This is a genomic window from Rhizobium sp. NLR22b (assembly GCF_019685295.1).
Classification (GTDB): Bacteria; Pseudomonadota; Alphaproteobacteria; order Rhizobiales; family Rhizobiaceae; genus Rhizobium.
On sequence record NZ_JABDWM010000008.1, the window covers coordinates 54,483 to 169,084 of the forward strand.

Annotated in this window: 104 protein-coding genes and 3 pseudogenes (1 of these 107 only partly in view); 77 read left to right on the forward strand and 30 right to left on the reverse strand. The window is 60.6% G+C overall.

Going from position 1 to position 114,602, the window contains the following annotated elements; translation table 11 throughout:
• Positions 1-226 precede the first annotated feature (226 nt).
• The 5 genes from HJC00_RS14670 to arcC all read left to right on the forward strand — a co-directional run bounded on the left by HJC00_RS14670 (position 227) and on the right by arcC (position 4,307).
• Entirely contained in the window at positions 227-577 is a 351-nt protein-coding gene (locus tag HJC00_RS14670; RefSeq protein ID WP_210628833.1) for a hypothetical protein, read from the forward strand.
• 170 nt (positions 578-747) lie between these two features.
• Complete coding sequence (locus HJC00_RS14675) at positions 748-957, forward strand: hypothetical protein (RefSeq protein ID WP_210628832.1); 210 nt, start codon at positions 748-750, stop codon at positions 955-957.
• 139 nt (positions 958-1,096) lie between these two features.
• Entirely contained in the window at positions 1,097-2,326 is a 1,230-nt protein-coding gene (gene arcA, locus HJC00_RS14680; protein ID WP_221164271.1) for an arginine deiminase, read from the forward strand.
• Between the two features lie 36 nt (positions 2,327-2,362).
• Positions 2,363-3,367, forward strand: coding sequence for an ornithine carbamoyltransferase (locus tag HJC00_RS14685; RefSeq protein ID WP_210628830.1), 1,005 nt, complete (start codon positions 2,363-2,365; stop codon positions 3,365-3,367).
• A 1-nt stretch (position 3,368) separates the two neighbouring features.
• Positions 3,369-4,307 carry a carbamate kinase gene (gene arcC, locus HJC00_RS14690; protein WP_210628829.1) on the forward strand — a complete coding sequence of 313 codons (939 nt, stop codon included), beginning with the start codon at positions 3,369-3,371 and terminating at the stop codon, positions 4,305-4,307.
• Positions 4,308-4,319: 12 nt separating this feature from the next.
• Here the strand turns inward: arcC and HJC00_RS14695 are convergent, their stop codons facing one another.
• The gene (locus HJC00_RS14695; protein WP_210628828.1) at positions 4,320-5,687 is read right to left on the reverse strand and encodes an amino acid permease; all 1,368 of its coding nucleotides are present in this window, start codon (positions 5,685-5,687) and stop codon (positions 4,320-4,322) included.
• Between the two features lie 198 nt (positions 5,688-5,885).
• Here HJC00_RS14695 and HJC00_RS14700 point away from each other — a divergent pair, with 198 nt between their 5' ends.
• The 9 genes from HJC00_RS14700 to HJC00_RS14740 all read left to right on the forward strand — a co-directional run bounded on the left by HJC00_RS14700 (position 5,886) and on the right by HJC00_RS14740 (position 17,548).
• Positions 5,886-6,812 carry a cation diffusion facilitator family transporter gene (locus HJC00_RS14700; protein WP_221122582.1) on the forward strand — a complete coding sequence of 309 codons (927 nt, stop codon included), beginning with the start codon at positions 5,886-5,888 and terminating at the stop codon, positions 6,810-6,812.
• Between the two features lie 160 nt (positions 6,813-6,972).
• Positions 6,973-9,234 carry an arginine/lysine/ornithine decarboxylase gene (locus HJC00_RS14705; RefSeq protein ID WP_221164272.1) on the forward strand — a complete coding sequence of 754 codons (2,262 nt, stop codon included), beginning with the start codon at positions 6,973-6,975 and terminating at the stop codon, positions 9,232-9,234.
• Positions 9,231-11,594, forward strand: a complete 2,364-nt coding sequence (gene speC, locus HJC00_RS14710; protein ID WP_221164273.1) for an ornithine decarboxylase — start codon at positions 9,231-9,233, stop codon at positions 11,592-11,594. Before HJC00_RS14705 ends, speC begins: the two co-directional genes overlap by 4 nt.
• Before the next feature lie 125 nt (positions 11,595-11,719).
• Positions 11,720-13,078, forward strand: a complete 1,359-nt coding sequence (gene potE / locus HJC00_RS14715; protein WP_210628824.1) for a putrescine-ornithine antiporter — start codon at positions 11,720-11,722, stop codon at positions 13,076-13,078.
• Between the two features lie 16 nt (positions 13,079-13,094).
• Positions 13,095-14,021: an amino acid ABC transporter substrate-binding protein gene (locus tag HJC00_RS14720; protein ID WP_221120441.1), complete on the forward strand. Its 927-nt coding sequence runs from the start codon at positions 13,095-13,097 to the stop codon at positions 14,019-14,021.
• A 106-nt stretch (positions 14,022-14,127) separates the two neighbouring features.
• The gene (gene cax / locus HJC00_RS14725) at positions 14,128-15,219 is read left to right on the forward strand and encodes a calcium/proton exchanger (RefSeq protein ID WP_210628822.1); all 1,092 of its coding nucleotides are present in this window, start codon (positions 14,128-14,130) and stop codon (positions 15,217-15,219) included.
• Between the two features lie 188 nt (positions 15,220-15,407).
• Entirely contained in the window at positions 15,408-15,713 is a 306-nt protein-coding gene (locus tag HJC00_RS14730) for a potassium channel family protein (protein WP_210631680.1), read from the forward strand.
• Positions 15,714-15,863: 150 nt separating this feature from the next.
• On the forward strand, positions 15,864-16,109 hold the full coding sequence (locus tag HJC00_RS14735) for a hypothetical protein (protein WP_210628821.1): 246 nt from the start codon (positions 15,864-15,866) through the stop codon (positions 16,107-16,109).
• Positions 16,110-16,591: 482 nt separating this feature from the next.
• A complete protein-coding gene (locus HJC00_RS14740) occupies positions 16,592-17,548 on the forward strand; it encodes a hypothetical protein (RefSeq protein ID WP_221146771.1) in 957 nt (318 codons plus the stop codon).
• Between the two features lie 5 nt (positions 17,549-17,553).
• On the opposite strand, the gene HJC00_RS14745 is transcribed toward HJC00_RS14740, so the two are convergent.
• Positions 17,554-19,329 carry a hypothetical protein gene (locus HJC00_RS14745; RefSeq protein WP_221122586.1) on the reverse strand — a complete coding sequence of 592 codons (1,776 nt, stop codon included), beginning with the start codon at positions 19,327-19,329 and terminating at the stop codon, positions 17,554-17,556.
• A 280-nt stretch (positions 19,330-19,609) separates the two neighbouring features.
• Here HJC00_RS14745 and HJC00_RS14750 point away from each other — a divergent pair, with 280 nt between their 5' ends.
• Entirely contained in the window at positions 19,610-19,846 is a 237-nt protein-coding gene (locus tag HJC00_RS14750; RefSeq protein ID WP_210628818.1) for a hypothetical protein, read from the forward strand.
• Positions 19,847-19,858: 12 nt separating this feature from the next.
• On the opposite strand, the gene HJC00_RS14755 is transcribed toward HJC00_RS14750, so the two are convergent.
• The 3 genes from HJC00_RS14755 to HJC00_RS14765 are packed head-to-tail and all read right to left on the reverse strand — an operon-like array spanning position 19,859 to position 23,610.
• A complete protein-coding gene (locus tag HJC00_RS14755; protein ID WP_210628817.1) occupies positions 19,859-21,007 on the reverse strand; it encodes an AI-2E family transporter in 1,149 nt (382 codons plus the stop codon).
• Between the two features lie 38 nt (positions 21,008-21,045).
• Entirely contained in the window at positions 21,046-21,888 is an 843-nt protein-coding gene (ppk2, locus tag HJC00_RS14760; protein WP_210628816.1) for a polyphosphate kinase 2, read from the reverse strand.
• Positions 21,889-21,909: 21 nt separating this feature from the next.
• Complete coding sequence (locus HJC00_RS14765) at positions 21,910-23,610, reverse strand: SulP family inorganic anion transporter (RefSeq protein WP_221124261.1); 1,701 nt, start codon at positions 23,608-23,610, stop codon at positions 21,910-21,912.
• Positions 23,611-24,167: 557 nt separating this feature from the next.
• On the opposite strand from HJC00_RS14765, the gene HJC00_RS14770 reads away from it, so the two are divergent.
• From HJC00_RS14770 to HJC00_RS14780, 3 genes are read left to right on the forward strand one after another with little or no spacing between them, the layout of a single operon-like run.
• Complete coding sequence (locus HJC00_RS14770) at positions 24,168-24,482, forward strand: hypothetical protein (protein WP_210628813.1); 315 nt, start codon at positions 24,168-24,170, stop codon at positions 24,480-24,482.
• 39 nt (positions 24,483-24,521) lie between these two features.
• A complete protein-coding gene (locus HJC00_RS14775) occupies positions 24,522-25,940 on the forward strand; it encodes a DUF3300 domain-containing protein (RefSeq protein WP_221164274.1) in 1,419 nt (472 codons plus the stop codon).
• 29 nt (positions 25,941-25,969) lie between these two features.
• The gene (locus tag HJC00_RS14780; RefSeq protein ID WP_210628811.1) at positions 25,970-26,908 is read left to right on the forward strand and encodes a DUF2950 family protein; all 939 of its coding nucleotides are present in this window, start codon (positions 25,970-25,972) and stop codon (positions 26,906-26,908) included.
• Positions 26,909-26,912: 4 nt separating this feature from the next.
• On the opposite strand, the gene HJC00_RS14785 is transcribed toward HJC00_RS14780, so the two are convergent.
• Positions 26,913-27,401, reverse strand: a complete 489-nt coding sequence (locus HJC00_RS14785) for a CYTH domain-containing protein (RefSeq protein ID WP_210628810.1) — start codon at positions 27,399-27,401, stop codon at positions 26,913-26,915.
• Positions 27,402-27,436: 35 nt separating this feature from the next.
• Positions 27,437-27,904, reverse strand: coding sequence for a hypothetical protein (locus HJC00_RS14790; protein ID WP_210628809.1), 468 nt, complete (start codon positions 27,902-27,904; stop codon positions 27,437-27,439).
• A gap of 260 nt (positions 27,905-28,164) precedes the next feature.
• On the opposite strand from HJC00_RS14790, the gene HJC00_RS14795 reads away from it, so the two are divergent.
• The 5 genes from HJC00_RS14795 to HJC00_RS14815 all read left to right on the forward strand — a co-directional run bounded on the left by HJC00_RS14795 (position 28,165) and on the right by HJC00_RS14815 (position 35,381).
• Positions 28,165-29,964, forward strand: a complete 1,800-nt coding sequence (locus tag HJC00_RS14795) for a hypothetical protein (RefSeq protein ID WP_221164275.1) — start codon at positions 28,165-28,167, stop codon at positions 29,962-29,964.
• Between the two features lie 245 nt (positions 29,965-30,209).
• Positions 30,210-31,421, forward strand: a complete 1,212-nt coding sequence (locus HJC00_RS14800) for an alpha/beta hydrolase (protein ID WP_221158148.1) — start codon at positions 30,210-30,212, stop codon at positions 31,419-31,421.
• Positions 31,422-31,458: 37 nt separating this feature from the next.
• Positions 31,459-33,609, forward strand: a complete 2,151-nt coding sequence (locus tag HJC00_RS14805) for a mechanosensitive ion channel family protein (RefSeq protein ID WP_221164276.1) — start codon at positions 31,459-31,461, stop codon at positions 33,607-33,609.
• Positions 33,610-33,669: 60 nt separating this feature from the next.
• The gene (locus tag HJC00_RS14810; RefSeq protein WP_210628806.1) at positions 33,670-34,152 is read left to right on the forward strand and encodes a hypothetical protein; all 483 of its coding nucleotides are present in this window, start codon (positions 33,670-33,672) and stop codon (positions 34,150-34,152) included.
• A gap of 2 nt (positions 34,153-34,154) precedes the next feature.
• Positions 34,155-35,381 (forward strand): HlyD family secretion protein, encoded by a 1,227-nt coding sequence (locus tag HJC00_RS14815; protein WP_210628805.1) that lies wholly within the window; start codon positions 34,155-34,157, stop codon positions 35,379-35,381.
• A 206-nt stretch (positions 35,382-35,587) separates the two neighbouring features.
• Here HJC00_RS14815 and HJC00_RS14820 read toward each other — a convergent pair whose 3' ends face one another.
• Positions 35,588-36,169, reverse strand: coding sequence for a dihydrofolate reductase family protein (locus HJC00_RS14820; RefSeq protein WP_210628804.1), 582 nt, complete (start codon positions 36,167-36,169; stop codon positions 35,588-35,590).
• Positions 36,170-36,355: 186 nt separating this feature from the next.
• Positions 36,356-38,062, reverse strand: a complete 1,707-nt coding sequence (locus HJC00_RS14825) for an adenylate/guanylate cyclase domain-containing protein (RefSeq protein WP_221164277.1) — start codon at positions 38,060-38,062, stop codon at positions 36,356-36,358.
• 567 nt (positions 38,063-38,629) lie between these two features.
• Between HJC00_RS14825 and HJC00_RS32570 the strand changes: the two are divergent.
• The 4 genes and pseudogenes from HJC00_RS32570 to HJC00_RS14840 all read left to right on the forward strand — a co-directional run.
• Positions 38,630-38,826 (forward strand): annotated as a pseudogene (locus tag HJC00_RS32570) (hypothetical protein); the annotation flags it as partial.
• Between the two features lie 94 nt (positions 38,827-38,920).
• Positions 38,921-39,853, forward strand: coding sequence for an L-lactate dehydrogenase (locus HJC00_RS14830; protein WP_221122593.1), 933 nt, complete (start codon positions 38,921-38,923; stop codon positions 39,851-39,853).
• A gap of 64 nt (positions 39,854-39,917) precedes the next feature.
• Positions 39,918-40,172: pseudogene (locus HJC00_RS33135) on the forward strand (tetratricopeptide repeat protein); the annotation flags it as partial.
• Between the two features lie 248 nt (positions 40,173-40,420).
• Positions 40,421-41,047 (forward strand): tyrosine-type recombinase/integrase, encoded by a 627-nt coding sequence (locus tag HJC00_RS14840; protein ID WP_221164278.1) that lies wholly within the window; start codon positions 40,421-40,423, stop codon positions 41,045-41,047.
• A 189-nt stretch (positions 41,048-41,236) separates the two neighbouring features.
• On the opposite strand, the gene HJC00_RS14845 is transcribed toward HJC00_RS14840, so the two are convergent.
• Entirely contained in the window at positions 41,237-42,346 is a 1,110-nt protein-coding gene (locus tag HJC00_RS14845; RefSeq protein WP_221164279.1) for a sulfite oxidase, read from the reverse strand.
• Positions 42,347-42,694: 348 nt separating this feature from the next.
• Positions 42,695-43,645, reverse strand: coding sequence for a LysR family transcriptional regulator (locus HJC00_RS14850; RefSeq protein ID WP_210628799.1), 951 nt, complete (start codon positions 43,643-43,645; stop codon positions 42,695-42,697).
• Positions 43,646-43,743: 98 nt separating this feature from the next.
• On the opposite strand from HJC00_RS14850, the gene HJC00_RS14855 reads away from it, so the two are divergent.
• The 9 genes from HJC00_RS14855 to HJC00_RS14895 are packed head-to-tail and all read left to right on the forward strand — an operon-like array spanning position 43,744 to position 53,124.
• Entirely contained in the window at positions 43,744-44,619 is an 876-nt protein-coding gene (locus tag HJC00_RS14855) for a dioxygenase (protein ID WP_221146776.1), read from the forward strand.
• Positions 44,616-45,677, forward strand: coding sequence for a maleylacetate reductase (locus HJC00_RS14860; RefSeq protein ID WP_221146777.1), 1,062 nt, complete (start codon positions 44,616-44,618; stop codon positions 45,675-45,677). Before HJC00_RS14855 ends, HJC00_RS14860 begins: the two co-directional genes overlap by 4 nt.
• 56 nt (positions 45,678-45,733) lie before the next feature.
• Entirely contained in the window at positions 45,734-47,014 is a 1,281-nt protein-coding gene (locus HJC00_RS14865) for an ABC transporter substrate-binding protein (RefSeq protein WP_210628796.1), read from the forward strand.
• Positions 47,015-47,064: 50 nt separating this feature from the next.
• Positions 47,065-47,784: an ABC transporter ATP-binding protein gene (locus HJC00_RS14870; RefSeq protein WP_210628795.1), complete on the forward strand. Its 720-nt coding sequence runs from the start codon at positions 47,065-47,067 to the stop codon at positions 47,782-47,784.
• 2 nt (positions 47,785-47,786) lie between these two features.
• Positions 47,787-48,506: an ABC transporter ATP-binding protein gene (locus HJC00_RS14875; RefSeq protein ID WP_210628794.1), complete on the forward strand. Its 720-nt coding sequence runs from the start codon at positions 47,787-47,789 to the stop codon at positions 48,504-48,506.
• Positions 48,493-49,356: a branched-chain amino acid ABC transporter permease gene (locus tag HJC00_RS14880; RefSeq protein ID WP_210628793.1), complete on the forward strand. Its 864-nt coding sequence runs from the start codon at positions 48,493-48,495 to the stop codon at positions 49,354-49,356. The genes HJC00_RS14875 and HJC00_RS14880 overlap by 14 nt, the downstream gene beginning before the upstream one ends.
• A gap of 7 nt (positions 49,357-49,363) precedes the next feature.
• Positions 49,364-50,479 carry a branched-chain amino acid ABC transporter permease gene (locus tag HJC00_RS14885; protein ID WP_210628792.1) on the forward strand — a complete coding sequence of 372 codons (1,116 nt, stop codon included), beginning with the start codon at positions 49,364-49,366 and terminating at the stop codon, positions 50,477-50,479.
• Positions 50,472-52,226, forward strand: a complete 1,755-nt coding sequence (locus HJC00_RS14890; RefSeq protein ID WP_221146778.1) for an FAD-dependent monooxygenase — start codon at positions 50,472-50,474, stop codon at positions 52,224-52,226. The genes HJC00_RS14885 and HJC00_RS14890 overlap by 8 nt, the downstream gene beginning before the upstream one ends.
• Positions 52,227-52,233: 7 nt before the next feature.
• On the forward strand, positions 52,234-53,124 hold the full coding sequence (locus HJC00_RS14895; RefSeq protein ID WP_221164280.1) for an intradiol ring-cleavage dioxygenase: 891 nt from the start codon (positions 52,234-52,236) through the stop codon (positions 53,122-53,124).
• A gap of 160 nt (positions 53,125-53,284) precedes the next feature.
• Here the strand turns inward: HJC00_RS14895 and zwf are convergent, their stop codons facing one another.
• Positions 53,285-54,754 (reverse strand): glucose-6-phosphate dehydrogenase, encoded by a 1,470-nt coding sequence (gene zwf / locus HJC00_RS14900; protein ID WP_210628789.1) that lies wholly within the window; start codon positions 54,752-54,754, stop codon positions 53,285-53,287.
• Positions 54,755-55,249: 495 nt separating this feature from the next.
• On the opposite strand from zwf, the gene HJC00_RS14905 reads away from it, so the two are divergent.
• From HJC00_RS14905 to HJC00_RS14920, 4 genes are all read left to right on the forward strand, one after another.
• On the forward strand, positions 55,250-57,211 hold the full coding sequence (locus HJC00_RS14905; RefSeq protein ID WP_221164281.1) for an elongation factor G: 1,962 nt from the start codon (positions 55,250-55,252) through the stop codon (positions 57,209-57,211).
• Positions 57,212-57,665: 454 nt separating this feature from the next.
• Positions 57,666-58,199, forward strand: a complete 534-nt coding sequence (locus HJC00_RS14910; RefSeq protein WP_221164341.1) for a TetR/AcrR family transcriptional regulator — start codon at positions 57,666-57,668, stop codon at positions 58,197-58,199.
• Between the two features lie 84 nt (positions 58,200-58,283).
• Positions 58,284-59,702 carry an MFS transporter gene (locus HJC00_RS14915; protein WP_221164282.1) on the forward strand — a complete coding sequence of 473 codons (1,419 nt, stop codon included), beginning with the start codon at positions 58,284-58,286 and terminating at the stop codon, positions 59,700-59,702.
• A 326-nt stretch (positions 59,703-60,028) separates the two neighbouring features.
• Positions 60,029-60,718, forward strand: a complete 690-nt coding sequence (locus HJC00_RS14920) for an aspartate/glutamate racemase family protein (RefSeq protein WP_221155409.1) — start codon at positions 60,029-60,031, stop codon at positions 60,716-60,718.
• A gap of 54 nt (positions 60,719-60,772) precedes the next feature.
• Here the strand turns inward: HJC00_RS14920 and HJC00_RS14925 are convergent, their stop codons facing one another.
• Positions 60,773-61,699, reverse strand: coding sequence for an AraC family transcriptional regulator (locus HJC00_RS14925; protein ID WP_221164283.1), 927 nt, complete (start codon positions 61,697-61,699; stop codon positions 60,773-60,775).
• 78 nt (positions 61,700-61,777) lie between these two features.
• On the opposite strand from HJC00_RS14925, the gene HJC00_RS14930 reads away from it, so the two are divergent.
• The 5 genes from HJC00_RS14930 to HJC00_RS14950 all read left to right on the forward strand — a co-directional run bounded on the left by HJC00_RS14930 (position 61,778) and on the right by HJC00_RS14950 (position 65,685).
• On the forward strand, positions 61,778-62,605 hold the full coding sequence (locus tag HJC00_RS14930) for an oxidoreductase (protein WP_221155411.1): 828 nt from the start codon (positions 61,778-61,780) through the stop codon (positions 62,603-62,605).
• A gap of 59 nt (positions 62,606-62,664) precedes the next feature.
• Positions 62,665-63,255 carry a TetR/AcrR family transcriptional regulator gene (locus tag HJC00_RS14935; protein ID WP_221155412.1) on the forward strand — a complete coding sequence of 197 codons (591 nt, stop codon included), beginning with the start codon at positions 62,665-62,667 and terminating at the stop codon, positions 63,253-63,255.
• 66 nt (positions 63,256-63,321) lie between these two features.
• Positions 63,322-63,948, forward strand: coding sequence for a hypothetical protein (locus tag HJC00_RS14940; protein ID WP_221146785.1), 627 nt, complete (start codon positions 63,322-63,324; stop codon positions 63,946-63,948).
• 109 nt (positions 63,949-64,057) lie between these two features.
• Positions 64,058-64,912 carry a cytochrome b/b6 domain-containing protein gene (locus HJC00_RS14945; protein ID WP_210628781.1) on the forward strand — a complete coding sequence of 285 codons (855 nt, stop codon included), beginning with the start codon at positions 64,058-64,060 and terminating at the stop codon, positions 64,910-64,912.
• Complete coding sequence (locus tag HJC00_RS14950) at positions 64,909-65,685, forward strand: molybdopterin-binding protein (protein ID WP_221155415.1); 777 nt, start codon at positions 64,909-64,911, stop codon at positions 65,683-65,685. Before HJC00_RS14945 ends, HJC00_RS14950 begins: the two co-directional genes overlap by 4 nt.
• A 268-nt stretch (positions 65,686-65,953) precedes the next feature.
• On the opposite strand, the gene HJC00_RS14955 is transcribed toward HJC00_RS14950, so the two are convergent.
• Positions 65,954-68,302: a PAS domain S-box protein gene (locus HJC00_RS14955; RefSeq protein WP_221164284.1), complete on the reverse strand. Its 2,349-nt coding sequence runs from the start codon at positions 68,300-68,302 to the stop codon at positions 65,954-65,956.
• 343 nt (positions 68,303-68,645) lie between these two features.
• Here HJC00_RS14955 and HJC00_RS14960 point away from each other — a divergent pair, with 343 nt between their 5' ends.
• The 3 genes from HJC00_RS14960 to HJC00_RS14970 all read left to right on the forward strand — a co-directional run bounded on the left by HJC00_RS14960 (position 68,646) and on the right by HJC00_RS14970 (position 70,196).
• Positions 68,646-68,846, forward strand: a complete 201-nt coding sequence (locus HJC00_RS14960; RefSeq protein ID WP_210631676.1) for a hypothetical protein — start codon at positions 68,646-68,648, stop codon at positions 68,844-68,846.
• Positions 68,847-68,848: 2 nt separating this feature from the next.
• A complete protein-coding gene (locus HJC00_RS14965; RefSeq protein ID WP_221146788.1) occupies positions 68,849-69,169 on the forward strand; it encodes a hypothetical protein in 321 nt (106 codons plus the stop codon).
• 256 nt (positions 69,170-69,425) lie between these two features.
• A complete protein-coding gene (locus HJC00_RS14970; protein WP_221155566.1) occupies positions 69,426-70,196 on the forward strand; it encodes an SOS response-associated peptidase in 771 nt (256 codons plus the stop codon).
• Between the two features lie 574 nt (positions 70,197-70,770).
• Here the strand turns inward: HJC00_RS14970 and HJC00_RS14975 are convergent.
• Positions 70,771-71,733 (reverse strand): sterol desaturase family protein, encoded by a 963-nt coding sequence (locus HJC00_RS14975; protein WP_221155419.1) that lies wholly within the window; start codon positions 71,731-71,733, stop codon positions 70,771-70,773.
• 638 nt (positions 71,734-72,371) lie between these two features.
• Between HJC00_RS14975 and HJC00_RS33140 the strand changes: the two genes are divergently transcribed.
• The 3 genes and pseudogenes from HJC00_RS33140 (at position 72,372) to HJC00_RS32575 (ending at position 73,744) form a co-directional block, all read left to right on the forward strand.
• Positions 72,372-72,608 carry a hypothetical protein gene (locus HJC00_RS33140; protein ID WP_405048791.1) on the forward strand — a complete coding sequence of 79 codons (237 nt, stop codon included), beginning with the start codon at positions 72,372-72,374 and terminating at the stop codon, positions 72,606-72,608.
• A 327-nt stretch (positions 72,609-72,935) separates the two neighbouring features.
• Positions 72,936-73,307: a hypothetical protein gene (locus HJC00_RS14985; RefSeq protein ID WP_210628775.1), complete on the forward strand. Its 372-nt coding sequence runs from the start codon at positions 72,936-72,938 to the stop codon at positions 73,305-73,307.
• A gap of 120 nt (positions 73,308-73,427) precedes the next feature.
• A pseudogene (locus tag HJC00_RS32575) lies at positions 73,428-73,744 on the forward strand (succinoglycan biosynthesis protein exoi).
• Between the two features lie 92 nt (positions 73,745-73,836).
• Here the strand turns inward: HJC00_RS32575 and HJC00_RS14990 are convergent.
• From HJC00_RS14990 to HJC00_RS15000, 3 genes are all read right to left on the reverse strand, one after another.
• Positions 73,837-74,085, reverse strand: coding sequence for a hypothetical protein (locus HJC00_RS14990; RefSeq protein ID WP_221164285.1), 249 nt, complete (start codon positions 74,083-74,085; stop codon positions 73,837-73,839).
• Between the two features lie 867 nt (positions 74,086-74,952).
• Entirely contained in the window at positions 74,953-75,807 is an 855-nt protein-coding gene (locus HJC00_RS14995) for a heparin lyase I family protein (protein WP_221124258.1), read from the reverse strand.
• A gap of 78 nt (positions 75,808-75,885) precedes the next feature.
• Positions 75,886-81,216, reverse strand: a complete 5,331-nt coding sequence (locus HJC00_RS15000) for a DUF4082 domain-containing protein (RefSeq protein ID WP_221164286.1) — start codon at positions 81,214-81,216, stop codon at positions 75,886-75,888.
• Between the two features lie 199 nt (positions 81,217-81,415).
• Between HJC00_RS15000 and HJC00_RS15005 the strand changes: the two genes are divergently transcribed.
• From HJC00_RS15005 to HJC00_RS15015, 3 genes are all read left to right on the forward strand, one after another.
• Positions 81,416-81,625: a hypothetical protein gene (locus tag HJC00_RS15005; RefSeq protein WP_221164287.1), complete on the forward strand. Its 210-nt coding sequence runs from the start codon at positions 81,416-81,418 to the stop codon at positions 81,623-81,625.
• A 215-nt stretch (positions 81,626-81,840) separates the two neighbouring features.
• Entirely contained in the window at positions 81,841-82,191 is a 351-nt protein-coding gene (locus HJC00_RS15010; protein WP_210628770.1) for an ethanolamine utilization protein, read from the forward strand.
• Positions 82,192-82,361: 170 nt separating this feature from the next.
• Positions 82,362-82,700, forward strand: coding sequence for an antibiotic biosynthesis monooxygenase (locus HJC00_RS15015; RefSeq protein WP_221146794.1), 339 nt, complete (start codon positions 82,362-82,364; stop codon positions 82,698-82,700).
• Here HJC00_RS15015 and HJC00_RS15020 read toward each other — a convergent pair.
• The 7 genes from HJC00_RS15020 to HJC00_RS15050 all read right to left on the reverse strand — a co-directional run bounded on the left by HJC00_RS15020 (position 82,670) and on the right by HJC00_RS15050 (position 86,627).
• Positions 82,670-83,566 carry an alpha/beta hydrolase gene (locus tag HJC00_RS15020; protein ID WP_210628769.1) on the reverse strand — a complete coding sequence of 299 codons (897 nt, stop codon included), beginning with the start codon at positions 83,564-83,566 and terminating at the stop codon, positions 82,670-82,672. The genes HJC00_RS15015 and HJC00_RS15020 overlap by 31 nt on opposite strands.
• 201 nt (positions 83,567-83,767) lie before the next feature.
• Positions 83,768-84,388, reverse strand: a complete 621-nt coding sequence (locus HJC00_RS15025; RefSeq protein ID WP_210628768.1) for a glutathione S-transferase family protein — start codon at positions 84,386-84,388, stop codon at positions 83,768-83,770.
• Positions 84,381-84,863: an SRPBCC domain-containing protein gene (locus tag HJC00_RS15030; protein WP_210628767.1), complete on the reverse strand. Its 483-nt coding sequence runs from the start codon at positions 84,861-84,863 to the stop codon at positions 84,381-84,383. The genes HJC00_RS15025 and HJC00_RS15030 overlap by 8 nt, the downstream gene beginning before the upstream one ends.
• Positions 84,860-85,189 (reverse strand): helix-turn-helix transcriptional regulator, encoded by a 330-nt coding sequence (locus HJC00_RS15035; protein WP_221146795.1) that lies wholly within the window; start codon positions 85,187-85,189, stop codon positions 84,860-84,862. The genes HJC00_RS15030 and HJC00_RS15035 overlap by 4 nt, the downstream gene beginning before the upstream one ends.
• A 189-nt stretch (positions 85,190-85,378) precedes the next feature.
• The gene (locus HJC00_RS15040) at positions 85,379-85,795 is read right to left on the reverse strand and encodes a GFA family protein (protein ID WP_221155424.1); all 417 of its coding nucleotides are present in this window, start codon (positions 85,793-85,795) and stop codon (positions 85,379-85,381) included.
• A gap of 41 nt (positions 85,796-85,836) precedes the next feature.
• A complete protein-coding gene (locus HJC00_RS15045; protein WP_221164288.1) occupies positions 85,837-86,301 on the reverse strand; it encodes an SRPBCC domain-containing protein in 465 nt (154 codons plus the stop codon).
• The gene (locus HJC00_RS15050) at positions 86,298-86,627 is read right to left on the reverse strand and encodes a helix-turn-helix transcriptional regulator (RefSeq protein WP_221164289.1); all 330 of its coding nucleotides are present in this window, start codon (positions 86,625-86,627) and stop codon (positions 86,298-86,300) included. Before HJC00_RS15050 ends, HJC00_RS15045 begins: the two co-directional genes overlap by 4 nt.
• A 237-nt stretch (positions 86,628-86,864) precedes the next feature.
• Between HJC00_RS15050 and HJC00_RS15055 the strand changes: the two genes are divergently transcribed.
• The 7 genes from HJC00_RS15055 (at position 86,865) to HJC00_RS15085 (ending at position 92,367) form a co-directional block, all read left to right on the forward strand.
• A complete protein-coding gene (locus HJC00_RS15055) occupies positions 86,865-88,004 on the forward strand; it encodes a sialidase family protein (RefSeq protein ID WP_221164290.1) in 1,140 nt (379 codons plus the stop codon).
• 97 nt (positions 88,005-88,101) lie between these two features.
• Entirely contained in the window at positions 88,102-88,668 is a 567-nt protein-coding gene (locus HJC00_RS15060; RefSeq protein ID WP_221164291.1) for a nutrient deprivation-induced protein, read from the forward strand.
• Positions 88,661-89,077, forward strand: a complete 417-nt coding sequence (locus HJC00_RS15065) for a phage holin family protein (protein ID WP_085777337.1) — start codon at positions 88,661-88,663, stop codon at positions 89,075-89,077. The genes HJC00_RS15060 and HJC00_RS15065 overlap by 8 nt, the downstream gene beginning before the upstream one ends.
• Positions 89,077-90,087 carry a YtxH domain-containing protein gene (locus HJC00_RS15070; protein WP_221164292.1) on the forward strand — a complete coding sequence of 337 codons (1,011 nt, stop codon included), beginning with the start codon at positions 89,077-89,079 and terminating at the stop codon, positions 90,085-90,087. The genes HJC00_RS15065 and HJC00_RS15070 overlap by 1 nt, the downstream gene beginning before the upstream one ends.
• 330 nt (positions 90,088-90,417) lie before the next feature.
• Positions 90,418-91,221: an aminoglycoside 3-N-acetyltransferase gene (aac(3), locus tag HJC00_RS15075; protein ID WP_221155444.1), complete on the forward strand. Its 804-nt coding sequence runs from the start codon at positions 90,418-90,420 to the stop codon at positions 91,219-91,221.
• Between the two features lie 133 nt (positions 91,222-91,354).
• Complete coding sequence (locus HJC00_RS15080; RefSeq protein WP_168302381.1) at positions 91,355-91,696, forward strand: hypothetical protein; 342 nt, start codon at positions 91,355-91,357, stop codon at positions 91,694-91,696.
• Positions 91,697-91,836: 140 nt separating this feature from the next.
• Positions 91,837-92,367 carry a YidB family protein gene (locus HJC00_RS15085; RefSeq protein WP_221146800.1) on the forward strand — a complete coding sequence of 177 codons (531 nt, stop codon included), beginning with the start codon at positions 91,837-91,839 and terminating at the stop codon, positions 92,365-92,367.
• 282 nt (positions 92,368-92,649) lie between these two features.
• Here HJC00_RS15085 and HJC00_RS15090 read toward each other — a convergent pair whose 3' ends face one another.
• Positions 92,650-93,495 carry a dienelactone hydrolase family protein gene (locus tag HJC00_RS15090; protein WP_405048792.1) on the reverse strand — a complete coding sequence of 282 codons (846 nt, stop codon included), beginning with the start codon at positions 93,493-93,495 and terminating at the stop codon, positions 92,650-92,652.
• A gap of 970 nt (positions 93,496-94,465) precedes the next feature.
• On the opposite strand from HJC00_RS15090, the gene HJC00_RS15095 reads away from it, so the two are divergent.
• The 16 genes from HJC00_RS15095 (at position 94,466) to HJC00_RS15170 (ending at position 110,745) form a co-directional block, all read left to right on the forward strand.
• Positions 94,466-94,702 carry a hypothetical protein gene (locus HJC00_RS15095; RefSeq protein WP_210628754.1) on the forward strand — a complete coding sequence of 79 codons (237 nt, stop codon included), beginning with the start codon at positions 94,466-94,468 and terminating at the stop codon, positions 94,700-94,702.
• A 17-nt stretch (positions 94,703-94,719) separates the two neighbouring features.
• Complete coding sequence (locus HJC00_RS15100; RefSeq protein ID WP_210628753.1) at positions 94,720-95,190, forward strand: terminase small subunit protein; 471 nt, start codon at positions 94,720-94,722, stop codon at positions 95,188-95,190.
• Positions 95,156-96,727 carry a terminase gene (locus HJC00_RS15105; RefSeq protein WP_221164293.1) on the forward strand — a complete coding sequence of 524 codons (1,572 nt, stop codon included), beginning with the start codon at positions 95,156-95,158 and terminating at the stop codon, positions 96,725-96,727. The genes HJC00_RS15100 and HJC00_RS15105 overlap by 35 nt, the downstream gene beginning before the upstream one ends.
• Entirely contained in the window at positions 96,727-98,820 is a 2,094-nt protein-coding gene (locus tag HJC00_RS15110) for a hypothetical protein (RefSeq protein ID WP_221164294.1), read from the forward strand. The genes HJC00_RS15105 and HJC00_RS15110 overlap by 1 nt, the downstream gene beginning before the upstream one ends.
• A gap of 16 nt (positions 98,821-98,836) precedes the next feature.
• A complete protein-coding gene (locus tag HJC00_RS15115) occupies positions 98,837-99,148 on the forward strand; it encodes a hypothetical protein (RefSeq protein ID WP_221164295.1) in 312 nt (103 codons plus the stop codon).
• 40 nt (positions 99,149-99,188) lie between these two features.
• Positions 99,189-100,217, forward strand: a complete 1,029-nt coding sequence (locus HJC00_RS15120) for a hypothetical protein (protein WP_221164296.1) — start codon at positions 99,189-99,191, stop codon at positions 100,215-100,217.
• A gap of 15 nt (positions 100,218-100,232) precedes the next feature.
• Entirely contained in the window at positions 100,233-101,207 is a 975-nt protein-coding gene (locus tag HJC00_RS15125; RefSeq protein ID WP_064817688.1) for a phage major capsid protein, read from the forward strand.
• Positions 101,208-101,229: 22 nt separating this feature from the next.
• A complete protein-coding gene (locus HJC00_RS15130; protein ID WP_221124254.1) occupies positions 101,230-102,015 on the forward strand; it encodes a hypothetical protein in 786 nt (261 codons plus the stop codon).
• Between the two features lie 181 nt (positions 102,016-102,196).
• The gene (locus tag HJC00_RS15135) at positions 102,197-102,760 is read left to right on the forward strand and encodes a hypothetical protein (protein ID WP_221124253.1); all 564 of its coding nucleotides are present in this window, start codon (positions 102,197-102,199) and stop codon (positions 102,758-102,760) included.
• Positions 102,761-102,795: 35 nt separating this feature from the next.
• Positions 102,796-103,500 carry a hypothetical protein gene (locus HJC00_RS15140; protein ID WP_221164297.1) on the forward strand — a complete coding sequence of 235 codons (705 nt, stop codon included), beginning with the start codon at positions 102,796-102,798 and terminating at the stop codon, positions 103,498-103,500.
• Positions 103,497-105,320: a hypothetical protein gene (locus tag HJC00_RS15145; protein ID WP_221164298.1), complete on the forward strand. Its 1,824-nt coding sequence runs from the start codon at positions 103,497-103,499 to the stop codon at positions 105,318-105,320. The genes HJC00_RS15140 and HJC00_RS15145 overlap by 4 nt, the downstream gene beginning before the upstream one ends.
• On the forward strand, positions 105,317-105,733 hold the full coding sequence (locus tag HJC00_RS15150) for a GNAT family N-acetyltransferase (protein WP_210628743.1): 417 nt from the start codon (positions 105,317-105,319) through the stop codon (positions 105,731-105,733). Before HJC00_RS15145 ends, HJC00_RS15150 begins: the two co-directional genes overlap by 4 nt.
• A complete protein-coding gene (locus tag HJC00_RS15155) occupies positions 105,699-106,703 on the forward strand; it encodes a tail fiber domain-containing protein (RefSeq protein WP_221164299.1) in 1,005 nt (334 codons plus the stop codon). Before HJC00_RS15150 ends, HJC00_RS15155 begins: the two co-directional genes overlap by 35 nt.
• Complete coding sequence (locus HJC00_RS32580; RefSeq protein ID WP_259672274.1) at positions 106,700-108,616, forward strand: hypothetical protein; 1,917 nt, start codon at positions 106,700-106,702, stop codon at positions 108,614-108,616. The genes HJC00_RS15155 and HJC00_RS32580 overlap by 4 nt, the downstream gene beginning before the upstream one ends.
• Before the next feature lie 159 nt (positions 108,617-108,775).
• On the forward strand, positions 108,776-110,134 hold the full coding sequence (locus HJC00_RS15165; protein WP_221164300.1) for a hypothetical protein: 1,359 nt from the start codon (positions 108,776-108,778) through the stop codon (positions 110,132-110,134).
• Between the two features lie 50 nt (positions 110,135-110,184).
• Positions 110,185-110,745 (forward strand): DapH/DapD/GlmU-related protein, encoded by a 561-nt coding sequence (locus tag HJC00_RS15170; protein ID WP_221122610.1) that lies wholly within the window; start codon positions 110,185-110,187, stop codon positions 110,743-110,745.
• 74 nt (positions 110,746-110,819) lie between these two features.
• Here the strand turns inward: HJC00_RS15170 and HJC00_RS15175 are convergent, their stop codons facing one another.
• The 4 genes in view from HJC00_RS15175 to HJC00_RS15190 are tightly spaced (at most 59 nt apart) and all read right to left on the reverse strand, a layout consistent with a single transcriptional unit that may run on beyond the window.
• On the reverse strand, positions 110,820-112,517 hold the full coding sequence (locus HJC00_RS15175) for a hypothetical protein (protein ID WP_221122611.1): 1,698 nt from the start codon (positions 112,515-112,517) through the stop codon (positions 110,820-110,822).
• A gap of 59 nt (positions 112,518-112,576) precedes the next feature.
• The gene (locus HJC00_RS15180; RefSeq protein ID WP_221122612.1) at positions 112,577-113,422 is read right to left on the reverse strand and encodes an FkbM family methyltransferase; all 846 of its coding nucleotides are present in this window, start codon (positions 113,420-113,422) and stop codon (positions 112,577-112,579) included.
• 28 nt (positions 113,423-113,450) lie between these two features.
• The gene (locus HJC00_RS15185; RefSeq protein WP_221122613.1) at positions 113,451-114,191 is read right to left on the reverse strand and encodes an FkbM family methyltransferase; all 741 of its coding nucleotides are present in this window, start codon (positions 114,189-114,191) and stop codon (positions 113,451-113,453) included.
• A gap of 5 nt (positions 114,192-114,196) precedes the next feature.
• Positions 114,197-114,602: the 3' portion of a bifunctional 2-polyprenyl-6-hydroxyphenol methylase/3-demethylubiquinol 3-O-methyltransferase UbiG gene (locus HJC00_RS15190; RefSeq protein ID WP_221122614.1), read on the reverse strand. 371 nt of this gene lie beyond the right edge of the window; 406 of the gene's 777 nt are visible here — the last part of the coding sequence; its start codon lies beyond the right edge, outside the window — the gene reads right to left on this strand; the stop codon is at positions 114,197-114,199.

A 114,602-nucleotide genomic window follows, 5' to 3' on the forward strand; every position in this document is an offset into this window, starting at 1 on the left:
GGCTCTTTGCCCCTCACAAGGACTTGAGATTACCACCTTTGGGAAAGGGGTCGGTGTAGTATCGCGTAGCCTCTATGGGTATCTCCGTGCCAGTGACAGACCGAAAAGCCTGACCTGCCTTAAGTTTTTGGTTCGGCTCCCTCCATTGATCCGGCTCAATGCCGCGAGCTCACTCTTCCGCTACTCTGGCAGGCAATGGGCACACGGCCACTTGAGGAGCAGGAAGATGAAGAAGATTGCCCTGGCTATCGCCATTGCGACCGCGGCGTTGGTTGCGGCGCCTGTCGACGCCCAGCAGACCCGCAAGGAATACCGGCGCATGAACTGGGCCGAAAGCCTGCCGGGGCACATCAAAACCTATCACAACAAGCGGTTTTCAATCGTCAGCTTTCGAACTGCGGTTGAAGTTGGCTCCATGCCTTCGCCTGGTAGCGAAGAACATGTGAAGGAAATCCGGGCGGCTATCCGTTCCAACACGTGGCTCGTCCAGCAACTGAAGGCCAAGAAGCTGACGCCCAACCAAATAGAATGGGTGACGCGCGCCCGCAACGGCAACCTGACCTTCTATATTGAATGAGTGTTGCTGGAGCCCAGGACCTCATCTTCTAACGGAAGGGCGGAACAATGATGTCGTTGCGCCGCCGCCCACCAAGCGCCGGCTGGGGAACCAATGCCGGGCGAGCGACCGGCCTGCCTAAGAACAGCCCCGTATCCAGTCGACGCTCGTGCACGATCGGGGAGGGTTCGGTGAAGTGGCGGTTGGTCGTCGAAGCTCCATTCGAAGAGGATATCGAACTCGCCGTCATCGACGGCGATGGTATCCACGCGCTGGTTTTTCCCTGCCAGCGCCTGGCAAGGGGATGGGCCAATGCCCTGACAGGCGAGATGCTGGACGTTCATCCCACCCATTGGCGCGCATGGCAGATACGGCAAGACGATAGGTCGGATCTTCACTGAGCGACGGCATTTCAACGTGCTGGGCGGCACCGGAGTCAAATGCTGCACCGCACCTTGTCTGCAATCAATGACATGAGTGGACCGGCCAAAATAATCTGACGCTGTTCAAAGAGCCGGCGATGGCTGGAAGGAGGACCACATGCGTGGTTTCGGTGTTCATTCTGAGGTCGGAAAGCTGAGAACCGTCATGGTCTGCCGACCATCCTTGGCTCATCAGCGCCTGACGCCTGCAAACTGCCATGATCTTCTTTTTGACGATGTTATCTGGGTCCATGAGGCGCAGAAGGACCACTATGACTTCGTCCTGAAGATGCAGGAAAGGGGAGTCGAGGTTCTCGAGCTCCACGATCTGCTCGGTCAGACGCTCTCAAACAAGCAGGCGCGCGATTTCATCCTCGACCGGCGCATAACCCCGAACGTGCTTGGCTCGCAGGTTGCCGAGGCGATGCGGCCATGGCTCGACGAAATGCCGTCCACACAGCTTGCCGCATTCATGATCGGCGGCATCGCAATTGCCGACCTGCCCGATGTCAAAGCCAAGGCATTGATGCTCAGCGCCTTGCCGGAAAGCGATTTCGTCATCCCACCGATCCCCAACACGCTGTTTCAACGCGACCCTTCGTGCTGGATTTATAACGGCGTGACCTGCAATCCGATGTTCTGGCCGGCGAGACGCGCCGAGACATTGGTCCAGCGTGCCATCTACAAGTTTCATCCGATCTTCCAGGGCGGCGATTTCCAGATCTGGTGGGGTGATGCCGACCATCAATTCGCCAACGCCTCGATGGAAGGCGGCGACGTCATGCCGATCGGCAACGGCACGGTGCTGATCGGCATGGGCGAGCGCACCACCTATCAGGCCGTCGGCCAGGTGGCTCAGGCCCTTTTCAGAAGCAAGGCGGCGAACCGGGTGATCGGCTGCCTGATGCCAAAGAGCCGCGCGGCCATGCATCTCGATACTGTTTTCAGCTTCTGCGACCGTGACGTCGTCACGCTGTTTGCCGAGGTGGTCGACCAGATCCGCTGCTACAGCATGCATCCCAAGGACGACGACGGCACATTCGAGATCCATCCCGAAAGCAAGCCGATGCTCGATGTCGTCGCCGAAGCGCTCGATCTGCCGAAGCTGCGAACCGTCGAGACCGGCGGCAATTCCTATCAGGCCGAACGCGAACAATGGGACGACGGCAACAATGTCGTTGCACTCGAACCCGGTGTCGTCGTCGCCTACGACCGCAACACCTACACGAATACGCTGCTGCGCAAGGCAGGCATCGAGGTCATCACCATTCGCGGCTCCGAACTCGGACGTGGGCGTGGTGGCGGGCACTGCATGACATGCCCAATCTGGCGCGACCCCGCTTACTGACCTTTCCATCCACGAACCAGACGACGGAGCAAGACCATGAGTTTCAATCTGCGCAATCGATCGCTTCTGACCGTGCAGGACTATACGCCGCGGGAATTCCGCTATCTCCTCGATCTCGCCCGCGACCTGAAGCGGGCCAAATATGCCCGCACCGAGCAGGAGCATCTGAAGGGCAAGGAAATCTGCCTGATCTTCGAGAAAACCTCGACGAGAACGCGATGCGCCTTCGAAGTGGCCTGCTCGGACCAGGGCGCCAACGTGACCTATCTCGATCCATCCGGCTCACAGATCGGCCACAAGGAATCCTTCAAGGACACGGCGCGGGTGCTGGGGCGCATGTATGATGCGATCGAATATCGCGGCTCGGCGCAGAAAGGCGTAGAGACGCTGGCAAAATACGCCGGGGTGCCTGTCTACAACGGCCTGACCGACGAATATCATCCGACGCAGATGATCGCCGACGTCATGACCATGCGCGAACACAGTGACAAGCCGATCGCTGAGATCAAATATGCCTATGTCGGCGACACCCGCTCGAATATGGGGCATTCCCTGCTGATCGTCGGTTGCCTGCTCGGCATGGATGTGCGCATCTGCGGCCCGCGGTCGCTGTGGCCTTCAGAAGAATATATGAAGATCGCCAGGGATTTGCAGCAGGCCTCGGGCGCGCGGCTGCTGGTCACCGAAGATCCCAACGAGGCCGTCAAGGGCGTCGATTTCATCCACACCGACGTCTGGGTTTCGATGGGCGAGCCGAAAGACGTCTGGCGCGAACGCATCAAGCTGCTCACGCCCTACCAGGTCAACCAGGACTTGATGAAGGCGACAGGCAATCCGCAGACCAAATTCATGCATTGCCTGCCGGCGTTCCACGACACCGAAACCACACTCGGCAAGCAGATCGCCGAAGATTACGGCATGGACAACGGCCTCGAAGTCACCAACGACGTGTTCGAGTCCGAGGCCAATGTCGCCTTCGAGCAGGCGGAGAACCGTCTGCATACGATCAAGGCACTGCTTGTCGCCACGTTGGGAGATTAGCATGCGTGTGGTCATTGCGCTTGGCGGCAATGCGCTTCTCCGGCGCGGGGAAGCGATGACCGCCGATACCCAGAGGCGAAATGCGCGCACCGCCGCTGAGGCGATCGCGCCACTGGCGGCCGAACATGAGATCGTCGTCACCCACGGCAACGGTCCGCAGGTCGGGCTGCTCGCGCTCCAGGGAGCGGCCTACAAACCAGAAGAGGCCTATCCGCTCGATGTTCTCGGCGCCGAGACCGAAGGCATGATCGGCTATATGCTGGAACAGGAACTCGGCAACCTCCTGCCGTTCGAGCAGCCCTTAGCGACACTTCTCACCATGGTGGAAGTCGACGCCGAAGATCCCGGTTTCCAGAACCCCACCAAGTTCGTCGGGCCGGTCTACGACAAGGGCGAGGCGGATCGGATTCGTGGGGAAAAAGGCTGGATCTTCAAGCAGGACGGCGAAAAATGGCGACGCGTTGTCGCCTCGCCGGCGCCGAAGCGCATCTTCGAGATCCGGCCCGTCCGCTGGCTTCTGGAGCAGCGCACCATCGTCATCTGCGCTGGCGGCGGCGGTATTCCAACGATGTACGAGAAGGGCGCCGATCGGAAGCTGATCGGCATCGAAGCCGTGATCGACAAGGATCTGTGCTCGGAACTGCTGGCGCGCGAACTTGATGCCGATCTCTTGATCATGGCAACGGATGCCGAGGCTGTCTGTGTCGATTGGGGCAAGCCGTCCCAAAAGGCGATCCATTGCGCTCGTCCCGGCGATCTCGACCAGTTCTCCTTCCCGGCCGGCTCGATGGGACCGAAGGTCGATGCTGCCTGCCATTTTGCACGGGCAAACGGCAAGACGGCCGCAATTGGCACCCTTGCCGATATTGCCGGGATGGTTCGCGGCGACCGTGGGACGATCATCAACGAGCGTTTTGACACCTTGAGCTGGCACGCCTGACGGCGTGGTCCGTCAGGCAAACTTGTCCTGAGACGGGAGCGGTTGCGTTACGGCGCTCGCGGCCGTCTCCTTGTCCGTCGCGCCAGCCGCATTGCGTCTTTGCCAGACATAGACCGGGATGCCGAGCATCAGCAGCACGAGGCCGTAGAGCACCGGTTCGGCGCCGGAGCCGTAAAGGGTGAAGATCGCAAAGACGAACGCGATAAGCTCGATCGCGCTGACCCGCGGCATCCGCCCATCAGACACGCCCGCAATGAGGCTTCTGGCAAGCGCGCAGAAAGCATAGGGAACGACGGCGGCCATGGTGCTGAGCCCGACCATCAGCCGATAGACGGCGGCAAAGCCTTCGGAGCCGAGCGCCTGGACGAGCACGAGGAGCGTTGCGAACAAGGCCGAGATGGTCATGCCCCATGCCGGCACGCCCCGCGGGGAAAGCCGGGCAAAAAGCGGCGGAAATAGCCCGTCGCGGGCGGCAGCCATCGGAACCTGCCCCATCAGCAAGGTCCAGCCGTTGAGCGCGCCAATGGAGGACACGAGGACTGCAAGCGAGATCGCCAACTCGCCGGGGCGTCCCCACATGATCCCTGCCGCCTGGGAAAATGGCGCAACCGACTTAACGAGCTGTTCACGCGGCACGAGGCCCATCACCACGATCGTGCCGAACACATAAAGGGCAGCGGCGATGGAGATACCGAGCACGGTCGATCGTGGGATTGTCCGCTCCGCATTCTCCACGTCGCCGGCCGGAACCGTAGCCGATTCCAGCCCCAGATAGGCAAACATGGTGAGAGGCGCCAGTGTCGCAAAGGACTGCAGCAGCGGCTGACCGCTTGGATTGAATTCGGCGAAATGCGACGGATCGATGTAGAGAAGGCCGATAATGGCAACGGCGCCGAAAGGCAGCAACTTGGCGTAGGTCGTCACCTGCGCGAAGACACCCGCCGCGTGAACACCGCGAAGATTGACGAGCACGACCGCCCAGATCACGCCGAGCGTCAGCACGGTCGCGGCGAAGCGATTGGCGAGGGCAGGGAAGAGATCGACCATCACGCCGGCAAAGGCAATCGCGATGACGGGCAGCGATGTCCATATTGATATCCAGTAGCCCCAGGCGATCAGAAAGCCGGCGAAATCGCCATAGGCGAGCCTGGTATAGGCATAGGGGCCGCCGACAGCGGGCACGAGGCTCGCCAGGCGCGCGAAGGTCAGACCCAGGCAAATCGCGCCGGCGCCCATGACGATCCAGACGACAATCGCAAGGTTGCCATAGGGCGCGACCGCGGCCGGTGAAAGATAAAAGCCCGATCCCACCATATTGCCGACCACGATGGCGGTGCAGGCAGCAAGTCCGAGGCTCTTGCCATTTGGCGACGTCGTCATGAGCTTCCCCCGAGAGACGGCTGCCCGGAGCCAATGTCTCTGCGGACCGCCATCAAACCGCAATTGTCGTTGCAAAAACCGGCTGCCGCAATCCGGATCAATGCGTAGTCCGCCGGGCTGGCCTAGACTACCTTCGTCATCGGGATAAAGCTGCTAAAGCATGTCGCATGACGGGCCGAAGCGGAGGCGGGGTCGACGATGCTGAGCGAGCAGGGGTTTCTCCGGATATCGATCGCGGCGACCGTCGTGGTGGCAACGCTCGGGGTCGTCTTCGGCATTCTTTCCGGCTCTTTCTCGATCGCCTTCGACGGCGTCTATTCGCTGGCCGATGCGGCGATGACCGGACTTGCGCTCTGGGTTTCGAGCCTGATCCTGAAATCGACGCAGAGCGACGCTCGGTCCGGCAGAATCCGGAACCGCTTCACCATGGGTTTCTGGCATCTCGAGCCCATCGTGCTGATGCTCAACGGCTGCCTGTTGATGACAGTTGGCATCTATGCGCTGATCAGCGCGATCATCAGCATCTTGAACGGCGGTCACGAACTGCGCTTCGGCATGGCGATCGCCTATTCTGCGGCGACCCTGCTTGTTTGCGCCGCCATGGCCTTTCTCGGCGTCAGGCTGAACGCCCGCATCAAATCCGATTTCATCTCGCTGGACATCAAGGCCTGGATCATGTCGGGCGGCATTGCGCTTGCCCTGCTCATTGCATTCCTGATCGGCATGGCCGTGCAGGCGACGCCGGCTGCCTGGCTTGCCAGCTATATGGACCCGGCGGTTCTGGCGCTGGTCTGCCTCATCATGGTCCCGCTTCCGATCGGCACCGTTTGGAGGGCGTTCACCGAGATCCTGCTGATCGCCCCTGTCGACCTCCAGGAGCATGTCGATCGTGTCGCCTCGGAAACGGTTCGCCGGCTCGGCTTCCTCTCGCACCGAGCCTATGTTGCCCGGGTCGGCCGCGCGATGCAGATCGAACTCTATTTCATCGTCCCTGAAGGGCTTCCGGCAAAGACCGTGGAGGAATGGGACGCGCTCCGCGATGAGATCGGGAACGCGATCGGCGACGAAAGCGCCAATCGCTGGCTGACGATCGCCTTCACCGCCGATGCGGAGTGGGCCGAATAGCCTGATCAAAATCCAAGTTCCTCCGGCGGCATCGAAATGCTTCGCGTCACCTTGATTGCAATCAAGGACGCTGCACGACCCGTCATGTACGATCCTTCAACCTGAGATCCAGCGGTCTGCACGGCGGCCGTAGCCTTGACGTCAGGTTCTGGAGGAACGCATGGAATTCCAGACGGCATTTCCGATAGCCGTTATCGACGAGGATTTTGACGGCAAGAGCGCAGCCGGACGCGGTATGCGCGATCTCGCCGCCGCCATTGAAAGGGAAGGGTTCCGGATCGTCTCCGGCGTTTCCTATGAGGACGCCCGCCGTCTCGTGCATGTCTTCAATACAGAGTCCTGCTGGCTGGTATCCGTCGACGGCACCGAAGACAAGACGACGCGCTGGCAGGTGCTGGGAGAGGTGCTCGCCGCAAAGCGGCAGAGAAATGACCGGCTGCCGATTTTCCTGTTCGGCGATGACACCACCGCAGAAGACGTGCCGACAGCGGTGCTGCGTCATGCCAACGCCTTTTTCCGCCTGTTCGAGGATTCGGCGGAATTCATGGCGCGCGCCATCGCGCAGGCAGCCCGCAATTATCTCGAGCGGCTGCCGCCGCCGATGTTCAAGGCGCTGATGGATTATACGCTGGAAGGCGCTTATTCGTGGCATACGCCCGGCCATGGCGGCGGCGTCGCGTTTCGCAAGAGCCCAGTGGGCCAGCTCTTCTACACGTTCTTCGGTGAAAACACGCTGCGATCCGATATCTCCGTATCGGTCGGCAGCGTCGGTTCGCTGCTGGATCATGTCGGTCCCATCGCCGAGGGGGAGCGCAATGCCGCACGCATTTTCGGCACCGATGAGACCTTTTTTGTCGTCGGCGGCACCTCGACTGCCAACAAGATCGTCTGGCATGGCATCGTGGCGCGCGGCGATCTCGTGCTCTGCGACCGCAATTGCCACAAGTCCATCCTGCATTCGCTGATCATGACGGGCGCGACGCCCATCTATCTGACGCCCTCGCGCAACGGGCTCGGTATCATCGGTCCGATCTCGAAGGACCAGTTCACGCCGGAGTCGATTGCCGGCAAGATTGCCGCAAGCCCCTTTGCCGGGCAGACCAGCGGCAAGGTCCGGCTGATGGTCATCACCAACTCGACCTATGACGGCCTCTGCTACAATGTCGATGCCATCAAGGCGTCGCTCGGCGACGCGGTCGAGGTGCTGCACTTCGACGAAGCCTGGTACGCCTACGCCAATTTCCACGAATTCTACGATGGCTTCCACGCGATCTCGTCGAATCAGCCTGCGCGGTCGCAAAACGCCATCACCTTCGCCACCCAATCGACGCACAAGCTGCTGGCCGCCCTTTCGCAGGCGTCGATGATCCATATCCAGCATGCCGAGACCAAACGTCTCGACATCACCCGCTTCAACGAAGCTTTCATGATGCACACCTCGACCTCGCCGCAATACGGCATCATTGCCTCCTGCGATGTCGCGGCCGCCATGATGGAGCAGCCGGCCGGACGCGCGCTCATCCAGGAGACGATCGACGAGGCGATCAGCTTCCGCCGGGCGATGAACGCGGTGAGGAAACAGACGGAACACACCTGGTGGTTCGACGTCTGGGAGCCGACGATTGCCGGGCAGACGCCGACCGACACCCGTGCCGACTGGGTCTTGAAGCCGGATGATGCCTGGCATGGTTTTGCCGGCCTTGCCGAAAACCATGTCATGGTCGACCCGATCAAGGTCACCATCCTGTCGCCGGGCCTCTCGGCCAGCGGCGTGATGGATGATCACGGCATTCCGGCGGCGGTCGTCACCAAGTTCCTGTCCTCGCGGCGCATCGAGATCGAGAAGACCGGCCTCTATTCCTTCCTCGTGCTGTTCTCGATGGGTATCACCCGCGGCAAGTGGAGCACGCTCGTCACCGAACTGCTGAATTTCAAGGATCTCTATGACGCCAATGCGCCATTGACCCGCGCACTGCCGGCACTGGCCGCGGCACATCCGGAAGCCTATGCCGGAATGGGGCTCAAAGATCTCTGCGAGCAGATCCACGCGATCTATCGCAAGGACGACGTGCCGAAGGCGCAGCGCGAAATGTATACGGTCCTGCCCGACATGGCACTGCGTCCGGCCGATGCTTATGACCGGCTGGTCAAGGGCCGGATCGAGAGCGTCGAGATCGACGACCTCATGAATCGCATCCTTGCCGTGATGATCGTTCCCTATCCGCCCGGCATTCCGCTGATCATGCCGGGCGAACGGATCACCCAGTCGACGAAGTCCATTCAGGACTATCTGCTTTACGCCCGTGACTTCGACAGAAAATTCCCCGGTTTCGAAACCGATATCCACGGCCTTCGCTTCGCGCCCGGTGACGGCGGTCGCCGCTACCTCGTCGATTGCATGGCAGGGGAGGGGCAAGAATGATCCCGCGCGACGTGAAATCTCCGACGGTCGCAATACCGTTCCACAAGATGCTGAAGATCGTCGCGATCATCGATCGCGACAATGCCCAGGCGCAGGAACTGGTGTCACAGATCACCGCCCAGGGCTTCGAGGTGGAACAGCGCGACGATTATTCGGCCGACGTGTCAGAGGATGCTGACGTCGGCGCCTATATCGGCTCGGTCGAGGGCGGGCGGCTGGTTTCGGCACGCAGCTTCCTTCGTTCCGTCAGGGATATCGGTTTCCGCACGCCGATCTGGGCGATGGCCGATACGCTGACGATTGCGGATATGGATGTCGTCGAGATGGCCGGCGAGGTGGATGGTTTCGTCTATCTCGGCCAGCAGACGCCGACCTTCTATGCCAAGCAGATCGTGTCCAGCGCCGTGAATTACGGCAAATCGCTGCTGCCGCCATTCTTCGGCGGCTTGATGGCCTATGACGGCGAGGCCAATATCGCCTTTGATTGCCCGGGGCATCAGGGCGGCCAGTTCTATCGAAAATCGCCGGCCGGACAGATCTTCTTCAAATATTTCGGCGAGAGCATCTTTCGCAACGATCTCTGCAACGCAGATGTCGATCTTGGCGACCTCCTGATCCATGAAGGCCCCGCCGTCGAAGCCCAGAAGCAGGCGGCGCGCATCTTCGGCGCGGACCGCACCTATTTCATCCTGAACGGCACGAGCACCTCCAATAAGGTCGTCGCCAATGCGGTACTGCACAGCGGCGATCTGGTGCTCTTCGACCGCAACAATCACAAATCCCTGCATCAGGGTGCTCTCGTGCAGGCCGGCGCCATCCCGATCTATCTGCCGACCGCCCGCAATTCCTTCGGCATGATCGGCGCGGTCGACTGGTCGGCTTGGGACGAAAGCTGGCTGCGGCAAAAGATAGAGGAGCACCCACTCGTCGCCGACAAGAGCCGTGCGGAGGCGGAAAGGCCGTTCCGTCTGGCCTGCATCCAGCTCGCGACTTATGACGGCACGATCTACAATGTCGCCCAGGTGATGGAGAAGCTCGGCCATCTCTGCGACTACGTCCTCTGGGACGAGGCTTGGATCGGCTACAACGCCTTCCACCCGCTCTTCGAGGGCCATAGCCCGATGCGGCTGAAGGACCTCAGGGCTGATATGCCCGGGCTGTTCTCCACGCAATCGGTCCACAAGCAGGGCGCCGGCTTTTCCCAGGCATCGCAGATCCACAAGCGGGACGAACATATCAAGGGCCAGCGCAGGTTCGTCGAACACAAGCGCTTCAATGAATCGCTGCTGATGCATGTCTCGACCTCTCCCTTCTACCCGCTTTTTGCCTCGCTCGACGTCAATGCCAAGGTGCATGAGGGCAAGGCCGGCGAGATGCTCTGGGACCGATGCATCGAGCTCGGGATCGAGGTTCGCAAGAAGCTGCGAGGTTTCGTGGAGCATTACGAAACCAAGGCCGCGACCCCGGAGGAGCAGTGGTTCTTCGATCCTTTCGTGCCGGACAGGGTGACGGTTTCGGGCTCGAAGCACACCGGCGATCTCGCCGCCGCCAAGTGGGAAGATGTCGCGACGGAGGTACTGAAACGCGAGCAGCAATGCTGGCGGTTCGATCCGGAGGCGAGCTGGCATGGTTATGCCGGCTATGCGCCCGGCTATACCATGGTCGATCCCAACAAGCTTACGCTGCTGACCCCCGGCATCGACCGGAAGACCGGCGAGTATCGCGAGTTCGGCATTCCGGCGACCGTTGTCGCCAACTATCTGCGCGAGCAGCGGGTCGTGCCTGAAAAATGCGACCTGAACAGCCTGCTCTTCCTCCTGACACCTGCCGAAGACGAGAGCAAGCTGAACACGCTCGTCGCCAAGCTCGTCAAGTTCAAGAACCTGTGGGACCGCGATGCGCCGCTGCAGGAAGTGCTGCCGACCGTCTTCGCCGCCCATCGCGAGCGTTATGCCGGCTATAGCGTCCGCCAGGTCTGCCATGAGATGCATTCCTTCTACCGCGAGGCGGGGGTCAAGGAGTTGCAGCGCCTCTGCTTCCGCTCCGAGAGCTTCCCCGAACCGGCGATGGCACCCAAGCGGGCCTATGAGGCACTGGTCGCCAACAATGTCGACTATGTGCCGCTGACGGAAGCCGCCGGCCGCATCTCTGCGACGCTGGCGCTGATCTATCCGCCCGGTATCGGCGTGATCGTGCCGGGAGAGCGCTGGGATGACAGGGCGCGGCCGATGCGGGACTATTTCCTCGCCTTCGAAGAATCCTTCAACCGCTTCCCCGGCTTCAATTACGAGGTCCAGGGCGTGTTCCAGGAGCGGATCGATGGGCGGATCAAGTTCCACACATATGTCGTCCGCGAGTAGGGCTGGAGCATGTCACGAAAAGTGCGCAGCGGCTTTGCGGTAGCGACATTGAGCGAAAACAAAGAATGAAAGCGTGGATCAAGCCATTCTGAAGGAACGCGACGCGCTTTAGGGAGGACTTCGTCATGACCGACAACACGATGCATCTTGCGGCCGAGGCCACGGCCAAGAAAAAGATGAACCTGGTGCAACTCACCTTCATCGTCGCCGTCAACATGATGGGGTCGGGGATCATCATGCTGCCCGCCAATATGGCGCAGGTCGGGGCGATCTCGCTGCTTTCCTGGCTTGTGACCGCCATCGGCTCGATGGCGATCGCCTATGGCTTCGCCCAGGCCGGACTGTTCAATCAGCGGCCCGGAGGCATGTCCGCCTATGCGGAGGATGCCTATGGGAAGGACGGCTATTTCATGGTGTTCTTCCTGTATTTCCTGTCGCTTGCCGTCGGCAATGTGGCGATCGGCATCTCGGCCGTCGGGTACCTGGCCGGGTTCTTTCCGGTGCTGACCTCGACCCCGATCATGACCTGCCTGGCGCTGATCGTGCTCTTGTGGCTGACCACGGCCGCCAATTTCGGTGGACCGCGCATCACCGGCCGCATTGGTTCGGTCACGGTATGGGGCGTCATCCTGCCCGTTGGACTGCTGTCGATCATCGGCTGGCTCTGGTTCAGCTCCAGCACTTTCGCCGCCGCCTGGAATCCGCAAGGCCTGACGCTTGGGCAAGGCATGGGATCGAGCATTTCACTGACCCTCTGGGCATTCCTCGGCATGGAATCAGCCGCTCAGAATTCCGATGCCGTCGAAAATCCCAAGCGTGACGTGCCGCTCGCCTGCATGTTCGGCACGCTGGGTGCGGCCGTCATCTACATCCTGTCGACGACGGTCATTCAGGGCATCGTGCCGAATCCGGATCTCGCCAGCTCCACGGGGCCCTTTGCACTCGCCTATGCCACCATGTTCAATTCCACGGTTGGTTCCATCGTCATGGCGCTTGCCGTACTGGCCTGCCTCGGCTCGCTGCTCGGATGGCAGTTTACGATCGCGCAGACGGCGAAAACCGCCGCCGACGAGCGGATGTTCCCATCCATATTCTCGCGGGTGAACGAGATGGGGGCGCCCGTGGCCGGCATGATCATTCTCGGCATCGTGCAGACATGCCTTGCCTTGATGACCATTTCGCCGACGTTGAGCGAACAGTTTTCGGCGCTCGTCAACCTCGCCGTCGTCACCAACGTACTGCCCTATATCATCGCGCTGTCTGCCCTTTTCGTCATGATGAAGGCCGCCCGCGTGCCACAGCCGAAATATCGGCTGAACGCCACCATCGCCTTGGTCGGCATGGCCTACAGCGTCTTCGCCATCTATGCCTCCGGCAAGGACGCGGTTCTCGGCGGCATGATCGTCACAGGCATCGGTTTCATCATCTACGGCCTGATCGCCCCGCGTTTCGCCAGCAACACGAACCAGCTTCCGGCCGAGTAAGAGAGGAGGATCAGACATGTCAGGAACAAATGATCGCTGGGCGGGTATCGCCGCCTCTGTGCTCACCGCGGCGGCCATGTTGGCCTTCGGCATGCCCGTGCAGGCTCAGACGCTCGACCGTATCAAAGCGGGCAGCGCTCTGAAGCTCGGCTACGATCCGGATGCAAGGCCCTTTTCCTTCAACGGGGAACAGGGACGGCCGGACGGCTATGCCGTCGCCCTCTGCAACAAGATTGCCGATAGTCTTAGGGCACAGCTGAACCTGCCGAAGCTCGATGTCGAATGGGTTTCGCTTTCAGGCGACGCCAAGATGCAGGCAATAGGAAGCAGTACGGCTGATCTTGTCTGCGCTGCGGAGCCGGTGACATTGACGCGGCGGCAGCAGGTGTCGTTTTCCATCCCGATTTTCCCAAGCGGCACCGGCGCGCTCTTGAGCACCAGCTCGCCGCTGGCTTTGCGCGAAGTGCTGCAATATGGCGAACCCTCCAGCCGTCCGCTCTGGCGTGGTTCACCGGCCCGCACGATCCTGGAGCACAAGACCTTCTCCTCGATCGCGGGCACGACGAGCGAAGGCTGGCTGAGCGACAGGATCAAGACTTTTCAACTCGCGGCAACGGCTGCGCCGGTCGACAACTACCAGCAGGGGATCGAGCGCGTCATGGACGGCAGTTCGGCGGTGCTCTTCGGCGACATGCCGATCCTCATGGATGCCGCCGCCCGCAGTGACAATTCCGGTAATCTGATCGTCCTGCAGCGCCACTTCACCTACGAAGCGCTCGCTCTTGAGTTGGCGCGCGGCGATGAGGACTTCCGCCTTGCCGTCGATCGTGCGCTCAGCCAAACCTATGCCGGGCCGGATTTCCGGACATTCTTCACAACCTGGTTCGGGCCGCCGGATGAGGCGACGGTGACATTCTTCCGGCAAACAGCGCTGCCGGAGTAGCCCTGCATGACGGATCATCAACCGTCAAACAACTGGCGCGCCCGGAGCAGGTCATATTGACCCGTAACCCGCGGCACGCCTGAAGCAACTGAACGGGGAGTGACGGGTGAACCTCCTTTGGAAAGAAATTCGTGCCAACCCCATGCTTTGGCTGCTCGTTGCGGTGCCGGTGGTCTTTGTCGCGGCGCGCGTTGCCCCCGAGGCTCACACGTTGCTGTTCATCTTGTCGGTCCTTGCCGTGATACCCCTGGCTGGCCTCCTCAGTCACGCCACCGAGTCCGTTGCGGCAAAAACCGGCGACGCCGCTGGCGGACTGCTCAACGCCACGCTGGGAAATCTGACGGAGCTTGTCATCGCCTTGGCCGCCCTGCGTGCCGGACAGTATACGCTGGTAAAATCATCGGTTGCCGGTGCAATCGTCACCAACACGCTGTTCATGCTGGGAGCCTCGTTTTTGCTCGGCGGCCTGAAGCATCACACTCAGGAATTCAACCGAGCCAATGCGCGTCTTCAGGCCGGCCTGCTGTTCCTCGCCACCATCGCCCTGCTGATACCGTCGGCGGTTGCTTCAGATTCGACCTCGGCTACGGAAGTGCTTAACAAGCTCAGCTTAGGCTTGGCCATCCTGCTTATTGTCGGATACGCGCTGGGACTGCTGTTCACGCTGAAGACGCACCGCGAGCTCTTTGCCGCCGCCGAGCACGCCGAGGCGGACGAAACCCCGTGGCCGATTGGCCTGGCATTGTCCACGCTTGCCGGTGTCACGATACTGGTCGCGCTGGTCAGCGAGATCTTCGTCGAGTCCGTGCAGGAGGCTGCCAAGGTTTTTGGAATGACGCCTGCCTTTGTCGGTTTCATCGTCGTCGCACTGGTCGGCGGCGCAGCCGAAATGGCTTCGGCATTTTCCGGTGCGCGCAAGAACCGCCTCGACTTGAGCGTCGGCATCGCGCTCGGGAGCGCCTCGCAGATAGCTTTGTTCGTGGCGCCCGTGCTTGTGCTGTTGAGCTACGTCATCGGTCCGACACCGATGGATCTGCAGTTTTCGCCGGGCGTTGTCGTCATGGTTTTCCTGGCGACCATGACGGCGATGTTCGTTACCAACAGCGGGCGTTCGGCGTGGTTCGTCGGCATATTGGTGCTGATGGTTTACATGATCTTCGCCACGACTTTATATGTTCTGCCCGATCGGGGCTTATGAAGCGGGTCTGGAGAGCATCGAGGTAGGGCACCGCAGCGGTTGCCTTGGCAAGCATGGTGCACGGGATGAATGTGGGGCGCGCGGATTCCAGCCCCATGGACTGCGTCAGTCTTATGAATGTCCTGAACCAATTGCAGGGAGGTCGAAAGGTGTCGGTAAGAACTGGCCGAATATCGAACCCTAGACAGATGCGGCGGCTGTTTTTCGTCGCGCTCGCAAGGCAGCTTCATGTGATCTGGCCAATCGTCTCAGCGATCGTCTCCCTGATGGTCGGATCCGGGCTCGCAATCTGGCGTATCGAAAACTGGCGCATTGACGAAGCCATGTATTTCACTTTCGTCACCGGCTTGACGATCGGCTACGGCGATTTTACCCCCAAACATATCTCGTCGCGGATATTGGCGTTGATGATCGGCTTTGCGGGCATTGTGCTGACCGGCATCGTCGCCGCAGTCACCGTGAAAGCCCTGGATGCGGACGACCGGGAGCCTTGAATCCTGTTCTGCTGCACATTGACCTGGAAATGCGCATCCGTTCTGCGAGCGCACCGCCGGACGGATGATCGGAGCAGGTGAGGGGGAACGAACGGGGTTCCATCGAGTTCGGATTGTTTACCGGTGCGTGCAAATATCCGGAGTTACACTATGAGCCGAGAGCGTGGACGAAGGAAATTGATGCTCCGCCTGCCCGATGTTCGTCATCGTCTCGCTGACGTGACCAGCGAGACACTGGGGGAGATGTTTGAAGCCTATGACCTTGCCGTCGATGCATTGGATCGGTTCCGAAATGAGCGTCCGAGAGAAGATACGCTGATCACCGAATATGAGCAGCTCTGCCGCGAAATAGAGCAGGAAGTCGTCGTCTATTGCACTGGAGCTTTTCCGGGTTAGATTGAAGCATTCTGTTGGCTCAAACGGAGTCGGATGGTCGACCGGCGCGCGTCGTAGCCCAGCCCTACGGCCAAGCCGGCCGGTCGATCAGCCGCCCTGTTTCAGCCAACCCTCCCGCAGATTTGGCTGGCAAATCTGCAAGACTTCAGAATCGCCGGACGCACATCGCTTCGCCACGGCGAAGCGGTGCGGCCGGTGGGCCGGGCATCTCTAGCCAGGATCAAAGGCGATTGGCTCGGACGTACCTTGGGGTATGCCCTTCGCCAATCGCCTTTGCCCTGACGAAAACCTGCTCCGGCAGAATGCTTCAATCTAACCCGGAAAGGCTCTAGGCGGTGAAGCGTCCGAGTCGGCTGTGAACCGTCATCTGATCCGGCAATGTCGCTGGCGGCCAGGTCCAGGCTCTCATTTACGTATTGCTACGGAAGTCCTGAACCATCGACAGGTGTATAAGGCAACAGGTGGCGTCGCGGGAGGGCTCGATGGTATCGGATGAGGAGGAAACCAGCCGCGAACCCTACGACCCTGCAGCCGTTCGCGCGCAGCTTGAGCGCATCCTCGCCAGTCCCGAATTTCATGCTCCTGAGCGTGGGCGGCGTTTCCTGCGGTATATCGTTGAGGAGACGCTGGAAGGACGCAGCGAACAACTCAAGGCCTATACGATTGCGCAGGCGGTTTTCGCGCGGGGCGCCTCCTTCGATGCGCAGAATGATCCGGTCGTCCGCATCGAGGCGGGGCGTATCCGTCGCGCACTTGAGCGATATTATCTCGTCAGCGGAAGCAGCGACCCGATCGGGATTACCATCCCCAAGGGAGGCTATTCGCCGCAATTTTCGAGCAGCAATGGCAGCGCGAATCCAGGCGAAGGGAGGGATTTGCAAAACCGCGGAAACAAGAGGGTCGGCCTGGAGCGCTCTGTCGCCTATCGCGATCTTCTGCTGCCGATCGGCGTACCGGCGCTGTTCGGCGTGATCGCGGTTTTGGCTCTCATCCGCCCGTTGGAAGCCTATTTTTCAAGGCCGAGAGCGCCGCCGGCGCCCGCCGCGTCGACGGTCGCGAGCAAGGTCAGCATTGTGGTCGAGCCCTTCGCGGCCCTCGGCGGCAGCTCCGAAGGCGTGAATTTTGCGAAAGGCCTGGCCGACCAGCTGCTGACGAAGCTGATGAAAGCGGAAAATCTTGTCGTGCTCGCGCCCGACAGATCCGACACCCAACCGATCGTTCCGCTGTTCAGTCTGCAGGGAAGCGTGGTTATCGAGGGCGCCGTCCTTCATCTGCATGTCCGAATGATCAATGGCGCCGACGGCACGGTGATATGGGCAAATCAATATGATCGCCAACTGCGCGGCCGGACCTTTCTCGATGTCGAGGACGAGATCGCCATGCAAATCGCTCTGGAGATTTCGAACCGCAAGCAGAGCGCCGCACCGACCAATCGATAGCGGCCTTATCTTGCCGGGGTGGCGTCGATATCAAGTCCCGAGGCACGCAATCCATTCAGGACGCGCTCCTGATCGTCAAGCCGTTGCAAGCGCAGCGAAATTTCCTCGCGGATGTTAGCCATCAATGCCGGCGCATGGCTATGAAGCCAATGCTCTTCCGCTTTGGCCTCCTCGGTCTTCCCGGCGGCCCCCAGAATGGATAGCAGCACGAGACGATGGACGGGGTTCGAGCCGAGATCGGACTTTCGCGACCAGCGCTCCGCCTGTTCGAGATCGCCCTTCATGAATGCACACAGCGCCATGCCGGCTTCGTAGTAGCCACTAGGACCGACGCCCCTGTTGACGGCGATCGAGAGCAGTTCGCAGCCTGATTGCCATTTCCCGGAAAGCGCCAGTCGATAACCATATTCGCCGGCGAGTTCGACGTCACCGGGATCGGCGGCATAGGCCGCCATGCCAGCCTCCAGGGCCTTGTCGATGTCTCCGCGGAAGAAGCTCACCAACATCAGCGCCTGCAGCACGCGGGGATCGCCGGGCGCGAGAGATGCCGCCCGCTCCACCGCAGCGGTTGCCAGTTCGAGCGGTTGAACCGAAGAGGAAGTGCCGAGCTGGTAGCGATATCGCAGCTCGTCAAGATAGACTATGGACAGCAATGTCCAGGACGCAGCGTTATCGGGGAAGCGCTGCGTCGCCTGCCGCAGGCATTCCAGCGTCGAGCCGTGGCTTTGCGCGGTCATGGCCTGACGGTAGCTGTAATAGGCGCGCGTGCAGGCATAGGCATCCTGGTCGCCATTTTGAGCCGGTCCGACGATCTGGTTCGTTCCGGTTTGAAGGATCGCCCCATCAGGATGCGCGATCGCACTGGAGATCTGCCGGGAGATGTTGCCTTGGATGACAAGCTTGCTCTCGGCTTGAAGATCGGCATCGAAGTTCCTGGCCCAGACGACCGCGCCATCCGATTGACGCACCAGCCTGACCGCGGCGCGCAACCTGCTTTTGTCGAGCTGGATATTGCTCTGGAGCGAATAGTCGGCGCCGGCGGCACGCCCGGCGCGCAGCGGATCGGCGACAATGACAATGTCGTCGAAGCGGGCAAGCTGGCCGATCACGTCGTCCCTCAGGCCGCGAGCGATATCCGAACCAGCGCCGGTGGAACCGCTTTCGGAAAAGAATTCGACGATCACCTTCGGATGAGCGGTCGCCGGCGGCGTTGACGCAGTCGGTCGCCCATTCGGAACAGACAATGCATATGCAAGGGCTAAGGCAAACAGAGCAACCACGACGATTATGACGATCCCGAAGCCGTGAGCGGCCGAAAGCATCGGAGCACGCATCTTCCGAGGAGAGCCTTCTTGCGCATTGAACTCTGCGGCCTGGGCCTGCTCCAGGCCGCCCGCCGATGGAAGCGGCAATCCCTGAGCATATTCGAAATGCGGTACATATCCGCCTTTGGGCACGGTGATGATGACCTCGTCCGTGCGCCCCGCGACGAGATAATAGCGCTCGAGCGCCTTTCTGATCCGACCGGCCTCGATCCGGACGACCGGGTCATTCTGCGGGTCAAATGAAGCTTCCCGGCCGAAAACGACATTCGCTATGGTGAAGGCTTTCAGGAACTCCGAGCGGCCGGCAAGCGTCTCATTGACGACGAACTCGAGGAAATCCCGCCCCCGCTTCGGCGCGTGAAATTCCTCGCTTCCGAGAATTCGCTCGACCTGACGGCAGATTTCATCCACCGTCGGCTCAAGACTGCCCAAAACATTGACCTTTGCGTTCCTCATGATCGCCCCACGATAAGTCACGCAATTATCTAAGCTACTTCTAATACATCATAGCGCGCGAGCCCCTGGTTGCAAGCTTTGCTTTAGGGTTCGCCCATAAGGCCACAAATTTGGGCGCGGACCGTTCTTGACGGGAATGAGCGACACCGATTGTCCGCTACCGAACTAAGTTGGCAAGAATGGCTTGCGGTCTGATACAGTAATTGTGACCTCGGGAACAATTCGGCACCTTACTGTCTTCTTATCAATTGCAGACGCGGTACCAATGCGGAGCTAGTTCATGAGCCAAGAACGCGGCCGCAGAAAACTGATGTTGCGGCTTCCAGATATCCGCCATCTGCTGGCGGACGTTACCAACGAGACCCTCGGCGAACTGTTCGAGGCCTACGATCTTGCAGTCGACGCGCTGGCTCGGTTCCGGACCCAGAACCCGAGGGAAGACAAGCTCGTTGCGGAATATGAGGAGCTCTGTCGCGACCTAGAGCAGGAGGTCGTCGTCTACTGTACCAACAGGTAGACCGGCCGTGGCCTATCCGGCACGCTCGGTTTCCACGCTGAGAGCCCGTGCGTCATCATGTTCTGATCCTTCCGCCATTGCCGCAGGCCAGGCCCAGGCTCTCAGCAGCTCGTAAAAGACACTGAGAACGACCGGTCCCAGAAAAAGCCCCAGCAGCCCATGGGCCAGAGTGCCGCCGATCACGCCGATCAGGATGACGGGCATGGGAGTGGAGAGGCCTCTCGCCATCAGGATAGGCTTCAGGATGTTGTCGACAATCGAGATCGGCACCGCAAGGCAGGTAAAGGCAAAGGCGCCGGCGAACGGCCAGGAGAACCAGGCCCAGATGACGAGGGGCAGGAGGACCAGCGCTGGCCCGAGTTGCATGACGCACAGTAAGAAGACGACGAAGGTCAGCGCTCCACGCGCTGGAACGTCGAAGACGGCAAAGCACAGTCCGCAGAGCAGGGTCTGCAGGAAAGCCACGCCGATGACACCGCGTGATACATTCCGCACCGTGCTTCCCGACAGCCGGGCGAAACCGACGCCCTTGTCGCCGGCGACCCGGCTTGCCAGAACCTGTATCGCCGCGGCCAAACGCGTTGACTGGGTGAGAAACAGGCCGGAGAGCATGATGGAGACGACAAAACTCAGCACGTCGCCGCCGATCGAGGCTAGTTTTGCCACAACAGCGCCCATGACCTCACGAATCGGCGCCTGAAACTTGATGATCGTCGAAGCCAGATCGCTGGCGACGCGATTCCAGATATCATGGAGCCGCTCGCCGACGACAGGCCAATTCCTGATGGCGTCAGGCGCTGCCGGCAGGGTAAATTCTCCGGTCCGCAACCTGCCGATCAACGCCTCTACGGTGTCGGCGAAATTGACTGCGACGAGGGCGAGCGGTGCTATGATCAGCACGAGGCAACCGGCGACTATAACGATGGCAGCGATCACCGGCCGGTTTCCGATCAACCGCGAGAGCGTCGCAAACATCGGGTAGAGAGCAACGGCAAGGATGGCGGCCCAGATGAGGATAAGCGCGAAAGGAGCAATCAGCGTCATCGTCCAGTAAGCAAACAATCCGATGATGCCCAAGCGGACCAGATCGCTTACTCTCGCCTCTATCGAAATCTGACCCGCGCCGGTCCCTGGCGTTGTCGTATCAACTGTCTGCTCCATCGTCACATCCGTGAGGTTACAGGCCGGACCCACCATGCCTATGACGTCGTGTCAGGCACGACATGGCGGATGCTGCGGTCCTCAGTGAAGTCGGCCGGTCGTTTCTGCCGTTTCCCCAGATCGGGCTCGTCAAATTTCACTCGTTCATACGGAATGGACTGCAGGATGTGCGAGATGCAGTTGATCCGCGCCCGTTTCTTGTCGTCGGAAGGCACGATCCACCACGGTGCATGGTTGGAGTCGGTCATCCGCAGCATCTCGTCATAGGCGCGCGTATAATCCCACCAGCGCTGGTAGGATTCGACATCCATGGGACTGAGCTTCCATTGCCGCACCGGATCATGGATCCGGCGCCTGAAGCGGCGCTCCTGTTCCTCCTCGGTGACCGTCAGGAAATATTTGAGAAGGATGACGCCGCTTTCGACGATGGCGGCTTCGAAGCGGGGCGCGAGTTCGAGAAAGCGCTGCGCCTTCTTGTCACTGCAGAAGCCCATGACACGATCGACGCCGGCACGGTTATACCAGCTGCGGTCGAATATCACGACTTCGCCGGCTGCCGGCAGGTGGGCGATGTAACGCTGCATGTAGATCTGCGACTTTTCCCGGTCGGTGGGAGCCGGCAGAGCCACAACGCGGAAAACACGCGGGCTGAGCCGTTCCATGATCCGCTTGATCATGCCGCCCTTGCCGGCGGCGTCGCGCCCTTCGAAGATGATGACGATCCTTGCGCCTGACTTCTTCACCCAGGCCTGAAGGTAAGCCAGCTCCACCTGCAGCCGGCCGATTTCCTTGTCATAATCCCAGGATTTCTTCTTCTTTTTATCTTTGCCGTTGCGGGTTGCCTCTGCTTCTGCCTCTCTCGGCTCGTAGTTTTCGTCCATGGCTCTCCCTCCTTCTCTCAACTAGGGTACATTGGCGGCCGGGACGGTGCGGTCGGGCTGGTCGATGTCGCCGATCAGCGTCCGCAAGGCTTCTTCCCTGCCATTGAAAAGATTGTCGGCGCCGATCGCGTTGATCACGCCGGCACGATCAAGAATCGCGCGGCTTTCCTCGCTGAGATCGGCGATCGCGAAGGTGATGTTGCGCTTCGCAAGCATGTCAGCGACAGCCTCGAGCGCGGTCGCGCCGGTGCTGTCGATATAGGTAATGGCGCTTGCATCGAGCACCAGGTATTTGGTTTCGGCGGGAAGCGCCTTGATCACCGAAATCATCCGCAAACGCACGTAATCGGCGTTGTAAAACAGGATGCTGCCCTGGACCGCGAAGACGGCCGCCCCCTCGATCGGACGGGCTTCCGGAAAGCGCTGCAGATCGAAGAAGCCGTGCCGCCCCTCGATGCGGCCAAGAAGGCCATCGCGCGGAAACATCGTCTGACGCAGCAGATAGGCGAAGGTCGCCGCGATCGCGACAATCACGCCGTTAAGGACGCCGAAGCTGATCGCTCCCCACATGGCGATCAGCGCAAAGATGAATTCGATACGGCTGATGCGCCAGATCTTCCTGAGCTCATCGATATCGATGAGGCTGATGGCAGCCGTTGCCAGGATCGCCGCCAGCGCCGGGATCGGGAGAATGCTCAGCGCATCATTCAGGAACACCAGGGCCGCGATCAAGGTGGCGGCCGAAACCAGCCCTGCAAGCTGAGAGACGCCTCCCGTCGACAGGTTTATGGCCGTGCGGGAATCGGACATGCTGATCGGAAACGAGCCGAAAAGGCCAGGTGCGATATTGGCGGCGCCAAGTCCGATCAACTCCTGGTTCGCGTCGACTTCCTCGCCGGTGCGTGACCCGAAGCTGCGCGCCGTCACTATTCCGGCGCCGAAGCTGACGAGAAAAATCGCGGCTGAACCGAGCACGGTCTTGTCGAGAGGCATCTGATGAAATGCTGGCAGGGAGAGGGCCGGCAGACCACTCGGCAGGTCGCCGATCACGGCGATGCCGCGGCCGCGGAAATCGAAGATGGCTGACAGGACGACCGAGACCACCACTACCAGCACCGGGCCTGGAACCTTCAACTGCAGAGCCCGGACGACCCAAAGCAGCGCAAACATGGCAAGGCCGAGGATCAGGGAAGGCCAATGGATGAGGCCGCTCTTGGCGAGCATTTCGAGGAGCGGAGCGATGAGCCCGTCGGATTCGATCTTCACTCTCGTAAAGCGGCCGATCTGTCCGACGAGAATTGAAAGCGACACCCCGGCGAAAAACCCGACCAGAATCGGCCGGGACAGGAAGCTCGCGAGAACGCCGAGCCTCAATAGTTTCGCGGCGATGTAGAAGACGCCGACGCCGATCGCAAGCGCCGAAGCGATCGCCACCCGGTCGACAGCGGTTCCGGGCGGCGCGACCGCGATGATGGCGCCCATGGCAGCGGCAAGCACCGTCATCGTCGCCGCGTCAGGCCCGACGATCAAGAGCCGCGAGGGACCGAAAATCGCGTAGGCGATCGGCGCGAGGATGCTGGCATAGATGCCGGTCTCCGGCGGCAGGCCGGCGATTGCCGGGTAGGCGATGGCGCTCGGCAGGCCGACGGCAGCGATCGACAGCCCGGCGGGGATATCGCTGCGAAGCCAATCCCGGCTGAAACCGCTCAGGCCCCGCAACATTGGAATGCTACCTATCACCGCTGGCTCCTATGCTCTCACCGTTGGTCCTTCCCAGGTCATCACGCTGCTTGGCCGCACGGTCGGGATTGGGCGTCAACTGGCACGGCCAGATCGCAACAACCACCCGTTCGGCAGTGTTCAGCGGCGTGCTGATGGGCGCGGCGTGCTGATGGGGTGGTTTCGTGCGTTGGCGATCAGATCTGGAACGTCGATCGCGATCATGATGCTGATCGAAACACGGCCGCTCCCTTCCGGCCGGTCTGGCACTACCGCTAGATCGCTATCAAACGCCGATATTAGGCCCGTTTCGGAGTCGAGGCTCGTAGCATCGTGTAATCTCTATCGGGTCGCGGCCATCCAGATACTCGAGGAGATCGTCTGCGCTCAGGAGCGGAGGGACGCGACCGGCTTGATACATGCCATTGCGGCCAACGCTTCGAATTCGTCCGGCGCTTGGAAGGCCGGCTACCGTAGGTTCGCGTATTTTACGTCAGCCGCCGCTGCGCCTGTTGTATAGTTTCGACATCTGCTGAGCGCAGTCGGCGGCGGGGGCGGAGATGGCGTCGGGAGATAAAAGTTCGACATATCTATCCGCCCTTGAGACGGCCGAGACTTATTTTCCCAACCAGACGCGGCTGGTACAGCGGCTTTTCTACGTAAACGAGCCCTTTCACAGCATGTGCGAGGATCTCGCGGATGCCGCCCAGGCTCTGGCGCATGTCGAGGCTCTGCCGGAAGCGGTTCGAGAGGCGCGGCGGCTGGAATATGCGGGTCTGGTCGAGGCGCTGCTGCAGGAGATGGGAGAGGCAATCGCCCAATCGAAAGTAGTCGTTCTGGGGCGACCGCCTCTCATCGGTCCGAAGTCTTCATGAAGGCGTCCGTCAAAGTTTGATCCAAGGGAGGTCGGTGCGATGAAAGCAATTCCCCACAAAGTGTCTGGGGCTCAATTTTTCGCCGGCCAACTCATTGCTGGATTGTCGGTGGTTGCGATCATCACATTGCAGCTGGCCTTGCCCGCGCGCGCCCAGGCGCCTGCACCAGCGGCCGCGCCGACCCAGACGGCTGCCGAACAGCCTGCTGCGGCGCTTCTGTCAGACGATGAGCTGGAAGTGCTCGTGGCGCGCATTGCCCTTTATCCGGACGAATTGGTTGCAGCGATTTCGGCTGCCTCGCTCTTCCCGCTGCAGATCGTCGAGGCACAGCGGTTCCTCGAGGCAAAAAAGAAGAATTCCGATCTCAAGCCGAAGAGCGATTGGGACGGGAGCGTCATTTCGCTGCTCAACTATCCCGACGTCGTCAAGATGATGAGCGAAGACCTCGACTGGACGCAATCGCTGGCGGATGCGCTCACCAATCAGCAAAAGGATGTTCTGATTGCCATTCAGCAGCTTCGCGACGAAGCGGTGGAAAAGAACATCATCAAGACGGATGACAAGGTGACCGTCGTTACCGAAAACGAAAATATCATCATCCGACCGACCGATCCCGAGAAGATCTACATCCCGCAATACCCGCCGGAAATGCTTTATGAACCGGGTTATGCCTCGGAGCCCATCTCCTACTATCCGGATTATTACGACAGCTATTATTACCCAGGGGCGGGCTTTTTCGCCGCTGCGGTCACGGGTCTGACCTGGGCAGCCATCGTCAACTGGGACGACTGGGGCGTCTGGGGCGGCCGCTGGGACGGCGATATTGATATCGACTGCAACAATTGCCTGAACGACCGCAACTTCAATGGGAAGCTTAAGTTTAACGACGTCGACTGGAGCAATGTCGACCGCAGCAAACTGAGTATAGGCAAGGACCAGTTCGCGAAGCTGGACCGGTCGTCGATCAAATCCAGTCTCCAGGGCGACAATCGCAACCAGCTGCGCAACAGAGCCAATGATATCCAGGCAAGTCAGAGGCCTGGGAATCGCGGTAACGCCGCACGCGCTGAAGATATCCGCAAGAACACGGCGCAAGGTCTGAAGGCCAAGCCCGCCGCCAATAGACCGGCAGCAAGCGATCGGCAGGGAGCGTCGAGGCCTGAGGCGCGTCCTCAGAAGGCCGCCAATCGCCCCGCGAAGCCCGCCCAGAAATCCGTCAAGAAGGCCAACAAGCCGCAAATGGCTTCGAGACCTGATAATCGCGGACGCCAGCCGAGCGCTCTCGGCAACCCGCAATCCGGTCGCCGGGAGGCCGTCTCCTCGCACCGGGGGGCGCAGAGCATGGGCCAGCGTCCTTCGGCCCGTCCACCTCAGTATAGCCGCCCTTCAGGCGGCGGCGGTGGCCGCGGTGGCGGTGGTCGTGGCGGCGGTGGCCGTGGCGGCGGTGGACGGCGGTAAGACCTGTTTCCAGCTCAGGGAGTGACATCATGAGACGCCAATCGACCGTAATTTCGCTCATGTTCGCAGCAGCGCTGTGCACGTTTTCGGCAACGCCGACGCTCCTACTGGCGCAGACGGATCTCTCCGCGTACAAGGCGGCGACGTCTTCGCCGAAGTTCGACAGCGCGCAGCTTGCGATCGACAAACTGAAGTCGGTGCTGGCTTCCAACAATATCGACGATCTTGCCGCCTTGCTCGGCCTCAACGCCGACAAGCTCCGTTCCAGCAACGAGGCGATGATCGCCTACGGATTGATCCGGGAGGGCGCAGAGCGCCAGGTGGTTCTGAAGGATCTCGGCAATCTGAAGGTCGCCGCAATCGGCGATCGGCTTTGGCCGCTGCCGTTTCCGCTGGCCGAAGACAAGGACGGCAAATGGTTCTTCGACACGCAGCGTGGCCTTGAAGAAATCATCAATCGCCGCGTCGGCGAGAACGAGCTCGCCACCATCGATACCATGCACGAATATGTGGCGGCCCAATACTGGTACGCATCCGAGGATCGTGACGGCGACGGCATCTATGAGTTCGCGAAGAAATTGATCAGCAGCCCTGGCAAGCTCGATGGCCTTTACTGGGATCCGAGCGTCTACCCCGAGGAAAGCCCGGCAAGCGCGCTGGTCGAAACGGCCGCGTTCGGAGCCGCCAAACGCGGCGAGGGCTATTACGGCTATCGCTACCGTATCCTGACATCCCAGGGAGACAATGTCCTTGGCGGCAAGCAAAGTTATGTCATCAACGGCTATATGACCGGCGGTTTTGCGCTGATTGCCTGGCCGGTCAAATATAGGGTGACCGGCGTGCAGACGTTCATGGTCAACGGAATGAGCGTCATCTACCAGCGTGATCTCGGCCCGACGACGGAAGAGCAGGCTGCGGCGATCAAGGATTTCAATCCGGACGCAAATTGGACCGTCGTAAAGGATTAAGGTTTCAGCCGGCGCCGCCCTGCGCCGCCGGCTGTTGTGGGGGCGGGGCAGCTGCCATGGCGCGGTTGGAGTATCGCCGCTCGCCCGTGACCTCGCGCCCCAGCCATTGCGGCAGGTTGAACCGGTCATCCTCACTCGCCATTTCGATTTCGGCGAGTGTTAATCCCTGGTAAGCGCCGGCGAACACGTCCACCTCCCAGCTTTGGCCGTCATGCAGGACGCGGTATCGGGTCTTTTCAAGGACATGACCTGCGTGGAGAAGGAGATCGCGTGCCTCCTCGACCGGAATGTCATACTCAAATTCCTCGCGGGCCAGGCCTGGCGAGCGGAATTTGATTGTCAGGCGCGCGGAACGCCCGTCGATCAGGCGGACGCGCACGCAGTTCTGATCGACGCCAAGATAGGCCTGTTGCAGGACGCGCGGCGCGTCGGCGTAAACGCGCCAACTGTCGTCCCGGACCAGGAACTTTCGCTCGATCTCTATCGCTTTCAACAGGATATTCCCTCGCTCGTGCCTGCTCTTTGGCGTCAGTCGACAGGGGGTTCCCAAGTGAGGAAGAAGCCGACGTCTCCAGGCATCCCGTCGGGGAAATTGATGATCATCGCCTTCAGACCGTAGCCTTGCGGCTTGGCGACCTCCTCGAACAGTCCATACAGCTCCTTCGCCTTCCCCTGCAGCGTCTTCTGCCATCCGGCAAGGTTATTGTTGATCGCGCGGCCGCTGTCCGTGCAGAAGGTCGATGGAAAGCTGTAGATCAGCGCCTCGTATTTGCCATCCGCGGCCGCTTTCATCACCAGGCGTTTGATGACGGCGCGTTCCGCTTCTCCAATCTGCTTGCGGAAGAAATCCTCGACAAAATCAGCATGTTTCTTCGCTTCACGCGCCTTGATCTTGTCGCTGCGCTCCATTTCCACGAGCTGGAGTTCCAAAGCGCGCTTGCGCAGCTCCTCGGCGCTCGTCATAGCATGGGATGTGGACGTTTCAGGTGATGTCATCGCCGCCTCCTCCGGAATGTTCAGGTGATGATAGAGTGCACGGAGAGACGAAGGCAGTAAAATACATGTCCGCCCCGGTAGGATACGGTATCCTACGCCGGTACGAGCTATACAGGCCTGTATTGGCCCCTGGCGACCGTTGAATAAAGCGATCCTTAATTAGCTTATTCTTCTGAAGAGCATTGCCGTTGTGTCGACGCAGGTCTATCGTCGATGACTGCATGCTGCAGGTTGTTCGCAATCGGAGTCTGGGGGAGCCGATGCCAAATGCAGACGTTGACAGGGCGAGCAGCGACATTTCTTCACCCGAAGAGGTGCAGCGGCAACTTGAGCGTATTCTGTCCAGTCCCGAGTTTCGTCTTCCAGAGCGAGCGGGGAGGTTCCTCGAATTCGTGGTGACCGAGACGCTTGCCGGCCGTCGCGACTACCTGAAGGCATTTACCATCGCGCAGGCGGTTTTCGGCCGAGATGCAAATTTCGATGCTCAGCAGGATCCCTGTGTCCGTATCGAAGCAGGACGACTGCGCAGGGAACTGGAACATTATTACCTGACCGCCGGCGCCGCGGACCGGGTCGTCATTACAATTCCCAGAGGCGGCTATGCGCCTGTCTTCGAGGTGAGGCAAGGAGCCCAGCCTGCAGATATGCCGCAAACCGGACAGGCCGCTCCGCTGACACCTCCGGCAGATGAGGGGCAGCAAGGCGCCCGGGCAGCGGATACGGACGGCCGAGACAAGGCGAACCGGCGTGTGGCATGGTCCCGATATTGGCTTTCCGCAGGAGGCGCGGCGGTCGTGTTCGTCGCCGCCGCCGCGATGCTTCAGCACGGGGGGACGTTCAAAACCGAAAACGACATGCCGTCTGGAGCCGTCGGCCACCCCATCATTGTCGTCGAACGTTTCGAAAGCGCCTCCGGCAGCGGGGTTGCATCCGACATTTCCCGCGGCATCACCGATGACATCATCGAAAAGCTCGTTCCCTTCAATGACATCGTCGTCGCCGCCGCTTTGCCGCGCAATCGGGAGGGCCAGTGGTCGTCGCAACCGATCTATGCCTTGCAGGGGAGTATCAGGCTGGAAGGCGAAACGCTGCGCTCGACGGCCAGACTTGTGCGGCGAGCCGATGGCACCGTCATCTGGGCAAACAATTACGATGCGGACATGAAGGTCCAGGGCGTCTTGCAGGCGCAGGCAGGTCTTGCCGAGGACATTGCGACGGCGGTCGCGCGCCCATTCGGCGTTATATTCGAGGCGGACACCGCCAGCATCGCCGGAAACGCGGACGCGTTTTCCTGCATTCTGTCCTACTACAGCTATCGGAGCGAAATGACCCCGCAGGCGCAGGAAGCGGCAAAATCCTGCCTGCAGCATGCTGTGGAAAAGATGCCCGATGATTCCAATGTCACTGCCTTTCTTTCGCTCACCTATCTCGACGAATTCCGCTTTCCATATCAGCTGAACACGAAACCAACCGCCGCCACGCTGGCGATTGCCAAGGAGCTTGCCGAACGCGCCGTGCGTCTCGATCCGAAGAATGCCCGAGCTCTGCAGGCGTTGATGCTTGCCAACTTTTTCGGCAATGACCCAACCGAGGCCTTGCGGGCCGGCGAAGCTGCGTATGCCAGCAATCCAAACGACACCGAAGTGGCGGGCGAATACGGCCTGCGCCTGGCGATGTCGGGAAAATGGGACAGGGGCTGCGAGCTGATTTCGGAGGCGGTCGGCAAGAATGCCGGACCACAGGGATACTATGAGGTAGGAATGGCGCTCTGCGCCTTCATGCGGGGCGATATCCAGGCTGCCGAATTATGGTCGCGCATGTCGGACCTCAACTACAATCCGATGCATCGCCTCGTCCTGCTTTCGATTCTCGGCACCCTCGGAAAATCGGCGGAGGCAAAGGAGCAAATCGACTGGATCGAGGCCCGATCGCCCGCCTTGATCCCGAATGTCCGGCGGGAGGTCGTCCGGCGGCTGGCAAGAATCGAGGACCAAGAGCGATTTTTCTCCGGGCTGGAGGCTGCCGGCCTGCCAGTTCAAAACGACCAGCCGGCGAATTGACGGCGGTGTGTCCGACCGGCTGTCCTCGCCATCGGCCGAACGACGCGCAGGGTGCTGTTACCTGTAACATACAGGATCATACATGCCTGCGGATGCGTCTTTGGCCCAATCTCTTCCATGCAGGACCGGGGTCGGCTCCGGCAGCATGCGTCAGGGTGGGGAGCAGTGTGAACATAAGCAACATGCGCGGCACTCAGGCCGCTTTTCGGCAGACGCTTCGACGGCTTCTGGTCTGCGTTACGGTGATGTGCCTGTCAGGCTGCGGCGGGCATCCGAAAGGCGTGCTAACCCCGGTCGCCGAAACCTCCCCCCGCGCCGATCGCGTCGACATGCTGGTCGCCACGACGCGCAGCCGCTCGCCTGTTCCCGGAGAGATGTTCAGCGGCGAGCGCGCCCGCCAGCCCACCTTCGCCGATATCACCGTCTCGATCCCGCCTGGGCGCAAGGAAGGTGAAGTCGCCTGGCCGAAGAAGTTGCCGTCCAATCCCAAGACCGATTTTGCGACGCTCAAGGCAACCGAGTTGGATGTCGATGCCGCAAAGGCCTGGCTCAGCGCCAGCGTGCGCAAGAGCCCCGACAAGAGCGTTTTCGTCTTCATCCACGGCTACAACACCCGCTTCGAGGACTCCGTCTACCGTTTTGCCCAGATCGTTCATGATTCCGGCGTTCATAGCGCGCCGGTGCTGGTGACGTGGCCCTCGCGCGGACGGCTGCTGGCCTACGGCTATGATCGGGAGAGCACCAATTACACCCGCAACGCGCTGGAGAAGCTCTTTCAATATCTCTACCATGATCCGGAGATCAAGGAAGTCTCGATCCTCGCCCATTCGATGGGCAATTGGCTTGCTATGGAGGGCCTGCGGCAGATGGCGATCCGCAATGGCCGCCTGCCGGCGAAATTCAAGAACGTCATGCTCGCGGCTCCCGACGTCGATGTCGACGTGTTCCGCCAGCAGATCGCCGACATGGGAAGGCAGCACCCCCAATTCACCCTCTTCGTATCCCGTGACGATAAGGCGCTCGCCGTCTCCCGAAGGGTCTGGGGCGATGTCGCCCGTCTCGGCTCGATCGATCCGGAGCAGGCGCCTTACAAGCAGGAACTCGAGGAATACGACATCAATGTCATCGACTTGACGAAGGTGAAGACCAGCGACCCTCTCAACCACGCCAAGTTCGCGGCTTCGCCCGCGATCGTCCAGCTGATCGGCGCCCGTATCTCGGAAGGACAGACGCTGACTGACAGCCGAGTCGGTCTCGGGGAGAGAATTCTTGCGGCGACGACGGAAACGGCGGCCGCCGCGGGCAATGCTGCGGGTCTGGTGTTGGCGGCGCCTGCCGCCGTCGTCGATCGGGACACACGCGACGCCTATGCCGCCGAGGTCAGCGCGGTTGCCGGGCCCGGCGGCAAGTCGAAGCCGGCCTGTGGCAATGCTTTCAGGACGGAATGCCGGCCATAGGGCGCGCAGTGCGCGATACGCGGGATTGGGAGTGATCATGTCGATAGTTTCATCAAGGAACGTTCTTCGGACGCTGCTCCTGGCGGTGATCGCATCCCTCGCCGCACTGACGGCCATGCCCGCGATGTCGCAGACACCGCCGGCCGCACTGCCGGCCGAACGGATCGAGCAGTTCATAGCCTTGTCCACCGATCCGGCGGTGCAGGACTGGCTGAAGCAGCAGGCAGCGGCAAAAGCCGCTGCCGAACCAGGCGAGGCGAAGCCAACCGATCCCTCTTTTTCCGAATTCGCCACACGCTTCCGCCGGCATTCCTCCGATCTGATGAATGCTGCGACCTCGTTTCCATCGCAGATGATGGCGGCCGCGGCGGTGCTCGAGCGTGATATCCAGGCGAACGGCGGCACCCGGCCGGTGGTGCTCTTGATCGCCTTCATGGCGGCAGGTTTTGCCGCCCAGTGGTTTTTCCGGCGGATCAGCGGCGGCTGGCGCGCCTGGATGGAGCAGGCGTCCTTTTCGACCGTCCGGGAGCGGCTTGTCCTTCTCGGCGCCAAACTTCTCTGGGAAGCATGCCACGTGTTCGCTTTCGCGCTCGGCAGCATCGGCTTCTTCCTCATCTTCGACTGGCCGCCGCTCGTGCGCGAAATCGTCGTCGGCTACCTCTTCGCCTTCGTCGCCTTCCGCCTAGCCGCCGCGCTCCTGCGCATTTGGCTCGCGCCCCCCGCCGCCGCGGCGCAGCCAGGATTTCGCGTGGTCCCCGTCAGCGATCCGGCCGCGGCCCATTGGGCGCGCCGCCTCGCCTATCTCTGCGGCTGGTTCGCCTTCGGCTGGGTGACGGTGCGGCTGCTTGCAACGCTCGGCCTTCCCCCCGCCTCGCGGCTGCTCGTCGCCTATACGCTGGGTGTCGTGCTGTTGGCGATCGCGATCGAAAGCCTGTGGCGCCGGCCGGTGGACGCGCCGGTCGAGAGCCGGATGCCCCGCATCGGCCGGACGATCCGCAATTGGCTATGGACCGCCTATTTCATCGGTCTCTGGGCTCTCTGGGTCGTCGGCGCGATGAAGCTCTTCTGGATCGTCGCGGTGTGCGCCGCATTGCCGGCCATCCTTGCGCTCACCCGCGTCTCCATCGCCAATATTCTGTCCTCTCCCGCCGGCGCGGAAAAGGCCGAGCGGGCAAGCATCGCCTCCGTGCTGGTGGAGCGCGGTGTGCGGGCAGTGGTCATCGTCGGGGCCATCCTCCTGCTCGCCCGTGCCCTCGATGTCGAGTTGACCCGCATGACGATGCAGGACACCCCGATGCTGCGCATCGTCAGGGGCATGCTCAGCGCCGGCATCATCCTTCTCGTCATCGATCTCGCCTGGAGCCTGGTGCGCGTCGTCATCGACCGCAAGCTTGGCGAGACCGATACGCCCCAAGAGGCCGGCAGCGACACGGCCCGCCGCCGGGCGCGGATCCGCACGCTGCTGCCGATCCTGCGCAACGTTCTGATGATCCTCTTTGCCGCAATTGCAGTGATGATGGCGCTGTCTTCGCTCGGCGTCGAGATCGGGCCGCTGATCGCCGGCGCCGGCGTCGTCGGCGTTGCGATCGGCTTCGGCGCCCAGACCGTCGTCAAGGACATCATCAGCGGCGTATTCTACCTGCTCGACGACGCTTTCCGCGTCGGCGAATACATCCAGAGCGGCAATTACAAGGGAAGCGTCGAATCCTTCAGCCTTCGATCGGTGAAGCTCAGGCATCACCGCGGCGCCGTCTACATCGTGCCCTTCAGCGAATTGGGCGCGATCCAGAACATGAGCCGCGACTGGGTGATCGAGAAGATGACGGTCAGCGTGGCCTATGATTCCGACGTCGAGAAGGCCCGCAAGATCATCAAGAAGATCGGCCAGGAACTGTTCGCCGACCCCGAGTTCAAACCCATCACGATCGAGCCGCTGAAAATGCAGGGCATCGACAGCCTGGGCGACTCCGGGTTGCTGCTACGCATGAAGTTCATGACGCTTCCCGGAGAGCAGTTCACGCTGAAGCGCCGGGCGCTGCGGATGATCTATGAGGCCTTCCATGAAAACGGCATCCGCCTTGCCGTGCCGACCGTCCAGGTCGCCGGCGACAAGGTTGCCGATACGGCCGCAGCTGCTCAGCAGGCTCTGACGGCGCACAAACAGGCCCTGGTGGCAGGCGCCGGCTGACATGATCCATGCGGCCTGCCGGCTGGCAGGCGACTATCGCGTTCAGGAAAGGAGATTTCGATGGAAGACTATCACTCCGCTCTCACCGATCACGTGCCCGGCTTCATCACCGAGCCGGGCCAGACCGACTATTTGTTTGTCGGCGTCATCGTCTTTCTGATCGTGATGATTCTGGTGGTCGGCAACCTCTACTTCCAGCTTCACGCCATCCCCGAACGCATCGCCCACCGCACCAACAAGGTGCAGATGGAGATTGTCGCGGTTCTGGCGCTGATCTCGCTCTTCACCCACAATCACCTTTACTGGATCCTTGGTCTGCTCCTGGCCTTCGTTCGGTTTCCCGATTTTACGACCCCGCTCTATTCGATCGCCCGCTCGCTCGCCAGGCTCGCCGGACGCGACCCGGACGAGCTCGAGGATGAGGCGCCGGTCGCAGCCGATCACCCGGAACCGGTCCGCGCGCCGACGCCAGCGCCAGAAGCAGTGGCAGAGGCACCACCCGCCCGGACGCCCGCCAAGACACTGCACGAAGAGGGGATCTGATCATGTTCGAATTAATGCTCTGCTCAATGCTGACCATCTTCCCGGACTATCTCTATCGACGCTATGTCCAGGGCAAGCGCATCGGCCAGGAGATCACCCTTTACAGCATGTGGTACGAACTGCGCTGGGGCATTTCCGCCTGCCTGATCCTGACCGTTTCGCTGATCACCATGATCTTCTATTTCCATCCCTCGACAAAAACGGTCACGGCCATATTCCGCACGGTCACGATCCTGCCGGAGGCCTCCGGCCGGGTGGATGAGGTCTTTGTCGGCGTCAACGAAAAGGTCGCCGCCGGCGCGCCGCTCTTCCGCCTCGACGATTCACAGCAGAAGGCGGCATTCGAAACCGCCAGCCGGCAAATCGCCGAAGTCGAAGCCGAAGCGAAGGTCGCGCAGACCGAGCTTGCGAGCATGGACGGCCAGATTCAGGAGGCCGACGGCGCCCTGAAAGTGGCTGAGGACGAGTTGGAGATGAAGACCCAGCTCCTGAAAAACGATGCCGTCGCCCGCCGGGAGGTGGTCCGCCTCACCAATACGGTCGAAGGCCGCAAAGGCTCCCTCAGCGCTGCGCTTGCCAAGAAACAGACGCTGGAAACCAAACTCAGCGTTCTCCTGCCGGCGCAGAAGGCGAGCGCCGAGGCCGCCCGGGCGGAGGCGCAGGTGGAACTCGACAAGACCGTCGTCAAGGCGGGGGTAGCGGGCACAGTCCAGCAATTCACATTGCGCCCCGGCGATGTGCTGAACACCATGCTGCGTCCTGCCGGCATCCTGGTGCCGAGCGAAGCGGGCCGCGGAACGCTGATCGCCGGTTTTGGGCAGATCGAGGCGCAGGTGATGAAACCCGGAATGGTCGCGGAGGCCGTCTGCGTCGGCAAGCCGTTCACCATCATCCCGCTCGTGGTGACCGAGGTGCAGGACGTGATCGCGGCCGGCCAGCTGCGCCCCACCGACCAGCTGCTCGACGTACAGCAGCTGGCAAAACCCGGCACGCTGACGGTGTTCCTGCAGCCGCTGTTCGACGGCGGCCTGGATGATGTGCCGCCAGGCAGCAGTTGCATCGCCAATGCCTATACCAACAATCACGATGCGCTCGCTGATCCCAACATCAGCACCCCGCGCTGGTTATTCCTGCATGTGGTCGACACGGTCGGTCTCGTGCATGCCATGATCCTGCGTATACAGGCGATGTTCCTGCCGGTTCAGACCCTGGTTTTCGCCGGGCATTGAGCTCGATGCGCATTGTCCGCCAGGACGCCACGGCCCATTTCGATGGTGCTGGCCTTTTACGGCCATGTATGGCCAGAGGCTGACCGGCGTGAGCAGCCGATCGAATGGCCGTCGGCGGACCAGCTGAAAATGCGCCTTTGCATCGAGCAGATGTTCGTGGCTGCCCAGCTTCAGGCAATAGTAGGCCGCCGCGGTCTCGTCAGACGCTAGGAACTGGATTGGCGACGGACACGATAGCGGATGTGTGTCGCCGCCGGCGTGTCGATTACCCTGACAAGCTCCAGTTCGATCTCTGACGGCAAAACATCGAACAGCCGGCGGCCGCGACCGAGCAGCACCGGGATCAGATGGATCTGGATCTCGTCCAGCACCCCGGCCCGGAGTGCTTCTTGCGCCGTATAACCACCCCGCAGTTGTACGTCCCGATCGCCGGCCGCAGCCTTCGCCAGCGCCATCGCGCTCTCGATTCCGTCATTCACGTAGGTCACCAACGGATAACCCCAACGGGCGGCGGGCGGCGGAGGCCGGTGACTGGGCACGAAGATCGGGGCGCCGCCATGACTGCCTCCCCAGTGATCCATGAGCTCGGCGGTCCGCCGGCCGGCAAGGACTGAACCGGCCGCCTTCCATTCGGCTTCAAATTCACGCACGGGCCCGGCCTGAGCGGATCCCCCGTCGGCGTCCGCCCAGTGGTGCAGCCGCTCTCCATCCTCGCCTCCAAGATAATCGTTATCGTCGGCGATATACCCATCGAGGGACATCGACATGTCGAGGATGGATTTGGACATTTCGTTCTCCTGTGACGACTTAAGGTCAAGTGTGCGAAGGGTGCTGTCGGCAGGTGCTGTGGGCGCCGTGCCGGGATTCGATCGTTCGGCGCGTTAGACGTATTCACGACGATCAATGTTGCACGGCAATTGGACTGTCGAAAGAACCGATTGTCACCAACCCGTCGGGATTGTCCCCGCCCGCTGTCACGTCTCCGGCAGGCCAGCCTTTCGGAAGCCGTCGACAAAGTGGTCTCGTACAGATGCATCGCGCAGCGGCTGGGAACTGAGCCAATGAGCGATCGTGAAATGAGGGTGGGCGATCAGGAACAATTCTGCTTCTCGCCGCGCCTCCTCGCGGTGGCCCAACTGCGCAAGCGCAGCAGCCAGGAATTTGCGTGAGTTGGTGCGATAGGTTTCTTTCCTGCGGAGTGTAGCGGTTGCCGCCTCGTAGTCACCTGCGGCGTATTGCGCCTGCCCAAGATGACAAAGATACCAGCAGGCCGGATAGGGATTGAGCCGCAGAGCTTTTTCGATCTGCGCCAGTCCGTCGGCAATCCTGCCGTCCAGCACGGACATATCAGACATGGCGGCCCAGGTGTCGGCGTGATTGGGGTCGAGTTTCAGGGCCATGGCGAAAGCGGCATCCGATTCCTCCCATCGCCGCTCATAAGCCAAAATGGTCCCCAGAACGTAGCGGCAGCCGGCATCGTTGGGATCCAGGTCGACCGCCTTCTGCGCTGATGTCACCGCCATCCGGCGGTTAGGATCTTCGGGCTCGCCGAAATGCGTCCAGGCAAGCCAACGGTTATAGGCGAGCAGACCGAGCGCCTCGGCATATGTTGGCTCGAGCTTGACCGCGCGTTGGAGCAGCATATAGGCCTCACGCTCGGTTTGCGGCGACTCCTCCGTCAGGAGACGGGCGCGCACACACAGATCGTAGGCCTCGAAGTTCTTCGGCCGATTGCGCGGCGTCGGGATGGTCAGCCGGCCGACGAGGGCTTCAACAATCTTGGCGTTGACCTCATCCTGTAATTCGAAAACATCTTCCACCGTCCTGTCGAACCGTTCGGCCCACAAGTGCTGGCCGCCAAGCGCGTCGATCAATTGGGCATTGATGCGGACACGGCCCATTGCGCGTCTGGCGCTCCCCTCTAGGACGTAGCGGACGCCGAGTTCCTGGGCGACCAGCTTTACGTCGACCGGCTTGCCCTTGTAGCCCCACACGGAATTGCGCGCGATGACGAACAGGCCAGCCGTGCGGGAAAGGTCGGTGATCAGGTCTTCGGTCAAGCCGTCGACGAAAGGCGCGTCCGCTTCATCCCCACTCATGTTCGTGAACGGCAATACAGCGATCGAGGGACATTCGGGCAGCGGCAAAACGCTCTGCAGCGCATCCGGCCAATGCCACAGGTGGACCGGGCGAGTGAGGTTCTTCAGGTAGCGTTCGCCTGCATCGAAGAACCGGTCGCCGATCTTGCCGACGATCTCGCCGTGAACGCTGGCTGAAATGCAGATGCCTCCCGGCGCGGCCAGCGTCTGGAGGCGCGCCGCGACATTGACGCCGTCGCCGAGGACGTCCGAACCGTCGTCAATGACATCTCCCAGATTGACGCCGACACGCAAAAGCAGGCGCCGGTCTTCGGAAGCCTCAACAGCAGTGGCGGTCCGCTGCATTTCCAAGGCTGCTGCGACCGCGTCCACCGCGCTGCCGAATTCGATCAGGAAGCCGTCGCCCGCGACCTTGAAGATGCGACCGTTGTGACGCATCACAGCCGGCTCGATAACGCCGGAACGGAGTTCCCTGAGGTTCTCAAGCGTTGCGGCTTCATCAGCCTCCATCAGGCGTGAATATCCCACCACATCGGCAACGACGATGGCGGCAAGGCGACGCTGAAGAGAATGGTTCGTCATTTGAGGACAAGCCCAACGACCGGGTTCTTAACGTATTGTTCAAGCGCGGGTGAGTCAACAAATGGTAAGAGGTAATGCCCGGGCGACCTCCACCTCCATCAGGCCGTCATCCCTCTTTGTGACCGAGGACGTCGAAGTAATGAGTATCCACGGAAAGCGGACGGTTCTTGAACGTCCGGTGATGGGCGCCCAGGCGGCTGGTGGCGAGCGGCGGTTTCCGCTGAGATGGGAGTGAAAATTGCGCGCTTCTTCAGCGCGCATACTCGGATATCCAGGCTCAAGGCCCGGAATGACGGAGGCCGGAGGTGCGCTTCCATCCAACTCGCCAGCGGCGCGGCGTCTCGCAAATCGCCACAATGATCGGCTTTGGCGCAATCATCGCTAGCGCTGTTTGCTTCGCACCTTGACTAAGCGCGTGTTGCCGTTTCGAATAATAGCGCTGTGACAGTTATGGCAGCTTTGCGCCCCAAAGCCGCCGTTCCACGTCCCGCGCTATTTGTCGGCAGGTGATTTCCGAAGCGAGGCGCATAAATTGGCAACCTTCAAAGATGAATGGAGGATGTACCGATGCTCCGCTTTCTTGCCGTTTACACCAGAAGCCCGAGGACTTGGCGTCCTTTCGAAACCTGTCCAAAGCCGAGCAGGATGCAGTCGACGCCGTCGGTATAAAAGAGTGGTCGGCGTGGGAAGAAAGAAATGCTTCGTCCATCCTTGATCCTGGCGGAATAGTGGGCAAGACGACTCCCATGACCAAGGAGGGCGTCGTCACGCGGTGAATTGCGGGAACTCCGCTGACGGCCTGTTAATGGCGAGCTTCCGCGCTAAGTCTTACTTAACTCCGACAGGGAGGCAAACGGGATGAAGGTCGGCATTGTTGGAGCCGGCATGGTTGGCAGCGCGACTGCGTACGCCCTTGGCTTACGCGGTGTCGCGAGCGAGGTTGTGCTGGTCGATCTCGATCCAGCTCTGGCCGAAGCACAAGCCCTTGATATCGCACATGCGATGCCGTTTGCCTCAGGAACCTCGATTTCTCATGGAGACTACGATCATCTTCGGAATGCCGGTGTTGTCGTAATAGCCGCAGGGGTCGCGCAACGATCCGGGGAGACGCGAACCGATCTGCTGAGCCGCAACGCCGCGGTCTTCCGAACAGTTGTAGGCGAGATCATGCGTGTCTGTCCCGACGCGATTTTGCTGGTTGCATCCAACCCGGTCGACATCATGACACAGATCGCCGAAGCGTACTCCGGACTGCCAAACCATCGCGTGATCGGATCGGGGACAATTCTCGATACCGCGCGGTTTCGTAGCCTGCTGGGGGCTCACCTTCGTGTGTCGCCGCGATCCATTCATGCCTATGTGCTGGGCGAACACGGCGACAGCCAAGTCTTGGCGTGGTCCGGCGCCAGGGCAGGTACAGTTCCGATTGCTCTCTTCGGTGCACAGATTGGCGCTCCCATTACCGAAGCTGTCCGGACAGATATCGACAGCAAGACTCGCAACGCCGCCTATACCATCATCAAGGGCAAAGGCTCTACCTACTACGGGATTGGAGCAGGTCTTGCCCGGATCGTCGGCGCGGTAAGGCAGGATGAACAGGCGGTGCTTTCAGTCTCGAGCGTCACCGCGCTGATCGAAGGTGTGCGCGATGTAGCTTTATCGGTTCCCCGCGTTGTGGGCCGCGAAGGCATTTCCACTGAATTGCTTCCTGACCTTGACACACATGAGCGCGCTGCGCTTCAACGAAGCGCTTCTAAACTTAGAGGCCTGTTCGAGGCGGTGACGCTCTGATTCGAACCCATGCTGAGCGCGTGCGTGGGCGGACGTCGGCGTCGGCGCCGCCCATTTCGTCGACGGGCGATACGACGATGCGATTACCTGGATCCAAAGAGGCCTTAGCCAGCAGCCTGACGCGAGTTGGGCTCTGCGGTGGCTCGTCAGCGCCTATGTGCACGCCGGCAGATTGGATGAGGCACGACGTGCCTGCCTTCGACTGCGAGAGAGCCATCCCGACCTTACGCTTGCCAAAGTCAGGGATACATGGTGGCCCTCTGCTTTTATGGCGCGGATCTTATCGGGTCTGCGTGACGCTGGCTTGCCCGAAGGCTGACTGGACCGGCTCAACCGAGGTCTTCACCGAGATCCACAAACTTCATCGAAGGTCATGAATCCCTCCTTTGTGCCGTTCCGGTATTGCAATCCAAACGGCAGCTTCGGGTCAATCCCAGACTTTCGCGGCAAGTACTTTATGTCCGCGTGTTGAGTGTCCAAGGAGCGGACGGTCGGCCACCGGCCCCGTCATATAACCAGAAGGTGCGCGTTCTCCCTCTGGCCAACGGTGGCCATAGGAGAACTGGAATGGGTGTCTCGCAATATGATCCTGCCGCACTGGGTCGACCGGCTTGGAACGCAGGCAAGGAAGTTGGCGTCAAGAAGCCCCTCAAGCAGCGCCAGATCTGGGCAGTCCGTTTCTTCCTCGACCGAGGAGGAAGGATGAGAGATCGCGCGCTTTTCGATCTCGCCATCGACAGCAAGCTCCGCGGCCGCGATCTGGTAAAACTGAAAATCGGGACTCTCGTCACGGGGCACGAAATTCGAACTCGCGCAATGGTCGTCCAGCAGAAGACTGGACGGCCCGTGCAGTTCGAAATCACGACCGAGGTTAGAGCTAGTCTGCTTGCCTGGCTTCAACGAAGGGGAGGAACAGTCGATGACTATGCCTTTCCCAGTCGGGTCGACCACGGTAATCATCTCAGTACTCGGCAGTACGCCTGGCTGGTAGATGAGTGGGTGACGGCGATCGGCCTCCGTCGGGAGGATTACGGGCCGCATTCCCTGCGGCGAACGAAGGCCGCCACGAACTCTAAGGCCCGGCAACCGGCGATCCAGATCCTGCTTGGCCATACCAAGATCGAGAACACGGTCAGGTATCTTGGCGTCGACATTGAGGATGCACTGGAACTGGCCGAGCGGACTGAGATCTGAATAGAGACTGCCCTGCACGTCGTGGGGCCGTTCCTCTTTGCTCTGAGAGGCTCTAACGAGATTCGATCAGCTTTGCGCCTTTCTCATGGTCATTCAGCCAAAGGGGCGCTATTGCTGCAAAGCGACATGACGCAGTGACAACGCGGGTCACACTTGCGCCGAGAGCCCCACTCTGCACCATGCGGGTGATTAGATCACGAATTCCTCCTCGTATTTTCGTTGCTCGGGAACGACGGTAACCTCCACCGGAACGATCCAGTTGGCCGCGTAGCTCTCGCAGTCGGAACGCGGAAGGTCGGGCTGCACGCACCCCGCCCCATCGATCGCGCGACATCGCAGTGTATATCGCCCCACTTCTTCAGGGGTCCATATGTACTCCCACAAGCGCCATGCAAAGGGACGTTCTGTTTCGAGGAGCCTTCCCTCGCGCCAGCCCCTGCCATCTCCCGTGCAGACCTGCACCTGCCGGATAGCAGCCTCTCCGCTCCAAGCGGCTCCGAAAATCCGGTAGGGTTGGCCGGCAATGAGGTGCGCCCCCTCTACGGGACGCGCGATCTGCGCTTTGACCTCCATCTCCGCAAGGGGAACCAGCGTGGGTTCCCCGAGGCTGCGTTCCCAACGGAAATAGTCGCGCGCCTGCCAGTAGCCGAGGAACGGTTGTTCCACAACCGTGATATCCGTAATCCACTTGATCCAAGCCATGCCGAACCAGCCACCCACCACCGCTCGTAGTGGGTAGCCGTGATCGCGCGTCAACGGCTCCTCGTTCATCGAATAGGCAAGGATCGTGCTGTCAGCGATGGCCTTCTCAAGCGGTAAACTGCGCGCAAAAGCGATGGGGCCAGGAGAAGCCGTTTTCTTGTTCGTGTCGACGACGCCGCTGTCGGCGCCTGTCAGCAGAACCTCACGTGCGGTTCGCTTAACGCCGGCCATTTCCAAAACCTCGCGCAGAAGAACACCTGTCCAGGCGGCGTTGCCGACGGCTCCGTTCTGCCACTGTAACCCCTCCTTCGGTGGCACATAGTAGACGCGCCCGTTCCCTGCGCACTCCACGACGGCAGTGAAAGCCGTGCTCCGCATCGCCTTGATGCTGTCGAGGTCAAGTTCGATCGGCCGCTCTACCGCCCCGCCAACGCGCAGTCTCCAGTCTCGCGCATCGAGCTCCGGCGACGGGAAATGGTTTCGCACGAAGAACAACTCGGCTGGGATCAGCCAATCGGAGAGCGACGCAAACGGAAACTCGATGTTCGGTGGGGATTTCTGTCGAACTATTAGACTGGGTTGCTGTGGTGTCGCCATCGTCCTCGTCTCCCCTCCAAAAGTACAACGTCGGCTCTCCGTCGCGCGTATTTCGGATCGATCACAAGCCCGTCGCAGTGCGTCTGTCGCATTCCGCCGGCCGCATACTAGCACATACCGCACGTCCTCGGATCGATCTCGAGCGGCAGCAAAAGGGGTCAATCTCAGGCCTCGGCGGCAATAATTCTGATGTCCGCTTTTGGTGTTGGGTGTCTCGTAGCGGACGGTCGGCCACCGGCCCCAAATCGGTCATTCCTTCTCGGCCTCAGCCGAGCCTGCTGCTGGAACATCGGAGATATGGGACTTCTAGCCAAGGACGCGGTCCCGGTTCGTATCCCATGGGGGCTCTCAAACGCCCCAAATCACCGACTCCTCATGACGTTTGATCAGATGCCGAAGATCTTGGAAACCCAGGCGGACGAATTCGGCAAATTGATCGACTGCGGGAGCTCGTGGAGCATCGACGCGCTTGAGGATCGCAAGGGCGCGCTCTGGATGAGGGATGGTGATTGGCAGTGCGGTGATCGTCTTTTCCTTGCGCTGCGCGAAGACGACGCTGTGCGGCATGACGGTCAGCGCATCCGCCGATTTCAGGTAGTTGATTACACTCATCAGCGAGCCGCCGGTATAGCGGATCTTGATCTCGGTGGCGCCGAAGGAGAGCAGCAGCGCGCGCAGGTCCGCCAGCAGCGGGCTTCCCGGTGGCGGCGCAATCCACGGATAGTCGAGCAGTTGGCTCGGCTGCGGCCGCCGTTTCAGAAGCAGCGGATGGGTTACCCGACAGGCCACGACATTGCGGCCTGGGAGAATCTGCTGGAATTCGAGCCCGGAACCCTCGTCGAGTATGTCGATCGGGCATATGGCGAGGTCGATCTGATCTGCCTTCAGCGCTGCGCGCAGATCCGGGAAATAACCGTAGCTTTGATCGATCCGCACGTCCGGACGGCTTGTCTGAAACTCCGCGCACAGCCCGGCAATCAGCGCATCCATGAAGAAGGGCGTGCCGCCGATCCGTACGACGCCGCTCTTGCCGACGCGGAAGCTTTCGACGAGATCGGAGGCCTTGCGTGAGGCTGCGAGCATGACGAGGCCGTGTTCGGCGAGCGAAAGACCAAACGGCGTCGGCTGCAATGGCCGGCGACCCTTGACGAAGAGCGGCTCGGCCACGCGCTTCTCCAGCATGGACAAGGTGCGGGAAACGGCAGGCTGAGCGAGGCCCAGCAAGGCCGCGCCTTCGGTTACGCCGCCTGTTTTGACGACGGCGGCAAGCTGGATCAGGTGACGTTCATCGAACTTCATAACGATCCGTTATATTGTTTTGCAACAAAATCATCAATCCATGCAATTCCGGCTGTTAGTATCAACCTCGGGTACACGTGAGATCGTGGAGGATGAGCATGGCGGAGCGGGCAAAGGCGCTCACATTCAGCGAGGCGACGTCGGCGGAGGTTTTCTCGGAACGCTTCTCCGCTGGCAGTGACGGCAATCTTTCACGGCTGATCGCTGCCGCCGTCATCCATGTTCATGATCTCATCAAGCAGTTTCGCCCGACCCAGGACGAGTGGCGCAAGGTCGTTGCCTTCCTGACCGATGTCGGCCATGCCTCGGACGAGCGGCGACAGGAATGGGTGCTTCTGTCGGATCTCATCGGCGCGTCGGCCCTGGTCGAGGAAATCAATTCGCGGCGGCCGAAAGCGGCGACGCCGAATACCATTCGCGGACCGTTTTTCCGCAATGATGCCCCAGAAAGGGTATCGGGTTCTTCGATCTCGCTCGACGGGATCGGCGAGCCGCTGGCGGTGTCCGTGCGGGTGCAGGATCTCGATGGCCTGCCGATCGCAGGCGCCGAGGTCGTAACCTGGCAGGCGAATGCCGAGGGCTTTTACGAGAACCAGCAGCCGGATTTGCAGCCGGAACATAATCTGCGCGGCCTCTTCCATACCGATATCAACGGACGGTTCCATTACCGCTCCGTCATGCCGTCGGGTTATGGCGTGCCGGACGATGGCCCGGTCGGGCGGCTGCTCGCCGAGGCGGGCTATCCGCTGCGCCGCCCGGCGAACCTGCATTTCGTCGTTCGTGCCAAGGGCTTCGAGACGATCACCACCCAGATTTACGATGCGAGCGATCCACACCTTGGCGAAGACGCCCTCTTCGGCGTGCGGCCCGAGCTCATTGCCTGCTTCGAGCCGTCCGAGATCGATGGACAGCGCGCCAAGGCGTTGAGCCTCACCTTCGTGATGGTGCGAGCAAAGCCGGGGAGGGCGGCATGACCCAGGATTTTTCCTATGCGGGCAGTCCCGCCCAAATCGTCTTCGGTGCCGGCAGCCGCAACCGGGTCGCGCAATGGGTCGCCAAAGCCGGCTGCAAGCGGGCCCTGATCCTCTCGACGCCGCAGCAGAAGGCTGATGCACAGGCGCTGGCCGAAGAGATCGAGCCGCTTGCCTGCGGCGTCTTCTCAGGCGCGACCATGCACACGCCCGTCGAGGTGACGGAGGCGGCGATGCGGGTGGTCGAGGAAACCGCGGCGGACTGCGTCGTCTGCCTCGGCGGCGGATCGACAACGGGGCTCGGCAAGGCGATTGCCTATCGCACCGATCTTCTCCAGATCGTCATTCCCACGACCTATGCCGGGTCGGAGGTGACGCCGATCCTCGGGCAGACCGAAGGCGGCCGCAAGACGACGGTGCGCGATGCCAGGATATTGCCGGAGATCGTGATTTACGATCCCGCGCTGACGCTCGGCCTGCCTGTCGCCATGAGCGTGACGAGTGGGCTGAACGCCATGGCCCATGCCGTCGAAGGGCTTTACGCGCAAGACCGCAATCCGATTTCGAGCCTGATGGCGCTGGAAGGCCTGCGCGCCTTTGCCCGAAGCCTGCCGGTTATCGTCAACGATCCGAAGAACGCTGAGGCGCGCAGCGATGCCCTTTACGGCGCCTGGCTCTGCGGCTCGGTGCTCGGCACGGTCGGCATGGCGTTGCATCACAAGATTTGTCACACGCTCGGCGGTTCCTTCGATACGCCGCATGCCGAAACCCATGCGGTGATGCTGCCGCATACGGCCGCTTTCAATGCCGCAGCCGCGGCATCGGAGCTGGCAGGAGCGGCCGAGATTTTCGGCGGCGCCATCGGTGGCGGGCTCTGGGATTTCGCCAGGGCGATCGGATCGCCCCTATCGCTCAAGGAATTCGGGCTGACAGAAATCGATCTCGATCGCGCGGCTGCGATCGCTGTCGAGAATCCCTACTGGAATCCGCGGCCGATCGAACGGAGTGCGATCCGCCAGCTTCTGCAGGACGCTTGGGAGGGCCGACGGCCTATGGAATGAGACACAGGCGCCTGCGGGCGCACTCTTTGGGAGGAGAGACAATGGGAGGAGGAAACATGTTCACAAGACGCGATTTTCTGAAGACGACGGCGGCCGGCGGCGCATTGATTGCAACCTCGGGCCTGCCCATGCCGGCGATTGCCAAGAATGCGGCAATCAAGCTCGGCTATGTCAGCCCGCAGACGGGGCCGCTCGCCGCTTTCGGCGAAGCCGACAAGTTCGTCATCGATGCCTTCCTGGCGACAACGAAGGCAAAGGGCCTGAACTACGAGGTCGTGGTCAAGGACAGCCAGTCGAACCCGAACCGCGCCGCCGAAGTCGCTAAGGAGCTGATCGTCGACAGCCAGATCAACCTGATGCTCGTATCCTCGACACCGGAGACGACCAATCCGGTTTCCACGACCTGCGAGGGCGAGGAGATGCCCTGCATTTCCACGGTCGCGCCGTGGCAGCCCTGGTTCATCGGCCAGCAGGGCAATCCCGGCGATCCGGCCTCCTGGAAGCCCTTCAATTACGCCTATCATTTCTTCTGGGGCCTTGAGGATATCATCGCCGTCTTTACCGGCATGTGGAGCCAAATCGAGACGAATAAAAAGGTCGGTGGCCTGTTCCCGAATGATGGTGACGGCAATGCCTGGGGCGACAAGGTCGTCGGCTTCCCGCCGGTCCTGGAAAAGCTCGGCTACGGGCTGACGGATACCGGCCGCTACCAGAATCTGACGGATGATTTCTCGGCGCAGATCAATGCCTTCAAGCAGGCAGGCACCGATATCCTGACCGGGGTGATGATCCCCCCCGACCTCACCACTTTCTGGAACCAGGCCAAGCAGCAAGGCCTGAAGCCGAAGGTCGCCTCGATCGGCAAGGCGCTTCTCTTCCCGCAGACCGTCGAAGCGTTGGGAAATGCCGGGCACAATCTCTCGACCGAGGTTTGGTGGACCCCGACGCATCCGTTCAAATCGTCGCTGACGGGCGAGACCGCTGCCGCCGTGGCGGCTGCCTTCACCAAGACAACCGGACGCCCATGGACCCAGCCGATCGGCTTTGCCCATGCACTGTTCGAGCTCGCCGTCGATATCATGACGCGGAGCGAGGATGCGGGCGATGCCGATGCCGTCGCCAAGGCGATCGGCGAAACCAAGCTCGACACGCTCGTCGGGCCGGTTGCCTGGGGCAATGAGAAGCTGCCGCCGTTCGCGCAAAAGAATGTCGCCAAGACGCCGCTGGTCGGCGGCCAATGGCGGCTGAAATCCGGCGGCGGCTATGATCTCGTCGTCGTCGAAAACGGCCTGGCGCCGAACGTTCCGCTTGGCGGCAAGCTCGAAGCCCTTGCGTGAAAGCAGGGTTGCCCGGCACTCGGTCGGGCGGCCTCCAACGGAGAACGACAATGCCCCTACTGGAATTGAAGGGAGTCTCGAAGGCGTTCGGCGCGCTCGTCGTCGCCGAGGATATCGGCTTCTCTGTCGAGCCTGGCGAGGCGCTCGGAGTCATCGGGCCGAACGGCGCCGGTAAATCGACGCTGTTCAACCTTATCAACGGCAATCTCTCCGTTGCCGGAGGATCGATCCGGTTCGACGGCCGCGATGTCACCCATGTGCCGCCGATGCAACGTTGCCTTGCCGGCATGGGCCGCACCTTCCAGATCCCGCAGCCTTTCGCGCGTCTGACGGCCTATGAAAACCTGCTGGTTGCCGGTGCTTTCGGTGCCAAGGCGAGGGAAAGCGACGTCTCGGCTTCGTGCGCGGACATCCTTGTCGAGACCGGCTTGATCGCCAAAGCCAATGTGCCTGCCGGATCGTTGACCCTGCTTGAACGCAAGCGGCTGGAATTGGCGCGTGCGCTCGCCACCCAGCCGAAGCTGTTGCTTCTCGACGAGATCGCCGGCGGTCTGACGGAAGGCGAATGCCGCCAGCTCGTCGCGACGATCAAGCGGGTTCACCAGCGCGGCATCGCAATCATCTGGATCGAGCATGTGCTGCACGCTCTTACAGCTGTGGCCGAGCGCATCCTCGTTCTCAATTTCGGCCGGGTGATCGGCATCGGCAAGTCCGACGCGATCATGGCGTCGAGCGAGGTGCGCGAAATCTATCTCGGGATGGAGGTCTGACGATGAGCCTCATCGAAACTCGCGGCCTCACGGCCTCCTACGGCGATTTCCAGGCCGTGCTCGGCGTTGATCTCAGGCTCGAGGCCGGCGAGACCATCGCCATTATCGGCGCCAATGGTGCGGGGAAATCGACATTGATGCGCTCGATCGCCGGTGTCATCGCCAACAAGCCCGATATGGTCCTGCACCATGGCGAGCCGATTGGGGCGATGCTTGCATCCGATGTCGTGCGGCGCGGCATCGCGCTCGTGCCGGAGGGGCGGAAGCTGTTCCCGTCGCTGACGGTGGAGGAAAATCTGAAGATCGGCCGCTATGGCCGCCGCGTCGCCGGACCCTGGGCGCTCGACAGCATCTATTCGCTATTTCCCGTCCTGAAGGAGAGACGCCGCAATCCGGCGACGGCGCTCTCGGGCGGGCAACAGCAGATGGTCGCCATCGGCCGGGCGCTGATGTCCAATCCGGAGGTTCTTCTGTGCGACGAGCTGAGCCTCGGCCTCGCCCCCGTGGTCATCAAGGACATTTATGCCGCCTTTTCCCATATCCGCGCTGCGGGTGCGGCCACCGTCATCGTCGAGCAGGATATCGCCCAGGCGCTGAAGGTGGCCGATCGCATCTACTGCATGATGGAGGGCCGCATCACCCTGACAGGCCGCCCCGCAGAACTCGATCGCGCCGATATCCATGCGGCCTATTTTGGAACGGACACCCATGAACTGGCTTGATACGCTTCTGCAAGGTGTTCTGCTCGGGGGGCTCTATGCGCTGTTCGCGGCAGGTCTCAGCCTCGTCTTCGGCATCATGCGCCTGGTCAATCTCGCCCATGGCGATCTCATCGTCCTGGCGGCTTTCCTGATCCTGGTACTTGTCTCTTTGTTGGGGCTCAATCCCTTCCTGGCTGCGCTGATCGCCGCCCCCTTGATGTTCGCCGTCGGTTGGCTGTTGCAATATCACCTGCTGAACCGAACCCTTGGCAACGACATCCTGCCACCGTTGCTCGTCACCTTCGGCCTGTCGATCGTCATTCAGAACGGTCTGTTGGAGAGCTTCACGGCCGATAGCCGGCGGATCTCCGCGGGCGCCCTCGAAACGGCTTCACTGCAATTCGGGGGTGTCGGCGCCGGCCTGATGCCGCTCATCACCTTTGCCTCGGCAGTCCTCGTCATCGTCGGTCTCAACCAGCTCATCTACCGCACCGAGCTCGGCTGCGCCTTCCGGGCCACCTCGGACGATGTGGTGACGGCGAGCCTGATGGGCATTCGGCCGAATACGATCTTCGCCGTCGCGACCGGCCTTGCGATGATGATCGTGACGGTTGCTGCCCTTTATCTCGGTATGCGGGCGAACTTCGATCCGACGGCTGGGCCGGCGCGGCTGATCTACGCCTTCGAAGCCGTCATCATCGGTGGTCTCGGCTCGCTCTGGGGCACGCTTGCAGGCGGCGTCATCCTGGGAGTTGCCCAGACGGTCGGCGCTGCGGTCGATCCCGAATGGCAGATTCTTGCCGGGCATATCGCCTTCCTGCTCGTGCTGGTCTTCCGGCCGCGCGGTCTTTTCCCCCGCGCCGTGGATTGAGGGCGCCATGACTCCGGGTTTCGAAACAATGCCGACCGAAATTGCTGCACCGCCGGGCTGGCGGGTGGAAACGCGGACGCGGCTTTCGAGCATCTTCATCATCCTCTCGCTTGTCGCGGCGGCCGCGCTCGCCGCTGCACCCTTCATGGTGTCGCGCGGGGTCGTGCAGGATCTGTTCTTCATCCTGACGATGCTGGCGCTGGCGCAGAGTTGGAACCTGCTTGCCGGCTATGCCGGACTGATCTCGGTCGGGCAGCAGCTCTTTGTCGGCTCCGGCGCCTATGCGCTGTTCGGCTTCGTCATTCTTGCCGGTGTCGATCCGATCCTTGCCATTCCGCTCGCCGGCCTCTTCGCAATGCTGATCGCAGCGCCGGCCGCATTCTTTTCCTTCCGGCTCTACGGCCCCTATTTTGCGATCGGCACCTGGGTCATCGCCGAAGTCGGGCGGTTGCTATTCGCCCAGTGGAAGATGCTCGGCGGCGGAACGGGAACTTCGCTGCCGCGCGAAGCCACCAAGGATATGCTCGGTATCTCGGTGCTGCAGAACTGGTTCGGCATGCGCTCCGCGGCAGCGGCCGATGCGCTCACCTATTGGCTGGCGCTGGCTCTCGTCGCGCTGACGATCGGCTTCATCTATCGACTGCTGCGCAGCAAGCAGGGCCTTGGCCTTGCCGCCGTGCGCGACAATGAGACAGCGGCCCGTGCGCTCGGCGTCGATGCGCGGCGGCTGAAGATCCTTGTCTATCTGGCGACCGCTTCCGTGACCGGCATGGTCGGTGCGCTCATCTACCTGCAGAAGGCGCGCATATCGCCGGATGCCGCCTTCTCGCTCACCGACTGGACCGCCTATGTCGTGTTCATTGTCGTCATAGGCGGCATCGGCACCATCGAAGGGCCGCTCGTCGGCGTGCTGGTCTTCTTCCTGCTGCAGAATGCCTTTTCGAGCTACGGCTCCTGGTATCTCCTGGCGCTCGGGGCGCTTGCTATCGTCACGATGCTGTGCGCCCCACGCGGTCTGTGGGGTGTCATATCCAGCCGTACCGGTTGGGAACTCTTTCCGGTCCGTCGCCTGCTGAGAGGCGGATCAACGCTACATGATGAAAAGGGAGGGCCAAATGGCTGACATCACCACCGACGTTCTGATCATCGGTACGGGACCCGCCGGCTCGGCGACCGCGGCGCTGCTTGCGACCTACGGCCTCGAGCCGATGGTGATCAACCGTTATCGCTGGCTGGCAAGCACGCCGCGCGCGCACATCACCAACCAGCGGACGATGGAGGTTCTGCGCGATCTCGGTCGCGACGTCGAGGAGGAGGCCTATCTCTTCGCGGTCGAACAGGATTTGATGGGGCAGAATGTCTTCTGCACGGCGGTTGCCGGCGAGGAAATCGGCCGCATGCAGAGCTGGGGCAACCACCCGCTGTCGCGTGCCGAGCACCTTCTTTCATCGCCCGCCCACATGAACGACCTGCCGCAGACTTACATGGAGCCGCTGCTGTTCAAGACAGCCTGCTCGCGCGGCGCCCAGGCCCGCATGTCGACCGAGTATGTGAGCCATGTTCAGGATGCCGAAGGGGTCACGACCACCTGTCTCGACCGCTTGACCGGCAGGGAGCTGGTTATCCGCTCGAAATTCCTGATCGGCGCCGATGGCGGCAACTCCAAGGTGGCGGAGCATGCCAATCTGACCTTCGAAGGCAAGATGGGTGTTGCCGGCTCGATGAACATTCTGTTCGAGGCTGATCTCTCGCGCTATGTCGCCCATCGCCCGTCGGTGCTTTACTGGGTGCTGCAGCCCGGCGCCGATGTCGGCGGCATCGGCATGGGCCTTGTGCGCATGGTGCGGCCATGGAACGAATGGCTGATCGTCTGGGGCTACGACATCAATCAGCCCGCGCCTCAGGTCGACGATGCTTTCGCCACCAAGGTCGTGCGCGAACTGGTCGGCGTTGCCGATCTCAAGCCGAAGATCAAATCCGTCTCGACCTGGACTGTGAACAACATGTACGCGACGAGCGTGTCGAACGGTCGGGTGTTCTGCATGGGTGATGCCGTCCATCGCCATCCGCCTTCGAACGGCCTCGGCTCCAACACCTCGATCCAGGATGGCTTCAACCTCGCCTGGAAGCTCGCATTGGTCCTTAAGGGTCAGGCGGGCATGGCCCTGCTCGAGAGCTACCAGGCCGAACGTGCGCCAGTCGCCAAGCAGATCGTTACCCGCGCCAACAAGTCGATCGAGGAATTCGGCCCGATCTTCAAGTCGCTGGGTCTGCTCGATTCCGTCGATCCGGTGAAAATGCAGCAGAACATGGATGCGCGCTGCGATGATACCGCCGATGCCGAACGCCAGCGCACGGCAATCCGCGAGGCGATCGCCTATAAGGTCTACGAGTTCGACGCGCATGGCGTGGAGATGAACCATCGCTACGCTTCGAATGCCGTCATCAAGGACGGGCAGCCGGAGCCAGCCTACGAGAAGGATGCCGAGCTGCATTTCCAACCGACGACGTGGCCGGGCGCGCGGCTGCCGCATGCCTGGCTGTTCAACGACAGCGGCAGGAAAGTTTCGAGCCTCGATCTCACCGGTCATGGCGTCTTCACCCTGTTGACCGGTATCGGTGGTGACGGCTGGATTGCGGCGGCGAGGGCTTTGTCGAAGGAGTTCGGCCTGCCGATCACGGCTCATAAGATCGGCCCGAGGCAGGAATGGCAGGACCTGACGGGAGACTGGGCGCGCGCCCGCGAAATCCGCGATGCCGGCGTTCTGCTCGTGCGTCCGGACCATCATGTCGGCTGGCGTTCGCATGCCGCAGTCGCCGATCCGGAAAACGAGCTGCGTCGTGTATTGAGAGCAATTCTGGATCGGTGAGGCGACGATGAGCATCGAAGAAAAAGGCTATTTCACTGAGGAAAACTCTGTCGAGGTCGTCACCGGCCGCAACACCAATGCACGCGATGCGCGGCTGAAGCAGGTGATGGAGGTGGTGACCCGCAAGCTGCATGAGGCGGTGAAAGAGCTGGAGCCGACCCAGGACGAATGGATGGAAGCGATCCTCTTTCTCACCCGCACCGGTCACACCTGCACCGACTGGCGGCAGGAATTCATTCTGCTGTCGGACGTGCTCGGCGTATCGATGTTGGTCGACGCAATCAACAACCGTAAACCATCGGGCGCGTCCGAAAGCACGGTTCTCGGCCCCTTCCATGTCGCGGATGCGCCGGAACTGCCGATGGGCGCCAATATCTGCCTCGACCAAAAGGGTGAGGACATGGTGATCAGCGGCCGAATCCTCGATACTGAAGGCCGCCCGATCGAAAATGCGGTGCTCGACGTCTGGCAGGCGAACGACGAAGGGTTCTATGACGTCCAGCAGAAGGGAATCCAGCCCGATTTCAATTTGCGCGGTGTATTCCGCACCGGCAAGGACGGGCTCTATTGGTTCCGCGCGGTGAAGCCGAAATACTATCCGATCCCAGACGATGGTCCCGTGGGTAAATTGCTCGGTGCGCTCGGCCGTCACCCCTACCGACCTGCCCATCTGCACTATATTATCAAGGCGGACGGGTTTGAGACGCTGACGACCCATATTTTCGATCCCGACGATCGCTACATCCATTCCGATGCGGTCTTCGGCGTCAAGGAGAGTTTGCTGGCCGAATTCAAGCTGATGGACGACCCCACAAGGGCAAGGGAGCTCGGTTTCGCAGGATCATTCTGGCAGGTCGAGCACGATTTCGTGCTGGCGCCGGAACGAAAGCGAAAATAGTCCAGCCTCCGAGCTTTCGCGGCGCTGCAGGCGCAGACGAGCTCTCGGCATGTTTGGAGCGGTTGAACCGCTTCGGCCACCTGCGCGCAATCTGGCATTGGGATCTTTGGCAATTGGTCGGCGCCATTCTGGTCGCCGGCACCGATCCAACGGTTGACCCTCAATCACGCTTTGCCGCATCCCTCCAGGCGCGCTCGAACGGTAGGCGCCAGGCGTGCGGGGCAATGAGTTGGTGGATCGACTTCGGCCCCCAGCCGCCCTGGTCGTAGAGGCGTACGGGCGGCGGGTTATCGAGGAGAGATTGGGAAACCTCCCAGAGCCGCTCAATACCCTCGGCCGTAGTGAACAGCGTGTGGTCGCCGCGCATGGCGTCGAGGATCAGACGCTCATAGGCCTCCAGAACTTCGCCAATCAGGCCGGTTTCGCTCATGGCAAATTGCAGCGAGAGCTTGTCGAGCCGGAAGCCCGGTCCAGGGCGCTTGCCATAGAAGGACAGCGAGACCTTGGAGGCATCAGCAAGGTCGAAGGTAAGGTGGTCAGGGCCCTGTGCCCCCACGCCAGAGCCCGGAGGGAACATCGATTTCGGGGGCTCGCGGAATGCGATCGAAATAATGCGCTGCCCCTCTGCCATGCGCTTGCCGGTACGCAGGTAGAAGGGCACGCCAGCCCAGCGCCAGTTGTCGATGGCGCATTTCAGGGCGATGAAGGTGTCCGTGTCGCTTTCGGGATCGACGCCAGGCTCCTTACGGTAGCCGATGTATTGACCGCGCACCACGTCGCGCGGCTCAATCGGCAACATGGAGCGGAACACCTTGTTCTTCTCTTCCGAGATTGGCGCAGGCTCAAGGGCAGTGGGCGGCTCCATCGCCATGAAGGCGAGGATTTGGAAGAGGTGGGTCACCACCATGTCACGATAGGCGCCGGTGGTCTCGTAAAAGGCGGCGCGAGTGGAAAGGCCGAGCGTCTCCGGAACGTCGATCTGGACATGGTCGATGAAGTTGCGGTTCCAGATTGGTTCGAACAGGCCATTGGCAAATCGGAAGGCCAGGATGTTTTGCGCCGGCTCCTTGCCGAGGAAATGGTCAATGCGGAATATCTGCTTCTCGTCGAACACCTCGTGCAGCTTGTTGTTCAGTTCAACGGCACTGGCAAGGTCCGTGCCGAAGGGCTTTTCCATGATGATACGGGAGCGTTCAGTCAGCTCGGCCTGGGCGAGAAGTTGCACGGCCGGAAGGGCGGCGCTTGGTGGCACGGATAAATAATGCACGCGCCGCGTCTCGGCGCCCAGTGCTTTCTCGGCTCTATCGACCGCTTCCTTGAGAGCATTGGCGCCGGCAGCGAGCGGAACATAGTCGAGCGATGCGGCAAATGCTTCCCATTCGGACGGCGAGAACTTGCGAGTCAGGAATTTGTCCAGTGAGTCACGGGCGATGGTGCGGAAGGCATCGGCATCGATGTCGTCGAGCGAGACGCCGATAATGCGACATCCTGGGATGAAGCCCGCATTGGTGAGGTGGAACAGCCCGGTCAGTAGTTTGCGCCTTGAGAGATCGCCCGTCGCGCCGACGAGCACAACGACCTGTGGGTAGCCGGGGCCAACCCGAGTTGAATTCTTGCGCGCAACACTCATCCTCAAGCCTTCCGTTGTCGCTTGGGGATGGAGGTCGACCTCAGTTCCGCGCTGCCGCGAAGCGGCTATCTTCGTGCGTGATGCCATGACGTTGAAGCTCACCCCTCTAAGGTTAAATAGAGGCATGGATCGTGTAGCGGAGCAAGGGGGCGGCGATACCCTCTCGAAGTGCCTCGTCTTAGCGAGGTCCGTCGTTCCTTGTCGACTTTATTGATAACAATGTCCTGGCTCCATAGTCAGTAAGATGACCCAGCTCAGAGGCGCAGGGCGGTTATTGACAGCAAAACCAAAGCTGACAGCAGTCGTCGCTTCGATACAGTTGCCTTTGAATGCCGTTTGTCAAAGACCGAGTTTTGTAGTCGCTGACAATTCGAGAACAGCTCCTACGTCTATAGGTCAAAGCGTTGTGAGACTGAACACCTCTGGCGCCTTGCCGCGGTTCAGGGCATCCTATGACGGCTGAGAATTGTGTTTATGGCAGTTGGAGGAATGCCGATGCGCTGCTTTACCGTGCTTGGACCCTCGCAGACGGGAAAATCGACAGTCGTGGAAAGGCTCGGCTCGCTGGAGGGAACGCCGAGAAAATCCAGCTCCCCTTATGGACTGAACCTCACGGAATTCACCTTTGGAAACGAGGCGTGGTGCGCGCTTGATGCGCCAGGACCGAACGAAGCCTTGGCGCATGTGCAGCACGCGCTTCTTGCCAGCGACGCCTGCATCCTGTGCGTTTCATCGGCACCGGAGGAGGCTGTGCTCGCCGCGCCCTATCTGCGGATCGTCGAAGCCTCGGGGACGCCGTGCATCCTCTTCGTCAACCGGATGGACGAACCGAGAGGGCGGCTGAGGGACGTGATCGCCGCGCTTCAAGACTACGCCAACCACACGCTTTTGCTTCGCCAGATCCCGATCCGCGAGGGAGACAGGGTCATCGGCAGTTGCGATCTGATTTCGGAACGGGCGTGGCGCTACCGCGAAGGCCAGACTTCGGCGCTGATCGCAATCCCCGAAAGCGCTGCCGAGCGCGAGCACGAAGCGCGCAGCGAGCTGCTGGAACACCTGTCCGAATTCGATGACTGGCTTCTCGAGGAACTGGTCGAGGATCGCGAGCCGCCCAGCGACGCCCTCTATGCCATTTCATCGCGGGTTCTGAGCGAAAACAGGATCATTCCGGTCCTGATCGGTGCCGCAAGCCACGGCAACGGCATGATGCGGCTGATGAAGGCGCTGCGCCACGAGGCGCCGCCGGTCACGATTCTCAGACAGCGCCTGGCGCGTGCGGGCAATGTCGATGAAAACAAGCTGACCGCCGTGAGCTTCCATGCCTATCATCGTCAGAATATCGGCAAGACGGTGCTGGTGCGTGCGTTTGGCGAGGGACTGCGGCAAGGCGCATCACTGGGCGGCTCCAGCCTCGGCGCCGTGCAGGATCCTGCAAACGGACGGTCCAGCTCGGCGATCACGCCTGCACCGGGAGATGTCTTCGCGACGGTCAAGTCCGACCACTTGCCCGTCCCGTCGCTATTGACATCAGACGCGACGATCGCCCCGCCCGAATGGACCGAGCCACCGACGCCGATGCTTGAAAGGATCCTGGTCCCGGGCAGCGACCGCGATGAAAACAAGCTCTCCGAAACGCTGGCAAAACTTTCCGAGACGGATCGCGGTCTTGTCGTTTTGCAGGAGGAAGGCACGGGCGCCCAGCTCGTCCGCGCCCAGGGACCGGTCCATCTGCGCGATCTCTGCCGAACCCTGTCCGAGGTCTTCCACATCGAGGTAACCGATCGAACGCCCAGTCCGATCTACCGCGAGACGATCGCCAAGCCCTCCGAGGTTCACTACCGGCATCGCAAACAGACCGGCGGCGCCGGACAATTCGCGGATGTGAAGCTCAGCATCCGCCCCAACGAGCGCGGCCGGGGTTTCACCTTCAGCGAAACCGTCAAGGGTGGGGTCGTTCCGCGCAACTACATCCCTGCCGTCGAAGCCGGCGCGCGCGAAGCGATGGAGAAAGGGCCGCTCGGCTTCCAGGTCATCGATGTCGGCGTAACGCTGTTCGATGGTCAGCACCATGCCGTCGACAGTTCGGAACACGCCTTCAGGACTGCGTCGAGAATGGGAGTGCGACAGGCGCTATCGGAAGGGTCGGCGGTTTTGATGCAACCGGTGTTCCGCAGCGAAATTCACATTCCGTCGATCTATTCCGGCAGCCTCGTCCAGATCGTCTCCGCCCTCAAGGGTCAGGTTCTCGGCTTCGACCGGGATGAAACCGCCAAGGGATGGGACATCTTCCGGGCGCTTGTTCCGGGCAGTGCACTTGACGATCTGGCCCGGGCGCTGCGCTCGGCGACGCAGGGCATTGGTTACTTTTCCAAGACCTTCGATCACTTCGAGGAGCTATACGGCAAGGAAGCGGACGCCATCGTGAGGGCACACGAGGAACCAGGCGCCGCACACTGAAACCGTGGCGCCACTTCATGCTCGTTCGCAGAACGGGCTCATGTCGTTGCGTTAACCGGGTTGTTCCTCACTTTGTGTGGAGGGTGGTAGCATTCGGCCCTCGGCACCTGCCCGACCATACATTGCGCGCTTGAAGGGCTTGAGGCGGTCGATCTGGCCCTCGGCCTGTCCGTTGCTCCCAGGGCAGCTCGATGGCGTTGCTGACGGCATCGATGTCGCCTCGACTGATTGATTTCCGGGGAGCAGGGACTTGTTTCTTCAGGATCGCTGGCCTCGGCTGCTCAGACCATTGTTTCCAGTTTCATCCAGCCGTGTCCCCCCTGAAGTTCCGAAAATATCCCTTGCATTCGGAACCAAATGGTTCCATATAGCCCGCATGGCCAAACGCACTCAGACATCCCCCTCCGTTGGTCGCCCTCGCGAATTTGAACTCGATGATGCAGTTCGCAAGGCGATGGGCGTATTCTGGGAACGTGGATATCACGATGCGTCTCTTCCCGACCTGCTCGAAGGCATGGATCTGTCCAGAGGCAGTTTCTATAAAGCTTTTGTAGACAAGCGGGGCGTCTATCTCAGTGCTCTTGACGTCTATATCGAGGATGCCGTTCGCACGGTGGGCGAAACGCTGCATTCCAACCCATCGCCAAAAGGCGCAATTCGCGCAGCATTTTCGCAGCAGGTTCACTTTTCTTCCGGCAAAGAGGGATTGCGCGGATGTTTTGTTGTCTTGACAGCTGTCGAGATGCTTCCAGCAGATGAAGAAGTTTCAGCTCGAATTTCCCGCCTGTTTCGACGACTGCAGGACCTTTATGCAGCCACGATTATCAGGGCTCAAGCTGCAGGCGAAATTGATCCCGCGTTGGACGAGCGGACACTTGCGAGGTTCCTCGTCTGCCAGATCCAGGGCATGCGGGTCCTGGGCAAGGTAGGAGCGGATCGCGAGGAGACGAGGGCCATGATCGACTTTGCCTTAAAGGCGCTTGACTGACTTCAATTTGGAACTGAATGGTTCCTAAATACTGTCGTTGCGACCGCTTTTCGGCGGACGTTTACGGACTTCAAGGAGATAAATGTGGAACGTTCCTGCAACCCCGAAGACAAGCTCGATCCGCGCAGATGGGTCGCGCTGGTCATCCTGTTGGCCGGGGCTTTTTTGCCGCCACTCGATTTCTTCATCGTCAACGTGGCGCTGCCCTCGATCCGGGACGACTTCCGGGCTTCTGCATCGACAATGCAGCTGATTATCTCAGGCTACGCCACCACCTATGCGGTCATGCTGATCACCGGTGGCAGGCTTGGAGATCTCTATGGTCGCCGGAATGTCTTTCTCTCTGGAATGGTAGCGTTTGCCGCCGCATCCGCCTTATGCGGATTTGCCTGGTCTCCATCGGTGCTGATCGTCGGCCGGGTCCTTCAAGGCTTCGCTGCGGCAATCATGGCACCGCAGGCTCTGGCGTCAATAAATGCAATTTTCCCAGACCACGAAAAATCAAAGGCGCTCAGCTTTTACGCCCTGACATTCGGTGTCGCATCGATGGCTGGTCTGTTTCTCGGTGGAGCGCTGATTGCACTGAATATCTTCGGTCTTGGATGGAGGGCCATCTTTCTGATCAACCTTCCGGTGATCGCGATCGCCGCGCCCTCCGCCTCTATCATGTTGCGCGAAACCCGATCGGAGCACCCAAGCAAACTGGATCTGGGCGGTGCATTGCTGATTGCGCTGGCGCTTTTTGCACTGATCGCGCCGCTGATCGAGGGCCGGGAGCAGGGGTGGCCGATCTGGTTGCTTCTGATGCTTGCCGCTTCCCCGCTGCTTTTTCTGCTATTCTGGCGCCATGAGCGAAACCTGGAGGCGGCGGGAGGAGATCCCATCCTTGCACCGAGCCTGCTTGAAGTTCCGGGATTGAAGCGCGGGCTGATAGCTGCCCTATTTTTCTATTCGCTCGCAGCATTCTGGCTGGTATTCTCGGTATACGAGCAGAGCGGCCTTGGTCGCACACCTTTCGAGGCCGGGCTGGCGATCCTTCCCGCGGCAGTCGGTTTTGTCCTTGGCCCTTTCGCAAGCGAGCGCATCCTCAGCGTCTTCGGAAGATATTCCGCTGCCGTTGGCATGGGGCTGCAAGCTGGCGGCTTGTTTGCAACAGCGGCCCTGATCTCAAGTGATCATGCGCAATTCCTCTTTCCTGCGCTCTTTCTCATCGGGATCGGGCAGGGGATCGCGCTTCCAAACCTTTTGAAAAGTGTCGTGCAACGGGTCGGCAGAACAGAGTCCGGATTGGCCTCCGGCCTCGTCAACTCGATGCTTCAGATTGGCGGTGCATTCGCGGCGGCAGTCGTCGGCGGGTTGTTCTTCTCGATTTTGGGGTCTGCAACGGACGTCGATTCCATCGGCCGGGCGTACAGCGTCGCAGCAATCGCGATAGCAATCTGTCTTCTCGTCGCCGGATGGTTTTCCGCCGGCCTTTCATCGAACAAAGCGGTCCGGCGATGAACACGAATATTGCTGGGTTTAATCATTGGCTCGTCCGCTGACGGCGTGACCATTCATACAGTCTCGGTCGGTCACCGGCAGACCATCATTTCTCTACAAAGCGAAACGGAAACTTTGAGGTACCACGCCATGATTCATATTCATTCGCGCTGCAAAAATGGGAGACAATCAAGGAATATACACGCCTTGGAAATAGCGGCCTCTGTCGTTGGGTCTTCCTGACGACATGGTGTTGGTGCCGAGCTTGGCGGCAGGAGCGGGCCTGATTTCTGGTCAAGCGCCGGTTTGGCGGCAACAGACGAAACACGTGAATATGGAAAAAGCCTATGAAGACGATCGGCATACTTGGTGGAATGTCCGTGGCCTCGACCCAGATTTATTATCGTGAACTTTGCAGGCTTACGCGTGAGAGGCTCGGCGGACTGCATTCGCCGGAGCTTCTCATACGATCTGTTGACTTCGAAAAGATCGAAAAGCTACAGGCATCCTCCGATTGGGATGCGGCGGCAAATATCCTGAATGAAAAAGCCATTGCTCTGGAGCGCGGAGGTGCCGACCTCCTCATCATGGCGACGAATACCATGCACAAGGTGGCGGACAAGATCTTGGGCGGGGTGTCGATACCGTTCGTACACATCGCGGACGCAACTGCGACAGCTATCCTTGACAGCGGTTTTCGCAGGCCGGGGCTGATGGCGACCGCCTTCACGATGGAACAGAACTTCTATACCGATCGCCTGACCGCTCGAGGGCTGTCGCCAACAATTCCTGAGGCCGACGATCGAGCGGAAACCCATCGCATCATCTATGACGAGCTGTGCCGCGATGTTGTTCGCGAGGAAAGTCGCTCGACGTATGAACTGATTGCGCAGCGACTGATCGATCGAGGCTGCGACTGTCTTATCCTTGGGTGCACGGAGGTAGGGATGCTGCTGAACCAGGATAATGTGGGCGTCCGCGTCTTCGATACAACCCTGGTTCATTGCGAAGCCGCCCTTCGAGCTGCTTTGCAATGACGTGCCGCCCATTTTGACTATTCGACCGGCTTGCGAAAGAGTCCCGGGCAATGGTCAGACCTGTTCTCCAAGGTGCTGCTGGACCCACTTCACCTCTTCCGATGCGGTACGCCCGAAATGCCGTTTGAAATCGCGACTGAAATGCGCCGGGCTGACATAGCCAACTGAAGCTGCCACCTCCGCGATCGTCCCGCTCTGGCGGGCGATCAAAAGTCTCGCCTCATGCAGGCGCATCGCCTTCACGTATTGCATCGGACTTGAGCCTGTCAGGTTCTTGAAATGAACGTGGTAGGAAGGAACGCTCATGCCCACCTCTCTGGCCAGATCCGCGACGGCAACTTCGCCGGCGTAGTTCTGCCGCAGCCACGCCACGCTCTCAACCAGTTTTCCGGACGTCCCTTTTCGCTGTAGAGCCGCGATGACCGCGCCGCCTTGGGGGCCGACCATGACCCGGTACTGCAGTTCACGCAGGATGGAGTCTCCAAGCACGGCGACCTCGACCGGGCTGCCGAGAGCCGTCAGCAAGCGCAGCAGGACGTCTTCGATACCGCTATCCATTCTGCTCGAGAGGAGCCCTCTCGGCTTGGCGTCTGCGGGACCGGCAAGTTTTTCGACCTGCATGGCGATCTCAGCCGCCAACTGCATATCGAACTCCAGATAGACCGCTAGCAGTGGCCGCTGTGGACTGGCCTTGGACGTCATCCGGAATGGGACCGGCACCGAGACGGCAAGATAATGGTCCTCGTCGTAGAGGTAGACTTCCCCTTCGAGAATACCCTGCTTGCTCCCCTGCAATACGAACACGGCCCCAGGCTTGTAGAGGACTGGAATGTCGTTCAGCACCGCCTCGGTGCGCAGGATACGGACAGAACTGACCGCAGTTTGATTGTACCCGATACGCGGGGCAAGTTGTCCGGCCAGTGCGACGAGTCCTTCATGTGTGGAATGCCGTTTTGTGCCATTCATAGGATTTGACAACAATCTCAGAGAGTTCGCAATCGATCTACCTGTCCCTTGATATTATCTGGCACGTGCACGATTGATCAAGGAGTTTCGAAAATGTCGGGCAAGACCTTCTTCATTACAGGAGCGAATTCGGGCATCGGGCTGGCCATCGCCACTGCCGCCATCGAAGCCGGCCACACGGTCATCGGGACCGTCCGCTCCGAGGCCTCGCGTGAAGTGTTGTCAACCACGCTCCCCGCACTTCACCCGGTCCTTTGCGACGTCACCAATTTCGACCGCATCCCGGACGTGATTCAGCAAGCGGAGGAAGAACACGGCCCAGTCGATGTGCTGATCAACAATGCAGGATACGGGCACGAGGGCGTACTCGAGGAATCGCCGATCGATGAGATGCGCCGCCAGTTCGACGTGAACGTGTTTGGCGCCGTCGCGGTGGCCAAGGCTTTTCTTCCGAGGTTCCGTGAGCGCCGCCGCGGCTTTATCGTCAACGTCACGTCGATGGGCGGCATGATCACCATGCCTGGCATCGCTTACTATTGCGGCAGCAAGTTCGCGCTTCAGGGTATTTCCGAGGTCATGCGTTCGGAAATGGCGCCGTTCGGCATTCATGTGACAACCCTTTGCCCGGGCTCATTTCGGACAGATTGGGCGGGGCGTTCCATGATCCGCACAAAGAGGTCTATTGCGGATTACGACAGCCTGTTTGATCCGATCCGCGAGGCCCGACAGGCCGTGAGCGGCAAGCAGCTCGGTGATCCGCAAAAGCTGGCTGCTGCCGTTCTGAGACTCGTCGGTTCTGACAATCCTCCACCGCAACTTCTCCTTGGCAGCGATGCCCTCCGCCACGTCACAGCGCGGATCGATCGTTTGCAGGAGGAGATCGAAGCGTGGAAAGCCGTCACAGTTTCGACAGACGGATGACGGCAGAATGTTGAACTTTTTCCATTGACGTTCTGCCTACTAGAAGGTAGACAGTTCGCATGAGCAATCTTTCGACCACCTCCGACGATATCCTGGCCACCGCCCGAAACCTCATCATGAGCGGCGGCTACAATGGCTTCAGCTACGCCGATATCTCGGAGGTCGTCGGCATCCGCAAGGCCAGCATCCACCATCACTTCCCCAGCAAGGTCGACCTGGTGCGTGAGCTGGTCAAGCGTTATCGGGAAGATGGCCAGGCGAGCGTGGCGGCCCTTGAACAGAACGTTCCAGACGCATTGGACATCCTTAAAATCTATGCGAACCACTGGGCGAAATGCATCGAGGATGCGAGCAGACCTTATTGTGTTTGCGCCCTGCTTGCCAGTGAACTGCCATCCCTTCCACCGGAAGTCGCAACAGAGGTTACGGCATTCTTTCGCTTTATCTCCTCGTGGCTGACGTCGGTCATGGAGCGTGGCTCCAGGGAAGGCTCCCTGGACCTCACCAGTGAGCCTCACGTCGAAGCCGAAGCATTTCTGGCGACGGTATACGGCGCAATGCTCTCTGCGAGAGCCTACGGGAAGCCGGAGGTATTCAGCACAATACTGACGCCCGCGCTGGACCGAATGACCCCAACCGTTTCTCACTAATCCTGCGTGGCCAGGCTACTCAGGCAAATCGCGCCCTCAAAACTACCAACTAGTAGGAAGAATCGAATGAAGAACGTGTTCCCCGCCTTGGCCCTTGGGCTGACCAGCATTTTTTCTGTGACAACCCTTGCGGCACCCGTCTATGCCGAAGATCAGAAAGCCGCGCCGATCCATGTCCGCGGCAGCATCGTCACCTATGCGGGATCCACGCTCAAGGTGAAAACGCGCGAAGGCGAGACCGTCGATGTCGCCCTGGCCGACGACTGGAAAGTGGCAAGCGTCGCAGATGCCAAAGTCGCCGACATCAAGCCGGGTGATTTTGTCGGCATCGCATCCTTGCCAAAGGCCAGCGGTGGCGATGGCGCGCTCGAAGTCCTGATCTTCCCGCCGGCGATGAAGGGTCTTGGCGAAGGCAGCTACGGTTGGGATCTGAAGCCCGACAGCAGCATGACCAATGCGACGGTCGCCGATGCCGTCAAAGGCGTCGATGGTCGGACCGTCACCGTCACCTATCACGGCAAGGAAAAGAAGATCGCCATTCCGGATGGGACACCTGTCGTGACCATTGCTGCTGCAACCAAGGATGATCTCGTTCCCGGCGCCGTGGTCTTCATCACCGCCGAGAAATCTGCAGCCGGCCCCATCGCTCATCAGGTTGTGGTCGGCAAGAATGGCGTGGTTCCCCCCATGTAAAGCCACGTCGTCACTGGCCGGAGCAGCCGCCCCAATGCATCGGCCAGCGACTACAGATCGATGCTGCTTGATCTGCAGCCGTGAGATGTCACAGACGAAAGACGCTGAGATGAGCGAAGACGCCTCCAATGACAATGTTCAATATCCTCGGACGATCTTCATCCGCCGCCACTCCGTTGTGACCCGGCTTACGCACTGGCTGAACGTTCTCTGCCTGAGCTTCCTTCTCTTGAGCGGACTGCAGATCTTCAATGCCCACCCCGAGCTCTACTGGGGTCATTACGGCGCGAACGGCGATCCCGCGGTGCTGACAATCGGCTCCAATGATGAAGGCGGCATGCCAAACGGGTTCGTGCGTGTCGCGGGGCTACAGATTCCCACGACCGGCGTCCTCGGCGTTTCCAATGTTGATGGGGAGCCGACCGCGCGAGCTTTCCCGTCCTGGGCAACAATCCCATCCTTCCAGGATCTCGCGTCGGGACGTCGCTGGCACTTCTTCTTTGCCTGGCTGTTCGTCATCAACGGTATTCTCTACCTAAGCTTCAGCTTGCTGAACGGACATTTCAGGCGAGACCTGGCGCCGAAGGCCCGTCAACTCTCGCCGCGCCATCTCGCCCGGGAGGTTCTGGACCATGTCCGTCTTCGCTTCCCCGAAGGGGAGGAGGCCAAACATTACAATGCGCTTCAAAAGCTCACTTATCTAGCTGTCATTGTCATTCTGCTGCCGCTGATGGTCCTCACGGGTCTGACCATGTCGCCCGGGATCGACGCCGCAATTCCCGCTCTGGTCGATATCTTCGGCGGGCGCCAGTCCGCGCGCACGATCCACTTCATCACAGCATCAGCACTTGTCATCTTCGTTATCGTCCATGTGGCGATGGTCGTGCTTTCCGGGACCTGGAACAACATCCGCTCGATGATCACCGGACGCTATGCGATCGAGGAAAAAGGCCCTAAGTCATGAGTAAGCTTCTCACCCGACGCCGCTTTCTGATTGGCGGCACACTTGGCGCCAGCGCGCTGACCCTTTCAGGATGTGACCTGCTTGAGCAGAACGCAGACGTCGCCAACGTCCTTCGTTCAGCCGAGCACCTTACCATGACGGTGCAGAGACTGCTTCAGGGGCGCGATGCCCTGGCGCGCGAGTTTGATGAAAAGGACATTTCCCCGTCGTTCCGGGTGAATGGAACGAGTGCTCCCGACAGCGATGAATACGTTGAACTGGCGGACGGCAAATTTGCAGCCTGGCGGTTGAAGATCGACGGTCTTGTCGATCGGCCTGGAGAGTTTTCGCTCGCCGATCTCAAGGCGCTTCCGGCCCGCACGCAGATCACCCGCCATGACTGTGTGGAGGGCTGGAGCGCCATCGGCAAATGGACGGGCGTTCCGCTTGCCAGCCTGCTGCGTCTGACCGGGCTCAAGCCAACGGCGCGTTATGTCGTGCTACATTGTGCCGACGAGCTCGAAAAGACGCTCGACGGGAGTGGCCGCTACTACGAGAGCATCGATCTCATCGATGCGGTTCATCCTCAAACCATCCTCGCTTACCAGATGAACGGCCAGGACCTCAGCGTCGGCCACGGCGCTCCCTTGCGCCTCAGGGTCGAACGGCAGCTCGGTTACAAACAGGTAAAATACATCATGCGCATCGAACTGGTCGACAGCTTCGCCGGTCTGTGGGGCGGAAAGGGCGGTTATTGGGAAGACCGCGGGTACGAGTGGTACGCCGGCATCTAATGCGATCAAGGTGAACCGCAGGGTGACAGTTCATGAGCAGACGCGAAGTTCAGAAAGTCATGCCGATTTCAGCGACCGCTTCTTCATGACAGGTCGAGATCAGCCAAACCAAATGCGAAACACGGGTTGCGCTGCAACGCTTCATCATGCCGTTGAGTTAACCGGGTTCTTCCTCACTTTGTGTGGAGCGGTGGCAGACTAATCCCGCAGTTACAGAGATGGCAGAAATGCGCGCCAAAAGGAGACATGTGCTGACACAGGTTTCGTCCTACAGTTTGCTGACCGCCTCGACGACATCACCCAGCGTGAACGGCTTTTGGAGCCTGGCGACATCAGCCAGTTCATCGGGGATCACATCCGGATTGTACCCCGTCAGGAAAACGAATGGCGTCCCGCGCTCAAGAAGTTTATGTGCGATCTCGAACCGCGGGCCACCTCCGCCAAGATTCAAGTCGAGCACAACTGCAGTTGGCGTCTCTTCATCGAGAAACCGCAGCGCGTCCTCCTCGGTCGGGCACGGGCCAAAGACCTCCGCACCGGCTCCTCGCAATGCTGCCGCCGTGTCAGATGCGATGTAATAGTCGTCCTCGACCACGAGAACGGTCTTTCCAGTGAGGTCCGGCGCTCCGGTCATGTCGAGAGTTCCTCCGTATAGTCGCGTTGGCGCCGGGGCGTCAGTCTCCAGTATGCTTTCAGCTTCTCTGAGCGGAAACTCAATGTGGCAGTGAGCACCGCTTGGCTCAATCGACATTTTGCCTGTGCCACGAAGTTCGTAGGGTATTTTCGCCTCGATCAATTCGGAGCCGAAACCGCGGCGGGTCGGTGGCGGCCGCGATGGCGCGCCTTCCTCCACCCAGTCGATGGCGAGCCACGGCTTTTCCCGCTTCTCGAAGGGTGTCCACGTGACCGATACCTTGCCGCCATGGACCGACAAGGCGCCGTATTTCAAAGCATTGGTGGAAAGTTCGTGGAACGCCAAGGTCAAGACTTCGACGGCCTTGGGGGAGAGCATAAGATCGGGGCCGGTCAGTTCATACTGGTTTTCGGAATGCGCCTGCGCTCCGATTTCGCTCTCGAGGATACCGCGCAGCGATCCGCCGGCATTGGCTTGACACGTGAGCAATGTCTGAACCCGGGCCAAAGCCAACAGCCGACCAGCGAGCGACGTCTGGTAGCCCTGGACGTCGACAGCGCCGTCGGCAGACCGCACCACGGTGGATCGAATCATCGCCATGATGTTTCTGACGCGATGCTGCAGTTCGGCAAGCAGCACGCCCTGGTGCTGGACGGCCATCTTCGTCTCGGTGACGTCCTCAGCGATGCCGCCAACGCGCTCCACGTTGCGCTTCTCGTCATAGAGCGGGAAGCCTGTGTCCCTGATCCAACGGAATGAACCATCGTTCCGCCGGATGCGGAATTCATCGACGGCCGGCTCGCCGTGGCGCGCCTGATTGATGTGGTTCATGGCGGTCGCCCGATCCTCAGGTACGATCATCGCGGCCCACCGCCTGATGTCGCCGATGAAAGTGTCGGGTTCGGCGCCATAGATTGTCGCGATGGCCGGGCTGACGAATTCCATGTCGAGCGTCTCGGCGTCTCGGATCCACAGCGCTGCTGCGGAGGCGTTGGCGAACTGCTGAAACCGCTCTTCGCTCTCGCGCAGCGCCGCTTCGGCGCGGGCGCGCTCGACGGCCGCCCATGTTCGCTCCGCTGTTTCCTCAGTCAATTGGATCTCGTACGGCGTGAACGCATGCGGCGTGGCGTAGTTGACCCCCAGCCAGGCGACGAGTCTTCCCGCCTTTACCAACGGTACATCAAGGGACGCACCGATGCCCGCCTCGGCGAAAGCTCCTCTCTCCGCTTCGCTCAACCTTTCGTCCTGAGCCAGGTCGGGCTGGATGCGGTTATGCCCGGCGCGCAGATCCGCCAGGATGTCTGACCCGTAGTCAGCGTAGCGGAACGTCCCGGCCATGTCGGACGCGCCATCGACGTAGTTCGGGGACACGACGAAGCTCTCGCCATCCTCAGTGTCTTCTCCATAGGCGACGCGGCTTGCGCCGAGATATCGACCAAGGACCGTTGCGGCAGCGAGCCGGATCGCTGCCGGGTCCGCCAGGGGTCGAAGCGTATCGCTGAGTTCGAGCAGGAATGCCTGCCGCTCCCCGCTTTCGCGCAGGGCGATCTCGGCGCGTTTGCGTTCGGTGATGTCATAGAAAACGCTGACCAAGCGCCTGCTTCCAGAGCCGCCGACGCGTGCTGTAGAACTATGGATCCATCGTCCGGTGGGTTGGTGCCACCTTTCAATCTGCTCGGCCTCTCCGGTTTCAACCACCCGGCCAAATGTCTCAATCCAATATGCCTCCGTTCCAGGCATGACCTCACTGGCCAACTTGCCTGCGACATCCTTCAATCCGCTCTGTTTTTCGTAGGCAGCATTTGCTTCCAGAATCTTCCAGTCTACGGGCCTGCCAAGGTCGTCATAGATCATCTCGAAAATGCAGCAGGCTTCTATCATGGTTTCAAAAACGGCACGAAACTTAGCCTCGCTCTCCCGCAAGACTGCGTTCTCAGCCCTGCCGTCCGCGAGGAGTCGCTCTAATTCCCGTACGTCAGCCACCGCAAAGCTCCTCGAGTAGAACCTCGCCCACGAAGTCGATAAGCTGCACCGTATCACACAAGCTGGCGGTCGCTTGGCTCTTTCACTGCCAAAGCGGGACGCATTTTATCTCGTGGACGACAGGAAGCTGGACGATGCCTTTCAAGTGCTGGCGGGGAAAACATCTCGGCTGCCTTGTGACCCCTCAGCTTCCCTAGAGGACGGAACGGCCCTCCACGCCGCCAAGACGTCGGCCGCCCTCGAAAAGAAACAGAGGATTATTGACTCCATCGCGCGCGTGAACATAATAAGAACATCGGGCGAGGCGGCCGCCAATCTGAAAACTAAAGTATGGAGCACGGATATGCGCGAGCAGCCGATCGGCGAAGCCATTGTTGATGATGAGATTGCCGAGGTGCTTGCCTATCACAAAGGCGATGCGCAAGCGGCGATAGGAACGCTCCTGGCAGACATCCGTTACCTTCGCTGGCAGCTAGTGCTGACCGAAGGCGCGATGGGCCGAGGCATCACGCGCGGGTGGCGGCCGAGATACGGCCGAGACTGACAATGCCGGAAATGAACTATTCCAAGAAGTTGCGCGGGTGGACCCTGCGCGACGCGGCTGACGCTAATCAATTGCTCGAGGTGACGTGCCAGCTTTGTCGAAGGACTTACCGGTTTTTTCCGCGAGATCTGTTGAAGCTGACGAAGGACGTGAGCCTCGATCGCGTGGCGGGCCGGTTCCGTTGTCAGCTCTGCGACCGAAGGGAATACATGAACCTGAAGGTCGTCCAGATTTGGGGGTCTGAAATCGGCAAGCTTCCAGTGCGCCGACTGGTCAAAGTGACGTCGGTCAAAAAGCCAATTTGGGAAGACGGAGTTTTGTAGGATGGCGTCGCGTCGAGATAAGCCAGGCGGCGAACACCGCTATTCTGTTCGAGATCGAGGCAAGGTCATCACCTCGGCGCTCGTACTGGACAGCAGATCGAAGAGCTATAGCGCGTCGATCGAGTAGGATAGCTATCTTGTCTTTTGCTTCGGCAGCCGCGAAGCTGCGGAGCAATTCCGGGATTGTTGGAACGGCCAGTTCATCGACGCGAACGAAGTGGACAACAATGGCGTATGGACGCCGAGGGAGGGAGATGTGTGCAATTTATACCGGATGGACGCGAAGGATTGGGTGAATAAGTGGACCCAAGACGTCGAGAGTCTGGTCAACTTGATGCCGGCCTACCAGATGAACCCGGACCAGATGGGCCCGATCGTCCGCAACACAGCAGATGGCCGCAAGCAGCTTGTCCATGCGAGGTGGGGTCTTCCCTCGCCATTTTTCGTAATAAAGCAGGCGGCCGAGGCTCGGGCAGAGAAGTTGCGCCAGAAGGGCAAGCCCGTCGACATGGACATGCTCATCCGTATGGAGCCCGACAAGGGCGTTACCAACATCCGGAACCTGAATGTTCCCCACTGGAAGAAATGGTTCGGTGTCCAGAGCCGTTGCATAGTGCCGGTGACCAGCTTTGCCGAACCCGACCCCGCCAGCAAACAGGACGGGGGAAGCACCCCGAACGCTTGGTTCGCTCGTGACGAAGGCAAGCCGCTGATGTTTTTCGCGGGCGTCCACGTTCCGCAGTGGCAAAGCGTCCGCAAAGTCAAGGACGGATTGACGACCGACGACCTTTACGCGTTCCTCACAACCGAGCCGAACGATGTTGTACGGCCAATCCATCAAAGGGCGATGCCTGTGCTGCTGCTGACACAAGAAGAAGTCGACGTGTGGATGCGCGCCCCGTGGGAAGAGGCAAAGGCGCTCGCCCGCCCGCTGCCGAACGACGCAATCAGGGTGATCTCGCGCGAGGCCTACGGTTCGACCATCGTCAGCAACGCCGGGGAGCCGGTGCAAACGAGTTTGCTATGATCACTATTCGTGGAGAAGGGCATAAGGGCATTCAGCAGCGCCGGGCGCTAACTGATCATCGAGCACTATTGCAGTGTCGCCGGCTGCGCGAAGCGGGAAAGCTTCGGCTTTTCCCAATCGAGGACGGTCGAAACGCGCTGTCATTTCTGTCAATCGGAGCTAGAGCTTTTCCGGGTTAGATTGAAGCATTCTGCCGGAGCAGGTTTTCGTCAGGGCAAAGGCGATTGGCGACGGGCATACCCCCAGGTACGTCCGAGCCGATCGCCTTTGATCCTGGCGGAAACATGCCCGGCCCACCGGCCGCACCGCTTCGCCGTGGGCGAAGCGACAAGTGCGTCCGGCGATTCCAAGGTCTTGCAGATTTGCCAGGCAAATCTGCGGGAGGGTTGGCTGAAACGGGCCGGCTGATCGACCGGCCGGCTTGGCCGTAGAACTGGGCTACGACGCGCGCCGGCCGGTCGACCATCCGACTCCGTTTGAGCCAACAGAATGCTTCAATCTAACCCGGAAAAGCTCTAGTTCGTTGATTCCAGAAAGCTGTCGCTTATCACAACAGAGCGATGCCAGCTTCGCGCTACCGGCGCTGTTTGTGGCCCGACAGCCCCCGCGGCGAGGCAGGTTTTCCCCTTATGGGGCTTATGCCGCACTTGGCCTTGGCAGCTTGCCACGCGCGTTGGAAGAAACGAATTTCTGTGGCGATGGTTTCGCGGAACGGATCGGTTTGGTTGAAGTAGTCGCGGTCCAGACCGAGCTTTGCACCGTCTGCATCGCCCTCGTAATAGGTGCCGAACAAATGATCCCAGATCGGGAAATAATTGGCGAAATTCTTGTCGTGATGTTCCGGCACTCGGGAGTGATGGATGAAGTGGTCGCGTGGTGACTGGATCACGTATTTGCCAAACCAGCCATGCCAGGGAATGGCACTGTGCTTGACCAGACCAATGGCGCCAAAGGTGATGGTCACGAAGGCGAATTCGGCCGTTGGCAGGCCGATAAGCAGCGCCGGAACGACCATAATGGCCATGTTTATGGCCTTCTCCAGCGGATGCTCCCGCGACGAAGTCAGCGCGTTGAACTCTTCGGCTGCGTGGTGAAATTCGTGCAGCCGCCATAGTACGGGCAGCCGGTGCATCAACCGATGCTGCCAATAGCTCAAGAAGTCTGACAGCACTAGGAACAAGAGAACATGTGCCAAGCCAGGCAGCCTCCGGGCAAGGCCCAGGTGGGGGGCATCCTGAGCCGCGTGGGTGATGGCATAGGAAAGACCAAATGATGCGAGGGCCGCGAATAGCGTAATCATTCCCGTCGCCTGAAGGACGAAATAGACGATGTCGGTGATTGTGGATTTGCTGCGTTCGAAGAAAACCCGACGGAACCCGGAATTGCCGAACCCCACATAGGTGAGTTCCACCGCGAAGACCGTCAGAACCAGGCCAATGGAAATGGCGAAACTGAGCGCCATTGCCTTACCATTCAGATAATAAGTGTTGTAAAAAAAGCTTCCAAGCTTGTGCAGGCAGTATTCGACCAGCACCATGGCACTGCTCCAAACACGAACCCTTACAGCTTGGTCCTGACGATGCGCTTTTGCCACATTGCTCAAAGGACGATCGGGGCGTCCATTTGATGTATTGTCGGCGGTGGAAGTGCAGTGCCGGGAGGCATGCAGGAGGGTCGAGGAGCACTCCGAAAAACTTCTGGAATTACATGGTCGGCCGACAGGCTCATGAAAAGAACTTAGGACGGGAACAATAATAGGCAGCGCCGTCGTAGGACCTTAGGCCGTGGTGAGATTTGTTCCACAGCAGCCTCTCGACACTTCGATGTGCGGCCCAGCGCAACCCATAACTGGCCCCGCCCTACCGAAGGCGGGGTTTTTTGGCATTGGAGTTTTGGCCGAAATGGTCCATTGATCCGGCATCGACTTTCCAGGAGGTTGGATGAGCGACAGCGGCAAGCCGGCGCTGACCAATTCGCCCCAGATGGCGACCACATGGAATGAATTGAGGAAACGGAGCTCCTCGAGATGATTGCTGGGCTGATCATCTGCGCCTCTCTGACGGCGGTCGACTGCGACACCGTGAAATGGGATGGGCAGAACATGAGACTGCTGGGGAAGGAGTTCCGTTCGTCTCCGGCATCGAGAGGCCGGAGATCGGGAGCCATGCCGAATGCATGAAGGAATGGAAGCTGGCCCTGATCGCCAAGGGCAGGTTAAAAGAGCTTTTGGCTGAAAAGGGTCTGAGGGTGGTGTTCAGCGGCTCGGTCGACAAGACGCCATCGCATCGGCCGCTCATCAACATCTACCGTACGAATGGTGAAGAAATCGGCAAGAAGCTGCTTCGGAAGGTTTCGCCAGGACGTGGAGCCCGAAGCAGCGAAATGATTGGTGCGACTGACGTCGGCTGCTGATTTGACGCCCGCCAAAAGGATGAGCCTCGGGAACCTTCATCGCGGGCCTACGTTAGTCCTGAGCGTGCGCTAGGCGCCCTCAACCGCCTTGCCATGCACGCTCACTGGCCCCGCGAGCCGCGCGGGGCTTTTTTTAAACGCGGGGTTCATCAGTTAATCTTGAGCCAATGCCGCAGCCAGGCTACAGCCCCGTCGCTCATCCACACAAGACAAATCCGAATCTGCATCGCCGTCAGTTAGATCACGGAACCGCCACCTCGCCGGAGCGTTTCTTGCTCACATCGGACCCTGCCAGATCCCGCTGGCACTCCCGAACTGGAGGTATTCATGAAAACGCTGATCGTCTCCATGGGCCTGTTGGCTGCGACTGTCTTTTCGGCTTTTGCAGCGGAACCGGCCAAAATGGTCGACACGAAGATGGGTAAGATCCTGGCAAACGCCAAAGGTATGACACTCTATACGTTCGACAAAGACGCCATGGGCAAATCAAACTGCGACGAGGCCTGCTTGAAGAAATGGCCGGCCTTCCACGCCGCCGCCAAGGCCAAGGCCGAAGGCGAATGGTCACTTGTCAAGGCGGCCGACGGCAAGGAGATGTGGGCTTACCAAGGAAAGCCGCTTTACACCTTCGCCGGAGACAAGAAGCCTGGCGATATGACCGGCGATGGCGTCGGCGGAGTTTGGCATGTCGCCAAGTAGTCCGGCGCACTGGAACCTTCAGGGCCGCTCAGCCCAAGCGGGTCCAGATAAGCCTTTTGGATAGATATTCGCCATGCTCAAGCGCGGCTACAATCCTCGCGCGAATGACGGGGATGCGGCATGCGTCAGGAGTATCGCGTTCCGCAGAAGAAATCGGTGCTGTTCAGGGCGCCGGGTTTGGTCATCGGCGCGGTCGCGTTTGGTGCAGCCGGCGGCTGGACCGCAAGCGACATGCTGGCCTCCTGGGGCGCTTCTGGCGGCTCCGGTCTATCGTGCAGGATCAAGGGCAACATCTCCATCGAGACTGGCGAGCGCATCTTCCATGTGCCGGGGCAGCGATACGACGAGCAGACGAAGATCAGCCCCACGTATGGAGAACGATGGTTCTGCTCGGAATTTAAGCTTGGGCCGCCGGCTGGCGGAAAGCGAAATCGTAATGAGCGGAGATGGCCTGAATTGGAAAGGCCGCTTGCGTGGCGACCCTGTCGGTCACCTGCCGGCGCTCGGCATTCATGGCCGATATCACTGGTCAATGATGAGATGTGGACGTCGGCGCGTTGACCTGCAGCGAATGACTGCTACCAAACTTCATGATCAGCAGCGTGACCAGCTCCTCGCGCGTCTTATGTCCTTCATTAAATAGGTCGACTGCCGAGCTGCAAAGAAGCTGCATTGATTGTTCCGTCGGCGCGGCGTGATTGTGCCGGAACCAAGTACGAACAGCATCCGAAATCACGTTCACGTCTTCCAGCTGAAGTAAGAGATTGAAGTCCGCCATATCATCCTCCCTAAGCGTCGCAACAGTTCGCTCGGAGCGCGATAAGAAAACCGTAGTGCATCAGCCTTCTAAGACCAACCGTCAGTGCGGTTTCGCACATTTATGCATTCGACCCTAAGTCAAAGTGATAAAGTCGTACTTATTGCAGTAAAGAAAACATCGTTGAGAATAGTTGTGCAGCGCCTAGGTGCGCAAAGCCAAAAAAAACCCCAATCTGCTAATCCCCGCTGAGCTGCGGGGCTTTTTTTGCGTCATGCTTGAACCGCACTACAAAACCACGGCGCCCAATGCCCGACTTAAGTCCGTCTTTTTCTTGGTAAGAGTCGAGCTAGATTTTATTCATCCTTGTCAAGAGGACGCCAGGGAGGTTTAGCAATGTTGCTGTATCCAGTCAGAACCTCCCTGGCGAGACAAATAACGCCTTCTTCAAGTGCTCAATGAGAAGATGAAGCTGCGTTCTACTATGTCCAACACCGTACCGGAACATAGCCAGTCCCTCTTTCGTTGAAGCAACAGGAAAGCACGGGTGTTCCTCCTGTGCGATCCGTGTTGTCAAGACTTGCCCCGTTACGGCGGGGCTTTTTTGTCGGCATCCTACCGGAGCCGCTCTACGCCCGATCATCTCGCCGCTGATTGAGGAAGCGATCGACAAGCTGATCGATCTTGACGAGACTGCCCGAGCCCACTTCCAGGAGAATTCGAAAGAAATCGCCGAGTGATGTTCAGTCGAGCTCATCCTCGGATCGTATCAAGGTGAGGGGTTCTAACACCCGCGGCCTTATGGCGCCGCCCACCTCCCTCCGTGCACTTCGGCTCCGCAAACTTCGTTGTTCGCGGAGCCGCCCCATCGCCGTCGATCCTGCTGAACTACTTCCAAACGAGAGCCTCACGCGACTTCGCCATGCTGACGTAGCGATAGTAGACCGTCGCGGGCACCACCAATTTGGTGCCAGTCGTGCAACACAGGTAGTTGCCGAAAAGAAAGTAATTTAGCTTATCGCATGAAAAACAGGTAACGCCGTGATAGTCCACGACCTGCTTCCCATCCAGAAACATCATGAAGCGTCCGTCGCCTTCCCTGGTCCATCGAACAAGGAGTTCGAAACGGTGCCAAGCGCCCGCCAGTTCGCTGATGGGCGCGACGCGCATGTCAAAAAGGTCAATACAGTCACCGCCGAACTGGGTCATCTGCTTCCCGCTTGGCTTTTCCATACTCCATGAAAGGAATTGGTCGTTGCTATGGGGATTGGTGGTCAGGGCCACGAGTTGGCATTGGTCCTGATCCTTGAATTCGACGAATATCTCGTGACCTCTGACCTGCTTCGAACCAATCGGAAAGTCGGGCACGAAATACATGTCCCAACCATACCATGCCTCCTTGGGTTGCTTGGCCTTGCGTCCCTGCTGAACCGTCGCGCGAGCCGACTGTTGCTCGCAGTCGTCCCGTACGCACGGACCTGGGTTGATCGAAAATTTGAACACCTTGGCCGCGTTGTACTGATCCAGCGGGTCTTTCACCATTGTAAAGCCGCCCGGCTGATTGCGCTCCGTCGTAACTCTAAACGGGTGGGTGAAGCCAGGAAGTTTAAATGTCCTTTCCGCACCGAATGAAAGATTTGCTGAAAGAACTGGCAGAAGTACTGCTACCAGGATTTTGCGGAGGAAGTTCAATATCCCAATATTCTTGAACCCTGAGCTTGACCGATTAGCTCTCGGCGGCATCGCCAGCCTCCCTCATTGTCTCGGCATCGCCTGTTACGCGTTCAATACTGCATAAGGGGGCTGCCGATGTGCTACGGCTCAAGTCGGTGCCAACAGGTTCCCGCCGGTCGGCACATTGGGGTCTGCCCAGCGACGGATGGTGCCGGTGCCCAAATCAGCACCGTAAAGCCAGCCGTCCGGTCCCTTCGCGATGTCTACCAGGTAGGGGACGCCGGTGTCGAAGACCTGTACGTTCGTGATCTGCCTGCTTGCGTTCATTGTTGCGGTGTACACATTTCCATTGACAAGATCCGCAAACATCAGGGTATCGTTGTTGTAGAAATCCCCGACCGTGATCGCGGAGGCGCCGTCAGGCGCGCCGTGGCTTCTCGATAGCAGCGGAAAAACAGCAGCCTGATCGGAAGGACTGTTTCGGTTCCCATTGTTGTAGAAGCTGATCGCCTGAGGGAGATCCTGGTAGCCGCCCGTTCGGCCGGGACCTTCCAGATACGGCCAACCGAAATTCGATCCGGCGGGACCGGTATTTATTTCCTCCCAACTGTTCCAGCCGACATCTCCGAGCACGGGCAGGTTGGTCACCGGATCGAAGGTGAAGCGATAGGCGTTGCGCACGCCGGAATAGAAGACCTTGGACTGATTGCTGTTGGGATCTGCGGGGTCATAGAAGGGGTTCCCCGGAACGCCCGCGCCGGTCATCGGATCTATCCTCAGGACTTTGCCGGACAGATTGTGAACGTCTTGAGCGCGAACCGTGCGAGGGTCCATGAAATTGTAAGACGTGCCGTCTCCGTTGCTGAAGTACAGCATGCCGTCAGGCCCGAAATGGAGAGCTCCATTGGAATGGGAGTCACTGTCCGTCGCCAGATAGTCCCGAATATTCTGGTTCTGGATTCCGGCGCGATCTGGATCGTTGTCCTGCGTTCCCACCTCGATCTGGCTTGCAGGGGCGGTAATGGTGGTGCCGTTAACGATGCCCGATGGCGGTATGTTCACAGCGCCGGTACTGTCGAGATCCGGACGGCTGGTGTATGCCCAGGTGCTATTGGTACCGGCCAGCACGACCATGCTGGCCGGATCGGCGATCATCGTGTTGGGGTTGACCGTAAGCCGAACGAGACGCGAAGGACGGTTCCCTTTGGTATCAGGTCCCGCCAGGCCGGTTCCATTCGCAGTTTCCGGCGGGTCGTAAGTGTAGAGCAGATAGACGTATGGATTTGCCGCGAAGTTCGGATGAATTGCCAGCCCCAGCATCCCCCGATCTCCGGGCGTATAGTTGACCTGGCTAGACAAATCGACAAGCGGCGTCGATCTCAGCGTGCCGTTGTCCACCACCCGCACAACGCCATTCTGTTGCGCGACAACCATATAGCGGCCATCGGGCGTCCAATCCAGGGTCGTTGGCTCGGTCAAGCCGGACACCACGGTCTGGCGGACCAGATTGCCGAGGTTGCTGTCGTCGTCCAGGATGTTGACGGTCGCGGTCGTTTCGCTCCCCAGGACAGCGCCTGTCGGGTTGCTCAAGGTTACAGTGAAGCTTTCGTTGCTCTCGGCCGTCGTGTTGTTGAGCAGCGGAACAGAAATGGTCTGGATCGCCTGCCCGGCTGCAAATGTGAGCACGCCCGTTGTTGTCGTATAATCGGAGCCCGCGATCGCGCTGCCATTGCTCGTAGCATATGCAACAGTGGCCGCGGCATCGATGTTTCCACTGCGCTGAACCGTGATCGTGGCGGCGACCGCCGCCTCCGACAAGGTGATGACCGGATTGCTCACGGAGATGGTCGGTGCGGAGTCGTCGTCGACGATCGAGACCAGAACAGTCCGCGGCGCTGCCAGCGAGCCACCAGGCCCGGGATTCTGGATGCCGACGGAAAATGTCTCGGTCCCTTCGGCATCGGGGTCATTGACGATCGGGATTGCAAACGTCTTGCTGCTCTCGCCGTCCGCGAAAACAACTTGCCCGGTATTGGCTCGGCCATTGAAGGTCGGCGGCGTATAGTCCGCTCCAGCCTGTGCCGCTCCGGCTCCGCCGATCTCGTTGGTCGTGTACTCCAGTGTCAGCGGCCCGCTCGTGCTGCCTGTGCGAACGACGGTGATTGTTGCGGCGCCCGCTGTTTCACTGACGAAGATGGTGTTGTTGTCCCGCAAGGCAACGCTTGATCCAGCAGAAAACACGACATCGCGGAAGTAGTTTTCATTCTGGTAGACCAGGGTCGGAAACGTGCCGATGGTATCGTTGTAGACGCCGGCGCCGACCGGGGCGGTCAATCCGCCATTGCTGATCGGGTTGGCAAAGCCGTTCGAGGTCAGCGAATAGTAGCTGTTGGCATTGACCGAGACGACATAGGTGGTGCCCGCATTGATGACCAGCGGGCTTGCCAAAGTCTGCTGCTGCCAGCCTGAGGCGGTCTCGTTGGTGAAGGTGACGCTTGCCAGCTGCTGCCCGGTAGCCGACCAGATGCGGCCGACATGCGTGCCGGTCTCGCTGGGGGCCTTGTAATAGCGGACCGCCTGGATCGAACCGGTATTGCTGCTGACGAAGCGCATCCCGACTTCCCAGTCCACTCCAGGCCCGTCGGTGAAGTTGGGTTGGGCCGGTGTCTGGGTGGTGAAGAGGCTGACGGGGCTGGAACTTACGGATGTAATCGGGGCAGTCGCCGCGCTCACGACGGTCTCGCCAGTGCCAAGCAGGTCGGTATAAGTGGCATTGACCCGCACGCGCTTGCCGACGAGACTGCTGCCCAGTGTCAGGCTTTGCCCGCCCGCGACGTCACTCCACGTCGTGCCGTTGTCGCTGCTCTGCCACAGATAGCTGACGCTTGCCGGCAGGCCATCGATGTCACTGAGGCTGGCGGTCAAGGTCTGGCCCTGGCTCGCTATGCCAGTGATCGAGATCACGCCGGGATCATTGACATTGGCGACTGCCGAGGGCGTCGCCGGGCTGGTGACATTTTCGCTGTTGCCCAGGTTGTCGATGTAACTGGCTGTTGCCCGCACGAAATTGCCGACCTGGGCCTGCTGCAGGGTCAGCGTCTTGGCAGTCGCTCCACCGATATTGCTCCAGGTGGTGCCGTTGCTGCTCTGCTGCCACTGATAGGTCACCGATCCCGGCACACCGTCCGCGTCGGTGACAGCGGCCGTCAACACCTGACCTTGCGTCGCGGTGCCGCTGATGCCAAGCACACCCGGGTGGTTGTCGGGATTCGCCGCCGCGGCAGAAAACACGACATCGCGGAAGTAGTTTTCATTCTGGTAGACCAGGGTCGGAAACGTGCCGATGGTATCGTTGTAGACGCCGGCGCCGACCGGGGCGGTCAATCCGCCATTGCTGATCGGGTTGGCAAAGCCGTTCGAGGTCAGCGAATAGTAGCTGTTGGCATTGACCGAGACGACATAGGTGGTGCCCGCATTGATGACCAGTGGGCTTGCCAAAGTCTGCTGCTGCCATCCTGAGGCGGTCTCGTTGGTGAAGGTGACGCTTGCCAGTTGCTGCCCGGTAGCCGACCAGATGCGGCCGACATGCGTGCCGGTCTCGCTGGGGGCCTTGTAATAGCGGACCGCCTGGATCGAACCGGTATTGCTGCTGACGAAGCGCATCCCGACTTCCCAGTCCACTCCAGGCCCGTCGGTGAAGTTGGGTTGGGCCGGTGTCTGGGTGGTGAAGAGGCTGACGGGGCTGGAACTTACGGATGTAATCGGGGCAGTCGCCGCGCTCACGACGGTCTCGCCAGTGCCAAGCAGGTCGGTATAAGTGGCATTGACCCGCACGCGCTTGCCGACGAGACTGCTGCCCAGTGTCAGGCTTTGCCCGCCCGCGACGTCACTCCACGTCGTGCCGTTGTCGCTGCTCTGCCACAGATAGCTGACGCTTGCCGGCAGGCCATCGATGTCACTGAGGCTGGCGGTCAAGGTCTGGCCCTGGCTCGCTATGCCAGTGATCGAGATCACGCCGGGATCATTGACATTGGCGACTGCCGAGGGCGTCGCCGGGCTGGTGACATTTTCGCTGTTGCCCAGGTTGTCGATGTAACTGGCTGTTGCCCGCACGAAATTGCCGACCTGGGCCTGCTGCAGGGTCAGCGTCTTGGCAGTCGCTCCACCGATATTGCTCCAGGTGGTGCCGTTGCTGCTCTGCTGCCACTGATAGGTCACCGATCCCGGCACACCGTCCGCGTCGGTGACAGCGGCCGTCAACACCTGACCTTGCGTCGCGGTGCCGCTGATGCCAAGCACACCCGGGTGGTTGTTGGCACTGACAATGGCTGCGGTCGGCGCGCTCGCCCGGTTGGCTTCGACACCACCCAGCTGATCGGTGTAAGTGGTCCTGACACGAACTTGCCTGCCCACCTGCGCCGCCTGGAGTGTCCAGTTCGGACCGGTGGCTCCGGCGATGTCGGTCCAGGTCGTCCCGATCAACTGCTGCCAGCGATAGGTGATCGACACGTTGGCGAGCCCATCGAGGTCGGTAACGGCCGCAGTCAGGGCTTGTCCTTGAACGGGCGTACCGGTGATCGTCGCCACGCCTGCGTCGTTCAAGTTGGCGACTGCCGTCGTCGGACCGCTGGCGACCGTCTCGTTGTTGCCAAGGGCATCGGTGTACGTGGCGGTCGCTCGAACCTGCTCCCCAACCAGTGCTTGCTGCAGGCTGAGTGTTTTCGCAGTGGCGCCGGCAATGTTGCTCCACGTGCCGCCGCCATTGCTGCTTTGCTGCCATTGGTAGGCGACGATGGTCCCGGCCGGGAGCCCGTCAACATCGGTAACACCAGCCGCGATCGTCCGATTTTGAGTTGCGGCCCCGATGATGGAGACGATGCCAATGTCGTTGCCGGCAGGATTACTCGCGACGATCGGGGATGTGGCCAGGCTGGTTCGATTGTTTTCGGTTCCTCCCGACTGATCGGTATAGGTTACCTGGACGCGGACCTGCCTGCCGACCTGCGCTGCCTGAAGCGTCCACGTTGAACCGTTGGCGTTCGCGATGTTGCTCCAGGTGGTTCCGATCAGTTGCTGCCAACGATAGGTGATCGCCACGTTGGCGAGCCCATCCAGATCCGAGATCGCGGCGGCCAGGGCCTGGCCTTGTACGGGTGTACCGGTGATCGCGACTACGCCTATGTCGCTCACGTTGGCGACAGCGGTATTGGTGGTGCTGGCAACCAGTTCCTGGTTGCCCAAAGCATCGGTGTAAGCAGCGGTTGCCCGCACCCGCTTTCCGACCTGAGCCTGCTGCAAGGTCAGGGCGGCTGTGGCTGCACCTGTTATGTTGCTCCAGGTGGCGCCGTTATCGCTGCTCTGCTGCCACTGATAGGTAATGACCGTCCCTGACGGTAACCCGTCAACATCGGTGACATTTGCCGCCAAAGTCTGATTCTGAGTCAGAGTCCCGCTGAGAGAAACGACGCCCTGCGCCATCACGCTACCTCCGCATCAACCTGTCAATGTTGCCTGCTAAGTCGTCGAGGCGTGGCCGCAGGAGTCCTGTGTCCCGCTTTTCCCACGCGCGCTGAACCCCACTGGGCGGACTATGCTCCGATCCTTTGGACTTTCCAATTAGCTCTTTCTTGGTAGAACTCTGTCAATTATCACACGCCTTGGATGCGCTGGAGCTCAGTTGCAGGCTGGCAAATCGATGCTGACGACGCGGCTTCTGCCGCTCCATGCGCCGATGAAGTCGAGGCTTTCGTGGCTCTGCGGCGTGGCCGGCAAGCGCCATGTCGATCCGATACGCAGGGCAGGGCGGCGCCTTTCGTTGTCGTTCGCCCAGGATCCGCGGCGCGTGATGGGCCAAGGCCATGGATTCCAGGCTCAAGGCCTGGAATGACGGAGAGCGGGGGTGCATTCCCACTCAACTCGCCGCCGGCGCAGCGTATCGCGCCGCTGGACCGGCGTCAGAGCACTTCGTTTCAGCGCGCCTTCGTTTGCTGGCGAGGCCTTCCGAGTGTCGCAGATCATTCCAATGGCGGGATATCGCGCCACGCTGAGGACTTGGCGCGGGAGATTTCCGCGTTACCTAAGCCGGCGGCATGGAGGTAGACAATGAAGATGCAGAAATTCGCGATCGCCGACGCTTCGCTGGAGCGTTCCCCGGGGCAGGAGGCAGACATTCTCGTCGGCAATCTCGTCGATGAGCGGCATGGCGGGCCGATCACCATCGGTTACGGACGCTACGCCCCTGGCCAGAGCCTGACCGAAACCATGGCGGTCGACGACGTGATGATCGTTCTGGAAGGGCGGCTTTCGATTTCGGCAGAGGCGGGAACGGTCAGCGCCGGGCCGGGCGAGATCGTCTACATGCCGAAGGGCGAGACCGTGACGATCCGCTCGCATGAGGAGGGCGCCGTCACCGCCTATGTCACCTATCCCCACTGGCGTCCGGCGCATGCGTAAGTCCCACGGCAACGAGATGCTTTTCCGCGGCCGCCTCGATTGATTTCCACGGCAGCTTGGGGTCGGGGACGGCGAAGGGGGCTGACGTAGCCTGTGCCGGTATTGGGTTGCGAATTGACCGCACGACGGATGGTTGCAAAGATGTCCACTCGTCGCAACGAGGTTTTGGCATGTCTATCGCGACCTTACCTGCACCGCCCTATTACGTCGTCTGCTTCTCGTCGCAACGAACGGAGGTCGAGGACGGCTACGGTGACGTCGGCGCTGCGATGGTGGAACTGGCAAAGCAGCAGCCCGGATTTCTGGGTTTCGAAAGCGCCCGCCGTGCTGATGGGTTCGGCATCATCAACTCTTATTGGAGGGACGAAGAAAGCATCCGGGCCTGGAAAGCGGTCGTCGATCACGTCGAAGCGCAACGCCGGGGCCGGGCAGACTGGTATACGCGTTATGAAATCCGTGTGGCGCTCGTTGAAAGAGCTTATGGATTCGAAGCCGAACCACCGCGATGATCTTCGCCCTCAGACCGGGTCTCGCCGAGAACCGGCTCCCGTTCGTGACGGGATCCAGGACCGTTTCCTTTCAGCGCTTCCACGAAACGGATGACGTCACCGACCAGGCCATCGCTGAAGATATCGTTGTGACCCGCGCGGTCATAGATCAGCATCCGCTTGGGCTCGGGTGCGATCTCGTACAGCGCCTGCCCTGAAGACAGCGGGATGCTGTCATCAAGCCGGCCGTGGAGGAACAACTTCGGTTGTCTGACCTTGCCTATGTTGAGGTCCGATCGAAACGGATCCTTGAGAAGAATTTCAGCCGGGAGGTACGGATAGCGCGCCTGCGCAACCGACAGAACCGACAGGTACGGAGACACGAGGATGACGCCCCCGGCCGGCCTGTTCGCGGCCGTGTTCACAGCAACGCCGGTGCCAAGTGACCGGCCGAGCACAACAATCTCGCTTCCGGCATGTGCTGAAAGCCAGTCGAACGCGGCGATGCCGTCCGTCAGCAGGCCCTGCTCGCTGGGTGAGCCGGTCGAGCCGGGATAGCCGCGATAGGAAATCGCCAGCAATCCAATCCTGCGTGCAGCCAGCGCCTGTGCGAGAAACGCGTAATTGTCGACGCGGTCGCCGTTGCCGAAAAAGAGGAGCACGCAGGGCTTGTCGCTGTCGCCCTGGCTGTACAGTCCCTGAAGCTTCTCCCCGTCGGGCGTTCTAATGTTGACCGACTCGCCCCAACGCGCATCCTCGGCACCAGATGCGGCGCCGGCTCCGGGATAAAGCAGGCTTCGCTGCGAAAAATAGACCAGAGCCACGATCGCCATGTAGGCCACGACCGCCATCAGCGGCAAGATCAGCAAGTATCTTGTGGTGCTCACGACAGAATCCACCCGCCGGTTTGGCAATTCCCAGGACGCCTTGCGGCGACCGCGGCCGGTTGCGGCGTGACGTTCTCGGCGAAGGGTCAATATATGCACAAAGCGTTGTTGAAGAGAAGATGTCGAAATACGAAGATAATCTTCAATATTACCTCTGCGGTAACGCCTCTCAGGCTCGCAATAACCCTTCGCTCGCGCTTCTCAGGCTGGAAAAGGGTTTTGCCACGCATCCAGTTCTTCAAGCCGTCCGTACCATTTTTGCATATGCCGGAATTCGGCGAGCGGGATGTCGGCAGCGGTTGCATAAGGAAGTGCAGCTGCCAGTGCGAAATCCGCCACGGTCAGTGTCTTCCCGACGGCGACGCTGTTGGCGGCCAGATGATCGTCGAGCACCCGGCCATGGAGCCGAAAGTTCGTCTTCGCATCCTCGATCAGGGCGAGGTCAGGCTTCCCGCCGAACAACGGCTTGATCAAGCTTTCAAACCACAGCGTTGCCCCGTGCCGGGTGAAATGGCTGGCATCCCAGCTCAACCAGCGCAGCACGTCGGTCTGCCGATGGTCATGCGGCCAGAAATCCGACGCGACTGCGTCAGACAACCGGCACATGATGGCGTTCGCTTCCCATAAGGTTCCGGCATCATCCTGCAGCACCGGGACCTTTCCGTTCGGGTTCAGCGCCAGGAATTCCGCGGTGCGCTGCTCTCCGCTGGCCAGGTCAACCCTGACGAACTCGACGTCGGCTTGAAGAAAACGCGCGGCGGCGCAGGCCTTCCGCGGATTGAGCGTCTCGCAATAGTAGAGCTTCATCGTCGCCTTACCCATGATTTTGCCCTTCGGCGGTTCCCAGAAAAGAGTTCAATCGCTCGAAACTTTGCGACCAACCGGATTCATGACCCTCAAGTGAGGATGCGCTTGCAAATCCGCTCTGCCGAAAAGTCATTTCCGTGCCTCCATCGCTTTCCCTGAAGGTGATGGTGACGATGGTTTCGGGGCTGGTTTCGCCGGTTCCGGTCTCCCAGGCATGTGTGAACACAAGCCTGTGCGGCGGCTCGACCTCCAGATATTTTCCGCCGACCCAATGCTCCTCTCCATCCGGGGCAATCAGACAGGCGCGGTGTTTGCCGCCGGGCCAGGCTTCCAGCCTGTCGCCCACTGCCTTGAAACCGTGAGGCCCACACCATTGCGCCAAGGCTTTCGGGTCGGTCCATGCCCTGAAAACGAGATCGCAGGGCGCATCGAACTTTCGCACGAGAACCAGGTCATGGCTGTTGTCTGTTGCGGTCTCTGGATTGGTCATTTTTCGTTTCCTTGTACCTTGGACAGATAGTCATCGAGACGATCAAAGCTTTCATCCCAGAAGCGCCTGTAATCGGCGATCCAATCTGCAATTGTCTTCAAGGCTGCCGGCTCGAGAATGCGGGGACGCGAATTCGCTTCCCGGCCGGAGCGGATCAACCCGGCCTGTTCCAGGACCTTGAGGTGCTTCGAGATGGCGGGTTGAGACAGCTCGAAGGGGTCCGCGAGTTCGGCGACGGTCGCCTTGCCATTGGCAAGCCGCGCGAGAATTGCTCTCCGCGTAGGATCGGAGAGGGCGGAAAAAATCTCATCAAGCCTGTCGTCCATGAATCACCAATTAGCTATATAGCCAGATGGTTATATTCGATGTGACGAAATGTCAAAGGCAATTTATGCTGGATTGGCAACGACAGGAAAAAACTCGACCTCGGTGGGCAAGCGACGATGTCGTGAGCGGGACCTTCCCCGCTCGCGACCAAGCACCCGAGAGCACCATTTTGAGGCGCTACGCCAGCCTCACATCGGCGGCATCTTTTCGAAGTTCGGCACATCGGGGTCGACCCGATCCCAGGCGAGGCCGCGCACGGTGTAGGTTGCCATTTGCGGCCGATATCGCTCCGGCTCGTCGAGGCTGGCGGCGTGGATGGTGAAGAAATCGGGCATGTAGGAGAAGGTCAGATAAACAGGCGCGCCGCAGGCCGGGCAGAAGCCGCGCGTCTTGACGTTGCCGTTGTCGGCGACCATCTGCCAGTGGCTGGCCTCGCCTTCAAGCTTTACCGCCTGGCGGCTCGGGAAGGTCAGATAGGATCCGTGGCCGGTGCCGCTCGTCCTCTGGCAGTCGCGGCACTGGCAGTCGTTCATCGCAATCGGCTCGGCCGAGATCTCGTAATGAATGGCGCCGCAGGCGCAGCCGCCGGTATAGGGCTTGCTCATCGCTTTCTCCTGAACAATTTGGTGATGTGGCTGGCGCCGGATCAGTCGTCACCGCCGGCGAGGGTGCCGATATTCTTCACGACCTTCTTCCAGCCTTCGCCCATTTTCCGGTAGGCGGTGTCATTCTCAGGCAGCACGAAGCCGGAATGGATGAGGCGCAGACGCGTGCCGTTTTCGGCTCGGGAAAGAATGAAGGTGACGACGGTATCGAGCGGCGAGCCGTAGCCGGCATTCTCGGCATGTCCGCCTTTCCAGGCATAGGAGAGACGCTCGTTCGGCTTCACCTCCAGCACCTCACAGTGAATGGTGCCGTCCCAGGCGCCGGCCGGCGTCGTCTGGTAGGTGAAGCGCTTGCCCTCGATCGGCTCGAATCCTTCAGGCATCATCAGCCAGCGGCCCATCAACTCGGCTGACGTCAGCGTTTTCCAGATTGTTTCCGGCGCGTGCGGGAACACTTCGTCGACGACAATCTCCTGCGTGTCGGGCTTCAATGCGGTGTCGGTCATGGATCGATTTCCTTCAGCAAGGTTCTGAGATCGGCAAAACGCTCGCGCCAGAAGGTGCCGTAATGGCTCATCCAGTCCACAAGCGGCGCAAGGCCTTCGGGCTCGGCGCGGTAATAGACATTGCGGCCCTCGGGGCGCTCGGCGACGAGGCCCGCCTGCTTCAGCGCCTTGAGGTGCTGCGAGACGGCGCCCTGAGTGACGGTGCTCGCCCGTGTCAGTTCGACGACGGTGATCTCCTTGGAGAGGACGATCTGCTCGAACACGGCCCGCCGAGTGGGATCGGCAAGGGCGCGCATGACGGTGGTGACGGGGGCGGTCTGGATCATGGGGAAACAATAGTCATGACTAATTGATGAGTCAATACTAATTGTTTTTAGCGTTTTTGAACCATCGGGGATGCGATCGCTCAGTCGCGGCTTGTCATCTTATCGATGTCCGCGAATTCGGCGGGAAGCCGACACCATGACATCGCACTGGATTCGAGGCGGGCTGGAACCTCGTCAGACCTGCGAAGTTTGCGGAAGGAGGAGAATTCCACGTGCTCTGACCGCCCGGAAGCCTCCATGGACATGCAAATGCACCATCTTGAAATCTACCGCAGACAGGGTGAGTTCGCAGCCTGGCCGGCAAATTATGGCCTCTGGTCCTGGGGTGACGAAATCGTCGTCGTCTTCGCGCGCGGCAAGCTCGGAGCGAAGGGGGAGTTGCACGAACTGGACCGTGACTATCCATTCGTACCGTGGCAGGCACGCAGCCTGGACGGCGGACTGACATGGATGGACGAGCCGTTCTGCGGCCGGGTGCCCGGTGGGCTCTCGCTTTCGGCCGATGAGCACCTGAACGCCGATCTCAAGATCCGTCCGCATCTGTCGGTTGGTGATGACCTCGGCCGTCTGGATGAACCCATAGACTTTCTCGATCCCGAGACGATCGTCATGTGCGCCAGAACCGATGTAGAGGGCGACGCGGTCAGCTGGTTCTATGTCAGCCGGGATCGATGCCTGACATGGCAGGGTCCGTATCGTTTCACCGGTTTGCACCTTCCGATCTCGGCGCGCACCGATATCGTGCCTCTTGGCAGGGAACATGCGCTCTTCATGCTCAGCACCTCCAAAGAGGACGGTTCGGAAGGCAGGGTGTTCTGCGCGCGCACTGCGGACGGCGGGCGCAGCTTCGTCCTTCAAGGCTTTGTCGGCCCGGAACCTGAGGGCTATTCGATCATGCCGGCATCGGTGGCGCTTTCCGGTGGCGCCATGCTGACCTTGACGCGCTGCATGGGGAGGGGCGGTGGCAAGGGTTGGATAGAAGCCTTCACCTCCGACGACGAAGGGAAGACCTGGACACGGAAAGGCTGCATTGTCGGCGACACCGGCAGCAATGGCAACCCGCCAGCGCTCGGACGCATCGAAGGCATGCTGCTGCTCGTCTACGGCTATCGTGATCCGCCATTTGGTATCCGGATGCGCATGAGTTTCGATGACGGCGAGACATGGGGCGCCGAGAAGGTCATCCGCAGCGACGGCGGCACGGCTGATCTCGGTTATCCCAGAATGGTAAAACGCGGGGAGGGATCCCTGCTCGCCGTCTACTACTTCAACGATGGCGACAGGGAGGAGCGTTACGTCGCAGCGTCCATTGTCACGCCTGCCAAAGATCAAGAAGGAGCCGAGGACGGCGCGGCTTCATTGCAGTCGCAGATCTGAGCCATGCCGAAGCGGAACGTTTGGCATTCGCGGAACAAAGCGGGGCACCCGTGGTTCGGGGCTGCGGCAGTCGCCGCCACGACATGGGAGGTTAGACATGCAAAACGATTTCACAGATCCGGCAGGAAGAAGCGCAACGGCGCAGACACCGTCCTCATCCCCAGCTTTTGGTTCTTCGCCGGGAATGCGCACGTCCGTTTCCGATCTGGAAGCGAAGGTGAGCGAAGACATTTCCACCGCCAAGGAAGCGATCAAGGAAGGCGCCGACACGGCCGTCGAGAAAGCCAAGGAAATCATTTCCGAACGCACCAGCTTCGCTGCTCGCCAGGTTGGCGGCGTTGCAACGGCACTTGAGAAAGCTGGCGCCGAAATGGAAAGCTCCGGTCAGGCTGAGGTCGGGCGATACGCCAGGCAAATCGGGCGGAGCGTGCAGACCGTCGCTCGGCGGATGGAAGGCAAGGACATCGGCGAAATCGCCACCATGGCCGAGGATTTCGGGCGCAAGCAACCGCTCGCCTTTCTCGGGATCGCCGCACTTGCGGGCCTGGCGGCAAGCCGCTTCCTGACGGCCTCCGCGAAAAGGCAAACAGTTGCCGCGCCGCGCGAACCGTCGATTGGCCTGCGCCCCGGCGCCGCGACGACCGGAGGCGAGAACAATGGCTAAAACTTCAGAGAACACACCCCTCTCCGAGCTCGTCAGTGGCCTAGTGGGTGATGTCACCGGCCTGCTCCGCAAGGAAATCGACCTTGCCAAGACGGAAGCCTCGGAAAAACTTTCGCAGGCGCTCAGCGGCGTGGAGGTTCTCCTATTCGGATTGGTCCTGGCGATCGGGGCAGTCGGCGTCCTGCTGAGTGCGCTTGTCGGCGGTCTCGCGGCCTTCCTCGTGACACAGGGTTTTACCCAAACCACTGCAGGTGCGCTCGCCTCTCTAATCGTCGGCATCATCATTGCCGGGATCGCTTGGGGCTTGGTCTCCCGGGGCCTCGCCGCGCTTCGCGCCAACAACATGAAACTGGATCGTACTGCGACTTCGCTTCGCCGCGACGTTGATGTTGTGAAGGACAAAATCTGATGGAAAATTCAACGGAAAAGTCATCGGCCGAGCTTCAGTGGGAGATCGACCAAGACCGCCGCCGCATAGGAGATCGGATTGACGCGATTCAGGAACGGATGTCGCCGGGCCAGCTCATCGATGAGGTCATCGCATATGCCAAGGGAAGCGGCGGCGCAGAGTATGTCAGCAATCTTGGCCACGCCCTCAAGGCGAACCCTTTGCCGGTCGCGCTGATGGGCGTGAGCCTCGCCTGGCTCATGGCAAAAGGCAGTCCTTCATCAGGCGACACGGCGACCTGGAGCAAGGATCCTGAATACCCGCTTTACCCGGCGACTGGACGGGTTCGCCGGATTGGTCCGCCGGCAATGGAAAACGGAGCCCGTTACAGCCATTTTGCCGATGAATCCGGCAAGAGGTTGAAAGCGTTGACAGACGAAACAGGAGGTCGTGCCGGCCATTTCATGGACGAGGCGGGCAAGACCTATCGTGGCTTCGCCGACGCTAGCGGAAAGCAGATCAATCAGATCGCCGACGAGACTGGTGCAATGCTCGACGCGGCAACCGGCTGGGCGACGGAGAAATGGGAGCAGGCGAAAAGCGCCGCGAGCGACCTCAGCGCCCGCGCGTCTGACGCGGCGAGCTCGCTGTCGAGCCGGTCCTCTTCGGCGGCGACCAGTCTTCAGGAGCAAACAAGCAGACTCAACGAGTCGATCCTCACCCATTTCCGCGACCAGCCGCTCGTCGGCGGTGCCCTGGCTTTCGCGGTCGGTGCAGCGATCGGCGCGGCGCTGCCCCATACCGATACCGAGGATGAGTTGGTCGGCGAGGCCGCAGATAGCACGAGAGATAGCCTCAGCCATCAGGCCCAGGACGTCGTCGCGCAAGGCAAAGAGGTAGCGTCGGAAGTCTATCACAAGGCCGTGGACGTTGCGTCCGACGCTCATGATGTCATCAAGGAACGCGTGGTGGATGAAGCAGAAGCTTTCATAGATCGCAAGGATGGCCTCGGCGGAACCGATCGGCGGTAGAGGATCCATACCGGTCGGCCCCAGGAAGGCTCCACGGACCGTCATCGATGACCATCAGCTTCATGTCGTTGAAAGCGGTGGTTCACGAAATGGAGTCCTCGTTGTGGATCTGCATGGCTGCGACAGTCTGGCGGAAGAGATGCTGCTTCCTCTCGAAAATAGCCAGCAGCGACCGATTGCGATCGTCCCGGCTACGGTTGGAGTTCCGCGCTTTCACCGCGGCGCGGAGGCAGGAGGCGCGTGAGCGGCAGCAGGGCGTCGCGAGCAAGGGTGTCCTGAAGTCCGCCCGGGAGCATTGACACCGGGCCACGTCCTGATGATCGTTGGCCGATGACCGCTCCGCACTTTCACACCCGTCTCTCGCTCAGCCAGGATCTGGAGAAGCTCGGACTTCACGCCGGCGACATGGTGATGGTTCATGCCGCCATGAGCAGGCTGGGGCGATTGCTGAACGGCACCGACATGTTCATCGATGCGCTGCGCGATGTCGTCGGCCCGTCGGGCACCATCGCCGCCTATACGGACTGGAACGGCGCCTATGACGAACTGCTCGACGAGAACGGCCGCGTTCCTTTCGAATGGCGCGACCATATCGCGCCTTTCGACCCCACGACCTCCCGGGCGATCCGCGATAACGGCATATTCCCGGAATTCCTTCGAACGACGCCAGGGGCGCGGCGCAGCGGCAATCCCGGCGCCTCGGTCGCGGCGATCGGCGCCAGGGCCGACTGGCTCACCGCCGACCACCCGCTAGATTACGGCTATGGCGAGGGCTCGCCGCTCGCCAAACTCGTGGCGGCCGGCGGCAAGGTCCTCATGGCCGGAGCCCCGCTCGACACGATGACACTTCTCCACCATGCCGAGCACCTGGCTGAGATCCCGAACAAGCGCCTGCGCCGCTATGAGGTGCCCTTTGCCACGCCGGCCGGCGTGGTGTGGCGCATGCTCGAGGAATTCGACACCGGCGATCCCGTCGTGGCCGGCTTCGAAAGCGATTACTTCGCCGGGATCGTCAGTGCCTTTCTTGCCGGCGGGCAGGGCGCGCAGGGCCTGGTTGGAGACGCGCCATCGGTGCTGGTCGATGCGGCTTCAATCTGCAGCTTCGCTGTCGCCTGGCTGGAGCATCAAGCCTGATCACGATGAGCGGCTCCGCGCTGCCGTGCAGGCTCTTGCTACTCCCCTGGGCCCGCTCCTCCAACCTTACGGAACAAAATCCCGACGGCGATGTTGGTATGGCGATAAGCAATAAAGGCCATGGGAGGAATCCATGCATAAGTCTCTTCAGTTCGTGTTGATTGGCCTGGCCTCGATGACCGGCCTGACGATCGCACCGACGATTGCCGCCGCCCAGGATATGGAACTGCGCATCGGTCCCGGCGGCGTCGGCGTCTATGACCGGAATCGCGATTACGACCGCTACGACCGTTACGACCGTCGGGGCCCGCGCCGCTGCGATCCCGACGATGCGCTTGACATCGCCCGCAGCGAAGGCCTGCGCCGGGCCCACATCGTCCGCATCTCGTCTCGCAGCATCGTCGTCGAGGGGATGACGCGCCGCGGGCCGGACCGGATGATCTTCGCCAACCAGCGCGGCTGCCCGGAACTCTGAGCCGGCCTTGAGACAGTCGTGAATGCCGCCGGCACGGAGCCTTGCGCCCGCCGGCGGGAGCTTTCCACGATAGTGAACATTGCGCCCATTCAGCGCTCCGGCTGGCGTGAACCCACGGAGCACCACAGGAGGATTTCATCATGATGAGCGGTCAAATGAAGGCGCTTCTCGCCGTTCTTGCCGTTGCCGGTTACCAGAACAGGGACAAGATCCGGGAGCTCCTGCGGGGCTTCCAGAACCCGCAGCAGGCCGGCGCCGGAGGCCAGCCATCAGGCGGCCTCGGCGGCATCCTCGGCGGACTGGCCGGCTCCGGGGGTCTCGGTGGTCTTCTCGGCGGCTTGACCTCCGGCAGCATCGTCAGCGGCGGCCTCGGCGACCTCCTGAAAACCTTTCAGCAGAACGGCCAGGGCGACAAGATGGAATCCTGGGTGCGCCGCGGGCAGAATGCCGACATCAATGACGGCGAACTTGCCACAGCCCTCGGCCCGGATGTCCTGGACGAGATCGCCAGGAATACCGGCCTCTCGCATCAGGAGATCCTCGGCCGGCTGAGCCGCGATCTTCCCAAGGCCGTCGACGATCTGACGCCGGAGGGGAAAGTGCCGAGCGCCGAGGAGGCGTTCATGTCCTCTGCGAGCCAGGCGACGTCAGGGCGGCCGAGCGACATTTAGGCAGCGATGTGGAGGGGCGCCCGGCCGGCAGACAGCTGGCGCATGTTTGCTGGAACGATCGGGAGGCGCCCTGTCCTCATTCCGGAGACGTCGCCGGATTTCCCATGGAACTCAACCCACGCTCCGTCCTCCTCGGGCTTGACCCGAGAATCCACCACGCGGACATCGACCGGCGGCGGCCGTGGATTCCAGGCTCAAGGCCTGGAATGACAGAGATTGGGGGTGTGCGTTGGCGCCAAACTCGGGCTAGCGGATGAGCAGAGGCAGATCGCCAGTCAACCTCTACTCGGAGAGGTACTTGCGAAGAAAGGCGTAGACGCTGCGCATGGACTTCGCCGCGGCGTCGGGGTCGTATTTTTCGATATGACCCAGCACCCTCTTGCCCATTGTGAACTCCGGGGCGTCGAAATCGTGATAAGCGCCTTTGTAGACGTTGAGCTCAACGGATGGGCCATCGTCGCCAAGGCGGGCAAGGCTCTTCTGGCATCGGTCGGCCCGGCTCCAATTGTCCCGTTCGCCAATCAGGATCAAGGTCGGTGCTGACGGAGCGCCCCGATTTGCGTCGCAGGCGGGATAATAGGCGACTGCCGTCTTGAACTTGTGCTCCATAAGCTGCTCGTTTCCCTCGGTTTTTGTTGCGTCGAGCGTCGCGGTGGCGCCCGTCGAAAAGCCCATCAAGGCGACGCGGCTGATATCGACGGAGCTCGATTTCGACAAGAAATCCAGAGCGCCATAGGCATCGAAGACCCGCTCGGGAAGAGCGATTCGACAGTCATCGTCGAGCTTGCGGGTGGTGAAGCTGTCGACGACAAGCACGACATAGCCCCATTTGACCAGCCGTTTCGGCCAAAGCTCCTTGACGCTCAAACGCAGGTGATCGCAACCATGCAGAAGGACCACCGCCGGGAAGGGGCCGTCGCCGGGAGGGCGGGACAAATAGCCGAGCAGCGGCGTGCCCGGCGATTGGGAGAGAATTTCTCCCTGTTCGAGGGCCTTGCGGATGCGAAACGGGCTGAGCTTCACCGGCGCGCTTTCGAACCGCACCACTTCCTCGGCATCGGCCGGGGCCGCACAGAAGGGAACGCCGAGAAAAGTGACGAGGCAAAGAAGAAGTCCTGCAGTTTTCACCGACGCCTCCATCGGGTGATCGACAGGCTGCTATTTGTACGCCGAAGCTGACGCTTGGCAAAGCGGGGGCGGTCTGCTGCTATCAATTGGTCGGGGAGGCGTGATTTTCAAAAGTGGCCTGCACCACCTACGGAGGGTGGAGGGACGTTTTCGCCAAACGCTTGACGAATTCGGAACCGGCGTCGAAGTGAATTTCTACGCTTGAAAGTCCTTGATCACCCCCCGGCGGATCGTTTAGTCCTACCGTAAATCCAAGCTGCGAGATTTGAATGCAAAGGTGATCCGACGGTGAAGGCCGGCGACGCTTCGATTGCATGTGTCATTCGCCAGGGCTTTCCGGCCAGCGGCATCGAATATCACCGTGGGTTTTGCACAGCGCTCACCTCTTGCTCCGTCCTCCTCGGGCTTGACCCGAGGATCCACGCTGGTCTCCACCAGTCGCGGCCATGGATCCCAGGGGTCAAGCCTGGTCAAGCCCTGGGATGACGGAGGGTGGAGGGACGTTCGGCCCAACGTTTGACCAATTTTTCTCCGCCAATTCCGAGCCGGCGTCGAAGGCAATTTCTGCGCTACAAAGTCCTTGATCACCCCCCAGCGGATCATTTAATCCTACCGTAAATCCAAGCTGCGAAATTTGAGTCCACGGGTGATGTCGACGGTGAAGGCCGGCGACGCCTCGATGGCTTGCGTCATTCGGCAGGGCTTTCCGGCCGGCGTCATCGACCACGCGGCTTGGCACAGCGCTCACTCCTTGCTCCGTCCTCCTCGGGCTTGACCCGAGGATCGGGCTTTACCCGAGGATCGGGCTTGACCCTGGTATCCACGGCTGGGCTCCACCAGCGGCGGGCATGGATCTCAGGTCAAGTCCTGGGAGACGGAGGGTGGGGGAGCGCGCTTGGCCATATCGAGCGTAGCAGCGCCCGACGCGGCCGTGATGGCAGGACATCCACCTCTCATAAGGAGACTTACAATGGACCCCTCGATTGCTCCGGCCTCGCGGGCCGCCGTGGTGACGCCGAACGATACCGCGATTGTCGGCGCCCGGGCGCTTTATATCGGCACGGCCGGTGATGTGGCGATTGCGCCGCGGCGGGATGTGGATCCGGTCGTCTTCAAGAGCGTGCCGGCCGGGACGATCCTGCCGGTTCATGCGGCGATCGTGGCGCTGACCGGGACCACGGCCTCCAACATTATCGCCTTGTTCTGAGCGTCAGACACGGATCGATGGGCAGACCGAGCAAGTTCAGCCAGGCGCTGGCGGAAAAAATCTGTGCGCGCATCGCCGACCGGGAGAGCCTGCGCTCGATCTGCCGGGATGAGGACATGCCGGCGAAATCGACGGTGCTCTCCTGGCTGGCGGATGAGGACAAGGCGGCGTTCCGGGCGCGATATGCGCTGGCGCGCGAGATCATGGCCGACAGCTTCGTCGACGAGATGGTCGAGATCGCCGACAATAGCAGCGACGACTGGATCGAAAAGAAGAATGCGGCCGGCGAGATCACCGGCTGGCAGGAGAACGGCGAGGCGATAAGGCGCTCGCAGCTGCGCATCGCCACCCGTCAATGGGTCGCCGAGAAGCTCAGACCGAAGAAATACGGCGCCAAGATGGAGCCTGAACAGGGCGCAACGAGCGAGGTCTCGCAATTGCTGGAGGCGGTCAATGGCAGGACGCGCGGACTTCCAGGCGGCGGTTGACCAGTTTTCCGACTGGCGCTGGCGGCTGAACAATCTCTACTGGATCACCGACAAGGCGGGCCGCCGCGTCAGGTTCGAAATGAACATGATGCAGACGAGCCTTTTCGAGGAGATGCATTATCTCAACGTGCTCCTGAAGGCCCGCCAGCTGGGGCTGACCACCTTCATCCAGATCTTCATGCTCGATGCCTGCGTCTTCAACCGGGATATAAGAGCCGGCACCATCGCCCATACGCTCGGCGACGTGCAGACGATCTTCCGGGACAAGATCAAATATCCCTATGACAATCTGCCCGAAGGCATCCGCAACGCCGTGCCTGTTATCAGGACCAACCAGAGCGAATTGCTGCTCGCCAACAATTCGAGCATCCGCGTCGGCACGTCGCTGCGCTCGGGCACGCTGCAATATCTGCATATTTCCGAATATGGAAAGCTCTGCGCCAAATATCCCGACAAGGCGCGGGAAGTCAGGACCGGCGCCCTGAACACGGTGCAGGCCGGCCAGATGGTCTTCGTCGAAAGCACGGCGGAAGGTCAGGAGGGGCATTTCTATTCACTCTGCGAGGATGCCCAGGTCAAGCAGCGCCAGGCACTTGTCCTGAGCGAGCTCGACTTCAAGTTCCACTTCTTCCCCTGGTGGAAGGAGCCGCAGTATTCGATCGCCCCCGAGGGTGTCGTCATCAGCGACGTTTCCGTCAAATACTTCCGCCAGCTTGCCGAACAGGGCATCGAACTGACGGAGGGACAGAAGGCCTGGTACGTCAAGAAGGCCGAGATCCAGCTCGGCGACATGAAGCGCGAATATCCCTCGACGCCCGCCGAGGCGTTCGAGGCAAGTGTCGAAGGCGCCTATTATGCCGACCAGATGGCGCTTGCCGACGCCGAGGAGCGCATCGGCGTCTTCCCGCATGTCGAAGGTTATCCGGTCCACACCATCTCCGATATCGGCATGGACGATGCCAACAGCGTCTGGCTGTTCCAGGTGCTGCCCGGCCGCGTCAGGATGATCGGCTATTTCGAGCATACCGGCACCGGCATGGACGGCATGCTCGACGAGCTGGAGCGGCGCGCCGCCGAACAGGACTATGTCTACGGCGTCCACAACATGCCGCACGACATCAAGGTCAGGGAATGGACGCGCGGCGGCATGACCCGCATCGAGATCATGCTGAAAGAGGTCAGGGCGCGCGGCCTCGGCACGGTGCGCAAGGTCGAGCGCGCCTATGTCCACGACCGCATCAACGGCACCCGGCGCATCCTGGCAAAAGTCGAATTCGACCAGGCCGGCTGCGCCCAAGGCATCAAATGCCTGCGCAACTACCGCAAGGACTGGGACGAAGATCTCGGCGTCTTCCGCGACGTGCCACTGCACAACTGGGCTTCGCACGGCGCCGACGCTTTCGGCGGTCTCGCCATCATCTTCACTGGCCTGGCGCCCGAACCCCTGAAGCCCGAGCGTAAGCCGCTGCCGACATTCCAGACCATGACATTCAACGAATTTGCCGATTCCACTCCGAGACAGAGCGAGCGTGTTTGATGGAAGACGAGACGACGGTTTTGGAAGGCGGGCACTGGGATCCGGCAAAGGTCGGCGCCCATTGGCAGCAGGAGCTCGAACGCGCCCAGCGCTATTTCAAGTCCTGGCACGACCGCTGCGTCAAGATCGAGAAGATCTATCTCGACCAGCAGGCGGACCAGACGAGCGCCGCCAAGCGCCGCTTCCCGATGCTCTGGGCCAATACCGCGGTGCTGCAGCCGGCCGTCTATGCCCGCGTGCCGCAGCCGGTCGTCGAGCGCCGCTTCAAGGATGCCGAACCCGTCGCCCGCATCGCTTCGGAAATCGTCGAACGCAATCTCGCCTATACAGGCGACGAGGCCGATCTCGATTCGATCATGCGGGCGGTGCGCGACGATTTCCTGCTCTGCGCCCGCGGCACGGTGTGGCTGCGCTATGAGGCCGATTTCGAGCCGCTGGACATGGGTGTGGCGCCCTCGGACCCGGCGGCGGAAAACGGCTTGCCCGGCGGATTGGGCGCAGCCCTCGAAACGATTGCCGACGAGCGCGTCTGCATCGACTATGTCCACTGGTCGGATTTCCTGCATTCGCCGGCCCGCCGCTGGAAGGATGTCACCTGGGTGGCGCGGCGCGTGCCGATGAGCGGCGAGGAGATGGAAAAGCGCTTCGGCCGTGAGGCGATGGCGTCGGGCGCGGCCCAGGCTGCCGGTGCCCGCAAGGGCGAAAGCCAGGCCGAGCGCGCCGAAAACGAAGGCAGGACCCATGTCTGGGAGATCTGGTGCAAGAGCGAGAACTATACCATCTGGATCGCTGACGGTTCGCCCGTCGCGCTCGAAGTTTCCGAGCCGCCGCTGGAGCTGACGCATTTCTGGCCTTGCCCGCGCCCGGCCTATGGCACGATGTCGACGAGCTCGCTGATCCCGGTTCCCGACTATGTTTATTATCAGCAGCAATGCGATGAAATCGATCTTCTGACCCGGCGCATCAACAAGCTGACCGATCAGCTGCGGCTGAAAGTCTTCTATCCCTCCGGCGACGGCGCCATCTCGCCGGCGATCGAGAAGGCGATGCGGCCCGACAACGACATGGTGATGGTGCCGATCCCGGAATGGGCTGCCTTCACCGACAAGGGCGGCTCGAAAGCTGTCGTGACGCTGCCGATCGACGAGGTGCAGAAGGTGATCGTCGCCTGCATGGCGGCGCGCAAGCAGCTGATCGAGGACGTCTACCAGATCACCGGCATATCGGACATCGTGCGCGGCGACACCCAAGCCTCGGAGACTGCGACGGCGCAGCGCATCAAGAGCCAGTGGGGCTCGATCCGCATTCGCGACCGCCAGGCCGAGCTCGCCCGCTTTGCCCGCGACATTATCCGCCTTGCCGGCGAAATCATCTGCGACCAGTTCCAGCCGGAAACGCTGATGCTGGTCAGCGGCATCAAGCTGCCGAGCATGGCGGAGAAACAGCAGGTGCAGATGCAGCTGCAGCAGATGCAGATGGCGGCCGGGCAGGCGGCCATGCGGGCGCAGCAGATGGGCCAGCCGGCGCAGGCGCCCCCCGCAATGGCGCCGCCGGAACTGCCGCCGCAGCTGCAACGGATGATGGGCCAGCCGACGATCGACGAAGTGGTGCAGCTCTTGCGCAACGACAGCATTCGCGGCTTCCAGATCGACATCGAGACGGATTCGACGATCGAGCCCGACGAGGACGCCGAAAAGCAGCGGCGCATGGAATTCGTCCAGATGGTCGGCGGCTTCATCCAGCAGGCGGGCGCGATGGCGCAGCAGAACCCGATGCTGGTGCCGGTCATGGTCGAGACGCTGCTCTTTGCCGCCCGCGGCTTCCGGGCCGGCCGTCAGCTGGAAAGCACGCTGGAGCAGGTGGGCGCCCAGCTTTCCCAGGCTGCGACCGCGCCGAAACCGGAACCGCAGCCGCAGCCTTCGCCCGCCGAGATGCTCAAGCTGAAGACGGCCGAGGTGAAGGCCGGTGCCGAACAGCGGAAAGCCGAGCTTGGCGTGGCGCAAGCCGAGATCGAGCATCGCGCCATGCTGGAACAGGCGCGCGGCGAGGCGGCGGCGCAGGCGATCGACCAGATGCGCGCGAGCTATCAATAAGCCCGGGAGCAACAGCATGAGAGAACGTTATTGCCGCGTCTGCGGCCGCTGGCACGTGCTCGACGCCTGGCCGCACAATTGCATGCCGGTGAAAAACCTCGCGCAGTCTGACCTGCCCGCGCCGCATTTCGTCAGCGACAACATCGAGATCCAGTCGATGCATGACGGCCGGCATTACACTTCGAAAGCCAAGCTGCGTTCCGCCTATCAGGCGGCCGACGTCGTCGAGATCGGCAATGAGAAGCCGCAGCCGATCGAAAAGCCGAAGACGGACCGAAAGGCAATCCGCAACGAATTGCGGCGGGTCTACGCCGAATACAACGCCTGAACCTGAACGGGCATCAATCCCCGAAATAGGAAATCCCAAGATGGATATGGAAGACCTGAACGAGGCCGGCAACGGCAGCGAAGATTTTGGCTCGGAAAAGCCGGTCAGCGTCCGCGACAGCCTGAAGGCGGCGATCGACACTGTCGAAGGCGGGCCGGGCGATCTGCCGGGCCAGCCGCGCGACGGCGAAAATGGCCGCTTCCTGCCCAAGGGGCAGGAGCAGGCCGCTGCTGCCCGGACAGGGCAGGCGGCCCCGGGGGCTCATGGCCCACAGCAGACAGGCGAGATTGACAGTCGCCAGCAGTCCGCCGTCCCCGGTAACCGGGTGCCGCCCGGCTGGTCGGCGGAGGCCAAAGCGCAGTTTTCAAGCCTGCCCGGCGAAGTGCAGGCGGCGATCGCCAAACGCGAGCAGGAGGTCGATCGCGGCTTCCGCGTCCTCCAGGATTACAAGGGGCTCGAGGAGTTCACCCCGATCGTGCGCCAGGCCGGCATGACCCATGCCGATGTTATGCGCCGGGCGATCGAGTGGGAAAACGCGCTGATCCGCGATCCCGTCAACACCGTGCTTCACGTTGCCAAGGTGGCCGGCGTCAATCTTCACGCCCTGGTCAACGGCCGGGCAGGGGAGGCGATGCAACGCCATGAGCAGGGCCAGACCGGGCCGATCAATGTCGAGGCCACGGTCGAACATGTTTTGAGGAAGAGGGACACCGAAACTCAGGTCGATGCCTTTCTTTCCGATCCGGCAAATGCCCATGCCGAAGACGTTCTCGACGACATGGTCGCCCTCATCAATTCGGGGCGAGCATCGACACTTCAGGACGCCTACGACGCCGCATGCTGGATACGTCCGGACATCCGCCAGCAGTTGATCAGCCAGACTGCGCCGGCTTTCGTCCACCAGCAGCAAGCCCAGAGGGCCGCAGCGGCAGATCAAGCCCGCCGGGCCTCACGATCCATCTCTGGATATTCCGCTCCGGGCCCGACCCGCGATGCGGCAAGAGGCCAGCCCACGTCAATCCGAGACTCGCTTCGCGACGCCATGCGTTCCGCGCGCGGTCAAGTCTGATCAAAGGAATGATCAATGCCCATTTCGCCCAACCTCTCTGAAATCGTCACCACGACGCTGCGCAACCGCAGCGGCACGGTCGCCGACGACGTGACCAAGAACAACGGTCTTCTCACCCGTCTCAACAGCCGCGGCCGCAAGAAGCCCGTCTCCGGCGGTCGCACCATCGTCCAGGAGCTGCAGTATCAGGAAAACAGCACCTTCAAGCGCTATTCCGGCTACGACATCCTCAACGTCCAGCCCTCCGACGTCATCACCGCCGCCGAATACGACCTGAAGCAGGCCGCGGTTGCCGTCTCCATGTCCGGCCTCGAACAGCTGCAGAACTCCGGCGAGGATGCGATCCTCGATCTGCTCGAGCAGCGCATCGAGAATGCCGAGACGACGCTGAAGAACAATATCGCGCTCGACTGCTATTCCGACGGCACGGCCGATGGCGGTCGGCAGATCGGCGGCCTGCAGCTCCTGATCTCGACCTCGCCGACCTCCGGCACGGTCGGCGGCATCTCGCGCGCCACCTGGGGTTTCTGGCGCAACCAGAAATTCTCCGCCTCCGCCGATGGTGGTGCGGCCGCCACCAATGCCAACATCCAGAGCTACATGAACCGGCTCTACATGTCCTGCGTGCGCGGCTCCGACGCGCCCGATCTCGTCGTTGCCGACAACAACTTCTTCCGCCTCTACTGGGAATCGCTGCAGGCGATCCAGCGCATCACCTCGGCCGACAAGGGCATGGCCGGCTTCCAGTCGCTGCAATATATGGGCGCCGACGTGATCTTCGACGGCGGCTTCGGCGGCGGTGCGCCTCTCAACCAGATGTTCTTCCTCAACACCAAATACCTGTTCTACCGGCCGCACCGCGACCGCGACATGGCGCCGATCGGTGACGAACGCATGAACACCAACCAGGATGCCTTCGTGCAGCTGATGGGCTTTGCCGGCAACCTCACCATGAACAACGCCTTCCTGCAGGGCGTGCTGTTCGCCTGATCGAACGAAAGGATCAACATCCATGACCATCGCAACTTCTCAGACCGATCGTCTTGGCGCGAACCCGTTCGTCGTCGAAGGCCCGATCGTCGCCGGCTCCGGCATTCCGGGACCGAACTTCGCCCTCGGCGCGATCGCCGGCGGCGACCGTGAATCCGAATGGGTCTATTGCCAGCTGGTGCTGGCCTCTCAGACGACCCTGCAGCCCGGCCAATGGTTTCAGTGGAGCCGGGACTATGTCGCCGCGCTGCTGACCACGGCCGCCGCCGTCGTCGGCCAGCGCTGCGGCGTTTTCTCCGGTGCGGCCCAGCCGCCGACGCTGACGGGCGGGCCGGTTGGCGCCGTGACGCTTCAGCCCGGCACCTATTATGTCTGGCTGCAGCGCAACGGCCAGGCGCCGGCCCAGGTGGCGAGTGCAACGGCGGCCCTCGTCGTTGCCGAAACGACCACCACGGCGGGCCAGGCAAGCGCGCCTGCCTCGGCGACCGTCGGCACCAAGGCGATTGCCAACGTCAACTTTGCTGCCGCCAACCAGACGTTTGCGGCAACGACGGTCAACGGTTCTCCCGTGCTGACGAATCTCTCCGGCCTCAATGCCGGGTCCGGTCCGTTCATCGGCGCGGCCGTTGCCGGCACCGGAATTCCGGGCGGCACGACGATTGCGGGCATCACCTACGGCCCGAACGGCGTCGTCCAGAGCATCACGCTCTCGGCCAACGCCACCGCCAACGGCACCGGCATCACCATCACGGCGACCGGCGTGCTGGAGGCGACGCTGATGCGGCCGTTCCTGTCGAAGGTGAACTAAACCACGTCAGTCAATGGGCGCTTCGGCGCCTGTTGAGACTGCTGCTCCGACCTCTCTTTCGTCATGCTCGGGCTTGTCCCGAGCATCTGCAGCAGATCCTCGGCACAAGGCCGAGGATGACGAGGAGGGGCGCTCCCACCGTCCATCCAAATCTCCCCGCCATCAACAGCGAGCAAGCACCATGCCCGACAGCCATACCGGAATTTATGCCTCCTTCAGCCTCGAGCCGGTCGAGCAGACCTTTCTGACCGAGAAGGAGGGCCGGCCGATCTTTGCCGACAAGGAATTCGTCCGCATCTTCATCGCAGGCGACAAGCACACCGAGGTCTATCGCGAGGTCACCGACAATGACAAACAGCGTTTTGCCGACGCCTATAAGCGCTTCAAGGACGGCGCCGCCGCTCGCGAGCAGCTGACCGGCACACCGCTTGCGCAATGGCCCTATCTGAAGCCGAGCCAGATCAAGGAGCTGGAGGCGATCAACATCTACACCGTCGAGCAGCTCGCCGCCCTCTCCGACACGGCCAAACAGAAGGTCGGCATGGGCGCCAACGAGCTGACCGCGGCTGCTCGCGCCTATCTTGCAACGGCCGAGAACTCCAGCGCCGCTTCCGCCTTTGCCGCCGAAAACGAAAGGTTGAAGGGCGAGGTCGGCCGGCTGCAGGAGCAGATGAAGGAAATGGCCTTGCGCTTCGAGGCGCTCGACAGGGAAGGCGAGGGCAAGGGCCGCAGCCGCGCCGCCTGAACCAGCATTCGAAACCTCAACCGGAGATCGCCCGCATGTCGCTGCTGACCATCATTCAGAACGTCTGCGCGGAGATCGACCTCGATCCGCCGACGGCCGTCATGTCGTCGGCGGATCCGCAGATCATGCAGCTGCGCATCCTCTCCACCCGCGCCGGCCGCGACCTGATGCGGGCCCATGACTGGTCGGCGCTGATGGTGCGGCGGCAATTCCAAGCGACCGGTACCGTCCCCGAGCCGGCCGAGCCCCCTTCCGACTGGGATCGCTTCGCCGCCAATGCGCGGATCTGGAACGTCTCCCGCCTCTCAGCGCTGAACGGCCCGGTGGAGCCGCAGACCTGGCAGCGCCAGACCATCCTCAATGCCAACCCGGTGCCGCAGATCTGGCGCATGGCGGCGGGCAGGCTCGACATCTACCCGAATGTTGCGGGTGAGACGATCGAATATGCCTATGTCTCCGGCTTCTGGGTGGCGGTGAACGGCGGCGCGGCCACTGCCGCCAACTGGGCTAACGACACCGACACGGCGCTCTTTCCCGAAGAGCTGCTCGAACTCTCGCTGATCTGGCGCTGGAAGCGGGCGAAGGGCCTCGATTACGGCGAGGAGCTTGCCTCTTTCGAACGAGCCAAGGAAGCCGCCATCGGCGCCGATCGTGCCGCAGGCCCTGTCGACCTTTCGCTGCCGGAGAGGGGACAGGCATTCGAGAATTATTGGCCCGGCACGATCACGGTGACGCCATGACCCGCAGACCTGTCCCTCCGAACGGCCGCACCCGCCGCGTTTCGCCAGGCAAAGACTGGATCGCGCCGATCGGCGGCTGGCGAACCGATGTCGAGATGGCCGATATGCCCGAAGACGCCGCCTTCCAGCTCGACAATTTCTTTCCCGAGGCCAACCGCGTCCGCGCCCGCTACGGCTTCCTCGCCTTCGCCACCGGCCTTGGCGCCGACGTGCAGACGGTCATTCCCTATTCCGGCGTGAGCAACAGGCTCTTTGCCGCCGCCGGCGACAAGATCTTCGACGTCACGGCAGGCGGTGCGGCCGGCGCGCCTGTCGTCTCCGGCCTCGCAAGCGCCCATTGGTCGGTGCAGCAATATACCAACCCGGCCGGCCAGGAATTCCTGCGTCTCGTCAACGGCCTCGACACGCCGCTGATCTTCAACGGCACCGCCTGGACCAACAATTTCCTGGTCGGCACGGCGGCACTCGCCACCCAGAATGTCGCCGTGCGCAACACCGCCTATACGCTGAGCTTCTTCGGCACCGGCTCGGTGACCCTCTCCGGCGCTTTCGCCGGCACGCTGAGCGGAACCGGCGCCGGCAACCGGGTGTCGCTCACCTTTACGCCGGCGGCCGGCACGCTCACCGTCACCGTCACCGGAACGGTGACCAATGCTCAGCTGGAAAAGGGCGTGGCCGCCACGGCCTATGTCGCCTCGACGATGATCACGGGCATATCGGACGCCTCGCTGCTTTGCGCCGTCACCGCCTATCGCTCGCGCCTGTGGTTCATCGAAAAGAACTCGACCAATGTCTGGTATCTCGCCACCGACGCCGTCAGCGGCGCGGCGACGGCGCTGCCGGTCGGCGGCAACATGAAATATGGCGGCACGCTTGTTGCGATCAACGTCTGGACGATCCCGGTGTCGACGGGCCTGCAGCAATGCCTGGTGCTGATCTCCTCGGAAGGCGAGGTGATCGTCTTCCAGGGCTCCGATCCTTCCAGTGCTGCCAATTGGGGCCTGATCGGCACCTTCAAGCTCGGCCGGCCACTCGGCACCGATCGGTGCCTGCTGTCGGTCGGCGCCGATCTCGCGATCATGACCACCGATGGCATCGTGCCGATCACCAAGGCGGTGCAGCTCGATCGCGGCGCCGCCAGCCTCGGCGCCATTACCGCCAGGATCGGCCCGACATGGCGCGCGACCGTCGCGGCGACCGGTACGACCTCGCAGGAATGGCAGCTTTCGAGCTTTCCGGCGCGGCAAATGGCGATCGTCAACCTGCCGTCTTCCTTCGGCCCCTATCAATATGTGATGAACACCGAGACCGGTGCCTGGTGCCGCTTCGTCGGCATGCCCGCTTCCTGCTGGGCGAGCTGGCAGGACCGGCTGTTCTTCGGCGCCGCCGACGGCACGCTTTACGAGGCCGAAGTCGGCGCCAACGACAATGGCGCGGCGATCGACGCGCTGATGGTCGGCGCCTGGAGCCGCTTCGGCGACGGGCTCTCGACCAAGCTTTCGAAGCTGATCGGGGTGACGGCCGAGATCGGCGTGTCCACGCTGATGTATGGCGGCATCTCGGTCGACTATCAGACGAAAGTGCCGACAGCGCTTCTGTCGTCGGTCGAGAACAATGCAGCGGCGAAATGGGGAACGGCAATCTGGGGTATTTCGAAATTCCCTGGCCTTTCGCTGGTGCGCAAATTCGCCTCCGCCGGCGGCGCCGGTTCGGCGCTTGCGCCCACCATCCGGGCGCTGATCTCGGGCTCGTCAGGCTCGGTCTCGGAAGCCGCTGTCGTCGGCGGCTCGCTGCTTTACGAGAGGGGCGCGCCGATTTGATCGTCTGCGAACCCAGTGCCGAGATCGCCGCCTGGGTCGGCGCCAGGATCGGCGTCACCTTCCACCCGCCCTACACCACGCTTGCCCATGTCGAGCGCGGCCGGATCATCGCCGGCTTCGTCTTCAACGTCTGGACCGAGCACGATATCGAGATCTCGCTCGCCGCCGACCGGCTGTCGCTGACGCTGATGCGCGCCGTCTTCGACTATGTCTTCAATCAGCTCGGCTGCCGCCGCGCCACCTGCCGCACCCGCGCCGACAACATCAGCGCCCAGAGGCTGCTCGCCAGAGTGGGCGCTGAGCCGGAAGGCCGCCAGCGCGGCTATTTCGGCGATTGCGACGGCCTGCTTTACGCCATCATGAAGGAGGATTTTCCCCATGGTCTCCACGCCAAAGGCCCCCAAGGCGCCTGATCCGACCCAGACCGCCGCGGCGCAGACGGCCACCAACGTCGACACCGCCATCGCCAATGCGGGCCTCAGCCACACCAACCAGTACACGCCCGACGGCTCGCTGGAATACAGGGTCAGCGGCTATCAGACGATGACCGACCAGAACGGCAAGACCTACAGGCTGCCGACCTATTCCGCCTATCAGACCTATTCGCCCGAGAACCAGGCGATCTACGACCAGACTCAGCAGACGCAGCTCGGCCTTGCCAGGCTCGCCAACGACCAGACCGCCAAGGTCTCCGGCATCCTCGGCACCAATGTCGACCTCAGCGCCGGCAATGTCGACAAATATGTCAACGATCACTGGCGCTCCGGCTTCGACAACCAATGGAACCGCGACCAGGCGAGCCTCGAGCAGAGCCTCGCCGACAAGGGCATCGCGATGGGCTCGGCGGCTTACGACAACGCCATGCGCGATTTCTCCACCCGCAAGCAGGCCGCCTCCGACCAATATCTCGGCGACATGTATTCCAATGCGCAGAATTCGATCCTGACCGAGCGCAACCAGCCGCTGAACGAGATCTCGGCGCTGATGTCCGGCTCGCAGGTGCACCAGCCGAGCTACGTCAACACGCCGGCCACCCAGCTGCCGACGGTCGACCAGGCCGGCCTGATCAACGAAAACTTCAATCAGAAGATGGGCCTCTACAACCAGCAGCTCGCCCAATCGAACGCCGCCATGGGCGGCCTCTTCGGCCTCGGCGGCTCGCTGCTCGGCGGCTGGGCGAAATCCGACCGGCGGCTAAAGGAAGACATCCGCCGCGTCGGCACGCTGGACAACGGCCTGCCGGTCTACGCCTTCCGCTACAAAGAGGGCGGTCCGATGCAGATCGGCCTGATGTCAGACGATGTGCGCGAGATTCACCCCGACGCAGTGTTCGAACATGCAGACGGCTTCGACCGTGTCAACTACGAAAGGGCAGTGGCATGAGGGGTTTCCTCTTTGGTGGCGATACCAGCAAGAAGCAAAATGAGATCAGCGACGAGCGCAAGCGGCTGGCCCATGCCATGCTGCAGCAGGGCATGGATGCGAGCCCGGTGCAATCTCCGTGGCAGGGCGCGGCGCGCCTTGTCCAGGCCCTGATGGGAGGGCTGGCGATGCGCCGGCAAGAGCAGGAGATGGGGGCTGATGAACCCGGCAACGACAATTTCGCACCGCTGCCCGGCAACCCGCCTGTTCCCGGTGATAGACCCCTCTATGCCCCGCTTCCGGCGGCGAGCAATGGCCGTCAGCAGCCCGCGGCGGCGCCTGCTCGGCCCGATGCCGGTCTCTTCGCGCCGCTGCCCGACAACGGACCCATTCCGACGCCGAGACCCTATCGCGACCCAATGGTCACGACCGACTATCGCCCGGCGCCGCAGATGGCGGCCGATCAGCCCGGCGACGATGCCATCGCTCTGCCGCGTGAACCCATTCCTTCGCCGAAACCCGGCTATCGCGACCCAGAGATGACAACCGACGAGCGCCGCCAACAGCCCGCGGCGCCGTCTGCTGGCGGTGGCGGTGCCGGATCCGCAAATGACCGGGCAGAGCTTCAAACCATTCTAACCGATCCCGTTCGTCGCACCGAGCTGCCAGCCGGCATGCGCAACAATAATCCCGCCAATCTCAAATACGTCGGCCAGCACAGGCCAGGTATCATCGGCCCTTCCGAGAACACCGACCAGGGCGATCCGCAGGTCGTCTATGCCACGCCGGAAGCAGGCATGGAGCACAATTTCTGGCAGGTCATGAGGAAGTATCGAAAAGGCATGCTGACGCCAAATCAGATCATCGCTGGAAATGCCGGTTGGACGCCTAACTCCTTTACGGCGGCGGCCAACATCGCGCGATCGATGGGAATCGGCCCTGACGACGATTTGCGCCTGACCGACCCGGTAATGGCAAAGAAGTTTATGCGTGCCCTGATCAATCAGGAGCAGGGACCATCGGGCGATCTTTATCCCGACAGCATGATTGAAGCGGCAATCGCGGCACAGCCCAAGGAGGCCGCCGCCTTCGCTACCGTACCGGCCAACGGGCCTGTTCCCACGCCGAGGCCGGATTATCTCGATTCGCAGCTGACGACGGACGAGCGCCGCCAGCAGCCGGCAGCGGCGCCGACCCAAGCTGTCGGCGATCCCTTCGCTCCGCCCGGCAAGGTGCCCGTTCCCACGTCAAGACCCGGCCACCGCGACCGGCGCGCTGCAATGGGCAATCATCGCCAGCAAGCCGCCGACGCCGATGTCTTCAACGGCTTCATGGACACTGTGAAGAACGGTTATAAGCAGCGGGATGGATCGATCATCAAGGTGACCAACCCTTATGGTCTGGCGGCGGTTGCCTCGACCGGCCAGTCCGAAAGCAGCTTCTCGACCGAGAGAGCCAACGGCTCCTGGTCCGACCCGAGCCAGAGCGGAAAACAGGGCACATCAGGCGGCATCATGTCGTGGCGAAACACCCGCCTGCAAGCGCTCTATGACTTTGCCGCCCAGAAAGGCGAAAAGCCAGGTGAGATCAGCCCGCAGACGCAGGCCGAATTCTTCCTGCAGGAGGATCCTCGTCTGATCGCCAGACTGAACGCCGCCAAATCGCTCGAGGAAGGGCAACGCCTGATGAACAGAGCCTGGGCTTTTAAAGGCTACGATGAGCCGGGGAACGAGGAGGTCGCCCACCGGCTCACCAGAGCCCGGAGCTTCATGCCACAGTTTCAGACGCAAGGCGCGGCCGATCCCTTCGCTCTGCCCGACACCCCGCCCATTCCGACGCCCCGGCCGGCTTCCGGCAATCCGCGGGAGACGATGAACAGAGGCCGCGAAGGGGCAGGGGCCGCGCTCGTGAATGCGCTCCTGGCGCGGCTGTAAAATGGCCGGTGACAGGCGCGATTCAGGCTTTCAAGGGCAGCAACTCGTGAAAGCTCGCTCGGCGCCGGGAGCAGCCACCATGGCGCCGCCGGCAATTTGACTACTGCACAACTTTGGGCCTCGTAATCTCGGGGCCTCTTCCTTTCGGAGTAAGGTAAAATGCCCAGAAACCCATCAACCGGCGTCTATTCGAAACCCGCCGGCACGACACCCTCCGTCGGCCAGGTCATCGATCCCGCGCCATGGAACGCGTTGACCGTCGACCTTGGCAACGAAGTTACCAACTCGCTGCCGCGCGACGGCTCGGCGCCGATGACAGCGCCACTCAAGGCGGCAAGCGGCACGGTTTCGGCGCCCGGCATCGGCTTCGCCACCAACCCGCAAACCGGCCTTTATCTGAAGGGTGGCGGGCTCTTAGGGTTCACGCAGAACGGCGTCGACGTCGGCTTCGACAAGGCGTTGGTCTATGCGGCGAAGTCGGGCGATTACACGGCGGTGGCCTCCGACGACAATGCGGTCCATCGCTTTACCCAAGCCGTGACGCTCACCCTCAACGCAGCGGCAACGCTCGGCGCAAACTGGCGCTATTGCGTCATTGCCGATGGCGGCGACGTGACGATTGATCCCTCCGGCTCGGAGACGATCGATGGTGCGGCAACGCTTGTTCTCAAGAACGGCTATAGCGTCAACATCACAAGTTCGGGTGCCGCCTTTTTCACCGATAAGCTTTCCACCAGGATCGGGAGTAAAGCCGATAGTTCGGCTGTAGGGGATTTCGTCGTCGGCCTCATCCCTTCCAACAACGGTAGCAGCCCGAACACCCATATCGACTTCACCCCCGGCTCGGCCAGGTCGGGGTCGAGTTTCGTTTCCAGCGCGGCGTCGTTCACCAAAAGGGTGACGGGAACATTTGCGGCAGGAACGGGCGCGGGCGGCCTCGATGCCGGCGCCGTCGCAGCAAATGCGACATACTTCGCCTATGCCTTGCGCAAGGACGCCGACCTGTCTTTCGACGTGGTTTTCTCGACCTCAGCGACGATCGGCGGCATCACCACGACACTGCTCACCGGCTGTACCATCGTCAAATGCATCGGCGTCGTGCTGACCGATGGAAGTTCGAACATTCGGCCGTTTGTCCTGTATCCACGTGACGAATATACGTTCGTGATGCCGGTCAAGGATGCGATCGGTGCTGCTATCTCTACGACTTCGGCACTCCTGGCGCTGACAGTGCCAAATGGGGTTAAGGTCAAGGCGAAGCTGCGCTTCGAGTTCACATCGTCGGCAACGACCAACGCGGCTCTGCTATCAGACCCTGCACAAGGTGCCCTTGTAGCCGGCGCTGGCAGTGACGGCGCCAACGTCGGCTCTATCCAGGTAGCGAGCGGTTTTGCAGTGGGATCGCAGGAGATATGGACAAATACGAGTCGGCAAATTCGTATGACGTTGGGCGGGTCAACCGGTAGCATCTGGATCTGGACCGATGGCTTTCATCTCCCTTGCGGAAGGAGCTCTTGAATAAGCTCCACGCCTGTGTTTGACATGCTGCTATCACGCCGGGAGTAGAAATGGCACAGGTCGACAAGGCATCGTATCGCAATCGAGGCGGCATAATCCAACGGCTCGTTACTGCTTATAAGCGCTTCCGCTATTTCACCGCGGCCGGCGAGAATCTCGTGGTGAAGCCCAGCGCTGAGTTTCGCCTAGTCGGTCATGCCATCTTCAAAGTTGGCGATAACGTCACGATCCAAGACCAGTCGTTCTTTCAACTTACAATGCCAGAGCCCAAAGTCTTTATCGGCAACAACACCGTAATCGGCCGGCGCAACATCATTACGGCGAAAAACCGGATATCAATCGGCAATGATGTCCTAATCGGCTCTGATGTCCAGATCATCGATCACGGCCACGGCATGAGGCGCGATACGCCAATCAGGCTTCAGAAGGCCGAAATCGGTTTTGTCGAAATTGGTAACGATGTTTGGATTGGCGCTGGCGCCAAAATATTGATGAACGTTACGATAGGGACTGGAGCGGTAATCGGGGCAAATTCCGTGGTAACTACGGACATCCCGGACTATGCAATTGCAGTTGGTTCACCGGCGAAGGTCATTAAATACCGCAGCTAAATCGGTCCGGCCAATAACAAAGAGCGGTAGTGAGGAAATGCCGGCGTCTCGGCGTCTCACACACCGCTATACTGTCAAAGTGCTCGCAGCGTCACATTTACCAAGCCACTTAAGTGGGCTTTCAACTCGCTAGATTTGATAAAGCGAAAATATAGATACTCGTATGCGAGAGATGCGTTATCCCACGAGATTTTTTTGGATGATATTTCAAGCTCAGCTTGCGGTCCACTCAGATCGATATCTTTTGCGCTGGCCCAGGCGTCGCAGAAAAAAGCGATACGAGCGGGGTTCGTCGAATGAACTGGCTTTACGCCTGGCGCCGAGTCGATGCCGAAGAACTCTATGTGATGAGGCGTAAATGCCATCCTGGTCTGTCCGCCCCAAATGATGTGAAATTTCGAGGTATAATCAGCAAACCCATATTCCGAGGCCTCGCCCGGCATCGGAAACTTGTCGGTGATCCAATAGTTCGAAAAAGTCGACCATTGTGGATTATCAATAAGATATTGCGAGACCGCCAAGTCTTTTGCCGCTCGTGCCTGCCAAGCTGCGTAACTTCCCCACCACCGATTTGTAAATAATGTAAGAACGACCAGAAGTAACACGAACGAAGCTCTCTTGCCCTGCAAGCTAGGCGTTTTTCGCTCCAGAAATCGCAAAACACCGACCGCGATCACGGCCAGGGGAAGGGGCATCAGAATCCCATTTCTCATCAACACCCCAAGCTCCGGACTCTTTCCGACAAGGATATAGGGAAGAGTTCCGCAAAGAAGTGAGAAGAGCCCAAAGCTTACTATCTTAAGGCCGCCGTCTGGTCTCCGATTGTCGATATCCGGATTCCCGGCGGGTGGCGTTCTCAGGAGGAAAAATAAAGTGACAAAGAACATCGAATATATGAAAACAGCAAAAAATACATAAAAATTAAACTCAAACCAAATTGCAATAGGTCTAAACGCAACAGGCTTTACAATTCCGTTAACCACGAATCGGTAAGCATTATATGCGATGCTCGGGAGATTTATATCAAAGCTGTTATAATTCTTGTAAAGACCAGTTTTCTCATAATAAAATCCCTTATACGCCCAATATGCGATAGGAAGAGCTGCAAAATCTAGTTTTGATCTGCAGAATGAAAAAAATGTGGATATGAACCCTCGTAAGCCAACCCGCCGGGCCGCGTCGTTACTGTGGACGAGGTATGCAAGGAGGAAAGCAGCGGCGTAAAGTACAAGCAAAGAATTAAGTGTAAATGACGCAAAGTAAATAAGGAGGGATGCCCCTCTGGAGAGGTAGTGAAGGCCTCCACGAATCCGTTCAACTGAGATAAATAGGTACGTCGCCACCAAGAATAACGCATAGGCGTTGAAGTAAGTTGAGTATGTGATTATTACTGTAACGGTAGTTATTGGTAGCAGGTTCGAAAAAAGCGCAATATAAAAAGATTCTCGTTCATTGAGAAACCCGCTTCTTAAGGCGATAAGGTAAGAAAAAATAACAGCGACGTATACGCCGAAAATTACTACAGATTTAAGAAGAAAAACATTTGGAATATAAGATAGAGGCCAAACGTAATATGTGAACATTGGTACAGCTGCGGACGAATACATGTTCATGATTGCGTTCCAGTCTCTAAAAAATAGTGACGAGAACAGGCCGGCGTCTTCCGCAAATATCCCTTCATTCAAGAAGGCCATCCAGTGCGTGCACAAAACTGAAATAGTCAGCAGAACCAAGCTGCTGATCCTGGGCACGCGTTGAATGTAGTCGCTCATGATGTCTCCTGAGATTCCAAATTCCCCAAAAAGTGGCTGCGGAAATGCTTTACGCGGTATCAATCTCTAGTGGCGAGCACGTTCAATCCTCCGCCTGTGGGGATGACCGATCTAACAAAGTCCGGGTTTCGCGGTAGTTTTCGATTTCTGGCAACATCGGATATCTCATATCCCATGCTCCAGAGTGAATTCAGAATCGCGTCAAATTTTTCTGGCTGCGATTTGTATACGTACGGCGCAAGCTCCAATAGAATTTTAGGCTGGTACTTTTCTATTGTTGCCTTGGAGCCAAGCAACACATCGCTTTCGTTTCCGTCAACGTCCAACTTAACGAAATCAATGCGATCGATCCCGTTTGCTGCAACAAATTCATCAAGTGTACTCATAGCCGCGCCAACTGTACCCATCAGGCGGCCGTGATGTTCAACATGCAGATCGCCTGTAGTTTCTAGCGGCCAACTCGAATACACCGCGTCAGGCAATTTAGTGTCAGTTGTTGCCATGAGCATCATCTGATGGGCGCTGATACGCGGCGATAACATTGGATTGAGTGCGATATTCGCCTTCTGCTTTCGGAATGCAAAAGCGGTCGGTTCAAAGGAAAACACCTTGCCGCGTGCTCCGACAAGTTGTGCCAACGGCAAGGTATGTGCTCCGATGTTTGCGCCGATATCGAGAACGACATCGCCTTCGTTCACTAGCCGCGCATAGAGCTTCAGAGTTTGCACCTCAAAACCACCCAGGACGTAGATTGCCAGATCTATCCCTTCCTTGAGGTCGATAGACCAAGTCACTCCCCTCCGCACGGCGATAAGCTCTGACGGAAGGTGAAAAAGACCGCGCCCCCAAAGAATTGCCGTCGAAATAGAGCGCGCAATCCTGATTTTGTTGCTGGTCGATAGCATGTGTTTTCGTCCTAAGTTGTTGGTGGCCTCACGGACGCGAGCGTTTGCTGAGGATCAGATTGCAGTATTGGCTGGCGTCCTGCGGGTCAAACTGAGCGCCGTCAAAATTATGCAAAGCAGCACCGCGGATCATTTGTATTTCCAGATCAAGTCGATCGATAAAGGTGAGGAGAGCTGCCGCATCCACGCCGGCCTTTGAGAGGCCGTAAGGCCAATACTCCATCAAAATCTTGATATTCACGTTTTCCTGCAGCACGCGCTCAGCGCCCCGCAACACGCTGAGTTCGTAGCCTTGGACATCGATTTTAATCAGATCTACGCGCGTTCCGCTTGGGAAATACTGATCGAGGCTCATGACTGGGACACTGATTGCCTGTCGACCGTCACCGCTGTCAAAGGTACGATGATCGACATTTAACTCGTCAGATATGAAGAGTTTGATAGCTCCGCTTCGCTCCCCAACCGCAGCATGATTAAATCGAACATTGCCCAGGTTCCGCAAATTTTCTCTTAGTCTATGATAGTTCGCGGGGGCGGGCTCAAAGGCATGCACAATCCCACGGCTGCCGACAAGGCCTGACAGAAAGCGAGTGTAAACCCCGATATTTGCACCCACATCCACAATCGTCATGTCAGGCCCAACAAGCTCTCGTAGTAGCGCTCGCTCAGTCCGATCTGAATAGCTCTTCCATACGCGATAGATTGGGTGGTAGAGCGGAAAACAATACCTATACAGCAGATTGGCGATGGAGATGATCGTTGTGTTCATCGTTGTTACTTTGCGATCAAGTGCGCGCTAAAGAACGACGCGAACAGTCTGGGAAACGTACGGGCAAGCCGCCTATCAAGCGGGAGATAGAGCCGATAAAGCCAGTGTGGTACCGGAAATACTCTGGATATGCCTCCAGTCGCCATGTAGGCGATACTCGTAAAATAACCTAGTTTGGTCGCCTTTAAATCGTATTGATTTGACAATGGTGCTAGCCAATCGTGACGCGAAAAGAACATCATATAGGGCATTGCCTGGTTTGAAGACGATAGGGGACCTTCAATCGTGTCTAGAACGGGTTGCGAAATTTGGAAATTAACCGGTTCATGATGGAAGAACTTAAGCAAGGGAAAGGAAACGGCAGAGAAAAAAGGTTCAACGAGTACCAGCTGCCCCCCTTTCTTAAGCTTT

What these genes read in the sequence shown, in the direction of transcription:
- ppk2 (WP_210628816.1), bottom strand. Translation starts at nt 21,888, where the DNA reads ATGGACGAAAACTACGAGCCGAGAGAGGCAGAAGCAGAGGCAACCCGC.
- HJC00_RS15125 (WP_064817688.1), top strand. Translation starts at nt 100,233, where the DNA reads ATGCCCATTTCGCCCAACCTCTCTGAAATCGTCACCACGACGCTGCGC.
- HJC00_RS14985 (WP_210628775.1), top strand. Translation starts at nt 72,936, where the DNA reads ATGAAAACGCTGATCGTCTCCATGGGCCTGTTGGCTGCGACTGTCTTT.
- HJC00_RS14775 (WP_221164274.1), top strand. Translation starts at nt 24,522, where the DNA reads ATGAAAGCAATTCCCCACAAAGTGTCTGGGGCTCAATTTTTCGCCGGC.
- HJC00_RS32580 (WP_259672274.1), top strand. Translation starts at nt 106,700, where the DNA reads ATGAGGGGTTTCCTCTTTGGTGGCGATACCAGCAAGAAGCAAAATGAG.
- HJC00_RS14875 (WP_210628794.1), top strand. Translation starts at nt 47,787, where the DNA reads ATGAGCCTCATCGAAACTCGCGGCCTCACGGCCTCCTACGGCGATTTC.
- HJC00_RS14705 (WP_221164272.1), top strand. Translation starts at nt 6,973, where the DNA reads ATGGAATTCCAGACGGCATTTCCGATAGCCGTTATCGACGAGGATTTT.
- HJC00_RS14865 (WP_210628796.1), top strand. Translation starts at nt 45,734, where the DNA reads ATGTTCACAAGACGCGATTTTCTGAAGACGACGGCGGCCGGCGGCGCA.
- HJC00_RS14685 (WP_210628830.1), top strand. Translation starts at nt 2,363, where the DNA reads ATGAGTTTCAATCTGCGCAATCGATCGCTTCTGACCGTGCAGGACTAT.
- HJC00_RS14735 (WP_210628821.1), top strand. Translation starts at nt 15,864, where the DNA reads ATGAGCCGAGAGCGTGGACGAAGGAAATTGATGCTCCGCCTGCCCGAT.
- HJC00_RS15140 (WP_221164297.1), top strand. Translation starts at nt 102,796, where the DNA reads ATGTCGCTGCTGACCATCATTCAGAACGTCTGCGCGGAGATCGACCTC.
- HJC00_RS14935 (WP_221155412.1), top strand. Translation starts at nt 62,665, where the DNA reads ATGAGCAATCTTTCGACCACCTCCGACGATATCCTGGCCACCGCCCGA.
- HJC00_RS15135 (WP_221124253.1), top strand. Translation starts at nt 102,197, where the DNA reads ATGCCCGACAGCCATACCGGAATTTATGCCTCCTTCAGCCTCGAGCCG.
- HJC00_RS14860 (WP_221146777.1), top strand. Translation starts at nt 44,616, where the DNA reads ATGACCCAGGATTTTTCCTATGCGGGCAGTCCCGCCCAAATCGTCTTC.
- HJC00_RS14890 (WP_221146778.1), top strand. Translation starts at nt 50,472, where the DNA reads ATGGCTGACATCACCACCGACGTTCTGATCATCGGTACGGGACCCGCC.
- HJC00_RS15040 (WP_221155424.1), bottom strand. Translation starts at nt 85,795, where the DNA reads ATGAGCAAGCCCTATACCGGCGGCTGCGCCTGCGGCGCCATTCATTAC.
- HJC00_RS14780 (WP_210628811.1), top strand. Translation starts at nt 25,970, where the DNA reads ATGAGACGCCAATCGACCGTAATTTCGCTCATGTTCGCAGCAGCGCTG.
- HJC00_RS14845 (WP_221164279.1), bottom strand. Translation starts at nt 42,346, where the DNA reads ATGGCGACACCACAGCAACCCAGTCTAATAGTTCGACAGAAATCCCCA.
- HJC00_RS15025 (WP_210628768.1), bottom strand. Translation starts at nt 84,388, where the DNA reads ATGGGTAAGGCGACGATGAAGCTCTACTATTGCGAGACGCTCAATCCG.
- HJC00_RS15000 (WP_221164286.1), bottom strand. Translation starts at nt 81,216, where the DNA reads ATGGCGCAGGGCGTCGTTTCTCTCAGCGGGACTCTGACTCAGAATCAG.
- HJC00_RS14745 (WP_221122586.1), bottom strand. Translation starts at nt 19,329, where the DNA reads ATGAGGAACGCAAAGGTCAATGTTTTGGGCAGTCTTGAGCCGACGGTG.
- HJC00_RS14740 (WP_221146771.1), top strand. Translation starts at nt 16,592, where the DNA reads ATGGTATCGGATGAGGAGGAAACCAGCCGCGAACCCTACGACCCTGCA.
- HJC00_RS15080 (WP_168302381.1), top strand. Translation starts at nt 91,355, where the DNA reads ATGCATAAGTCTCTTCAGTTCGTGTTGATTGGCCTGGCCTCGATGACC.
- HJC00_RS14850 (WP_210628799.1), bottom strand. Translation starts at nt 43,645, where the DNA reads ATGAAGTTCGATGAACGTCACCTGATCCAGCTTGCCGCCGTCGTCAAA.
- HJC00_RS15170 (WP_221122610.1), top strand. Translation starts at nt 110,185, where the DNA reads ATGGCACAGGTCGACAAGGCATCGTATCGCAATCGAGGCGGCATAATC.
- HJC00_RS15180 (WP_221122612.1), bottom strand. Translation starts at nt 113,422, where the DNA reads ATGCTATCGACCAGCAACAAAATCAGGATTGCGCGCTCTATTTCGACG.
- HJC00_RS14880 (WP_210628793.1), top strand. Translation starts at nt 48,493, where the DNA reads ATGAACTGGCTTGATACGCTTCTGCAAGGTGTTCTGCTCGGGGGGCTC.
- HJC00_RS15110 (WP_221164294.1), top strand. Translation starts at nt 96,727, where the DNA reads ATGGAAGACGAGACGACGGTTTTGGAAGGCGGGCACTGGGATCCGGCA.
- HJC00_RS14700 (WP_221122582.1), top strand. Translation starts at nt 5,886, where the DNA reads ATGCTGAGCGAGCAGGGGTTTCTCCGGATATCGATCGCGGCGACCGTC.
- HJC00_RS14720 (WP_221120441.1), top strand. Translation starts at nt 13,095, where the DNA reads ATGTCAGGAACAAATGATCGCTGGGCGGGTATCGCCGCCTCTGTGCTC.
- HJC00_RS14930 (WP_221155411.1), top strand. Translation starts at nt 61,778, where the DNA reads ATGTCGGGCAAGACCTTCTTCATTACAGGAGCGAATTCGGGCATCGGG.
- HJC00_RS15065 (WP_085777337.1), top strand. Translation starts at nt 88,661, where the DNA reads ATGGCTAAAACTTCAGAGAACACACCCCTCTCCGAGCTCGTCAGTGGC.
- potE (WP_210628824.1), top strand. Translation starts at nt 11,720, where the DNA reads ATGACCGACAACACGATGCATCTTGCGGCCGAGGCCACGGCCAAGAAA.
- HJC00_RS14840 (WP_221164278.1), top strand. Translation starts at nt 40,421, where the DNA reads ATGGGTGTCTCGCAATATGATCCTGCCGCACTGGGTCGACCGGCTTGG.
- HJC00_RS14940 (WP_221146785.1), top strand. Translation starts at nt 63,322, where the DNA reads ATGAAGAACGTGTTCCCCGCCTTGGCCCTTGGGCTGACCAGCATTTTT.
- HJC00_RS14795 (WP_221164275.1), top strand. Translation starts at nt 28,165, where the DNA reads ATGCCAAATGCAGACGTTGACAGGGCGAGCAGCGACATTTCTTCACCC.
- HJC00_RS14790 (WP_210628809.1), bottom strand. Translation starts at nt 27,904, where the DNA reads ATGACATCACCTGAAACGTCCACATCCCATGCTATGACGAGCGCCGAG.
- HJC00_RS14855 (WP_221146776.1), top strand. Translation starts at nt 43,744, where the DNA reads ATGGCGGAGCGGGCAAAGGCGCTCACATTCAGCGAGGCGACGTCGGCG.
- HJC00_RS15035 (WP_221146795.1), bottom strand. Translation starts at nt 85,189, where the DNA reads ATGGACGACAGGCTTGATGAGATTTTTTCCGCCCTCTCCGATCCTACG.
- HJC00_RS15045 (WP_221164288.1), bottom strand. Translation starts at nt 86,301, where the DNA reads ATGACCGACACCGCATTGAAGCCCGACACGCAGGAGATTGTCGTCGAC.
- HJC00_RS14815 (WP_210628805.1), top strand. Translation starts at nt 34,155, where the DNA reads ATGTTCGAATTAATGCTCTGCTCAATGCTGACCATCTTCCCGGACTAT.
- HJC00_RS14750 (WP_210628818.1), top strand. Translation starts at nt 19,610, where the DNA reads ATGAGCCAAGAACGCGGCCGCAGAAAACTGATGTTGCGGCTTCCAGAT.
- HJC00_RS14920 (WP_221155409.1), top strand. Translation starts at nt 60,029, where the DNA reads ATGAAGACGATCGGCATACTTGGTGGAATGTCCGTGGCCTCGACCCAG.
- HJC00_RS15115 (WP_221164295.1), top strand. Translation starts at nt 98,837, where the DNA reads ATGAGAGAACGTTATTGCCGCGTCTGCGGCCGCTGGCACGTGCTCGAC.
- HJC00_RS15100 (WP_210628753.1), top strand. Translation starts at nt 94,720, where the DNA reads ATGGGCAGACCGAGCAAGTTCAGCCAGGCGCTGGCGGAAAAAATCTGT.
- HJC00_RS14670 (WP_210628833.1), top strand. Translation starts at nt 227, where the DNA reads ATGAAGAAGATTGCCCTGGCTATCGCCATTGCGACCGCGGCGTTGGTT.
- HJC00_RS14800 (WP_221158148.1), top strand. Translation starts at nt 30,210, where the DNA reads ATGTGCCTGTCAGGCTGCGGCGGGCATCCGAAAGGCGTGCTAACCCCG.
- HJC00_RS14755 (WP_210628817.1), bottom strand. Translation starts at nt 21,007, where the DNA reads ATGGAGCAGACAGTTGATACGACAACGCCAGGGACCGGCGCGGGTCAG.
- HJC00_RS15155 (WP_221164299.1), top strand. Translation starts at nt 105,699, where the DNA reads ATGGTCTCCACGCCAAAGGCCCCCAAGGCGCCTGATCCGACCCAGACC.
- HJC00_RS15185 (WP_221122613.1), bottom strand. Translation starts at nt 114,191, where the DNA reads ATGAACACAACGATCATCTCCATCGCCAATCTGCTGTATAGGTATTGT.
- HJC00_RS14810 (WP_210628806.1), top strand. Translation starts at nt 33,670, where the DNA reads ATGGAAGACTATCACTCCGCTCTCACCGATCACGTGCCCGGCTTCATC.
- HJC00_RS14945 (WP_210628781.1), top strand. Translation starts at nt 64,058, where the DNA reads ATGAGCGAAGACGCCTCCAATGACAATGTTCAATATCCTCGGACGATC.
- HJC00_RS15120 (WP_221164296.1), top strand. Translation starts at nt 99,189, where the DNA reads ATGGATATGGAAGACCTGAACGAGGCCGGCAACGGCAGCGAAGATTTT.
- HJC00_RS15105 (WP_221164293.1), top strand. Translation starts at nt 95,156, where the DNA reads ATGGCAGGACGCGCGGACTTCCAGGCGGCGGTTGACCAGTTTTCCGAC.
- HJC00_RS15085 (WP_221146800.1), top strand. Translation starts at nt 91,837, where the DNA reads ATGATGAGCGGTCAAATGAAGGCGCTTCTCGCCGTTCTTGCCGTTGCC.
- HJC00_RS15030 (WP_210628767.1), bottom strand. Translation starts at nt 84,863, where the DNA reads ATGACCAATCCAGAGACCGCAACAGACAACAGCCATGACCTGGTTCTC.
- HJC00_RS14910 (WP_221164341.1), top strand. Translation starts at nt 57,666, where the DNA reads ATGGGCGTATTCTGGGAACGTGGATATCACGATGCGTCTCTTCCCGAC.
- HJC00_RS15060 (WP_221164291.1), top strand. Translation starts at nt 88,102, where the DNA reads ATGCAAAACGATTTCACAGATCCGGCAGGAAGAAGCGCAACGGCGCAG.
- arcC (WP_210628829.1), top strand. Translation starts at nt 3,369, where the DNA reads ATGCGTGTGGTCATTGCGCTTGGCGGCAATGCGCTTCTCCGGCGCGGG.
- HJC00_RS14770 (WP_210628813.1), top strand. Translation starts at nt 24,168, where the DNA reads ATGGCGTCGGGAGATAAAAGTTCGACATATCTATCCGCCCTTGAGACG.
- HJC00_RS15015 (WP_221146794.1), top strand. Translation starts at nt 82,362, where the DNA reads ATGTCTATCGCGACCTTACCTGCACCGCCCTATTACGTCGTCTGCTTC.
- HJC00_RS15095 (WP_210628754.1), top strand. Translation starts at nt 94,466, where the DNA reads ATGGACCCCTCGATTGCTCCGGCCTCGCGGGCCGCCGTGGTGACGCCG.
- HJC00_RS14885 (WP_210628792.1), top strand. Translation starts at nt 49,364, where the DNA reads ATGACTCCGGGTTTCGAAACAATGCCGACCGAAATTGCTGCACCGCCG.
- HJC00_RS15055 (WP_221164290.1), top strand. Translation starts at nt 86,865, where the DNA reads ATGGACATGCAAATGCACCATCTTGAAATCTACCGCAGACAGGGTGAG.
- arcA (WP_221164271.1), top strand. Translation starts at nt 1,097, where the DNA reads ATGCGTGGTTTCGGTGTTCATTCTGAGGTCGGAAAGCTGAGAACCGTC.
- HJC00_RS14765 (WP_221124261.1), bottom strand. Translation starts at nt 23,610, where the DNA reads ATGTTGCGGGGCCTGAGCGGTTTCAGCCGGGATTGGCTTCGCAGCGAT.
- HJC00_RS14965 (WP_221146788.1), top strand. Translation starts at nt 68,849, where the DNA reads ATGCCGGAAATGAACTATTCCAAGAAGTTGCGCGGGTGGACCCTGCGC.
- HJC00_RS14695 (WP_210628828.1), bottom strand. Translation starts at nt 5,687, where the DNA reads ATGACGACGTCGCCAAATGGCAAGAGCCTCGGACTTGCTGCCTGCACC.
- HJC00_RS33140 (WP_405048791.1), top strand. Translation starts at nt 72,372, where the DNA reads ATGAAGGAATGGAAGCTGGCCCTGATCGCCAAGGGCAGGTTAAAAGAG.
- speC (WP_221164273.1), top strand. Translation starts at nt 9,231, where the DNA reads ATGATCCCGCGCGACGTGAAATCTCCGACGGTCGCAATACCGTTCCAC.
- HJC00_RS14805 (WP_221164276.1), top strand. Translation starts at nt 31,459, where the DNA reads ATGTCGATAGTTTCATCAAGGAACGTTCTTCGGACGCTGCTCCTGGCG.
- HJC00_RS14825 (WP_221164277.1), bottom strand. Translation starts at nt 38,062, where the DNA reads ATGACGAACCATTCTCTTCAGCGTCGCCTTGCCGCCATCGTCGTTGCC.
- HJC00_RS15010 (WP_210628770.1), top strand. Translation starts at nt 81,841, where the DNA reads ATGAAGATGCAGAAATTCGCGATCGCCGACGCTTCGCTGGAGCGTTCC.
- HJC00_RS14730 (WP_210631680.1), top strand. Translation starts at nt 15,408, where the DNA reads ATGCGGCGGCTGTTTTTCGTCGCGCTCGCAAGGCAGCTTCATGTGATC.
- HJC00_RS14895 (WP_221164280.1), top strand. Translation starts at nt 52,234, where the DNA reads ATGAGCATCGAAGAAAAAGGCTATTTCACTGAGGAAAACTCTGTCGAG.
- HJC00_RS15175 (WP_221122611.1), bottom strand. Translation starts at nt 112,517, where the DNA reads ATGAGCGACTACATTCAACGCGTGCCCAGGATCAGCAGCTTGGTTCTG.
- HJC00_RS14830 (WP_221122593.1), top strand. Translation starts at nt 38,921, where the DNA reads ATGAAGGTCGGCATTGTTGGAGCCGGCATGGTTGGCAGCGCGACTGCG.
- HJC00_RS14960 (WP_210631676.1), top strand. Translation starts at nt 68,646, where the DNA reads ATGCGCGAGCAGCCGATCGGCGAAGCCATTGTTGATGATGAGATTGCC.
- HJC00_RS14870 (WP_210628795.1), top strand. Translation starts at nt 47,065, where the DNA reads ATGCCCCTACTGGAATTGAAGGGAGTCTCGAAGGCGTTCGGCGCGCTC.
- zwf (WP_210628789.1), bottom strand. Translation starts at nt 54,754, where the DNA reads ATGAGTGTTGCGCGCAAGAATTCAACTCGGGTTGGCCCCGGCTACCCA.
- HJC00_RS15070 (WP_221164292.1), top strand. Translation starts at nt 89,077, where the DNA reads ATGGAAAATTCAACGGAAAAGTCATCGGCCGAGCTTCAGTGGGAGATC.
- HJC00_RS14995 (WP_221124258.1), bottom strand. Translation starts at nt 75,807, where the DNA reads ATGCCGCCGAGAGCTAATCGGTCAAGCTCAGGGTTCAAGAATATTGGG.
- HJC00_RS14990 (WP_221164285.1), bottom strand. Translation starts at nt 74,085, where the DNA reads ATGGCGGACTTCAATCTCTTACTTCAGCTGGAAGACGTGAACGTGATT.
- HJC00_RS15130 (WP_221124254.1), top strand. Translation starts at nt 101,230, where the DNA reads ATGACCATCGCAACTTCTCAGACCGATCGTCTTGGCGCGAACCCGTTC.
- HJC00_RS15145 (WP_221164298.1), top strand. Translation starts at nt 103,497, where the DNA reads ATGACCCGCAGACCTGTCCCTCCGAACGGCCGCACCCGCCGCGTTTCG.
- HJC00_RS15165 (WP_221164300.1), top strand. Translation starts at nt 108,776, where the DNA reads ATGCCCAGAAACCCATCAACCGGCGTCTATTCGAAACCCGCCGGCACG.
- HJC00_RS14905 (WP_221164281.1), top strand. Translation starts at nt 55,250, where the DNA reads ATGCGCTGCTTTACCGTGCTTGGACCCTCGCAGACGGGAAAATCGACA.
- HJC00_RS14820 (WP_210628804.1), bottom strand. Translation starts at nt 36,169, where the DNA reads ATGTCCAAATCCATCCTCGACATGTCGATGTCCCTCGATGGGTATATC.
- HJC00_RS14975 (WP_221155419.1), bottom strand. Translation starts at nt 71,733, where the DNA reads ATGGTGCTGGTCGAATACTGCCTGCACAAGCTTGGAAGCTTTTTTTAC.
- HJC00_RS15050 (WP_221164289.1), bottom strand. Translation starts at nt 86,627, where the DNA reads ATGATCCAGACCGCCCCCGTCACCACCGTCATGCGCGCCCTTGCCGAT.
- HJC00_RS14950 (WP_221155415.1), top strand. Translation starts at nt 64,909, where the DNA reads ATGAGTAAGCTTCTCACCCGACGCCGCTTTCTGATTGGCGGCACACTT.